At 44.8% G+C, this 115,343-nt stretch carries 93 protein-coding genes (1 of these 93 running past the window's edge); 19 read left to right on the top strand and 74 right to left on the bottom strand.

The window, feature by feature from the left end; all coding sequences use genetic code 11:
* The 4 genes from H7T88_RS10895 to H7T88_RS10880 all read right to left on the bottom strand — a co-directional run.
* Nucleotides 1-112, bottom strand: the 5' end (the start) of a protein-coding gene (locus H7T88_RS10895) for a TIGR04053 family radical SAM/SPASM domain-containing protein (RefSeq protein WP_418792771.1). It extends 1,079 nt beyond the left edge of the window; the window shows 112 of its 1,191 coding nt (coding positions 1-112); its start codon is at nt 110-112; its stop codon lies beyond the left edge, outside the window.
* A 188-nt stretch (nt 113-300) separates the two neighbouring features.
* Complete coding sequence (locus H7T88_RS10890) at nt 301-1,461, bottom strand: cobalamin-independent methionine synthase II family protein (protein WP_221788427.1); 1,161 nt, start codon at nt 1,459-1,461, stop codon at nt 301-303.
* Between the two features lie 147 nt (nt 1,462-1,608).
* Nucleotides 1,609-2,718 (bottom strand): winged helix-turn-helix domain-containing protein, encoded by a 1,110-nt coding sequence (locus H7T88_RS10885; RefSeq protein ID WP_260510831.1) that lies wholly within the window; start codon nt 2,716-2,718, stop codon nt 1,609-1,611.
* Between the two features lie 495 nt (nt 2,719-3,213).
* Entirely contained in the window at nt 3,214-3,783 is a 570-nt protein-coding gene (locus H7T88_RS10880; protein ID WP_221788425.1) for an SF0329 family protein, read from the bottom strand.
* Nucleotides 3,784-4,012: 229 nt separating this feature from the next.
* Here H7T88_RS10880 and H7T88_RS10875 point away from each other — a divergent pair, with 229 nt between their 5' ends.
* Both H7T88_RS10875 and H7T88_RS10870 read left to right on the top strand, forming a co-directional pair.
* Nucleotides 4,013-6,163: an ATP-binding protein gene (locus H7T88_RS10875; RefSeq protein ID WP_221788424.1), complete on the top strand. Its 2,151-nt coding sequence runs from the start codon at nt 4,013-4,015 to the stop codon at nt 6,161-6,163.
* A gap of 4 nt (nt 6,164-6,167) precedes the next feature.
* A complete protein-coding gene (locus H7T88_RS10870; protein ID WP_221788423.1) occupies nt 6,168-6,854 on the top strand; it encodes a response regulator transcription factor in 687 nt (228 codons plus the stop codon).
* Between the two features lie 94 nt (nt 6,855-6,948).
* On the opposite strand, the gene H7T88_RS10865 is transcribed toward H7T88_RS10870, so the two are convergent.
* From H7T88_RS10865 to H7T88_RS10850, 4 genes are all read right to left on the bottom strand, one after another.
* Complete coding sequence (locus H7T88_RS10865; protein ID WP_221788422.1) at nt 6,949-11,874, bottom strand: S-layer homology domain-containing protein; 4,926 nt, start codon at nt 11,872-11,874, stop codon at nt 6,949-6,951.
* A 339-nt stretch (nt 11,875-12,213) separates the two neighbouring features.
* Nucleotides 12,214-13,329, bottom strand: coding sequence for a response regulator (locus tag H7T88_RS10860; RefSeq protein ID WP_221788421.1), 1,116 nt, complete (start codon nt 13,327-13,329; stop codon nt 12,214-12,216).
* A gap of 34 nt (nt 13,330-13,363) precedes the next feature.
* Nucleotides 13,364-16,444: a hybrid sensor histidine kinase/response regulator gene (locus tag H7T88_RS10855; protein WP_221788420.1), complete on the bottom strand. Its 3,081-nt coding sequence runs from the start codon at nt 16,442-16,444 to the stop codon at nt 13,364-13,366.
* A 315-nt stretch (nt 16,445-16,759) separates the two neighbouring features.
* Nucleotides 16,760-17,752: a tRNA dihydrouridine synthase gene (locus tag H7T88_RS10850; RefSeq protein WP_221788419.1), complete on the bottom strand. Its 993-nt coding sequence runs from the start codon at nt 17,750-17,752 to the stop codon at nt 16,760-16,762.
* A 212-nt stretch (nt 17,753-17,964) separates the two neighbouring features.
* Here H7T88_RS10850 and H7T88_RS10845 point away from each other — a divergent pair, with 212 nt between their 5' ends.
* Both H7T88_RS10845 and H7T88_RS10840 read left to right on the top strand, forming a co-directional pair.
* Complete coding sequence (locus tag H7T88_RS10845) at nt 17,965-18,438, top strand: DinB family protein (protein WP_154960347.1); 474 nt, start codon at nt 17,965-17,967, stop codon at nt 18,436-18,438.
* A 112-nt stretch (nt 18,439-18,550) separates the two neighbouring features.
* The gene (locus H7T88_RS10840; RefSeq protein ID WP_154960348.1) at nt 18,551-18,757 is read left to right on the top strand and encodes a DUF2536 family protein; all 207 of its coding nucleotides are present in this window, start codon (nt 18,551-18,553) and stop codon (nt 18,755-18,757) included.
* Nucleotides 18,758-18,915: 158 nt separating this feature from the next.
* On the opposite strand, the gene H7T88_RS10835 is transcribed toward H7T88_RS10840, so the two are convergent.
* The 3 genes from H7T88_RS10835 to H7T88_RS10825 all read right to left on the bottom strand — a co-directional run bounded on the left by H7T88_RS10835 (nt 18,916) and on the right by H7T88_RS10825 (nt 22,651).
* Entirely contained in the window at nt 18,916-19,650 is a 735-nt protein-coding gene (locus H7T88_RS10835; RefSeq protein WP_221788498.1) for a VanW family protein, read from the bottom strand.
* Nucleotides 19,651-19,822: 172 nt separating this feature from the next.
* On the bottom strand, nt 19,823-20,650 hold the full coding sequence (locus tag H7T88_RS10830; protein WP_221788418.1) for a prenyltransferase/squalene oxidase repeat-containing protein: 828 nt from the start codon (nt 20,648-20,650) through the stop codon (nt 19,823-19,825).
* Nucleotides 20,651-20,686: 36 nt separating this feature from the next.
* A complete protein-coding gene (locus H7T88_RS10825) occupies nt 20,687-22,651 on the bottom strand; it encodes an ABC1 kinase family protein (protein WP_221788417.1) in 1,965 nt (654 codons plus the stop codon).
* A gap of 220 nt (nt 22,652-22,871) precedes the next feature.
* Here H7T88_RS10825 and H7T88_RS10820 point away from each other — a divergent pair, with 220 nt between their 5' ends.
* Together H7T88_RS10820 and H7T88_RS10815 are read left to right on the top strand one after the other, a co-directional pair.
* Nucleotides 22,872-23,756, top strand: a complete 885-nt coding sequence (locus tag H7T88_RS10820; protein WP_221788416.1) for a GNAT family N-acetyltransferase — start codon at nt 22,872-22,874, stop codon at nt 23,754-23,756.
* A gap of 476 nt (nt 23,757-24,232) precedes the next feature.
* Nucleotides 24,233-25,888, top strand: coding sequence for a leucine-rich repeat domain-containing protein (locus H7T88_RS10815; protein ID WP_312027605.1), 1,656 nt, complete (start codon nt 24,233-24,235; stop codon nt 25,886-25,888).
* A gap of 132 nt (nt 25,889-26,020) precedes the next feature.
* On the opposite strand, the gene H7T88_RS10810 is transcribed toward H7T88_RS10815, so the two are convergent.
* Nucleotides 26,021-32,539 (bottom strand): InlB B-repeat-containing protein, encoded by a 6,519-nt coding sequence (locus H7T88_RS10810; protein ID WP_221788412.1) that lies wholly within the window; start codon nt 32,537-32,539, stop codon nt 26,021-26,023.
* 428 nt (nt 32,540-32,967) lie between these two features.
* Between H7T88_RS10810 and H7T88_RS10805 the strand changes: the two genes are divergently transcribed.
* Entirely contained in the window at nt 32,968-33,150 is a 183-nt protein-coding gene (locus tag H7T88_RS10805; RefSeq protein WP_221788410.1) for a hypothetical protein, read from the top strand.
* A gap of 207 nt (nt 33,151-33,357) precedes the next feature.
* Here the strand turns inward: H7T88_RS10805 and H7T88_RS10800 are convergent, their stop codons facing one another.
* The 7 genes from H7T88_RS10800 to H7T88_RS10770 all read right to left on the bottom strand — a co-directional run bounded on the left by H7T88_RS10800 (nt 33,358) and on the right by H7T88_RS10770 (nt 40,237).
* Nucleotides 33,358-34,077: an ABC transporter permease gene (locus H7T88_RS10800; RefSeq protein WP_221788408.1), complete on the bottom strand. Its 720-nt coding sequence runs from the start codon at nt 34,075-34,077 to the stop codon at nt 33,358-33,360.
* Nucleotides 34,077-34,865: an ABC-2 transporter permease family protein gene (locus H7T88_RS10795; protein WP_221788406.1), complete on the bottom strand. Its 789-nt coding sequence runs from the start codon at nt 34,863-34,865 to the stop codon at nt 34,077-34,079. Before H7T88_RS10795 ends, H7T88_RS10800 begins: the two co-directional genes overlap by 1 nt.
* Before the next feature lies 1 nt (nt 34,866).
* The gene (locus H7T88_RS10790; protein ID WP_418792670.1) at nt 34,867-35,580 is read right to left on the bottom strand and encodes an ABC transporter ATP-binding protein; all 714 of its coding nucleotides are present in this window, start codon (nt 35,578-35,580) and stop codon (nt 34,867-34,869) included.
* Between the two features lie 128 nt (nt 35,581-35,708).
* Nucleotides 35,709-37,970, bottom strand: a complete 2,262-nt coding sequence (locus tag H7T88_RS10785) for a lasso peptide biosynthesis B2 protein (RefSeq protein ID WP_221788404.1) — start codon at nt 37,968-37,970, stop codon at nt 35,709-35,711.
* The gene (locus H7T88_RS10780) at nt 37,970-38,218 is read right to left on the bottom strand and encodes a PqqD family protein (protein WP_221788403.1); all 249 of its coding nucleotides are present in this window, start codon (nt 38,216-38,218) and stop codon (nt 37,970-37,972) included. Before H7T88_RS10780 ends, H7T88_RS10785 begins: the two co-directional genes overlap by 1 nt.
* Nucleotides 38,215-39,975 (bottom strand): asparagine synthase-related protein, encoded by a 1,761-nt coding sequence (locus H7T88_RS10775; protein WP_221788402.1) that lies wholly within the window; start codon nt 39,973-39,975, stop codon nt 38,215-38,217. Before H7T88_RS10775 ends, H7T88_RS10780 begins: the two co-directional genes overlap by 4 nt.
* A 133-nt stretch (nt 39,976-40,108) precedes the next feature.
* The gene (locus tag H7T88_RS10770; RefSeq protein ID WP_221788401.1) at nt 40,109-40,237 is read right to left on the bottom strand and encodes a lasso RiPP family leader peptide-containing protein; all 129 of its coding nucleotides are present in this window, start codon (nt 40,235-40,237) and stop codon (nt 40,109-40,111) included.
* A gap of 354 nt (nt 40,238-40,591) precedes the next feature.
* Here H7T88_RS10770 and H7T88_RS10765 point away from each other — a divergent pair, with 354 nt between their 5' ends.
* From H7T88_RS10765 to H7T88_RS10755, 3 genes are all read left to right on the top strand, one after another.
* Complete coding sequence (locus H7T88_RS10765; protein WP_221788400.1) at nt 40,592-41,302, top strand: LytR/AlgR family response regulator transcription factor; 711 nt, start codon at nt 40,592-40,594, stop codon at nt 41,300-41,302.
* Nucleotides 41,303-41,487: 185 nt separating this feature from the next.
* Nucleotides 41,488-42,570, top strand: a complete 1,083-nt coding sequence (locus tag H7T88_RS10760) for a sensor histidine kinase (RefSeq protein WP_260510829.1) — start codon at nt 41,488-41,490, stop codon at nt 42,568-42,570.
* A 192-nt stretch (nt 42,571-42,762) separates the two neighbouring features.
* Nucleotides 42,763-43,743, top strand: coding sequence for a serine hydrolase domain-containing protein (locus tag H7T88_RS10755; protein ID WP_221788398.1), 981 nt, complete (start codon nt 42,763-42,765; stop codon nt 43,741-43,743).
* A 66-nt stretch (nt 43,744-43,809) separates the two neighbouring features.
* Here H7T88_RS10755 and H7T88_RS10750 read toward each other — a convergent pair whose 3' ends face one another.
* The 3 genes from H7T88_RS10750 to H7T88_RS10740 all read right to left on the bottom strand — a co-directional run bounded on the left by H7T88_RS10750 (nt 43,810) and on the right by H7T88_RS10740 (nt 46,102).
* Nucleotides 43,810-44,511, bottom strand: coding sequence for a CPCC family cysteine-rich protein (locus tag H7T88_RS10750; RefSeq protein ID WP_221788397.1), 702 nt, complete (start codon nt 44,509-44,511; stop codon nt 43,810-43,812).
* Between the two features lie 63 nt (nt 44,512-44,574).
* Entirely contained in the window at nt 44,575-45,300 is a 726-nt protein-coding gene (locus tag H7T88_RS10745; protein ID WP_221788396.1) for a hypothetical protein, read from the bottom strand.
* A 223-nt stretch (nt 45,301-45,523) separates the two neighbouring features.
* Complete coding sequence (locus H7T88_RS10740) at nt 45,524-46,102, bottom strand: TetR/AcrR family transcriptional regulator (RefSeq protein ID WP_221788395.1); 579 nt, start codon at nt 46,100-46,102, stop codon at nt 45,524-45,526.
* Nucleotides 46,103-46,260: 158 nt separating this feature from the next.
* Between H7T88_RS10740 and H7T88_RS10735 the strand changes: the two genes are divergently transcribed.
* Nucleotides 46,261-47,172, top strand: coding sequence for a ketopantoate reductase family protein (locus H7T88_RS10735; RefSeq protein WP_221788394.1), 912 nt, complete (start codon nt 46,261-46,263; stop codon nt 47,170-47,172).
* 179 nt (nt 47,173-47,351) lie between these two features.
* On the opposite strand, the gene H7T88_RS10730 is transcribed toward H7T88_RS10735, so the two are convergent.
* The 15 genes from H7T88_RS10730 to H7T88_RS10660 all read right to left on the bottom strand — a co-directional run bounded on the left by H7T88_RS10730 (nt 47,352) and on the right by H7T88_RS10660 (nt 61,761).
* Complete coding sequence (locus H7T88_RS10730; RefSeq protein WP_221788393.1) at nt 47,352-48,386, bottom strand: hypothetical protein; 1,035 nt, start codon at nt 48,384-48,386, stop codon at nt 47,352-47,354.
* 204 nt (nt 48,387-48,590) lie between these two features.
* Nucleotides 48,591-49,547, bottom strand: coding sequence for a class I SAM-dependent methyltransferase (locus H7T88_RS10725; protein ID WP_221788392.1), 957 nt, complete (start codon nt 49,545-49,547; stop codon nt 48,591-48,593).
* A 5-nt stretch (nt 49,548-49,552) separates the two neighbouring features.
* Entirely contained in the window at nt 49,553-50,401 is an 849-nt protein-coding gene (locus H7T88_RS10720; RefSeq protein WP_221788391.1) for an FkbM family methyltransferase, read from the bottom strand.
* A gap of 38 nt (nt 50,402-50,439) precedes the next feature.
* On the bottom strand, nt 50,440-51,252 hold the full coding sequence (locus H7T88_RS10715; protein WP_154891621.1) for an ABC transporter permease: 813 nt from the start codon (nt 51,250-51,252) through the stop codon (nt 50,440-50,442).
* Nucleotides 51,253-51,256: 4 nt separating this feature from the next.
* Entirely contained in the window at nt 51,257-52,066 is an 810-nt protein-coding gene (locus tag H7T88_RS10710) for an ABC transporter permease (protein WP_167375794.1), read from the bottom strand.
* On the bottom strand, nt 52,044-53,048 hold the full coding sequence (locus H7T88_RS10705; RefSeq protein ID WP_090923301.1) for an ABC transporter ATP-binding protein: 1,005 nt from the start codon (nt 53,046-53,048) through the stop codon (nt 52,044-52,046). Before H7T88_RS10705 ends, H7T88_RS10710 begins: the two co-directional genes overlap by 23 nt.
* Before the next feature lie 32 nt (nt 53,049-53,080).
* Entirely contained in the window at nt 53,081-54,259 is a 1,179-nt protein-coding gene (locus H7T88_RS10700) for a radical SAM/SPASM domain-containing protein (protein ID WP_221788390.1), read from the bottom strand.
* A gap of 42 nt (nt 54,260-54,301) precedes the next feature.
* The gene (locus tag H7T88_RS10695) at nt 54,302-55,390 is read right to left on the bottom strand and encodes a radical SAM protein (protein ID WP_221788389.1); all 1,089 of its coding nucleotides are present in this window, start codon (nt 55,388-55,390) and stop codon (nt 54,302-54,304) included.
* A 27-nt stretch (nt 55,391-55,417) separates the two neighbouring features.
* Complete coding sequence (locus tag H7T88_RS10690; RefSeq protein ID WP_260510828.1) at nt 55,418-56,578, bottom strand: UDP-glucuronosyltransferase; 1,161 nt, start codon at nt 56,576-56,578, stop codon at nt 55,418-55,420.
* Nucleotides 56,578-57,936 (bottom strand): ATP-grasp domain-containing protein, encoded by a 1,359-nt coding sequence (locus tag H7T88_RS10685; protein WP_221788388.1) that lies wholly within the window; start codon nt 57,934-57,936, stop codon nt 56,578-56,580. Before H7T88_RS10685 ends, H7T88_RS10690 begins: the two co-directional genes overlap by 1 nt.
* The gene (locus H7T88_RS10680) at nt 57,933-58,184 is read right to left on the bottom strand and encodes an acyl carrier protein (protein WP_090923305.1); all 252 of its coding nucleotides are present in this window, start codon (nt 58,182-58,184) and stop codon (nt 57,933-57,935) included. The genes H7T88_RS10685 and H7T88_RS10680 overlap by 4 nt, the downstream gene beginning before the upstream one ends.
* Nucleotides 58,185-58,462: 278 nt before the next feature.
* Nucleotides 58,463-58,609 carry a hypothetical protein gene (locus H7T88_RS10675; RefSeq protein WP_221788387.1) on the bottom strand — a complete coding sequence of 49 codons (147 nt, stop codon included), beginning with the start codon at nt 58,607-58,609 and terminating at the stop codon, nt 58,463-58,465.
* Between the two features lie 317 nt (nt 58,610-58,926).
* The gene (locus H7T88_RS10670) at nt 58,927-59,979 is read right to left on the bottom strand and encodes a hypothetical protein (RefSeq protein WP_221788386.1); all 1,053 of its coding nucleotides are present in this window, start codon (nt 59,977-59,979) and stop codon (nt 58,927-58,929) included.
* Between the two features lie 49 nt (nt 59,980-60,028).
* Complete coding sequence (locus tag H7T88_RS10665; RefSeq protein WP_221788385.1) at nt 60,029-61,522, bottom strand: class I adenylate-forming enzyme family protein; 1,494 nt, start codon at nt 61,520-61,522, stop codon at nt 60,029-60,031.
* The gene (locus tag H7T88_RS10660) at nt 61,519-61,761 is read right to left on the bottom strand and encodes an acyl carrier protein (RefSeq protein ID WP_221788384.1); all 243 of its coding nucleotides are present in this window, start codon (nt 61,759-61,761) and stop codon (nt 61,519-61,521) included. The genes H7T88_RS10665 and H7T88_RS10660 overlap by 4 nt, the downstream gene beginning before the upstream one ends.
* Nucleotides 61,762-62,659: 898 nt before the next feature.
* Between H7T88_RS10660 and H7T88_RS10655 the strand changes: the two genes are divergently transcribed.
* Nucleotides 62,660-63,997, top strand: a complete 1,338-nt coding sequence (locus H7T88_RS10655; RefSeq protein WP_312027608.1) for an MFS transporter — start codon at nt 62,660-62,662, stop codon at nt 63,995-63,997.
* 380 nt (nt 63,998-64,377) lie between these two features.
* Here the strand turns inward: H7T88_RS10655 and rlmD are convergent, their stop codons facing one another.
* Nucleotides 64,378-66,003 (bottom strand): 23S rRNA (uracil(1939)-C(5))-methyltransferase RlmD, encoded by a 1,626-nt coding sequence (gene rlmD / locus H7T88_RS10650; RefSeq protein WP_221788382.1) that lies wholly within the window; start codon nt 66,001-66,003, stop codon nt 64,378-64,380.
* A 191-nt stretch (nt 66,004-66,194) separates the two neighbouring features.
* The gene (locus H7T88_RS10645; protein ID WP_090923311.1) at nt 66,195-67,079 is read right to left on the bottom strand and encodes a diacylglycerol kinase; all 885 of its coding nucleotides are present in this window, start codon (nt 67,077-67,079) and stop codon (nt 66,195-66,197) included.
* A 566-nt stretch (nt 67,080-67,645) separates the two neighbouring features.
* Between H7T88_RS10645 and H7T88_RS10640 the strand changes: the two genes are divergently transcribed.
* A complete protein-coding gene (locus H7T88_RS10640) occupies nt 67,646-68,344 on the top strand; it encodes an NPP1 family protein (protein ID WP_244159393.1) in 699 nt (232 codons plus the stop codon).
* A gap of 97 nt (nt 68,345-68,441) precedes the next feature.
* Here H7T88_RS10640 and bioC read toward each other — a convergent pair whose 3' ends face one another.
* The 8 genes from bioC to H7T88_RS10600 all read right to left on the bottom strand — a co-directional run bounded on the left by bioC (nt 68,442) and on the right by H7T88_RS10600 (nt 75,841).
* Nucleotides 68,442-69,338: a malonyl-ACP O-methyltransferase BioC gene (bioC, locus tag H7T88_RS10635; RefSeq protein WP_221788381.1), complete on the bottom strand. Its 897-nt coding sequence runs from the start codon at nt 69,336-69,338 to the stop codon at nt 68,442-68,444.
* Entirely contained in the window at nt 69,313-70,185 is an 873-nt protein-coding gene (locus tag H7T88_RS10630; RefSeq protein WP_260510826.1) for an alpha/beta fold hydrolase, read from the bottom strand. The genes bioC and H7T88_RS10630 overlap by 26 nt, the downstream gene beginning before the upstream one ends.
* Entirely contained in the window at nt 70,182-71,360 is a 1,179-nt protein-coding gene (bioF, locus tag H7T88_RS10625; RefSeq protein WP_221788380.1) for an 8-amino-7-oxononanoate synthase, read from the bottom strand. The genes H7T88_RS10630 and bioF overlap by 4 nt, the downstream gene beginning before the upstream one ends.
* On the bottom strand, nt 71,341-72,375 hold the full coding sequence (gene bioB / locus H7T88_RS10620; protein WP_221788495.1) for a biotin synthase BioB: 1,035 nt from the start codon (nt 72,373-72,375) through the stop codon (nt 71,341-71,343). The genes bioF and bioB overlap by 20 nt, the downstream gene beginning before the upstream one ends.
* An 8-nt stretch (nt 72,376-72,383) precedes the next feature.
* A complete protein-coding gene (gene bioD, locus H7T88_RS10615) occupies nt 72,384-73,115 on the bottom strand; it encodes a dethiobiotin synthase (RefSeq protein ID WP_221788379.1) in 732 nt (243 codons plus the stop codon).
* A 1-nt stretch (nt 73,116) separates the two neighbouring features.
* Nucleotides 73,117-74,469, bottom strand: a complete 1,353-nt coding sequence (bioA, locus tag H7T88_RS10610; RefSeq protein WP_260510825.1) for an adenosylmethionine--8-amino-7-oxononanoate transaminase — start codon at nt 74,467-74,469, stop codon at nt 73,117-73,119.
* A gap of 295 nt (nt 74,470-74,764) precedes the next feature.
* Nucleotides 74,765-75,547, bottom strand: coding sequence for a sirohydrochlorin chelatase (locus H7T88_RS10605; protein ID WP_221788378.1), 783 nt, complete (start codon nt 75,545-75,547; stop codon nt 74,765-74,767).
* 3 nt (nt 75,548-75,550) lie between these two features.
* Nucleotides 75,551-75,841: a YerC/YecD family TrpR-related protein gene (locus H7T88_RS10600; RefSeq protein ID WP_017690665.1), complete on the bottom strand. Its 291-nt coding sequence runs from the start codon at nt 75,839-75,841 to the stop codon at nt 75,551-75,553.
* Between the two features lie 474 nt (nt 75,842-76,315).
* Between H7T88_RS10600 and H7T88_RS10595 the strand changes: the two genes are divergently transcribed.
* Together H7T88_RS10595 and H7T88_RS10590 are read left to right on the top strand one after the other, a co-directional pair.
* Complete coding sequence (locus tag H7T88_RS10595; RefSeq protein WP_221788376.1) at nt 76,316-76,951, top strand: tyrosine protein kinase; 636 nt, start codon at nt 76,316-76,318, stop codon at nt 76,949-76,951.
* Nucleotides 76,952-77,076: 125 nt separating this feature from the next.
* A complete protein-coding gene (locus tag H7T88_RS10590) occupies nt 77,077-78,165 on the top strand; it encodes a DNA alkylation repair protein (protein WP_221788375.1) in 1,089 nt (362 codons plus the stop codon).
* Nucleotides 78,166-78,350: 185 nt separating this feature from the next.
* Here the strand turns inward: H7T88_RS10590 and corA are convergent, their stop codons facing one another.
* From corA to H7T88_RS10570, 4 genes are all read right to left on the bottom strand, one after another.
* Complete coding sequence (corA, locus tag H7T88_RS10585; protein WP_154960613.1) at nt 78,351-79,310, bottom strand: magnesium/cobalt transporter CorA; 960 nt, start codon at nt 79,308-79,310, stop codon at nt 78,351-78,353.
* A gap of 318 nt (nt 79,311-79,628) precedes the next feature.
* A complete protein-coding gene (locus H7T88_RS10580) occupies nt 79,629-80,618 on the bottom strand; it encodes an inorganic phosphate transporter (RefSeq protein WP_090923317.1) in 990 nt (329 codons plus the stop codon).
* 14 nt (nt 80,619-80,632) lie between these two features.
* Complete coding sequence (locus H7T88_RS10575; RefSeq protein WP_221788374.1) at nt 80,633-81,250, bottom strand: DUF47 domain-containing protein; 618 nt, start codon at nt 81,248-81,250, stop codon at nt 80,633-80,635.
* A 357-nt stretch (nt 81,251-81,607) separates the two neighbouring features.
* The gene (locus H7T88_RS10570; protein WP_221788373.1) at nt 81,608-82,681 is read right to left on the bottom strand and encodes a DUF3048 domain-containing protein; all 1,074 of its coding nucleotides are present in this window, start codon (nt 82,679-82,681) and stop codon (nt 81,608-81,610) included.
* A gap of 346 nt (nt 82,682-83,027) precedes the next feature.
* Here H7T88_RS10570 and H7T88_RS10565 point away from each other — a divergent pair, with 346 nt between their 5' ends.
* The gene (locus tag H7T88_RS10565; protein WP_154891598.1) at nt 83,028-83,567 is read left to right on the top strand and encodes a DoxX family protein; all 540 of its coding nucleotides are present in this window, start codon (nt 83,028-83,030) and stop codon (nt 83,565-83,567) included.
* 3 nt (nt 83,568-83,570) lie between these two features.
* Here the strand turns inward: H7T88_RS10565 and H7T88_RS10560 are convergent, their stop codons facing one another.
* Complete coding sequence (locus H7T88_RS10560; RefSeq protein WP_221788372.1) at nt 83,571-83,723, bottom strand: hypothetical protein; 153 nt, start codon at nt 83,721-83,723, stop codon at nt 83,571-83,573.
* Between the two features lie 75 nt (nt 83,724-83,798).
* Between H7T88_RS10560 and H7T88_RS10555 the strand changes: the two genes are divergently transcribed.
* Nucleotides 83,799-84,011 carry a hypothetical protein gene (locus tag H7T88_RS10555; protein WP_123064805.1) on the top strand — a complete coding sequence of 71 codons (213 nt, stop codon included), beginning with the start codon at nt 83,799-83,801 and terminating at the stop codon, nt 84,009-84,011.
* Nucleotides 84,012-84,154: 143 nt separating this feature from the next.
* Here the strand turns inward: H7T88_RS10555 and H7T88_RS10550 are convergent, their stop codons facing one another.
* The 3 genes from H7T88_RS10550 to H7T88_RS10540 form a co-directional block, all read right to left on the bottom strand.
* The gene (locus H7T88_RS10550) at nt 84,155-84,940 is read right to left on the bottom strand and encodes a DODA-type extradiol aromatic ring-opening family dioxygenase (RefSeq protein WP_221788371.1); all 786 of its coding nucleotides are present in this window, start codon (nt 84,938-84,940) and stop codon (nt 84,155-84,157) included.
* A gap of 113 nt (nt 84,941-85,053) precedes the next feature.
* Complete coding sequence (locus tag H7T88_RS10545) at nt 85,054-85,884, bottom strand: alpha/beta hydrolase (protein ID WP_090923326.1); 831 nt, start codon at nt 85,882-85,884, stop codon at nt 85,054-85,056.
* Nucleotides 85,885-86,156: 272 nt separating this feature from the next.
* Nucleotides 86,157-86,390, bottom strand: a complete 234-nt coding sequence (locus tag H7T88_RS10540) for a hypothetical protein (protein ID WP_090923327.1) — start codon at nt 86,388-86,390, stop codon at nt 86,157-86,159.
* A gap of 411 nt (nt 86,391-86,801) precedes the next feature.
* Between H7T88_RS10540 and H7T88_RS10535 the strand changes: the two genes are divergently transcribed.
* Complete coding sequence (locus H7T88_RS10535; RefSeq protein ID WP_221788370.1) at nt 86,802-87,674, top strand: hypothetical protein; 873 nt, start codon at nt 86,802-86,804, stop codon at nt 87,672-87,674.
* Between the two features lie 117 nt (nt 87,675-87,791).
* Here the strand turns inward: H7T88_RS10535 and H7T88_RS10530 are convergent, their stop codons facing one another.
* Nucleotides 87,792-88,661 carry an AraC family transcriptional regulator gene (locus H7T88_RS10530; protein ID WP_221788369.1) on the bottom strand — a complete coding sequence of 290 codons (870 nt, stop codon included), beginning with the start codon at nt 88,659-88,661 and terminating at the stop codon, nt 87,792-87,794.
* A gap of 249 nt (nt 88,662-88,910) precedes the next feature.
* Entirely contained in the window at nt 88,911-92,054 is a 3,144-nt protein-coding gene (locus tag H7T88_RS10525; RefSeq protein WP_221788368.1) for a copper amine oxidase N-terminal domain-containing protein, read from the bottom strand.
* Nucleotides 92,055-92,360: 306 nt separating this feature from the next.
* On the opposite strand from H7T88_RS10525, the gene H7T88_RS10520 reads away from it, so the two are divergent.
* A complete protein-coding gene (locus tag H7T88_RS10520) occupies nt 92,361-93,335 on the top strand; it encodes a hypothetical protein (RefSeq protein ID WP_221788367.1) in 975 nt (324 codons plus the stop codon).
* A 595-nt stretch (nt 93,336-93,930) separates the two neighbouring features.
* On the opposite strand, the gene H7T88_RS10515 is transcribed toward H7T88_RS10520, so the two are convergent.
* The 17 genes from H7T88_RS10515 to purS form a co-directional block, all read right to left on the bottom strand.
* Nucleotides 93,931-94,536: a GNAT family N-acetyltransferase gene (locus H7T88_RS10515; protein ID WP_312027604.1), complete on the bottom strand. Its 606-nt coding sequence runs from the start codon at nt 94,534-94,536 to the stop codon at nt 93,931-93,933.
* Between the two features lie 21 nt (nt 94,537-94,557).
* Nucleotides 94,558-95,790: a threonine ammonia-lyase IlvA gene (gene ilvA / locus H7T88_RS10510; RefSeq protein ID WP_090923415.1), complete on the bottom strand. Its 1,233-nt coding sequence runs from the start codon at nt 95,788-95,790 to the stop codon at nt 94,558-94,560.
* 267 nt (nt 95,791-96,057) lie between these two features.
* Nucleotides 96,058-96,924: an alpha/beta fold hydrolase gene (locus H7T88_RS10505; RefSeq protein ID WP_221788365.1), complete on the bottom strand. Its 867-nt coding sequence runs from the start codon at nt 96,922-96,924 to the stop codon at nt 96,058-96,060.
* A 264-nt stretch (nt 96,925-97,188) separates the two neighbouring features.
* Nucleotides 97,189-99,489, bottom strand: a complete 2,301-nt coding sequence (locus tag H7T88_RS10500; protein ID WP_221788363.1) for a beta-glucosidase family protein — start codon at nt 99,487-99,489, stop codon at nt 97,189-97,191.
* Nucleotides 99,490-99,817: 328 nt separating this feature from the next.
* Nucleotides 99,818-100,423: an alpha/beta hydrolase gene (locus H7T88_RS10495; protein ID WP_090923416.1), complete on the bottom strand. Its 606-nt coding sequence runs from the start codon at nt 100,421-100,423 to the stop codon at nt 99,818-99,820.
* A gap of 14 nt (nt 100,424-100,437) precedes the next feature.
* Nucleotides 100,438-101,385, bottom strand: a complete 948-nt coding sequence (locus tag H7T88_RS10490) for a ring-cleaving dioxygenase (RefSeq protein ID WP_260510824.1) — start codon at nt 101,383-101,385, stop codon at nt 100,438-100,440.
* A 341-nt stretch (nt 101,386-101,726) separates the two neighbouring features.
* Nucleotides 101,727-102,809, bottom strand: coding sequence for a hemolysin family protein (locus H7T88_RS10485; protein ID WP_154892161.1), 1,083 nt, complete (start codon nt 102,807-102,809; stop codon nt 101,727-101,729).
* A 47-nt stretch (nt 102,810-102,856) separates the two neighbouring features.
* On the bottom strand, nt 102,857-104,194 hold the full coding sequence (locus H7T88_RS10480; RefSeq protein ID WP_154985875.1) for a hemolysin family protein: 1,338 nt from the start codon (nt 104,192-104,194) through the stop codon (nt 102,857-102,859).
* Between the two features lie 792 nt (nt 104,195-104,986).
* Nucleotides 104,987-106,252: a phosphoribosylamine--glycine ligase gene (gene purD, locus H7T88_RS10475; protein WP_221788361.1), complete on the bottom strand. Its 1,266-nt coding sequence runs from the start codon at nt 106,250-106,252 to the stop codon at nt 104,987-104,989.
* Nucleotides 106,253-106,471: 219 nt separating this feature from the next.
* Nucleotides 106,472-108,019 carry a bifunctional phosphoribosylaminoimidazolecarboxamide formyltransferase/IMP cyclohydrolase gene (gene purH, locus H7T88_RS10470; protein ID WP_154960740.1) on the bottom strand — a complete coding sequence of 516 codons (1,548 nt, stop codon included), beginning with the start codon at nt 108,017-108,019 and terminating at the stop codon, nt 106,472-106,474.
* Between the two features lie 335 nt (nt 108,020-108,354).
* Nucleotides 108,355-108,972, bottom strand: coding sequence for a phosphoribosylglycinamide formyltransferase (gene purN, locus H7T88_RS10465; protein WP_154892157.1), 618 nt, complete (start codon nt 108,970-108,972; stop codon nt 108,355-108,357).
* Complete coding sequence (gene purM / locus H7T88_RS10460) at nt 108,972-110,012, bottom strand: phosphoribosylformylglycinamidine cyclo-ligase (RefSeq protein ID WP_221788359.1); 1,041 nt, start codon at nt 110,010-110,012, stop codon at nt 108,972-108,974. The genes purN and purM overlap by 1 nt, the downstream gene beginning before the upstream one ends.
* 69 nt (nt 110,013-110,081) lie before the next feature.
* The gene (locus H7T88_RS10455; protein WP_221788357.1) at nt 110,082-110,525 is read right to left on the bottom strand and encodes an immunity 26/phosphotriesterase HocA family protein; all 444 of its coding nucleotides are present in this window, start codon (nt 110,523-110,525) and stop codon (nt 110,082-110,084) included.
* A 12-nt stretch (nt 110,526-110,537) separates the two neighbouring features.
* Nucleotides 110,538-112,016, bottom strand: a complete 1,479-nt coding sequence (gene purF, locus H7T88_RS10450) for an amidophosphoribosyltransferase (protein ID WP_090923359.1) — start codon at nt 112,014-112,016, stop codon at nt 110,538-110,540.
* Complete coding sequence (purL, locus tag H7T88_RS10445; protein WP_221788356.1) at nt 112,001-114,244, bottom strand: phosphoribosylformylglycinamidine synthase subunit PurL; 2,244 nt, start codon at nt 114,242-114,244, stop codon at nt 112,001-112,003. The genes purF and purL overlap by 16 nt, the downstream gene beginning before the upstream one ends.
* Complete coding sequence (gene purQ, locus H7T88_RS10440) at nt 114,222-114,911, bottom strand: phosphoribosylformylglycinamidine synthase subunit PurQ (RefSeq protein ID WP_090923362.1); 690 nt, start codon at nt 114,909-114,911, stop codon at nt 114,222-114,224. Before purQ ends, purL begins: the two co-directional genes overlap by 23 nt.
* 4 nt (nt 114,912-114,915) lie before the next feature.
* Entirely contained in the window at nt 114,916-115,161 is a 246-nt protein-coding gene (gene purS / locus H7T88_RS10435; protein WP_090923368.1) for a phosphoribosylformylglycinamidine synthase subunit PurS, read from the bottom strand.
* Nucleotides 115,162-115,343 lie beyond the last annotated feature (182 nt).

The raw sequence follows: 115,343 nt of genomic DNA, 5'->3' as shown, positions 1-115,343 counted from the left end.
TCAGCGCACATGCCCGGGTCACTTCCCAGATCACGATGAACGGATATTGGGTATAATCACGTGGCTTCATCTGCGGCCTTAACTGCTGCATTTGCCCCTTGATCTGTGGCATCGTCATCCATTCTCCCCCTATCTACATGCCATTAAGTGTAGAGCAGATGTCGGGTCAGGAAAGTGAGAAGAATCACAAAACGGACATAACGATCACACGGCAACGAATCAGTTAAAATAAAAAGGCGACCTCTCCCGAATCCTGCTCGGAAAAGATCGCCCTATGAAAATATCTATATGTTATAGAAATTAGTTGCCCCAGTATTGCTTCGCAATTTGCTGACCCTGATGAATCTTCGCCCACTGCTGGGCTTCGCTCAGTTCGTTCCCGCCATCACAGGAGGCAAAACCACATTGGTGAGACAGCAGTAGCCTATCTTTGTCAATGATCTTGGAGGCTTCGTCCAGCAGACGAACCACGCGCTCCTCATCATCGAGCGTACTTGTTTTGGAGGACAGCAGACCCAATACAATTTCTGTATCCGGTCTGTCTTTGAACACTTCCAGCGCTTCGATGGAACCCGCACGATCATCATCCCACTCCAGGAAGAAACGATCATACTTCAATTGCTTCAGGAACAGATTCGCAATCTTCACATACGATCCGCCGCCCATGTTACGGGAGTCATAGTTGCCGCGGCAGTTATGTGTCCACATTTTCAGACCCAGACTATGACCGAAGTCAATGACCGTATTGTTGATATCAATAAACTCCGTGGCGAGACCCTGTACGTCCTCTTGATTGATATGCTCTCCGGTAAAAGGCGAGTTCGGATTGTCATCGGCAAACAGCTCCCAGAGACAGTCATCCATTTGCAGAATTTTACCACCCGCAGTTGCAAACTCCTGCACAAATTCCTTATAAGCACTTACCAAGCCGGCTTTCAGCTCCTGTGTATTCTGGTATACGGCATCCTTGCCCCCAATGTTGTCCGACCACGATAATTCACCGAAAATATGGGACGGCGATGGAATGCAAAGTTTGGTCTGCTGGTCACCCGCTTGGTCTTGTAACTGCTTGAACAGTTGAATGAAATGATGATTCTTGCCGCTCAGTTGCCCCGTAATACGCAGCCCGATATCTTTACGTGTTTCATATTTAGAAGTGCCGTCCACATCCCGGAAAAAGTACCCATGATCCGCAATATACCGCTCCACTCCGCCAAATCCCCACACAAAGTCGAGATGCCACATCGATTTGGAGAATTCGCCGTCCGTGATAACAGACAAGTCGTTCTCGATCTCTTTTTGGATCACTTGTTCAATCGCTTTCGTCTCACATTGCTGGTATCCTTGAAAGTTTTCATAGAATGGATACTGGATATCATCCCGGTGTTCAATCTGTGTTTTATATGTCAGCAGCTCTTCCGGCCGCAATAAACTGCCTACGATCTGGAACTTGTCAGTCATGTAAATAACCCCCTCGTTGTATATGATTATCATATCACGCGGAGAGGGGTTAGAAGAGATACCAAAAAAGTATGACTGGTTATAGTTTCAAGCTATAACAACTGGGGAACAAACACATGTATGCTCTTCAATTTTGATGTTTAGTTTTTAGTCTTTTCCCTCTATTGAAATCGTCTCACAGTCATTGAATATTGCAAACCGCTCGAAACATTCCTTCACCACGGCTACAAGTTCTTCGGTTGGCTGCATGTCTTTTTCGTACCAGACATGTTTAACAACAAGCCTTCCAGATTTCCGTTCCACGATAATCTCGGCTCTCCCAATGAACCGGTCTCCATACAGTAAAGGCAACACATAATAACCAAATTTCCGTTTGAGAGCTGGCGTATAGATCTCCCATTTATAGTCGAACTCAAACAATGCATAAATAAGCTTTCTATCCCACATTAAATTATCCAGTGGAGCAATTAATTCGCAACGCTCTTGTAACTCCGGATTTTGCAGTATGTGTTCAATCATAGGTAAGTCTTCTGTCCGGCAGTATAAACGTTCCTTGAGTTGTTCTACCTCAACAGCAATAATGCGATCTTCCAGCAATAGCTCATGAAAAGCCCTGTTCCGCTGCTCTGTCTTTAACCCCCATATATTAAGCCAGGCATCGGATGCACGATTCCACAGTAAACCAACCGCACCGATTCGGCGCAATACTCTCCACTTGTGATGATCTAATTCGTTCAATAACGGTTCCGGAGCGTGCAATAAATCAGATTGTATGTGCTTCTCAGCCAGATCATAATATTTACGTGTTCCTTTTTTATGATGGATAACCAGTTCACCTGTCGAATACATCTGCTCCAACACCGAGCGCGAAACATTGTTCCCACTACTCCAGTGAATGGCTGAACGCCAAGTGAAATCTCCTTCTAGTTGCAATGCATTTAATTCATTCGAACTTACCGGACCAACTTGCTGTATATAATCCCGTACTTGCCTTGTGAGCGTCTCCATCTGGGGATAGCTTTCGGCATGCTGTCTGGCCGCTTGTCTGTACCGTTCGAAATAAGGCCAGTCCTCAATAGATATTATAGCGAGATTCTTATCGGGATAATCCATCAGTAATCGATCTTCATACAATAACTCTTCAAGCATGTTCTTGCTAAATCCACGAATGCGTGACTGCAATACTAACTCGGCATTTTTTCCACAGATATCGATAGGATCATATTGAAGGCAACCAACCTGTCTTGTAAATTCCATGACCCCTGACTTTAAGACATATTGATGCTCCCCCAATAACCCATGCTTTAACAATAAAAACCGCCTGGCTTGCCGTCTGGTTAATTGTATCATTGGACGTATTCACCCCTTAACAAGTTCAACCACAGTAATCCCCCGAATATGTATAAAATATAGTATTAACAAAACGTATGTTCTTATTATATCTTATCTTTGTTGAAGTATAAAAACAATATGTAGTACAAAATACTTTGTTCTAAACCGCTCTACATTACATTCTCTACCCTTTGAGCTTGCCGATGATAACCTTTGGTTGGCTAAGTTACAGCGTTGCGGTCTGATAAACACAAGTAGACCGCCCCTTACAAAGGTCGCGGTCTACTTGGTCGTGTATGCTCTTGTTTGAAGTCCACCGCTCTTAGAAGCGGCTATTTCGGCAAAGAGTCGTGTTACAGCACGGCTCTCTTTGCTTTATAAGCTGTTTGTAAGCTTGATTTAACATGCGAAATAACGATTTCACACTGTCCTGCGGCGCAGTTCGTAAAAATACTGCACGGCAGAATGCTTCATTTTAATCGAATCCGACATGTTCAGAATCCGCTTTTTGCCCACCCGTCTGTCGATCAGCGCCAAAATATTGAGCAGAATGTCATTGCTCTCCAGATTGTCCTCGATTGAAGTGGCCAGAAACATTGTTGCTACCGACGTAAAATTCGATTTGCTCAATGCGGCTTGAGCCGATAACAGTTCCTTAGCATGAGATGTGCTTTTTCTACCTCGCACCATGATCTCAAGTCGTTCTTCCGGCACAGCCCCTTTCGTTTCTTTACGAATGGCTTCAATCTCTTCCATACTTACAGGAATTACGATATTGGGATCATTCTTGATCTCCTGATCGGTCTGATACCACCGTATGGGTGTCGTCGTATCCGCCATATTAAGGATATTCTTCTGATCCACGGTCAGATAACCACTCCCTGATTTATCCGGTGAATAGCGGTAACTGGTTGCCCGGTACGCTACTGTGCCGGCCAGTGCGGGGCTAAGGAAACTCTCTAATTGTTGTTTTAATTTACTCCAGGACATAGTTCCTCCTATTCTCAGAAAAGCTTCAACAGAACATTTACATAAAGTATAGCACAGCACAACGATACGCCCCTCTAATAGCTACAGCACAAAAGAATAGTTCACCTTTGAAGTCATCTGGGTCTTTCTTGAAGTTTTTATCTCCATGACTCACACATTTTCTTTTGTTGATGCTATCATGAAGATATTCAGATATTTATAGCGAATTTTGTAGATTGGGGTCAACTTCATGTTCAGGGATATTCTGCGAGTCAGTTCTCGTACGATCTTGCTTCACATCATTTTTGTCGTTGTTATCGGTTTGGTCATAAGCTACGCCGTGATGTCTGCGCCAGATTCCCCTCCCGTTAGAAGCGAACAAGGCATACTCGATTTAACTCAGGGTCATATTCGTACAAATCCTGTAAAGTTAGAGGGAGAATGGACATTTTACTGGCATCAGTTGCTTTCGCCTGAGGATATACGAAGTCGTATGGAAATGGGTGGACAGTCTGACCGATATATCAATATACCTGGATCATGGCTAGGCTACCAATCGGATGGTCAAGAACTGACAGGAGAAGGCTTTGCCACTTTTCGTCTGCTCATTAAGCTTAGCGAGCAGGACAGAAATGAGCGACTTGCGCTGCGGTTACCTACCATTTTCCATGCTTATAAACTATGGGTGAACGGAGAACTGCTTGCAGAAGCAGGTAGGGTTGGTCAGGACAAAAGTAACATGACACCGCAATTGGCAACAAAACTGGTGTTCTTCCAGCCCGAGAGCGATACGTTAGAACTCGTGATGCAAGTATCCAATTTCTATCATAATCGTGGCGGTATCACCAAAGAAATAGAACTGGGTGGCAGTAACGTATTAACGGTCCAGACTAAACTGAAGGTTGCCACAGACATGTTTATAACAGCAAGTCTGCTCGTCATTGGCTTATATAATCTGATGTTGTTCTTGCTCCGCCGTCAGGACAGAGCACCGTTATACTTTGGTCTGTTTACCTTGTTGTTTGGCATCCGATCCATGCTGAATGGCGAGCTGATGTTTACACAATTTTTTCCTGATTTCCCGTGGGAATTGCAATTTAAAATGGAATATCTGACTCTTTGTCTTGGTGGGTATGTCATTACCAAGTATTATGAATGTATTTTCCCGAATTATGTCTCACGATGGTTCCGTCTTGGCAGCCGAATCGTAACGGGATTACTCTGCCTGGTTGTTGTCATAACCCCTGCACTGATCTATACCAAAATGTTAATGTTGATTGGTGCGGTCGTTGTTCTTCATATGGCATATCTGATGGTTGGGCTAGCCAAAGCGGCTATGCAGCATATGGAGGGAGCTCTGATTTTCCTGCTCGTATCCGTGGTTGCTTTGGTTACGGTGATTAACGACTTCTTATACTTCAATGAGTGGTCGCCAATCGGAAATACTTCTCCGGCAGGTCTGTTGATATTCACGATTGCACAGCTGATTCTGCTTTCTTCCAGATTTACAAGGGCAGCAACAAACGAGGTGCGGATTGCCCATGAGCTTCAGGAAGCGAATGACAGGCTTACCGATATGAATACCAATCTGGAGCAACTGGTGAAGGAACGTACACATGCATTATCTGCGGCTCACGAAGACCTGCGTAAGTCGTATGAGCAGTTACTCCGCTCAGAGCATGGCAGAAAGAAGCTACTTGCCTACATTACACATGATTTGCGTCTGCCGCTGTCCAGCATGCTTGGTTATGTCGAGGCGGTAAAAGACATGGTGAAGCCAGAACGCAATGAACAGTACCTAAAGTATATTCGTGATAACACGATACGGATTAATCATATGATCGGGGAGTTGTCCTTCTTGTCTCATCTGGAGACAGGACAAGTGGAATACCACATGGAGCCAGTTCATGCAGCCGACTTCTTACATCGTTTTTTTGAACAATATGAGCTGGTTGTGCTTGACGCAGGATTGGATTTCACACTGGACATCGGCAGAGGGGAAGATCAACGGGCTGACTTTCCGCACATTGAGATTGATGAGCAAAGATTAGAGCAGGCTTTGTTTAATCTCGTATCCAACGCGATGAAGTTCACCTCTACTGGTGGAATCATACGTCTTGCTCTAGCCGTGGATGAGACAGAAGATCCCTCTATTGTGATCATTAGTGTACAAGACTCTGGCATGGGTATTCCCCCGGATCAACTCGAGCAAATCTTTGATCGCAATTACCGATATGATCGGCCAAGCACGGACATGAAAGTGGAGGGCAGTGGACTCGGACTCGCGATTTGCAGGGAAATTGTTCAGGCACATGGGGGAAGCGTTCATGCAGACAGCGACGGCGAGACGGGATCGATATTTTATATATCGCTGCCGCTCTATTCAATAGCAGGAAGGTGACCACATGAAGGACTCGTACAAAATTATGATCGTCGATGATGATCCCCATATATGTGAGATTGTTCAGGCGTATTGCGAACGTGAAGGTTTTAATTGCACTTATAGTCATACCGGGACAGAAGCCATGCAGCTGCTTACATCGTTTAATCCTGATTTGATTGTACTGGATGTGATGCTAGCCAATGAAAACGGCATTGACTGGTGCAGGAACGCAAGAGGCTACACTGATGCGCCGATCTTGTTTCTGAGCAGCCATGAGGAAGATGAGGTGAAGATCAGTGCATTAACGGATGGCGGCGACGATTATGTGACCAAGCCGTTCAGTCCAGGCGTACTCATGGCCAAAATCAAGGCTCATCTTCGCAGAGTATCGTCAAGCAGGCGGGAACAACTGCTGGAGTTACCAGGGTTGCAACTGGATTTCTATGCTCAGTCCGTCAACATAGGTAGTAAAACCATTTTTTTATCCAAAAAAGAATTCAGTCTCCTGTCCTATATGGCACAGAATGTGAACCGGGTGATCTCGGTCGATACGTTATTCAATCTTGTCTGGGGCATGGAAAGTCTGGAGGATACGAGAACGGTCGCTGTACACATCAGTAATTTGCGCAAAAAAATAGAGGATGACCCCCTCCATCCAGAGAGAATTATTACGATTCGGGGAGCAGGATACATGCTGGCTTCTTTATAGCCATTCCGGTAACGTCTTTTTTATTATGCAAAATACACAAAAAGGGTTGCCCCTGATGCAGTTAGTTCTGCACGGAGCAACCCTTTGAAGTGCATTAAATTAAACCGGATACCTTCAGTAACCGTTGTACAATCGTCGCAACTTCAGCACGGGTAATATTCGCCTTCGGAGCCAGTTGTTCTGCTCCTCTGCCGCTCACGACACCTGCTTCCAAGCTTGCTTCTACACCAGCTTTCGCCCATGCTGCAACAAGTGAGGCATCCGTGTAAGGTTTCAGCATTTCATCGCTGCCCTTACCTGCAAGCTTCTCTGTTAGCCCGGTAATTGCCATCGCTTTGGACAGAATCACCATCGCTTGTTCACGGGTAATCTTCTCTTGCGGACGGAAAGTCCCGTCCTCGAAGCCATCGATCAGCTTGTAATCATAAGCCGTCAGCACGGCGGAATGATACCAATCGGAAGCTTTTACATCTGCAAAAGGTGAATTTCCTTCAATTGGTTTCAATCCCAAGCCCCGCATCATGATAGCTGCGAATTCAGCACGTGTCATATCTACATTCGGATTGTAAAGATCATTACCACTGCCATTTACAATTAAACGGGAACCCATGTCATTAACAGCATCCTTGGCCCAGTGACTTTCTACATCTTTGAACGTCAGCGGATGCCAAACTACCGAGTACAAGCTATTGGTCAAGCTGTTAATGTGGGCAAAATACTTGCCATTCTCCAGTGTTACTTTGGTTGGAACATGACGTACAGATCCATCTGGATCTGTTACGATCCCTGTCGTAATTTTGCTCGGATCAATACCTTCGGGCAGAGCTATAGACCGTTCCACATACACATTAAACTTATTTATATCCACTGACTTTCCTGCATACTCTGCTTTGACTGTAAAGTCAATTGAAGGTGCTACCAGTGAAAGTGCATTTTGTTTCGCCGCATCTTCGGCAACCTTCATCATTGCTGCTTCCGGAGAAGCGATACGTAATGAGAGCTTGATGTCCTCCAGTGTTGCCGCCTCACCCAGTTGCTTGGAGATTGAATCAATATCAAGCTGCTGCGCAGGAATCGAGTAGCTTGCATTTCCTGTTTTCACAACCAGAATCGCCTGTTTGTCTTCCATCTTCTTGATCATCTGTCCAGTGAGTTCACCTATAATGATATTGGACTCAGCAGAAACAGGGATTGTTACAACAGCGCCTTGCCCTTCTGCATTCAGCTTGGTGTCCAGTTGCTGCTGATCGACAGTAATCGTCGTTATCGTACGCTCACCTTCTTTAGAAGCTACAGACTTACCAATGCGCTCCTCTTTGCCATTCACCAGTACTACAACCGCATCATTGGTCGGGGCTGGCGTGCCTGCAGGAGTTGCTCCTGCGCTAACACTGTTGTTGCTTCCTGCATTGCCAGCACTTCCACTGTTTCCACCAGCGTTGCCGCCAGTGTTGCCACCTTGATCTGTTCCACCGCCGTTGCTAGTGGCAGTCCATTTTGCATATAAAGTAACATCGCTATTCACAACATCTGTATCGTTATTCCATTTTAATGTTCCTGCTGCATCCTTGTACCACCCTTCAAAGGTGTAACCTGCTCTTTCCTTAACAATCATTACTGGAATCTTGGAGCCTTGTGTTACCCCCATTGAGAATGGAGCAGTTCCATCCTGCCGATTAAAGAATACATTGTAAGCCGGAAGATTAGCTGAATTGACAGTCACCGCCACAACCAAACTATTGACCGTTGACGTTTGATTCTGAGCAGCCAAATCGTTTGTGTTCTTCACTTTCACATAATAGTACACCTTACCTGCTTGATCTGTAGGTACGGAAAAACTACTCTCTGTTGCACCCTCAATCAATGTAGCGCCTTCAACGCTATCATTTGTGTTACTGTACCATTGATAGCTCAATGTACCACTGTCACTTACCGTGGCATTCACGCTCAATTGCGGGCTCTCGCTTCCCTGATCTACCTTTAAGTCCACCAGATCCGTATGAATTACCGGAGTTGCTGCGTTGATGATGAGCTTCTTAACCTTGCCGAGCTGATTATCAACAGCATACAAATTACCAAGGGAATCTAAAGCGAGCCCATACGGAATACTGAAATCGGCTTTTGTACTAATTGGCGTCGCTTCACCATTTGACAGTTTTTTCACGCCTTCACTGTCTGCAACATACACATTACCGTTCGCATCCGCTGTCATTCCTATTAACATGATAAACTGTACGCCAGGTGCGACTTCCTCCGAACTATCGTTCCACAACGTTTTGACCGTAACTCCATTACTATGACTAGCATACATTTTCCCACCAGTCACTACTAAACTAGAAATGTAACTATTAATTGAACCGAAGTTCTCCCAAGTACCATTAACCAGTTTTTTAATTACGTCGCCTCGATCAACCACATAGATCTGATCTTGCTCATCAACTGCCAAATGCGATGGATTGATAAGTCCATTACCAGGAACAGTATCCCAAATATTATTAGCGTATTTCAAGATAGAGCTGTCACTGCTCCTAGACACATAAATTGTACCTTTGCTATCTGTTGCAATCCCTGTATAAAAATCTTCTCTTTCCTCTCCATCAGCAGGAGTGATATCCTGCCAGTCACTGTCTATAGTACGCTTAACAATTTTCATTCCACTTATTACATACACCGTACCATTCGGATCGACTGCAATACCATTTGCACCAACAAAAGATGCCTCTGGCCCCGTGATATCTTGCCAGCTCCCCTTACTTACAAGTACTGTAGCTACAGTGCTCGGCGTTGTTGTGGAAGTTTCACCTAACGTATTGGTTACCTCAACAAAATAATACGTTATTCCCACAGTTGATGCGGGCGCATCATACCTGCTTTCCGTTGCTCCTGCGATCTTTTCAATGTTTCCACTCTCGACACTTTTCTTCGTATTGCGATACCATTGATAGGATAGCTGACCACCATCATTTACGTTTGCAACGACTTTCAACTGTGGACTTGGATCATTCAGGCTTACACTTCTGTCCGCAGGTTGTCGGGTAATCTGAGGGGATTGTGCCTTTGCTGGTTCCGTAATCACTGGTCCTGTTCCACCACCAGTGTTGCCGCCGCTACTCACCGTCACTAGCGCAAGGGAACTATTGACTGATGCGGCTTGATTTTGGGCAGCAGAAGTATTCATATTTTTTACATTCACATAATAGTAGAGAATGCCAGGTTGAGTTGTCGGTGCGGAATAACTGCTCTCCGTTGCACCCTCAATCAATGAGGCTCCTTCCACGCTATTTTTCGTGTTGCTGTACCATTGATAGCTCAATGTACCACCATCGTTAACTGTGGCATTAATGCTCAATTTCGGTTGCTCAGCTCCCTGATCTACCGTATCGCCAATGGGCTGTGCATGAATAACCGGAATTGCTGCATTAACAATCAGCCTTTTAATATGTCCGCTCTCATAATCTGTGACATACACGTCTCCATTGTGACTTATGGCTACACCATATGGAAGGCTGAAATCACTTACTTCACTGACCGTTGTCCATACGCCTGCAGACCGCTTCCTTACAACATGATTATATGAGTCTGCTACATACACATCCCCACTTGCATCGGCTGCAATTCCTTGTGGCATATTAAATTTTGTGCCAGCTGTGATACCTTCCCAGCTACCATCCATTAATGTTTTAACTCCAAATTCAACAAAGTTATCATATGTTACATAAACATTCCCATTACCTACTGCTAATCCAACAGGAGTAGAGACATTGAATTCACTGATACTTTCCCAGGTTCCATCGACCAGTCTTTTAACGTTTCTGAACTCTCTATCTGCTACAAAAATCTGGTTATTCTCATCCACTGCCACATCAACTGGCGTGGAGAGACCTTCATTAGTGCCATTAACAACTTCCCAAGTACCATCCATATATTTCAAAATAGAACTACTGCGGCTCCGCGACACATAGATTGCCCCTGTGCTATCTGCAGCCATACCCGAGATATATTCGAGACCTTCTTCTGGTGTTATATCGATCCAGTTACCATTGTTGGACCGCATCTTAATTGTTGTGGAACTAGCCACGTACACCGTACCATTCGGATCAACTGCGATATCAATTGGTCCATTAACAGGTATCTCTGGCCCCGTTATATCTTGCCAATGCCCTTCAGCCAATGGGGGTTTCACCGTTACACTGACTACTTGGCTAGAGTCTATCTTGGAACTGGCACCGAGTGTGTTCTTTACCTTAACGAAATAAAACGTTGTTCCTGCCGTCGTTGTCGGCACATCAAAGCTACTATCCGTAGCCCCATCAATGGCCCTCTCTCCAGTCGTAATTAAACTGTACCATTGATAGCTTAACACTCCGCCGTCACTTACCGTTGCATTTACACTCAACTGCACACTATCATTCAAATTCACTTCTTTATCCAAAGGTTGCTGGTTAATTTGAGGTGATTGTGCATCCTTTGGTTCCACGTCCCCCGTGCCTGTTCCAGAGGCAGGATTTATTGTGACAGAACCCGGAGTATTATGGTCAATACCTACTATGGATTCATTAGATCCAATGTATGTACCTGAATTCCAAATCACATGGGCTGAACCCTCACTCGCTGTTTCCTTTATTCTAAAATGTAAAACAAATATCTCTTGCTTCCCATCCTTAATGGGGTGTTCTTCTCCGAAACTGGAGTTCACATAAACTTCAGTACTGGCTGGAATTTCACCTTTATCAAAGGTAGATGTGTTCCATTTCGTACTTGCTACCCCTGGCATCGGCTCAAGTTTATTAGGATTATAGGTAAAATTAAGCTGATAGCCATATATACTATAATCCCCCGGATAGATATATACAGGAACTTCTACTATATCACCAGGAGATCCGGAAGCAGTTCCGATCTCAAGTGATGCTGGATCATCCGCAAAAGCAATGGATGGAAACGAACTCAAAAGTAAACTGAAAACAAGAACAACAGAAAACAAGGATCGAAGCTTGTTCCTGCCCATAACATGTTGCATCATTCTGTATTCCTCCCTGATTAAACATTCGTAATCTTCTTCATATCATTACTATCTAATTTTTCCGGTGCCATCTATGTACAGGTACACAGTCAAACATCTCAAGCCCGTCCTTCTCCGGCCTTTCCCTGCTCTCACCGCAGGTGCTCTCCTCTCAATATCGCTGTATTCACCTCAACACCAATAAGTCGCGTAATTCCCCTTCTTTCGACATTCGTGGGTCCCGAGAACTAATTTTACTTACGTACGCTTACAAAACACTTACAAAGAACCTCAGAAAACGCCACAAAAAAAGCTCCGCAGAATCCCATTTATCAGGGAGTACCGCAAAGCTTCTTCTAACTATGATTTTCCCATCATTTCCACATACATCTGCTCCATGAAGGCAGGCGGTTCCATTCCCATTTCCTGCTGGAACACCTCTTTCATTTTGTTAAAATGCATGGAAAAGGAAGTTCGATCCTGCCGGTGCATAAAGATCCTTAGCATCATTTCATGACCTTCTTCATCGTAAGGAACGATGGAGAGAAAGAATTGCAGAAAATCCTGTGCTTGCCGATACTCTCCTCTTTTCATATATAAGCGAGCCAGCGTTTTGGACATATCTCGAAAGCTTTGATTAGCCCGTTCCTTATCCGCTTCACACCAGGCGTAATCTTTCCAGTCAAAAAGCGGCCCCTTATACTGCCTTAAAACCTCTTCTGCATCCGCAGGATATCTATCAATCTGGGCAGATCCTCCCCTCCTCAGCTCTTCGAAGCGCACATAATCACAGGATTCGAGCAATTGAAAATGATAAAAGCCCTTTTTGGAGCTTAATTGAATATGGATGCCGTTATCCAGCAAGGTTTTCTTCATGCGAAATACGGTTGTATGCAGATTTTGTTCTGCTTTCTGCGGCTCATGCTCCGGCCATAGACTTTCACATATGCTCCATTTAGAAAGACTCGTATCCCTGTGAATCAGAAAATATGCGAGAAGCTCTTCTGTCTTTGCCGTCGGGAAATCGACCGGGCTCCCATCGTTTAAACGAGAGACAATATACTGACCGAAACATTGGATACGGGCATGCGTTTCTTTTTTCCTCATAGAAGCCCGTCTTTTACGCTTGAGAATTCGCCGAATGGTATCACGCAGCGCCACTTCATCTACAGGTTTCAAGAGATAGTCCAGCGCATTCACCCGGAATGCATCCAGTGCATATTGATCGTAAGCTGTAATAAATACAATCTCCGTATCCAGTTCCATGCCCTGCAAGTTAGCAGCCAGTTCCAGACCGTTCATACCGGGCATATCAATATCCAAAAAAGCTGCATCCGGTTGCAGACGGGGGAAATCATTCAGCAACTCCATATAATTCGTGTAAGTGCCGACGACCTCCACTTCCTCGATGCCCTCCAGGATGTGTTGCAGCCGCATAATAGCCAGTCGCTCATCATCCACGATGACAACTCTCATGAATATCATTCCCTTCTCTTCACAGTACACGAGTTTATATTTTGAACTGGAACCTGACGCTAGTCCATTCTCCTTCTACACTCGTCACCTTTAATTCTTCTTTACAGAAGTGTGCCAATCTCCGGCGGATATTCATCAGACCTACTCCCCTTCGTTGAGATGAAGAGTTACTCGCTACCCATAATTTTTGTAATTGATCCGGGGTCATGCCGACGCCATCATCCCATACTTCGATCTGAACCGTATCCTCATGCAGAGTAATGGACAAACGAACCGTTCCTCCAACGACCCTTCTCATGACACCGTGCCGGATCGCGTTCTCCACCAAAGGCTGTATCGTTAACGGAAGGATTTTTTTCTCCAGCGTTGCTGGCTGTACATCATATATAACCGTCAGTCGATCCTCGAATCGGGCTTGTTCAATCGCCACATAGGCCTCAACCAGCTGAAGCTCGTCTCGTAGCGACACATAACGATCCGGTCTGGGATCAAAGCTCCTTCTTAAATAATGACTAAGATGTGTAATGAGATTCTCTGCTTGTATCGGATCTATACGGCATAAAGCCATAATGGAATTCAATGAATTAAACAAAAAGTGCGGCTTAATCTGTGACTGGAGAAAATCAAGCTCTGACCTCATGGCATCCTCAACGGACGTCTTTAACCGCAGTAGCGTTTCTGTTCTGGCCCGTACTTCGGAAGCGTCAAAGGGTTTGACTATAAAATCGTTCGCTCCTGCCTTTAACCCTCCCTCAATATCGCTGGAAGAATGAAGCACCGTCAGTAAAATAATTGGAAGCTCAAACAGACTGAACTGCTTTCGTATCTCTCTGCAGACCTCAAACCCGGACATTCTGGGCATCATCACATCCAGTAGAACTAAGTCGATATCCGAGCGGCTATGAAGCAACTCCAGTGCCTCTACTCCGTTATTTGCCCACAATATATGATAAGGTTCACTCGCGAACAACCGGGACAAAACATGGAGATTCGAGGTTTCATCATCCACTGCCAATATCGTGAACCTACTTTCAACAGACGGAGACTGATTAACCGAATGTTCTGGAATGGATGTAACTGCTGAGATCTGCTTCTGCTCTAGTATATCATTCTCATAAGTCGCAGCAGCTTCCGCACTGCCATCCCATTTCTCATCCGCAAGCGGGAGTGTAAAAGCAATCCTTGTTCCTCTTCCCTGCTCGGACCAATCAATATAAATGTCTCCATCCATCAGGTGTAGCAACTTTCTGCAAATAAACAATCCCAAGCCCGTTCCACTATACTCATACGGGGAGTGGGCTTGCTCGAAAGGTTGAAAGATCGTATCCCATTCCGACCTGGCAATTCCCACACCGCTGTCCTCAATCCAAATGGTAACTCGATCAGCCGTTGCCCGTGCACTCACAGTGATGACACCTTCCTGAGTGAACTTGGCCGCATTGCCCACCAGGTTGTAGATAATCTGTTTCAACCTGTTCTCATCTGCATACACCAGAGGCAGCTTATCCGGTACGGCGTTAACCAGCCTGATTTTCTTCCCTGTGATGAGATGTTCGAACAAATGGAATACAAGAGACACCGTAACGCGCACATCCACCTTGGCAGGAAGAACAGTCAATTCATTGCGTTTAATTTTTTCCATATCCAAAATATCATGAACCAGCGCGGACAATCTTCTGGACGTATCCCGGATTAAAGACAGATTCTGCATCTGAACGTTGTTCAGTTCTTCTGCACCTGTCTCCAGCATGTTCTGGGACAAATTGATAATACCGTGCAGTGGCGTTTGAAACTCGTGCGAAGTCTGAAGCAGAAATTCATCCTTCTGCTTGTCCGCCTTCTGGAGTTTGGCCGCCATATTCTCAATGGTATTATATGCTTCAGAGAAGCGGTAAGACATGATGAACGATGCCAAGAAACAAAAAGCCAAAATCGCATAATACCCCAATTGGTAACTTGTCGTCAGACTGCTCAAATACAGAGCATAATCGAATAGACCCACCAAGTAACTGCATAAAGCCATGATAAAGAGCGCCAGACTTTTTTTTCTGAACTCGCCGTATCGTTCCTTGCGGTAGGAATAGAGCAGAACACCAATCATGATGATGTAAGCCCCAAGTTGAAAGGTACTGGCGATGATATTGAAGTCGGAATACCATTGAAACGGGGTGACCAGGACAAATGCAATATACAAGGCCATCCCATATACAAGGCTTCTGGTAAACCAGCGAGCAATCAATCCTTCACACATGGATTGGATAAACATCACCATCGTAATTAAAGAAAGATATAATGATATGGCCTGAATTTTATAATAAAACTCGGTGGGCAGATCAAAGTATTCTACGATAATCCGTTCGCCGTTACTGGCAAAGGACCATGCGATTACAATACAGCTTAACCCGAAATAGAGAAGACCTTGTTCTTTTTTGCGAATAATGTATACACTTAATTGATAACATCCCAGCATCAGCAGGGATACAATTAGCGTTAAATTAAGGACCGTTGTATTGATGTTAAAAGCTTGAATGCCCTGCGCACTTCCAAAGTAAAGGCTATAGGGAATGCCGCCTTGCGTATTTTCAAAATTGGCTACATGAATCAAAATCTCTGCCGTATCCCCTTGTACTGTAAAAAAGGCATTATACGGCCTGTTCACATATTCATATGTATGTTGATCTAAAGTCGGGACACCGCTCTCTCCCACCTTCTCGCCATTTACATAAACGGTACTCGCCATTCGGATGTTCGAAATTCTTAGACCATATACCCTCGAAGAAGGCTCCAGCTTCACCTTCAAACGGTAGGTTCCACCACCCTTGGCCTGAAGAGTCCCATCTTGTGCTGTATGTCTCCAAAATCCGGGTACATGAATGAATTGTGCACTTGAAACGGGGTGAACCCCTGGACTCAGTAGTTCATTCCAGTAAAATTCCCATTGCCCGTCCAGTGGTGCTACTTCATCGGAATTAAAATTCCATGTGGTCATATCCAGGATTCCATTCTTGGATGGCTCTGGCTTCATGCCTTTATTCTCCGTTGCTTCCTGTAATCCAAATAACAAAAGATAACAACCAAGACTAACCGCAACCAATGCCACGAGCATTCTTCTCATCTAACCATCTACTCCGTTTCATATCCTAGCGTAAAGGCACGTGGGATCAGCCTATCCGGTTCATTATATCAGCTTAACCCAAGCTGCAGAAGGCAGATGTAAGGTCTCATGTCAAATGGTTAAACCATATAAAAAGCCCAAGCGATCGTTCCACTTGAGCGATTTATAGAGCTTATAGAAGTTAGATATCTGTTCATTTAGACATGGTTATCTTGCATACAATTCAGCCATCATCATTCTGAAATAGCGATCAAGCAGTTCCATTTTGTATCGAGGATTCACTTAACAGAACTTTACTGTGATCATGCAACTGTTTTATATGCTGTTCCCCTCTGTAACTGACTGATCATTCCTTGCAAATTCGTCCAACAAATCACGTACTTTAGCGGTTGTTTTAGCATTCATCAGGTTACCTCTCAACTCACTTGCACCGCGGAATCCACGAACGTATATTTTGAAAAAACGCGCCAAGGGACTGAACGAACGAGGTTCCAGTTCCGCATATTGATCATGCAGATCCAGATGCAGCCGAAGCAGATGAAGGAACTCCTCCGTCGTGTGCTCCCGCGGCTCCTTCTCAAAAGCAAACGGATTCTGGAAAATTCCCCGCCCGATCATTATGCCGTCCACACCATATTGCTCTGCCAGCTTCAGGCCAGCCTCACGGTCGAGAATATCCCCATTAATGGTTAGCAGTGTATTCGGTGCGATTTCATCCCGCAGTTTTTTGATCTCGGGAATCAATTCCCAGTGGGCATCCACCTTGCTCATTTCCTCTCTTGTGCGCAGGTGAATGGACAGATTCACGATGTCTTGCTGCAAAATATGAGTTAACCAGTCGCGCCATTCATCGACCTCGGTGAAACCAAGTCTTGTTTTGACACTCACCGGCAAGCCCCCTGCTTTTGCGGCCTGGATAATCTCTGCGGCAAGGGCAGGTCGGCAGATCAAACCGCTTCCTTTGCCATTCTCCGCTACATTCGCTACAGGACAGCCCATATTAATATCGATGCCTTTGAAACCTTCCTTCGCCATGCCAATGCTCATCGCACGGAAAAACTCTGGCTTGTCTCCCCAAATATGCGCCACGATCGGCTGCTCATCCTCGGTAAACGTTAACCGCCCGCGCACACTTTTGTTGCCCTCCGGGTGACAGTAACTTTCCGTATTCGCAAACTCGGTAAAAAACACATCCGGTCTGCCCGCCTCACTGACGACATGCCGAAACACCACATCGGTCACATCTTCCATCGGCGCAAGTATAAAAAATGGTCGTGGCAATTCACGCCAAAAATTGTCTTTCGTCATATCCAAAACCTCTCTATACATACTAGGGAAATTATTTATCCCGAAATAGCCAATCAGTTGTAACTCAATTATATCACACCCCTGAACGAAGCATACTTCTCCTGTAAACTTGAAAATATTTGACATAAATATATAATAGAGATATTATAGATACTTTTAGTCTTTAATTAAAAAAGCGAATCGTTATTCGCTTATAAAGGAGATTAATGAAAATGAATATACTAACGAATCAATATGAAATGATTAAACGAACAAGAGAATCCCTCTTCCAAATGTGTGAGACGATGTCCCCTGCAGCTTACTCGCAAACGATTGATGGTTTAGGTGGGGAATCCATCCGCAACCTGCATGTTCATGTCTCGGATTGTTATCGTGTATGGCTAGGTGTTCGTGGTCTTGGACAAAGCATTCCCAAGCTAAAGCCGGAATCCATCAGAGACGTTCAGGAGATGCGTGCATTATTTGAGAAGACAGATTTGCTGGTAGATGAATTTCTTCATCATTTCAAAGACAATTGGGACGCAGACATTCAAGCCAGTTGGATGAGTGAAACCGCTGAATTAAGCGAATTATGGCTTTTCACCCATTGCACCACCCATGAATTTCATCATCGAGGGCAGATTACGAAAATCGCAAGAATGCTCGGAACCATTCCTTCCAAAATGAATTTATCTAAAATAAAATAATCACATACGGTTTAGCTGGTTTTCACTTGCTGATCTTTACAAGCTCCTCTACAATTAATCTCGGCAGGCTCTGAATTGGGCCAATTGTATAAAGTGGGGGTCTACATCACATATGGAAATTTCATTAGATATCATGAAGGACAAGGTTGAATGCCTTCAAGCTTATGACTTTCAGGAACTGGAACGAGCGATTGATGAACGGATGGGCGTGAACAAAGCCCTTCTTCTACGTGTAAAGTTAGTTCAGCATCAAGTTACGTTTGATCCCGTTCGGAACAAAATGTTGTACAGTGCTGTGGTACATTTTGCTGTAGATTAATGGGTTCATGCGAAGTTAATGCATAATCTAATTGAGGTACAACCAGCAGGTCTTCCAAGATGGATCACCTGCTGGTGATGTATAACGGATTAGAATCCGGTCAAATTACAAGTTAAAAGGACTATTACACTACCCTCTTCGTCACGAGCAATATACTGCTAATTACTTTTTGCGGATTCCGTTAGTAATGGAGAGTACATCATAAGGGCATTATTCTCAGTGATGAATTCATCATCAATCCATTCTCCCTCTGGATTAAAAATACGCCGATGTAACACATTACTCCTGACATATCCTCCCCAATGCTGTTGTTCAATGCGGTGCTGTTTCTCGTAGATTTCATAAGAATATAAGACTTTCTCTTCTGCACGCCATTCTCCTCTCAGCACATGATCTTTCAACTCCAGATGAAGCTGGTAGGATATTGACGTAGGATTGGAGATCATCAGATCCAGGTAGTTATACGCACACGTTGCCCCGCTGCCAAACGGTTGTGTGCGGTTTGAGTCCGGGAAAACATCATAACTATGTCGATGTCGCTCAACAACAGCAAGCGGTGTGTGCAGTGTTATCCAGTAAATAAGGTTTGAGAGCTGACAGAGTCCTCCGCCAACCCCTGGTTTGAAGCCACCATAAAATAATATCATGCCCGGAACATAACCTTTGCGCGCTGTCGTTTTGCCGATCAGCTTCCAGTAGGACATCGTTTCACCCGGTTGAAGGATAAGTCCATTGAGTCGCCCGATCGCGATCGACAGATTGATTTCTTTGTTATGCTGTAGCCACATATCCACGTCCTTCAGCTTTCGAAGGGTGGGTGTTTCATGATGAAATACAACATGTGGAAGATTTTTAGCTGAGAAGGTTTTTGCAAATGAAGTACCGTCAACCAGCCATCTCGCATGGCTTCAATCCCCCTTTGTAGACAATCTACTGCTAGGCGTTTATTCCTCTATAATATGACGTCTTCATTTTCCATAGAGTTACGGCCTAACTGCTTTTCCGATGAAAAAAAATAAAGCAAAAAGACCCCAATTCAAAAGCTTGAGGTCTGATTAAAGCGAACTACAACCTTCCGTAATTGCGCAGCACCGATAACGTAAAAATCGTATTATACGCCTGCCAATGCTTCAAGTCATGCTCATCACTCCAGCCACCATCTTCCCGTTGTGAGTTTTCTAGATCATTTAACAACTTATTCAGTAAATCCTTGGGCATGACTTGAGCAACTCTGGTGTCAGGTGAATTAGCAAATTGGAAAAGAGTAAACTGATTTTTCTCCGTTGCGCTTTGAGCACATTTCAGAATATTATCGATCGTTGCTTCTATAAAAGGTCTATTCTCAGGGGTATCTTCCAGATTGAGATAGTAGTCATGAGCATGGTACGCCATAAACAGCCAATCATTGGCCTGAATGTGCTCTAGCGTGAGGTTAGACTTCGCCCACTTTGATGTCGATGCAGCTAAGGAAGCGGAGCAAATCCCCTGTTTAATCAAATTACCTGTAATTGAATCGGGTGTGGACTGCCCACCATCACTCCACCATGAAGCATGGGGATACTTATGTAAGGAATCCGGATTTTTCAAAGAACCATCTTCATTTCTATTGCGTTCAACCCAATTCACCGTACCCATCAACACCTCGGTCAGCGACAGATTCATATCCCTGCCCATCGTCAATAAAAACTCCAGCGCAAGAGGATGCGAGTCCGGACATTTAATATCATGTTCCAAACCATGCCCCCACCCGCCGTCCGCATTTTTGTAACAAAGCAGGCACTGATACAGTCGTTCAACCGAGCCGCCATCAAAAAGATAACTAAATAACGCTTGCTCCCAGAGCACACCTTTAGCATATACAAAATCCCTTGCCTTATCTATCGATACGGACATGCTATAGACTCCATTCTGTCTCATTCTCCATCCTACTTACACCTTCGGTTTCAACTGTTTAATTACAGCCATGATCAATATGATCATGCCTACGCCAAAACCAGATATAGATAACGGAGCAAGTAAAAATCGCATCGCTTCCCCCTGCACCACAAAGCTAGCAAGCATGACGACCATACAGATTACCGTGAATATACCCACTGTCAGAGTGCCCATAAAATCATGCAGTGAATGATTTTCCTCACGGGCAATCATAATTTTATTGTCCTTCAGAATAGGCAGTTCCAATAACTTCGGAATGTAGTCCGTAATCTGCTCTTTGACCTTTGTCAAACGCTCTTTGACTACTTGTCCTTTATCCATATAAGTTGCGTAAGATTGACTGGTTGCGGATAAAGAGTACGTATCATCTACAGATGACAGCGTCCCATCCAACGTAATGATGGCTCTGAATGCTCCGGCAATCGTAGGTTTTAATGACATCCCCATCTCCGTGATCATGGACATCATTCGTTTCATCATGACACTTGTCGGGTCTGGTGAGAAAGACGCTTCGGACAAAAGTCGGCTCAGACGCTGTTCAATCAACTTTTCATCCAGCAAATGCCCATCCTCACAAACTCGTGTCAAACCATACGCCATCTCTTTCGTATCTCGATTGCTGTACCCCATCAGGAAGCTTAACATCCCACCTCGTTCTTCATCTGTTAAGTAGCCCACTGAACCGAAGTCGATCAGCGCAACCTCTCCATCAACGGTCAGCATCAGATTTCCGGGGTGCGGGTCTGCATGAAAGATACCTATCACTAGAATTTGATCCAAAAATGCGTGCATGACCCTCTCCGAAACATCGCTTGTCACCGCTTTCGTGAAGCTGGTTCCTTCGATATATTCCATAGTTAAAATCTGTTTCGTCGAATACTCCGAATAGATTTCGGGGACACGGATACGAATGTTGTGTTCTTCGAATGCTTTGCGAATCAGATTCGTATTCAAGGCTTCGATATCAAAATCCGTTTCCTCGATCAAATTCTGTTTGAACCCTTCAGCAAGCTGAATTAATCCAAGTCTTTTGATTTTGACAGAGCGCTCGGATAGCCATGATACAAACTGGATTAAAATATCCAAATCGACCGTCATTTTCTGCTTCACATCAGGTCTTAAAATTTTGACAACAACCATCTCTCCCGCCAATTTCAGCTTCGCCAGATGAACTTGTCCAATCGAAGCGGCTGCGATGGGTTCCATGCCAAAGGATTCATATGTTTCATCCATATTGCCGATTTTGGTGTCGATAATCGCTTTCAGCTCCTGTGGGCTTAGCGGTTTCACCTGATCATGTAAACTGGAGAAAGCTTGGATGTAGTTTACAGGTAACATGTCCTTTTTTGTCGATAACACCTGGGCAAACTTCACAAATACACCACCCATGCTATCCAGTACCTCAGCAATAACATATGGCAGTTTGGCATGATCCTGCTGAATCAAATGAGCCAAACCTTTGCGTGAAATAATCCAGAACATGTGCATCATCCGCCGCCACGCACGAAATTTATTCAATATATACAGGAGCGGATTGGTCGCCTGCAATATTTTAAAATTAAACAGGTTAAGAAGCATATAGGCATAACACGCGATGAATATAATAAGCAACGGATAATAGATAAACATGACTCTAAGAATCTCGGCATCTGGTGGAGCTGTCTTTTGATTAAAATATGTAAAAGAAAGTACGAGCGTTACGATCGATGTACTGAATAATATCGCCAAGCTCAGCTTCAGTTGATTACTTTTCAGAATATTGATATTTCCGATGATAAAGTAAACCAGGAATGCCGCCACCAAAATACTGCTCAGATAAAATTGCTCCAACACCTGAAGTAACATGCTCACCGCAAGAGCACTGGCGAACGAAATCAGCACTTTATGTTTCCTGTTGAAGAACGACGTCAGCAACATGAATACAATGAAACACACGAGTAATGTAACAAAAAAGAACATCTTACATCCCACCTGTTATGTAATGGTAATGAATGAATGGTTGCTCCCTCAATATAACACACCAAACTTGGACTTGGGATGGTGATCAAAGATGTTATTAACATAACATGAGGATATGGAATGAAGGGGTTTAATCGTTTTTGTCGAATAATATCTGGTAGAAATGTAAGAGTAATTGGGCTTATTGATATACATAGAAAAAAGCTAAGGAGAACATACCATGCAGAATTTGAAATTTACGAAAAATTATAAAAACAATGATACACTTCGAAAAAGTTTTTTCGAACTCGCTGCAAGTACATTCGATATCCATTTTGAAAATTGGTACCAACAGAGTTGCTGGGGCGAAGGATACATCCCTTTCTCGTTTGTAGCTGGAGATCAGATTGTTGCTAATGCATCTGTGAATATCCTAGAACTGGTCATCCACGGAGAGAAGAAAAAAGCAATTCAAATTGGCACGGTAATGACACATCCCGATTACCGCGGGAAGGGTCTATCTGCAAGTCTAATGAACAAAATTCTGGAGGAATACGAAAACAAGTACGATCTCATGTACCTTTTCGCCAATGAATCCGTTCTTGATTTCTACCCTAAGTTTGGGTTCAAAGCTGTAGAAGAACATTTATTTTCAATGGACTTTCATTGTACAGCTACCCCATTAGAATCTGCGAACCTGCGGAAACTAGATGTAACTGACGCAGAGGACTTACACCTTATTCAGCAATTTGCATCGCAACGACTGCCTGTTTCCAAGCGGTTTGCAACCGATCATACTCCTGGCATATTCATGTTTTATTGCTTGAATGTGTTTAATAATGATATTTATTATTTGGAAAACGAAAAGGTCATCGTTATTTATCAGAAAGAAAACAGCAGTATCGACCTCTTCGATGTTGTCAGCTTAAACGAAATCAATATGAGAGATATTGTGAATAAAATTGCTGATGCAGATACCGAGAAAGTAACGTTTCATTTTACCCCGGATGAAAATAATGGTATGGAACTAATAAGTTCAATCAACAATGATGGCTTATTTGTAAAAACCCATGGTGATAATCTCTATCCTATGCACGTTAAACATCCGATTACATCCATCGCCTAGTGGGCATTTAATGATGACTACCATCATAACGATCCTCGTTCAAATATAAAAATAGACCACAAAGGAGCAGGTCCCCCCTGCTCTTTCTCTATGTGAAACTTCGTTATCTTATTGAACGTAACACTTCAGAACGATAAACTATAGTGTGAGCCAGTCATGCTACATCAGTAGTCTCTAGAGAAGGCTCATCAAATATAAGCTCTAAATTAAATCAGATATCAGTTCAATATGATCTTACAATCATCATCATGAAGGGGGAGGCATTCGTGGCATTTATTCCGTTAAACTGTCCCAATTGCAACGGAAGAATTGAATACAAGGAGGGGCAGGTTTTAAAGTGTCCGTACTGTGAGACAGAGCTTTTGTTGAAGCAAAATAATGTCTACTATGTAGACCAAACTATTAATCATTACCACGGAACGCCTCCTAAGGCAGCACCAAAGCCGAACGTCTCCGTAAGGCTATTACTAATACTGATGTTAGTCCTATCGGGTGCCATCGGTGCTTACCTTTACTCGAGTACAAGTTCCACGCTTCAGAAGACAGAAGCCAATCTGCCTGTACGCAAGATGCCGGAAAGCGAAGTTCTGCTCTCCTTTTTGCGAGATATTTTTGATAAAGGGTCTGCCTTGCCGACAGAAGAGGAACTCGCTCGTGTACGCTATCTGACCGTAGATTATCTGGATAGTGACCAATGGCAATTTACCTATAGCTTCTCCGATCCCTTCAGTGATGAAAAGGCTGAAAAGATCACTTATGTTACTCAGGACAAGAAATTGAACACACAGGAGATTGACCAGCGAGATTTTGAAGCCTTTACGGGACTGACGGCACTCGATCTGACGGGAACCTATGAAATTGCCCAGACGGATCAAACCACGTTTGCTCATATGTCCGGACTGAAAAGCTATGGTGGCGCTTTTAACGAATCCTTTAATTCGTTTTCCGGCTACTTTGGCGACAAATCTAAAATTACGCACCTGACTACCCAGCTTCGTAGCAATCAGGAACTAGCCTTACTGCTGGAGTTTCCTAACCTGAACTCTTTATCGATTACTTATGTCGATGAGTCCATAACGGATTTTCACCTGTTAAGCAAACTGCCGCTCAAGTCCCTGTCGCTCACGTTTGTCAATGAACTGGGATGGTTGTCGTCCATGACCGGGCTGACATCCTTATCCATCAACTACAGTGAAACTACAGACTTGCAGCCGTTATATGCGTTAACCCAGCTTCAAGAACTTCAGCTTTCCTATTTAAACAACGTGAAATCCATAGACTTTGTGCAAAATATGCCTGCTCTACAGAAGCTGGACATCGAGAGTTTAAACTTTTCCAGTCTGGAACCGTTAGCTGGTAAAACCTCGATTACCAAACTGCGCCTGGCTTCCTTAAGCAAGCTTAGTTCAACAAAGGCCATAAATAGTCTATCCTCATTGCGGGAATTAACGTTGTCCGGTTATTACGAGAATGCAGAAGCACTGACATTACCCAATGCAGGAAGGGTAGAAATCCCTGGCTCCTTCCTCTCCGGGCTGAAGGCACCTGCCACAACCAATCTGACACTCCGTGGCGGAAGCGGGGAGTTAAATCTGGCAGCCCTAGGCAAATTTCCGAAGCTGGAACAACTCTCCCTCTGGGAAATCAGTGAAATCACTCAACTCAGCTCGCTGAACAGTTTATCTCGCTTACAAAAACTAAACATTAATGATTCATCATTGTACAGTGAAAGTGATGCCTTATTTCGTTTGAAGCAGGTAAAATCGCTAGTATGCTCGGAGTGCAGGCTGAATTTCGAACAAAAGGCAGGAGCGGAGAACAAAGTACTTGAGCATCTGACCTTAGAGGAGCCCTATTTTAACATCAATAATACCTCCGTTAGTGAAATTGACCAGATAATGCCTTACTTTTCCAAACTGTCTGCGCTGCGTTCTTTCACCCTGCAAGACAGCAACCTGGCTTCACTTGGATTTATGAGCAAATGGCAAGCCATTGAAGAACTCCATCTCGAGAACAATGCCATTTCCACTGTGGAAACCTTAAGCAAGCTGCCCAATCTGAAGAAAGTATATCTGTCCGGCAATTCGGTGCAGAACAAGTCCGTGCTTGGAACGGACGTGAAGGTATATTAGCCAATTGTAAAGATCATTGGAGATTTTTAAACTCCTGTGATTAGCCATGACATGATACAAAAAGCCGACTGCACTGAGTTTCAGAGCAATCGGCTTTTGATTTAACTTTTCATGTTTCAGTCAAACTATTTATTAGAGTTCAGTCCACTTTGCGTATATGGTACGTGTAGTGTTTCCGTTTATGACAAATTGCCCGAAATCATAAGGAACGGTCAAACCTGAATTTTTGTACCATCCTTCGAACACAAATCCTGGCTTTGTCGGAGGTTCAGGTACTTTGACTAAATTTTTGCTACCGAGAATCTGAGTCTCTACTGCTGAACCACCATTAGTCTCGAAATTCACCGTGTAAATCTGACTCCACATTGCAATCAAGTTAAAGTTCCCTGTCACCGGTGTTTCGAAATCGTAAGGAATTTTAGTTGTAAAATCCTTAGTCCATCCGTAGATTATATTCCCTGGGTATGGTGGAAGTTCAGATGGGTCAGGTGCATGAACCACATCGCCCTCTATCACGATCTTCGGAAGCGGTGGGGTAGAGTCAACACCTGCAACGAACTTTATCGTGAACAGAGCCTTCCACTTTGCATACAACGTGATGTTTGACGTCACCGGAGTTGCAAAATCATACACGGTGGTCAAACCTTCATCACTGTACCAACCCCCAAACACATAACCTTCCCGCACCGGTTCGACAGGGGTCGTAACTAAACTTCCTTCGACCACGGTCTTCGGATCGACTACTGGTGCCCCACCCTTAAGGTCGAAGTTTACTGTGAATAAAGGTGTCCATTTCGCATACAACGTAACGTTTGTCGTCACTGGCGATGCAAAATTGTAGGCATCCGTTAAACCTTCATCGCTATACCAACCACCGAATACATAGCCTGCCTGCGTTGGGGATGCAGGTGTCGCGGCCTTGGCATTGTACTCCATCTGTTGGCTATTAACTGTCGAACCGCCTTTACTATCGAAGCTTACCGTGAACATAGGCACCCACTTCGCATACAGCGTAATAGGGCTTACGACTTGACTGCCGAAGTTGTATGCGTTCGTCAAGGTCGTATCGGTATACCAACCTTTAAATACGTAACCCTCCTTCGTTGGCGTTGAAGGAACCTTGGCCGCTTCTTTATAATTCACGGATTGACTGCTCACCTTCGTGCCCTCACTCATAAAATCCACTTCATAAGCGTTTATTTTAAACATGGCGTGCAATTCGAAGCTCTCACTGACCGGTTTCGTAAAATCATATGCCCTGCTTGTGTTTCCTTTCGGGCTCCAGTACAGGAATGTATAACCCTCTCTTGGTTTTGGAGCAAATTCCTCTGCTACGCCCCCTTCTTTCACCTGCTGATCTGTTATCGCAGTGCCATCGTAGAAACGCACTCGATACTCATTTTTCTGAGCAATTGTCCATTTTGCATACAGTGTAATATTGCCTTTCATGATTTCGGTCGTGAAGTTATAGCCTTTAGTCAAACCTGCATCGCTAAACCAACCTCCGAACACATATCCTGCTCTTGTTGGCGATTTTGGTGCTACGGCTTTCTCTCCCCCGTAAACCGTCTGGTCAGGCACCATTGATCCCTCATTACTGTCGAAGCTAATCGTGTAACTGCTCATCCATTTCGCATACAGTGTAGTCGGGCTCACCACTGGCATCGCAAAATTGTAAGGCTTCGTCAACGCACTGTCGCTGTACCAACCTCCAAATGTATAATCTTTCCGGGATGGAGGCTCTGGTTCACTTGCCGCTCCGCCATAATCCAACATTTGATCAGGCACTTCTTCCGCTCCGCCATTACTATTGAAGCTGACGGTGTATTGTTCAATGTCCCACTTCGCCGTATACTCGACATCCTGCGCAGGCATCGTTGCTTGAGGAACAGGCGACCATCCTTTGAATTGATGGCCTTGCCAGATCGGATCACCAATATGGATTGAAGTCGTTGATCCATACGGTACGTTTTCGACTACCTTTTTAGGTGTGCTTTGATCTTTATAATCCATTGTCAGCTTATACATATTACGCTTGTAGTACACTCTTAGGATCGTTGTACCGTTGCCCGCAATGTTGGCTTCCAGCACAGTACCCGGAAACGCTGTGTCTACAGTGAATCCTTCGTAAGACTTGATGGATTCGACAGGCAGTGTTGCCTTTGTATCGGTTGTACCGTAACGCGTTTCCGTATCTGCAACCGTATACGTTGGTTGTCCAATATCTTGCTTCAGGTATACGACTTTGTAAGGCATGTCATCCTTGGCTGTCCACTTTGCCGTAAAAGTCGTAGACTCTGTCGGCATCGTAACTGGCATATACGGTGACCATCCTGCAAATTTATACCCCTGTCTTGATGGGACCGGAATTCGACTTACGATATTCGTATAGATCAAGTCGGTAATTTGTTTTTCTAAAGCACCCTCATAACCTAAGTTGAAAGTCACCGTCTTACTGATTGGCTTAAAGTAAACGTTCAAAATCGTTGAACCGTCTCCCTTAATAATCCCTTGTGTCGTACCTTCCATATAACCATGATCCTTGTATCGGTCAGTGGTGATACGAGCAAGTTCATTCGTTGTGCCTGACTGCATTTCCCAATCTGCAAGCGTTGGCGATTTACCACCATTTGGATCCATCAAATAATAATTAACTCTATACGGTGTATCGGTGTTCACTTTCCAATGTGCATACAGGTAGGATAAACCTGCAGGCATCCGATTCGGAATGTCTACTTTGGTACCACCAACTCTAGCCGTATACCAACCATCGAACGTGTATCCTGGATTTTTAGGAATTTTGTTTTTCACCGTGAGTACTGCATTAAAGGCCGCCGTTACGGTCTCGGTTGGTTCTCCATTCGTTGGATTGAATTGGATCGAAATGTCACCATCTTTATTCTTGATCCAGTTCAATGGAATGGTACGCTTGATCGCAGTGGGCTTGAATGATAGAGGTGCTGCTTTCCAAGTAATTACCAGCATTCCTGTACTTGATTGTTTTCTCCAGTCTTTCACACTAATCTGTTTCTTCTCCGGGTTATAGATGAAATCGCCGCTAATTTGAATGTCAAAATGCGAAATATCAAATATTTCCTGGATGTCCATACCTGTTTTCAGATCGAAACCTTTCATTTTGAGCCATGATTGTGGCAAATCTATAATGCTGGCCCCGCCAGGCCCTCCCCTAAAGATCAAACCAAGCTCATCATCCTGCGGGTAGGCAAAGTCCTCGATGCTTTCTTGCATGCCCGCTGTATATAGCGGCCACGTATTCTCATAGAGTGGAAGGCTATCTTCTAGCATCCCATCACCCAATTGAGCACCTATTTCAACTTCCAAATAAATTCCAATTTCTATAAACAAGGCACCTAACGTTTTGCTGCTCTGTACCCCGCTCACATTCTTCAACTGATAGTAGAAAAAACCCCATAGATTCACATACACCCCGGGTTCGACGGCGAGCCCGATGCTGTTCAAATCAACACTACCAATCCCTGCTTTGAGCTCCATATGAATACCGGCTCGTAAGCCTATTGTACCCATGACATAGAAGGTAAACTGGTAGTCCCCGTCCCCCGGCAAGCTTACCGTATTGCTCGATCCGCTAAAACTTAATATGCGCAAAGTCACCGAGTAACGCTTGGCGCTTTTATAATAGAAATCCGCTCCAATGGACAGATTCACTTGAGCGCTGACAACAAACTCTGCTTCGAATTTGACTTCGATGATTCCGTAAGCCACTCGCTTGCTTTTTTCAATAAGCGTCTTCTTGATTAGCGTTACCCATTCCGTTTCATCCTCCAGCATCTCTTGATACTGTTCCTTCAGCTTCTGCTCATCCATCGCATCTTTATCATCTACACCATTCATGATGGCTTTGATCTCGGTTGCGATATCTCGCACTTGGCTTAACTTGCCGGAAGTCTTGGCATCCAACCAATTGTCTAATGCCGCTTCTAACTTATCAACTTCGACAAAACCTATCTCTGCGGTAATATTGATGCCGGTATAGCTATAAGCATCGAGATTCGCGGTGATCACATAATCATCAATGCTATACCAGTAAGGAATCCCCCACGCTTTCAGCCAATGCCCTTGCATATCGCCGTTAATGCCGAGATCGAGCCCCATCTCTTGAACAAAAGCACCCGTCATATGGATGACGAGATCATTCTCTTCATTAGCATCTACGACGATATCAGCACTCACTTGCAAGGTTGCGCTCACCCCTGAGCTCCGGCCGCTAATATGTTTCAACTGTGTACCTAGCGACGCAACAACTTCCAGATTTTCCACGCTTACTCGACTATTTTTACTGGAAGAGGACTGAGCTTTAATCTTCTGGATGCCCTTCAGTTCTTCCGTTTCCATTGCCAAATTGGAAAGGTAATCTGCGGCTTTATTGACGAATCCACTGGCGGTTGCTTGCTGTTCGATCTGCTTTTCAAGTTGTGCAATTTGTTTGTCCGATAACAGATCATCGCCGTCAATGGCCTGCTTCTGATAGATATTAAAGGCATTCTCGATGTCTTTAATCGTGACGTTCTCATACGTGATAATATCCATCTCTGCTACAGGTGTTATTGATGTAATGCGCCCATAATGAGTAATCCCGGAACCTTCTGCGGCGAATTCTCCTCTATAAAATCCGATAAAATCGCCCACATCGACTGTAGTCAGCTCATTCAATCCAAAAGGTTCATACAGGCTGTCGCTATAGTTCATATCGGTGTGTTTGATTGTAATGGAGTTGTTGTCCGGATCACCATCTGTATCCGCCTCTGTGCTAACTGGCAATACATCTGGTCTGAACATCACTTGATCGGCATTAGCTCGTCCATAAGTATAAGTCGTTCCATTCACCGCTGTAATTTGGATGTAGGCCACATCCCCATTATCCGCATCAGTCGTATTGACTGTACGTTTATCCGGGCGAAGTCCTTGATAGATTGCTACGATATCACCAACCTGGATCGAGGTACTACCGTCATACTTAAACGTACCTCCGCTTGCATTCGCTTTTCCAAGCGAGTTCCCGCTACCGCCTACTGTTGTAGTGATAACTGGAATTGCGGGTGAACCCACCTCTGCACCGTTTAGCATCATATCCGTGACTTCTTGGAAGTCTAGATAGATCATATTCGCATTAAGCGGAACGTTCATGGCTTCTTGCTTGGCAACACTGAACACATAAATGCTTGTGGTTGCGTCTTGGCCTTGGAAGGACAAGTTCTCATCCGTCAACGTCAGCTGATACGTGTTACCTTCAACAAACTTGCCGTCTTCAGCAGCGGAAGCGACGGTGAAGAGACCGTTGCCTCCCGTGACTTTTACTCCTGCAAAATCGGGATTCGCTGTGTCAATAAATGTAAGTCCAGCTTGGACATCCGTTGCTGACAAATTGCCCGAAGCATCTTGCAGCGTGATAATGAAGTCCGGCTTGACATTCAAGACAGAGTAACTCGGCGTCTGCTGTACGGCATTTTCCACGCTATCTGTATATTTTGCATACAGCTTGGTATCTGCAGTTACCGTGCTTCCTTCCGCAAAGATAGACGAGAGATCACTTTCGGTAAACCAGCCTTGGAAGATGTAACCTTCCTTGATCGGCACAGGCAGGTTCGTTAGCTTTTCGTTGCCGCGGACCTTCTGTGCTTTAACTGCCGTACCTCCGTTGCTATCGAAAGTAAGTGTATACGTCTTATTATCCGTGCCGCCGGTTCCTCCTGGCGTTCCGCCACCATCGTTGCCTCCTGGTGTTCCAACACCATTGTTGTCATTAGGTGTTCCTCCACCTCCTCCGCCACTGCCACTATTGTTTCCTCCAGGGCTTGGCGTTGAATTCGGATTTGGCGTCACCGTTGGTGTTGGTTGTGGAGTCGGTGTTACTGTCGGCGTTGGTGTAGGGGTAACCGTCGATGGATTCTGACTTCTCCACGCCTCCACGACCGCATTGTTGCGCATGAACAGAACCGCCGCTTCCGCGCGGGACGCTTGCACACGTGGGTTAAAATTGCCCTTTTCATCACCCGTGAACACGCCCGCTTGCCACAGCTTCACAACGGCTTCCGCTGCCCAAGTCGAAATGTTAGCGAGATCGGCGGGTTTTGTCGTGATCGGATTGCCTGTCTGATAAGGAATCTTTTCGCTTTCCAAATACCGCAACGTCATTGTTGCCATTTGTTCTCGGGATACGGTGGCATTCGGCGAGTATTTACCTGCGCCTGTACCATCGGTAATGCCTTTCTGTACTGCCCATTCAATATATGGCGTATACCAACTACCTACCTGAACATCGGCAAAACTCGAAGTCGTATACGCCCCTGTATCTACCCCGGCCATCCGTCCGAGTGCTGTAACATACATGGCACGTGTCATCGTGCCTTTAGGCGAGAAGGTACTGGCGGTCGTACCGCTAAATATGCCCTTCTCCTGTACCTTGGTGATTGCATCGTAGAACCAATCTGTTGGACTCACATCCTGGAATTCACTAGATTTGGTTAATGTTGTCTGCTGCATCGGCAGGTCAGCTGCTGCTGCAGACTGCTCTGGCAATACAGGAATAGCAGACATGACTAAGCTGATGACCAGCAACCAAACCAGTATCCGCGAACTTACCTTCCACCCCTGTCTTATTACTTTTTTCACTTTCATTCATCCCTTCTATGTATAGATCAGACTTAAAAAAACTGAGAAGTCCCTCCATCGCAAACTTGCAATACTCTACCGCTGTCTAACCACTCTCTGACCAAACAGATCAACATGTACAATCGAAATGAAGATCAGTGAACCACATGTGGGTCACTGATCTCATGTGATTCATATTCGCTAGGACGTAGGGATCAAGCGGGGGTAACCTTTACATAACATGGCATTGTCCAAGCTACAGCGTTCATCACGTTCGGGACACCAGTATCCATTCGAGCACCCGAGCTGAGGGGCTTTCGGTTACTTTAAGATACGGGCGTCCTCTAGAATCACTGGAAACCGCAGGAATGGCAGGAGTCTTGCATATTACGAGTGGAGTGCTTCCAAGCGAGTCAGCATGGATTCCCTAAAGCTACTAACTCTATGGATTGAAGTTGTTAAGCCACCTTTCTTCTCCTTCGAATGGTGACCACCACACTGGCGAATCATGTCGTTTTTTCTTCCGTATTTTAGCATGCGAAATGGGAGCTTTGGTGGATTGTAAAGAAAACTTTAAGTTTGATCAAAATCAGCAAGGTGGTGGTGGTATAGAAGGACAGCGTCAATTGTAAAAATGAGCATATAAAATAATAAAAAATAGCCGCGGGTAGCGTCAAATATTTTTGTAGTAAGATTATCTAAAGGAACGTCGAATGGAGTATAGATTGTTGTTGGGGTTGCGGGTATAGCAAATAAGGGTAGGAAAGAACTCCTACCCCTCGTTTGGACTGCTCCAGTAACATATTGGATACATTGATTTATACGCTACTTTGGTATAATTAACGAATACTACGTTGTGAGAATAGTAAAGTAGCAATTACTACCATGAGTAATACCCAACAAAATTGAATCCCCAATCCCGACCATTTATCTAGAAAAACACTAGACTCAGGTATAGAGAAAAAATTCATTGTAGCAAGCGTCGGTAAAAATTTTGCTGATTGACTAATTGAAAAAAACATGTGACTAAGCCCCAACATAAGAGGGAGCATTATAGCAAGAGGCACTATAAGTGATTTTGTAATTACAGATATGGCTGAAGTAATTAAAGCAATCTGAACCCAACTAATTATACTCACAGACAAACTTCCAGTTATCATCAATTCATAGACAGAAGACAGTTTCATATCATGTTGAATGTAAAGAACAAATAAGCAAATTACACTGGTAACTACTCCTGTGATTACTATAATTAACACGTTATTTAGAAATTTAACACATACTATTTTTAGCCTAGATGGTTGTGTAAGAAGTGTTGTTCTTAACGCAGAATTCGAATATTCTTGGCCAAAATAGGCTGCACTAGCAAAAATAACACCTGGGTGACCTAAATAGAGGGCTTGCAAACAAAGAGAGAGAATTTCTTTCTCTCCCCCAGTCTTGGGTACATTTAGTGTTAGTAGATAGCAAAGAGGGACAACAACCGCTCCAAATATACCTAAAATACACCATCCAAATGAAAAAAATTTGGTCTGTTCACTATGTAACGCAGCATACATCAATATTTCCCCCCTACATCACTACGAATAAAAGTGTAATAAGAAGTAGATAAAGCTACAATCACCCATAACAGAAGTATAACAACCCCTTTTAAAGGATCATGCTCAAAAGGATCTGTTGGTGATGCAAAGAGAAGATTACCCGCTGCCACAGGAAGATATATCCCCCATTCCCATTTTTGGGCTAAGTATAGACCTAAATTGTAGACTTGCGGGATCAAAAAAGCTAAGGGTACTATAGCATTTTTAAAGACCATGCCTAATCCAAAAGAAAGTATAGTAAGTAAAATCCAATCTAGAACAACATAACCGATATACTGCCATGCTATCGGACTCAAAAAAATGGGATGCAGCCCCTGATCACCTAAGGTGAGATGCATTACAGAGATCGTTAAATAAACGGCTATACTCGAAATAAATAGAGCACAGACTGCCACTGCAAGTACTTTCGCACCAAACACCTTAACCCGACTACTCTGACAAAGTAATGTTGTACGTAGTTGATGATGTAGATATTCACTCCCTCCAATCACACCCCCAAATACAATCATAAGCAATACACCAAAAGGAGCTAATTCAAAACCTAAATAATCCAAAGAGGGTAAGGCACTTACTAGACCTGGTTGAGTCTCTGGCGTGGCATCTAAACCAATTTTAAGATAGCTTCTCGCTGCTATTAATGCACTTAATGGTTGAAATCCAAGTGCGATTACACAAATAATCCACCACAATCTCATGGAAATAATCTTATTTAGTTCAAATCTTACGCTTCTAAGAAAAGAGTTCATACTATACCCCACCCTCAGTAAGAGAAAAAAATACATCTTCCAATGATTCCAAGTCCTTCATAACATCCTTGATCTCACCAGTAGTTATGATTTTCCCATGATTAATAATGACTACATCGTCCGCCACAGCCTCCACTTCAGAAAGAATATGTGAAGACAACAACACCGTTTTTCCCATATCTGATTGTTGGCGGATAAATTTTCTAAACCAACGAATCCCCGTTGGATCCAGTCCATTAGTTGGTTCGTCTAGGACAAGATACTGTGGGTCTCCTAAAAGTGCAGCTGCAAGACCAAGTCGTTGTCCTTCACCTAGTGATAAAGTTCCTAATTTAGCATTACCTTTATCTGATAAGCCAACGATGTCCAATACCTCTGATATACGGTCCTTAGGAATGTTATTGCTTTGTGCTATAATTTTCAGATGAGTTCTCACCTTTCTAGAAGGAGCTCCACCCACCCCGTCAAAAGCTGCTCCTACAACTTTCAAAGGAGTATCGTATGCTGCATACTTTTGTCCTCCAAAAGTTGCTGATCCAGTTGAATTATCAAGTCCTAACAAAATACGAAGTGTTGAACTTTTTCCTGCACCATTTGGTCCTAGAAAAGCTGTGATTCTTCCTTCCTTCGCTTCAAAAGACACATTATTCAGTATTTGTCTCTCTCCATGTTTCTTATATAATTTTGATATTAAAATTTTATTTTCTTTATTCACCAATATAATGCCTCCTTAGAATAGAATTCCAGTTGCAAGTAAAAAAAAAAGAGCGAAAATTTATAGCATCCTATTTCAAGTTATTCTTAAATAGAATTCTCAGTAATCACTCTCCAATCACCATATATTTAAATAACTTTGTCAAGGAATTGCTCTTTAGCTAATTTTCTATATAAGGGAACTCTCTCCAACAACTCGTTATGGCTACCTGACCCGATAATTCTTCCATGTTCCAAAACATATATCATATCGGAATCAACTATTGTCGATAGACGATGTGCAACAACAATAACTGTTTTATTCTCTCTCATTTTGTCGATCGCCTTCTTCATTCCAATTTCATTTAAACTGTCTAAATTGGATGTTAATTCGTCTAAAAGAACAATTTTCGCATCAGATAGTAGAGATCGAGCCATAGCTAATCGTTGGCGCTCCCCTCCTGATAAAGTCGTGCCCGATTCTCCAATAATCATATCTAACTTTTCAGGAGATCGCTCTATCAGGTAGCTAAGATTTACCTCTTTTAAAACATTATAACATTTTTCTTCAGTTACGGTAGGGTTTCCTAACAAAAGGTTTTCTCGTAAGCTTCCTGCAATAATAGGAGCATTCTGTTCCACATATGTGATAAGTTTCCGAAGATCTTCACGAGAGTAACTTCGGTAATCTTTTCCGTTCACATAAATATGTCCACTATCTGGATCATAAAATCTTTCTATTAATTGTAAGATAGTGCTTTTCCCTGCACCCGAAGATCCAACAATGGCCGTTCGCTTTCCAAACTCTGCATGCAGATCTATCTCTCTAAGTATGAGATTATCATTTTGGGAGATTATATCCGTTCCAAAATCTAACTTGTTATACCCGAAATTAACTTTATGAAAAACAACCATTCCATCTTCGTTAGAAGAGTTGGGATAGGATGTTTTTGCAGGATTATCATCTTTAGATGTTTCCAAATCAAGATCTAACAATTCTTTAATTCTAGCAAAAGCTCCGAGTGATTCTCCAACCCCGGAAAAAGCTCCAAATATTTGAGTCAATGGTCCTATCATTATAAAAAGTAGCAGAGCAAAAGCAATCAAATCTGCAAGAGACATGGATCCTATAGAAACACGGTACCCGCCAAAACCTAGGACGATCAAACCGCATATCTGTAAGCTCATATTTGAAATAGGTGTCATAAATGACTGTATTTTTGCTAAACGAATTCCTAAGTTTCTTAAATAATCTGCCTGTAGTTTAATCTTATTTTCTTCAGCTAAAGTAGCATTCGTAGAACGAATAGTTCTGATTGCGTGTAAATCACGCTCGATCATACCGCTAAGTTTCCCAAGTTCTTGTTGTACACGGAAGCTAGACTTTTGTATAAGGTTACTCATCATAAAAATCCCAATAAAAGCTAAAGATATGCAAAATAAAGCAGTTAAAAATAAAACCAAATCCTTTAGCGCCAGACCAATTGCAGCACCAACTACAATAAAGGAACCGCTAGTGAAAGCAATTGTCCCTTGAATCAGCGCCATTCTTAGTCTAGACGTATCACCGCTTACTCTGCTTATTAAATCTCCTACACTTCTTTTATCATATTCAATTATCGGAAGTTTTAACAAATGACTTATTACACTACTCCGTGCTTCAAAAACAACGCCTTCTCCGATCTTCTGCAACAAATAATATTGTATAGTAGTAAGAATCATGGAAGCTGCTAATACAATCACAAGAAGAATTAGAGTTGAATTCACTACAAAACCCGAACTGTATTGCTGAACTAAATCTGCCACTAGGTTAGGTTGCAAAAGTGTTAGACATGCACAAATAATACCTAGTATGACTACTAGGAACAGTTCTAATTTATAACCATTAGCTAAAGCAAGTAATTCTCTCAAATTTGATTTTCGATGCTCTGATTTCCCCTTCTCTTCTTGGACTTTTTCAGGTGCTGACTTTATTTCTTTTTTAGGCATCTCCTCACTATGAGCTGCCACACTAATAACCTTAGTATACAAGCTAATTTCATCCGGCTCACCAATAGGTTTACCCTTTACTTCAACCCATGCATGAGCCCTAAAAGGTTCTAAAGCGAATCCTGTATTCCAACTTGCAGAACTTCTCTTTAACCACGCTGCCACTACAACAGCAATAGAACGCCTCAGACACCCCTCTTGACTTCTACACCTTCTGCTTACTGTACATACTGCATCACGGATTTCTAAAACTTCTTTCTCTGAAGCTGATGGTTTATTTTTTGTTATACGAGAAAATATCTTTTCGATTCTATTTGGACTAAGCCAATTCAACGGCACTGATATCAGAATTGCTAGTAGGGCAAGGAGTCTCATTTTCATTGACACTTTTTTTGGTTTCTCTGAAAAAAGTGCTACGTCCATTACACTATTCCCGCCTCTCTTAGCATAGAAAGAAATTCATCCACATCATTCTCTGCATTAGGTTTCTCTAGAGCGAAAGTTTCTTCCAATTTTTCCACTAATTCATTTCTCGATTTCCCATCAATTAATCCTTCTAATAAAAGTTTTCCCACATGATTTACTTGAAAATACACCCCTATACTTTTATCAAAAACCATAGCCCCGTTCTCTTGTTCAATAATTTTAACATTTATTCCTCTTTTTCTCACAACTTAACCACCTTTGCTTTTTTTTTGTTGAAATCAATTGTATTCTTGAGCCATCGTTCCACAGCGCATAGTCTCTCAAAATCAATAATTCGGTTGTGTAAAGCAGATGGCATAGATAACTCAGAGACCAGTATGTCTGGATCAACAACCCCTAGTTTGACAACATTAAGATCTTTAACGATAGAAATAATTGCATTCGCTGCCTCTTTATAGCCCCTATATAAAGCTGTTGAATAATCTCCTTTAAAGCCTCGAGTGAAAACTTCACGGGGAACAATCCCCATTGTAGCCTCATGAAGCATGGGTTTAGTTATCCCTGACTTTAAGTGATGCTGCATAGGTATCGATAGTGCAGATTCAATGATTTTTGTATCTAAAAATGGAGATTTCCATTTGTATTCTTCCCCGTAAATCAGGTTAAGTTGACCAATTACACGTGTTTGAAACAGCAGTGACTCTAGTGCTTGATGTTTAGAACGGTCAGAATCAAGACCTCCAGAAATTTTATCTACAGCATTTACTGCCGCTTTATAACTCAAAGAAAGACTGTCTTTGTTAATCCATGCTGGAACATTTATTTTTCCGGACCAATCCAACGCCGATTCCTTTTTGTTTGATCTATTGTATCCAAATCGGATTCCTATTTCTGATTTTATTGCTTCCTTAAAAGGCATATTGTTCATGAGATCAGACATACCCTTTAAAAAAGATATCCTTGAAATTAAGCAGTATCTAAAGCCAAGTGATAAACTCCTTAATTTATTTTGCCTTACTAGGGTCCAGGCATAAGCTGGCATAGGTGTAAACAATTCATCACCACCAAGACCAGTAAAATGAATTGAATTCCCGGGATTTTCGTTTAAACTAACGATCTTTTCAACATATCCCTCTGTATCTGCCCAAAAAATTGGGTGGTCGGGTAATTTTGATCCTGAGTATGGTGTATTGCTATCATATCTCTTACCAGACTCGCTTAAAGATGAGAGCGTGTTTAGAGGTGTATTCATATCCTCTGCAAACGAAGCAGCCCATTTAGAGTCACTATTCCAATTATTATCTGTTTTTGTGTGGTATAACTTGACATCTGTATCACAAAACTTTAGAAGGTAAGCAACCGATGCCGAATCAACACCTCCAGAGAGATCCGCTGATACATTGGCATAACGATTACTGCTTCTTATAACCTCAAGAAAGCCCTCTCTTATATTTTTCAATGTCAGATCCATGTCATGGTTCAAACCAGGTGCATCCCAAATTTTAACTTCTTCGAAAGTTTGATTTTTTCCATTTTTCAAAACACAAAACGGTTGTACTTTTTCTATATTTTCCCACATGGGTACATTTTGGAAAGGATAATAAGGCAAACTACTTATCAGATTTAATGCAACTGCTGCTTTTGAAATATCTAAATTAAAATATTGTGCTATATTCCAGGCCGAATCACTAACAACCATCGTGCCATCTAATTTACTCCAACATAGAGAGGTATCAAACAAAGCACCCCCTATAATTATTTCCTGACTATTAACCAGAACAAAAATACCCTCAGTAATTTTTTTTTGTATCATCAATGCCAATTGGGTAATTTCATGTGTTTTAACATAATCAGAAAAATTAGAGTATTCAGTAGACATACAATAAATTTCCATATCTCCATCAGTGTACTTAACATACTTTTGGTGAGAAACAATCATAACATCACATTTTTTTTTTATATGTAATTGATAAAGCAGTCCACCAGAGCTTAATTTTTCCATATCATTTAACAACATGCTAATAGTAGTCCACCCTCTCATTTAATTTTTATTATCATAAATAATGGTCACTGGACGTTCTCTCATTGTCCAATGACCACTTTTTAAAAAATCTAGATTAAGTATTTATTCCATCTTAGAACTCAATGCGTACGATAGCCTTACCGCCAAAAACATCTGTCCACTTACCGGCAAAAAAACCTTTAGTAGACTCTTTAAAACCAGCTACTTTCTCGATTGTTGGTTTGGAGTAAACATTTTTCATTGATTTCCACCTCCTTATTATCATATTTTTTTGTTACATACATTTACAAACAGAAAGTAAATAATCTATTTGTAATTTCATAGTATACTATTTATTAAAAAATTTATAATCAATGTAACAATATGCAATATACATGTAATAATTGACACTTATTCAATTGTAGTGTAATAATTTTACCAAGGAAAAAAAATCCTAATTTACAGTTTGACTCCAATCAAACATAATAGAATCGAATTTATCCAATGAGACTTGAAAGCTAACTTTTCAGAAGATTTACATGAAATTTTTGATGGTAGTTTGTATATTCCCAAATTAATCTCTTGCAGTTCACATTATTGAAGGAGTGTATTAACGTTGTTAAAAGTTGCAGTATGTGATGATGTTCCAGTTCTCGCAGAAGTAATTGAAAACTTGATTTTAGAATATGATTCTTCATTATTTGAAATAGATGTATTTAATAATCCTTTTAGATTAATTGAGTTCCTCAAATCGAATACATATGATTTGTTTATTTTGGATATTGAGTTTGGCAATATATCTGGAATTGAAATCGCAGAGGCCATTAGAGAAAATAATCTCACTTGTCCAATTATTTTTGTAACAAGTTTCAATGAGTATATGGAGAGAGCCTTTAAAGTTAACACTTTCGATTATATTTTAAAACCTGTAACAAAAGACAAATTATATCCTGCTTTAAATCGAACTATAAATTATTTAAACATAGACGATTCAAAATTCACTTTCACATTCAATAAAATTTTCTATAGTCTATCTCACAGCGAGATCATATACTTCGAGAAAAACAAAAGAAGGGTTCTGATTCATACCGCTTCTGATACTTATGAAACACTTCTTCAAACCAATGCACTTTTGTCTAAAATCAATGATCATTTTGTACAAGTTCATACTTCTTATATTGTGAATGCCAGACATATAAAAAAAGTTAGCAGTAATTCAATTACTGCTAACTTAGATGATACGAGAACTGTCGAAATACCCATGAGTCGTAAATTTATTGATAGCGCTAAAAAGCAAATTTTGATGAAAATAAGAGAACTTATGTAATGAACGATACTACTACAATTTTATTTAACTTTTTTATTAATTTATTTTTGACTAATTATTGGTTGTCTAGCAAAACCATTTTTTCAAAAAAAATCATGACGAAACTATTATTATGTTTCTTTTTTTATTCGATGATCTTATTATGCTTATTCTCTTTTCATAATTCATTTTTATTGGTGAATCTTATGTCCGCTATTATATTATTATTCATTATTAAGAAACATAATTTTGAAACAAAGAAAAAATTTATTCAGTTAACTTTTCTAGTTTTAACTTTTTCACTATGTGACTCTTTACCTCTCTTTTTTTTAAGGAAAATGTCACTATCAGGAATATTTGAATTTAATTTCATTCTCGTATTTTCAATGGTTTTCTCTTCAGTAATTTTGAAACTAATATCCATTTCTATTTATAGGATCATTTACTTACAGCAAAACAATTTAAGAAAAATATTAAATATCGCATTGTTGATGACCTTAATATTGACACCATTAATATCGTTACTGATCCTAGGAACATCTGTAGCAAACCTGAAAGAGGAATATCATGTTAATGGAAGCATTTTATTCATTATTATAAATATATGCATACTATACTTATATTTTACCCTTGGAAGCACCTTCGAAAAACTTGAGAAAACGAGAGCAGAAAAACATTTTTATGAATCAGAATTAAACTTTTTTAAACAACTTCAACATTCACAGTCTAGGTTATATTCAATCAAGCATGACTTGAAAAATCAATACATCGTTCTATCGGGGATGTTAGGCCAAGGAGATATTAGCGGAGCTGAAAAATATATTCAGGAATCAGTAAATAAGCTTCATTATATCAACAATTTTTATACTAACAACTATGTACTAAATTATCTACTTAATCAAAAAAAGACTGTGGCTCAAGAGAACGGAGTATCTTTGAATATTGAATCTTTTTTTCCTGAAAAGATTGAATTAGATAACGATATTCTTGCAATAGTTCTGGGAAATTTAATAGATAACTCTTTAAGTGCAGTCTTACGTCTAGATGACCCAAATGAGAGAAAAATCTCCCTTATCATTAAACAATTCAATAAAAACTTACTAATTGAAATTTCGAATGTATTTGACTTAAACGAGATTAGAACTCGTAAAAAAAGACTAAAAGAAGGCATAGGAATTAAAAATATCACGAGAATTGTTGAGGAAAATGGAGGGATATATAGTCAATGGGTGAGTAATAATCAATACATTGTAAGTATATTATTATTGAATGTATATGATAACGATTAAAGGGCCAGAAAGAGATATTCTCCAGTGCTCGTCTCTGACTATTCCGTCATTATATCTCAATTATTAGTCGGAGGTTTTTACAGACCTCCTCGTTCTATTTTACCACACTGGTGAAAAAACGATAAGACTTGTTTTTTCCAATAAATGACTATATGATCAAAGATACAAATTGGGAACTTGGAGGATGAATCATTGCGAACTCTAGAAAGCCAAATTCATGATTTCTTTATATCTTTGGAAAAGAACGAAGAATACAGTGGAAGTGTATTGATCTCCAAGGATAATAAAATATGGTTTAATCGTGCATATAACTATGCCAATCGAGAGCACCAAGTGAAGAATACAACTGAGACAAAGTTCAGGATTGGATCAATAACTAAACAGTTTACAGCAATGGCTATCATGATACTTCAAGAGCAAGGTGAATTAAGCGTGTTGGATCAGGTCTCCAAGTTCATACCCTCGTATAAATACGGTGCTCAGATTCAATTGCATCATTTATTAACACATTCATCTGGGATTCCCAACATCACACAACTCCCTAATATTAAAGAATTAATGAAGCAACCCACGACAACCGAGAAAATAGTTCATTTGATCACGGATTTACAACCTGAATTTGTTCCAAATTCTACTTTCCAGTATAGTAATTCAGGTTATATTTTACTGGCGTACATTATAGAAAAGATTACAGGATTTACTTATGAACAATTTTTAAGTAAACACATCTTTTCACCCTTGGGAATGAAAAATTCAGGCTGCGATAACCATGGGAAAATTATACCTAACAGGGCGCAGGGCTATGAATACGATAATGATATCGTTAATGCGGCGTATATTGATATGAGTTTTCCCATTGGTGGTGGAAATCTTTATTCTACAACAGAAGATCTATTTAATTGGGACCAGTCATTGTATACAGAGAGATTAGTCACAAAGGAAAGCCTCAAAAAAATATTCACTCCCCATGGCTTTGGGTACGGTTATGGTTGGTTTGTAGATGAAGGTAAGAATCGGAGAAGAGTCTATCATGGCGGCGGTATTGTTGGATTCAAAAATGAGATCATCCGTTATGTCGATGACAGGATTACAATCATCATGTTGAACAATTTATCAACGACCAATGTGGAACGGATTAGAAATGATATCACAAAAATGATTTTTCAAGAATAGATATAACAAGCGCGATAATAGAAACAAAGAGGGGTTCAGCGCCCCTCTCTACGATTTCCAAGTTACTTACCTGCAAAACATATTTATATCATCCAATGCTGAATCAGCATGTCCTCTAACCAATGAACTCTCATCTCTTAATGCATCATGGATAAGTGGAATAATCAACTGTTTATTCACTGCCCCATGTATTCTTGCGATATGGCCAAAACAAAGAATGGCTATTCCTCTTATATTTTCATTTTTATGCCGAGTATATGGCACCATCAGTTCTTGTACGAACTCTCCATCATCCGCATTTAATGCTAGAGATAACAAGCCATTTACGATTGTGTCAGGGTTTTCGGAGTTGATTCGGTTTATAATCTCTTGATTCTTCTCTATGTTGTTGCTGTAACGTTCTACTCTTTCGTGAACAATATCATCCAGTTCCTTTTCGAAGGAATCGATTTCCTGCCATATTTGTTGTGCAGATTTATTATCTGCGCTTCTAAGCTTTTCAAATGCATGAATTAATCTTTTCTTTGTTTGAACTTCTTTATCCGTTTGTTTTAAAATGGTTTGTTTATCTCTATACATGATGTAGTGTTTTTTGAAGTTCTCACGAGCCTCCGCAAGTGAATAGTCTTGATTGGGTCCGCCCCAAACTTCATCTGCATGCGGATCATCTTGCCCATCGTCTTCCCAGTCACATAAACAACATATCTCCCAACCTTGTCTTTCCTCCAGTGTGGGATAGCCACAACAAGGGCAATGAAATCTGTTCATATCGGTAGCTCCTTTTCTTACCAGCATCGCCACCTACTCTACATTCACTATTCCAATAAAGCTCTATTTAACATGGTCCTCAAAAGAAATCTGATATTCAGAATAGTTTGAAGGGTTGCTTTTTTCGAATATTTTCAGAATAGCGGGTTCCCGGAAATCGATAGCATCTACGGAAAAATAGATCATCTTCATATCTCCTTTCACCGTATTATTAATCTTATATGATTCAATGACTGTTCCGTCCTGTATCAATTCGGTAGCTAGCATCCTAGCCGTTCCTCTCTGCACATAAGCAGCAAATGAAATAGAATTATAGTTGATCAAGCTCATAACATCATCAATAGATGCCGTCTTATCGTACAACATATATTGATTATATGAGTGTGCTGTCACCAATCTGTACGGTGTGTTGATAAAAACATCCATGTATTCAAACGTACTATCCTTGCTGGTCGATGATAATAAAGGTAATTTAAAACTCTCACGAAACACCTCATCCGTTTCTTTTCCGTCATTGATCGCCTCAATGATTTTATCATCTGTTAAATAATAGATGTATTCGGTATCAGCTGGTTCTGTTTCGGGTTTCTTGTCAACTATTTCGTTTGTTGCATCTGATCCATATGTATTCTCTTCTTCTATAACATGTTCACTTGCTGGTAATTCTAGTGAATCTGAGTTACTACTTACACTTCCCTTTTCAACCAAATCATAATTCGTTAATACATACAGCGAAACACTTACTCCTACAGAAACTAATAATAAAAAGTATAGAATTTTAGCCTTCATTCAATGTGCGCCACCCTTTAGTTTAGCTTATCGTAAAAATGTACAACGCAATTACCATACCATATTCATTTTTTGCAACAGTCAGAGCGAAATGGTGAATTGCGACTCTCTATATAGACTCCCTCCTTCAACGAATTGAATTAAGTATATACTACCATCATGGACCGAGAACTTGTAATTATATTATCGTATTATGTCAAAAAGTAGCGTGTTCCCCCTTTGCTCAAATTTTGCTCCGCGGATTGACCGATCCAAAAATGTGATATGGCGTTATCCCCTTTGTAAATAAGCTATCAATCAGTCCGACCAACTCTTCTGACGACAGATCTTTGCCGTTTCGTATCCAAAGGCGAAACATAGATATTAATGTTGATATGTAAAACTCAATGATATATGGCGCTAAAGCATCATCGGATGGAAAATCCACAATCAATTGTTCAAAGGGAATTTCCCTTTTTAGCCGTTCCACAAAATGAACAGAGCCATAGTCGCCCAAGAGAGCTTTCAGAATTGCAATGTCCTCTGCATTTTCCAAGCACTGAAGTGCATCTTGGAAAGTATGTGTAGAGAACTCTCTGCCTGCCATTTCCTCGTTAATGGAGTTCAAAATACGTTCTTCAACCCAGTCCAACAAATCGTAGATATCTGTAAAGTATTGATAAAATGTACTGCGGTTATATCCTGATTGGTTAGCGATCTCTTGAATGGATATTTTTTCGATTGGTTTCCGGCTATATAAATCGCAGAATACATTTACAAACGTCTGCCTTGTTTTGTCCGTAATTTCAGGTTGCTTATGCATGATTTCCCTCCATTTTCTGTTCAATCTGTTCAACCCATGATACGACAGATATTAAAAATCTGATGGTTGATGACCATATAATGAATCCATACAATAACATTATACAACACGTTGTTGGATCATCAACAAGAGCTAAAATATATTTTTAGGGAGGCAATATGAGAATTTTATTCTTTGGTAGAGGTTTAATATCCACCCAATATGCTTGGGCTTTGGAAAAGGCAGGGCATACCGTCGAGTTCTATGTTAGGAAAGGGAGAAAAGCAACCTTCGGAGGCTATATTGAGCTTGAAATGTGGGACGCACGAAGGGGAAAACAGTTCATAAAGGAAAGCTGGAACGTTCAACTTCATGAGGAGATACGTCCAAATTATGATCTCATTATTGTAAGTGTCAATACGGAACAACTTCCAGAGGTAGCACAATTACTGTCGACTGTTACAGGAAACACCCCTGTCCTCATATTCAATAATATTTGGCAAGATTTGAAATCAGCCATCTCACCCTTGGTTATGAACAATGTTGTCTTTGGCTTCCCAGGAGCAGGAGGCGGCATCACGGACAATAGGCTTAGAGGTGGCTTTTTTAAAATGATATTTCTTGAAAAACCACGGGCAGGGACGGAACAAATAAACAACATGGTCAAGGAACTATTTGAAAGTGCCCATTTTAAAATTAGTTGGATAAAGGATATGCAAAATTGGCTATGGAATCACTTTGCCATGAATGCTGCTATGGAAGCCGAAGTGTTGAGACGGGGAAGTTTTCCAGCACTCTTGAATCATCGTGACTCATTCGCCAATGTAGGAAAAAATATGAGGGAAATTGCACCTGTACTTAGAGCAAGAGGTGCACAGATTGATATGATTTCTCTACTGCTGACTAAAATTCCACCACCACTTCTCAGTATGCTTTTTAACAAGGTTATCTTTGCAAAGGGCAGCTTAGCACGACTTTCCATTGAATACAACAATACCAAAGCAGGTTTTTCAGTAATTGAAGTTGTGAAAGAAGCCAAAAAGTTAGGGATATCTTTACCCCGTCTTACTGCAACTCTTGAAAACACTTAACGACATCCGTTATTGACAACTGATCCATCCGACGAACAGAAGCCACAACCGATGCTTTGCGCTAAACATATTATTTTAGTAAAAATAACAATGGCCCGAACGCTAGAAGCTTCGGGCTAGGCAACTATTTAATCAGGTACATGCGGCTCATTTCTAGCAATATTAGATGTGATTTCACCCTACCTGAAAGCCTTTAACATTAAAAAAAATTGATTATAAAAACGCACTTCATTCGTATAGATTTTTGTAAATAAACCAATGCACTTATCTATGATTTCCCCAGTGAACTTTTGGGACATGATGGCTTTATTCGAATAGATCCTTACTGTCTTCCAGTCATGAATAATTTGGTCCAATAACGGGTCAAGCGTATGTTTTGCATGGATATGATCAATGTTGTACTTATAGAGAGTATTTAACCTGTATTTCTCAGAACATTTTCTATAGATCGTACTGCTCAGTGTTTCTATAATCGTTTCATTTTTTATAATGAGCTCATAATTTTCTGCGAGCAACAGTATATTATTCAAACTTTTCGTTATTTCATTTTGATACCTGCACATATTTTCTACGAATGTATTGATGGTTGTGTCTGCTGACTTCTTATTGTCCAAGATCTCATGATTACCGGGGGGCACTAGCGCATATTCCCAAAAGTAGTCTGGCATCTTTACGTGTTCCGAAGTCATGCATGACGATTTAAATTCTGAAAATGGCAGAGAATATTGTCTATATTCCGTAATATCATCAACCGTATATATTTCCTCGTTCATAACATTGAAGCCATAGACAAAAACAGGGTGCAGTCCATGTTTTTTATTATAATAAAAGTCTCTCCCGCGTTGATAAAATAAATCAATAAATATGGAAATCGGATGACCACTAGAAATAGAGCTTATGATCTCATCTTGTAACGTATCTAGTGCAGGAGATTTTTTACGAATAGAGATCCCCATTTCCTCAAGGATCTGATCTCCCTCCTCAAGATCCAACACTTCTAACTTGAAATATCCACTTGTTTGTATTTTTTGTTCATTAAATCTATAAATACTAATGACATTATTCAAAATCGGCAACTCATCTTTTTTGAAATATCTGGCTAGCGTTAACCACAAATTGTAGCCGCAATTAAAATAAGGAAAATTATGATGCGGAAACATTTTTGTCATGCCGTCGAAGGGCTGGAAGGTGTCCAGGGAAATCATTTCTTCCATACAATATTTCTCCTATACTAGGACGTGTCTTGAAACCTACTGAAGTGCATCTTTTACCGCCTTTTCGCCCCCTGCTACGTCACTTTCCCTTGACGTGCCCCGGCACGCCTGCGGAAAACTTCCTGGCTTGGAACGAAAATTCAGCAAAATCTGCCGCCTTCAGAGTTTTCAGACACGCCCAAAATTATTGTTGATATTACGGCTTTATTCCCTCTTAACAAGGTTCATCATACGGTATTCCCGCGTTCCAGCCTTCATCTCTTCATATTTCTTCGAGCCGGGCAATGCGATGAAATCATTAATATCTCCAATATTCGTGCTCGCTTTGGCGTTGCTCGCAATCCCTTGTGTGCCAGTACGCTGCTTCGCACTCTCATCACATGATAGAAGAACATTCGAAGTCACATCCTGATTGCGGATTACAGACAGGCCTGCTTCCTCTAACAGCCTGACGTTATGCGCCACCTGATCTCCCAGCATCAGCTCCGTATACAGAAATACGCCGCCACCTCTCATGATCCGGTACACCTCTTCATAGAATCGTGATCGATTCGGATAGGCATGTGCAGATTCTATATTTAAGACCACATCGAAGCTCTCGTCTGCAAACGGGATATTCTCCGCATCGCCGACGAGATAGAACGATTCCCCCCCTCGGGATTTGGCATTGCAATAGGTAATATTCGCCGGGCAGATGTCGAGACCGACAATATACAGCGGCTTGAAATATTTAGACAGAGCTGCTATGTTTCCTCCCCTGCCGCATCCGATGTCGATTACCTGCCGCCCCCGAATCTCCGTCCTGCCCACTGTCTCAAGCAGCAGCTTGAATGAGTTTCTATTCCATGCATCATCGGGCTCGATTACCGCATGTTGCTCACTCCCATCCGGGACGTAACCATAATTTAAGAAGGTGGCGAATCGGCCTATACCGGACAGCGCAAGGGAGTTGGAAATCTCGCTATAATCCCGAATTTCAGCCTCCTTCCGGTTCCATTCGGAAGGATAGGTAACCTGCTCACGCCGGTCGAGCATCGATATATAACGATCATCGATCGTATATACCGCATCGCAGTTGCAGCATTGAAGCAACGCCTCCGACTGGGCAAGCACACCCTTACAGCTGGAGCATACCAACTTTGCATGCAGATGCTGTATCATGACTATCACCCTGCCGATATATGCATTTGATTCATCGCGTACACATTGAAGTAATTGGGGATATTCAAATCTTCGTAGTAATCGATCACGACATTGAAGCCGTTGGTTCGGAAAATGTTCTCTAGCCTGCTGATCTGTTCTCCGTCCAGTCCGTGCACCTCCATTACAATTTGCCTGATTTTGCCCCAATCCTCCGGCTCTATGCCTTCCAGCGCCTCAAACTCACTTTTTTCCACATCGATTTTGAGCAGATCAATGACGTTCATATCATAATAACGGATCATTTCAGAGATCGTAGTTAACTTGCATCGATGGATTTGTTCATTCAGAAACTTCGGCGACATCATTTGATCCACAAACCGGTTTAGCATGCGCGGGTCGTCGAAATGATCCCGGTAATGGTTGATTAACCCGTATCGGAGATCCTGATCGTGGTTCTCACGGTATCTGATCTGGACAGAATCCGTGGACATCGTAGGAAAATAGGCAAACTCCGCTTCCTTGATTTCATTGGAAAGCCCGACGTTAACTGTTGTTACGCGAGGCAGCGAGCTCGTATTCATTTTCAAGAGCTCAAACGTCGGGGGAAGTGGCTCAAAGGCATATACTCTACAGTTGCTCTTGTTGCTGACATACAGGGTGAACATGCCGATATTTGCCCCGACGTCCATGACCGTGCCATGATCCGGGAGCGTAATCCCGTGTTTGAAATACATCTCCTTCTGAAAAATTTCGTTATAGAGGAATTCGGTCTCGCCTTCGTTGTTTTGATAGATTTCGATCCCGTTGTGCAGCCGCTTCTTGGCAGTAGTCTCTGTCTGCGGCGAAAAGCTCTTGTACTCCATCTTGCTCATGCACTTCACCCTCTCAACCATTTGTTATTAGCATTTCTCTAACTGCTGGCGCTCTCATAGTGTCTGACGGCCAGCTTCCAGAACAGCCTGACGACCAGAAGCGATATCACAGGAGCTACAAAAATCCATATCCCAAGGAAGAAGTCCAAACGGTCGATCAAATAAACCGACGGCATGTTGGTAATAAACAAGATAGGCACGACATACAGCCCTATCCTCTGTAGCCATTTGGGGTATATGTACATTGGCATATTGTTGAAATCCCAACACTTATCAATTATGTCGAAGATCGAACCGGACTTCACCGTCCAGAAAGCAAGGATTTGCGGAAGCAGAAGCACCGAGTAGGTCACGATCGTGCTGCTCAATATCACGCCGATATATCCGGCCACGTGCATGAAACTTGGCTCGATGCCAAGACGCCGCCAAGCCACTACGATCATCGTGATCCCGGCGATCAGGTTCGGAATCGGAAACGCGTAGTTAACGTTTCGGAACGAAATCATGAACTGCAGCGATAGTGGCTTCGTCATATACAAGTCCAGCGTTCCGTTGCGGATATGGCCGGAAAATCTATAAAAGTTATCCATAAACAATCCGGTATAGATTGCGATCATAATCGTATAGGTCCCGGTGAAGATCATCATCTGGTCAGGAGAAATTCCATTAATTTCGATCCCCAGCTGGAAAACGAAGATGACATAGATCAGCTTGGAAAACAGAAATACGGTCTCCATGATCAAACCGGAGTAGAAATTCGCTTTGTATTCCATATAACCGACCAAACTGTTCTTTGCGAAAATAAAAAACATACGTACGTGCTTCCGAATCTCACTCAAGCGGATACTCACAGATCTAACCTCCAACGGCTACATATTTCTTCATCCCGGAATCCCAAGCCAACTTGGAAATGACCAAAAGCACCGTTACCCAAACGGCCTGCAAGAGGAGCCCGCTCACGATCTCATGAACCTCCAAGCTCCCGAGGATGATCTTAACCGGGAAGAATACGACATACTGGAACGGTAAATAGCTGGAGATTGTGGCAAACGTATCTCCGAAAATATTAAGCGGAAAGATGGCGCCGCTGAGCAGATAGACGCCTTGATTGAACGCGATATACACGCCCCAAACCTCAGTAATGATGAACGCGAGCGCACTAATCGAATAAAAAAGCAGGAAGTTGATGAGCATTCCGAACAAAATACTAACCAGGAACATAACGATCTGTCCCACTCTAAGCTGAAACCCCCAAATCTGAGTAAACACGGTCATCAGTATGACGAATAAGACAAGGACGACCCCGGTCTGAACCGTTTTCTCACCGAAGAAATTGCATATCCGATAGCTGAAATAATGAATGGGCTGAGCGATAAATTTGCTTAGTCCGCCCGTCTTGATGTCATTCGCGATCTCCCCCTCGAAGCCGGCAGAAACCAGCTTGGAGACGACGCCGGACAACACGGAATAAATGATGATCTGTGAATACGTATAGCCGTTAATAATCTCTTGCGGCGAACTGCGGAACACAGCTGTCCAGAGAAAGCATTGGACGAGTATGATAAAGCCGCCGCTGATAATGCCCATCAGGAAATCGGTCCGGTACTCCATCGCGTTCTGAAGCGCAAGGATGTACGTCCTTTTATATTTCTGCAAGGCTTTCATGTCTGACCCCATCTTTCTGATATAAGCTTTCGATGCCTCGCTCGACAGGTATATCTTCAACTGTGAAATCGAGGATCGGGAACCGGTCCAGTATCATTTTGGAAAGCCGCTGGAGGTCATGCTTGTCAATTTCCATGACGGCATTCATGCCGTCATGTTGAGTAATCGTGCCATAGTCGCTTAGCGCTTGCCTCGGCACTTCATCCGTAAATTGCAGCTTGATAATCTTTTTGGCATGCAACAGCTCGTTCACACGCCGAAGATCGCCGTCGTATACGATCCTCCCCTGATTGATGATAATCGCTCGTTTGCATAGATCCTCAATATCCGCCATGTAGTGGCTTGTCAGAATGACCGTTGCCTTCGTCTGCTCGTTATAATCTTTCAGAAACTCCCGAATGCGTTTCTGCGAGATCAGATCGAGTCCGATTGTAGGCTCATCCAGGAAAATCACCTTAGGCCGGTGGATGAGCGACGCAATAAGTTCCATCTTCATCCGTTCCCCCAGCGAGAGTCTCCGCACCTGAATATTAAGCAGATCTTTAACGTCAAGCATCTCCGTAAGCTCATCAAGAACAAGGTTGTAGGGCTTATCCTCGACCTCATAAATGCATTTGTTCAGGTACAACGATTCGTTCGCCGGTAAATCCCACCACAACTGTGATTTCTGTCCCATCACGATTGAGAACTGCATCTTGAATTCTTTTTTTCGTTCCCAAGGGACATAGCCTAATACCTTCGCTTGCCCGCTTGTCGGATACAAGATGCCGGACAGCATCTTAAGCGTAGTTGTTTTGCCAGAACCGTTCGGGCCTAAAAATCCGACCATCTCACCCTGCTCGATTACAAGGGATATTTCGCTAACCGCTTCTTTGATCAGTGATTTCCGCCTCACTAAATTTTTGAGCGATTTTTTGAGCCCCAGTTCTTTCTCGTAATACTTGAAGCTTTTGGATAACCCCTCCATCTGGATAATACTCACTTGTGCACCTCATTTATGTGAATTTAGAATCGTTATACACCGTGCAAATGCAAGACACTGCACTTGGAACAAGCCGGTGTCAGTCGTTCATCCATCATTTCCCTTATCCTTCTGTAGGTCATGCTATGCCATAATTCCTGTACAGACGTATCATGTAATTTGCCGATCTCGAACTCCTTGAAAAATTTGCATGCGATAATTGTTCCATCGGGCGTAATGTCCATCCGATTCGAGAGCGCCAGGCACTTCTTGTTCATCGTGCCTTTACCCTTCACCTCTTTGCCGAGCACGAAATCTTCAATCTGGTCATGATCCAGATTCGGCTGGTAGCGTAAACGCATTTTCCAGACCCGATTATTCACCCGATCCAACTCGCTCATCAAAGCAGGGATACGCTCCGGATTGAGCTTGTAGTTAAAGGCGTGCCAGCTTCGTTCGCCTTTGTGCTCGCTCGCCGGAAGGAAGTCGAACTTCTCGTCAAAGTAATTGTCCATTCCCTGCGTGCATTCGTCCGAGATGTACCACGGGAAGCAGACCATGACCATATCTACACCGACGCCCTCCAGAAAGTCCAGTAGATCGTAAAGCTTGTCAGTCATACCATCGTTAACGACGGTATGGATCGTAATTTTGCCCTTGAACCGGTTTTCCTTGCGCAGCTCGACCAGCTTCCGGATCGCATCTATCGCCTTGCTGAATACCCCTTTGCCGCGAAGCGCATCATTCTCTTCTTCGAATCCATCAAGCGCAATGAGCAGCTCCAGGTTGTCGGAGATTCTCAGCAAGGCGTCCAGCTTTCGCTCGATCAGCACCGCGTTCGTACAGATCGTCGTCTCACGAGGATGGGCTTCAAGCAAATCGGCTAAACGGTCGAAATGGCTGTATACGAGCGGCTCGCCGCCCCAGATATAGAGTCTCGACTTGGCTGGTTCCGTCTCAAGGATCAGCTTCTCCAGTAGCCCGTAGTCGAGCTGTTCGCGTTGCTGCTCCGGTGTCATGAAGTGATGGTAGCCGGTGTCATTCCATTGATAGCAATGTTTGCAGCGCAAGTTGCATTGGTTCGTCAGTTTAATCCCGACCGACTCTGGCAACGGTGTCGCGTAACCCGCTATTTTCTCCATGTTCCGCTTGGTTTCCACCGTATTCTTGATCGTACGTTTCAATATTTGCAGATCCTTAGCGGAATGCTTAATCTCAGATTTCGGATTCATATCAACACACCCTTCTTAAACGTAATAGGTCATTCACATGAATCAGTAGATATAATACCTTGAACAAGCCGTACAAATCGGAAGCATATTTTTTTTCATATACGCGCGATACTCTTTGTAATTGTCACTGCGCCAGATATCCAGCAAATTCTCTTCGTTCACGTTGCCGAAGGTCAAATCATAGAAAGCATGGCAGGGCGAAACATCACCTCTTGCCGTAATCTCCGCATAAGTCCATGGAAGAGAGCAACGGTTTCGTTTATCCGCCATCTGATGGAAATGTCCCGAGAAATAGTTGTGCAAGTTCTGTTCATCTATCGTCTTCGGATAGGTAATCACATCGATACTGTTTTTCAAGCAATACTCTTTAACATTATTGAGCTGTCTCGTCAATTCGGGAATATCGATCTGGCTGAACGAACTATTGTCTTTCCAGACCATCCCCTTGGCATACGGAGCTTCATGCACGCCGAATTCCTCACGAAGAACCTCCACATATTGGGCATACTGCTCTTCCGTGGCATAGAGCTGCACTTCCATGCTGATATGGTCCAACATTGACAAGTCGATATGCTTAAAGAAAAATTCCTCGACGTACATATAGGTCAAGGGTGTGATGATAAAGGATACACCCATCTTCGGAAATTGCTTGCCTTTGCTTTGCCGGAGCTCATAGAGCTTCTCGATTCCTTTGATTACTTTCTTGAATACGCCTTTGCCCCTCTGCCTGTCGTTGATTTCCTCAGGGCCGTCGAGCGACACCCAGATCTTATTAGGCGGAGTCTCGACTAACATCTCGGCATGCTTCTCAAGCAGTGTGCCGTTCGTGGGGAAGTCCGCTATGCTTCCATAATGATTGATCATGGCGAGAATATCGCTCAGCCAAGGGTACATCAGCGGCTCGCCGCCGAAGAAATCGTAATATGGCTTGCCGGGGCTGCACTCGACAATGATCTTTTTGATCAGCTCCGGGTCCAGCTGCGCTAATGTTTTTTTGCTTTTGTAAGGCCCTTCGAGTCCCCATTCATAACACATCTTACATCGTAAATTGCACTCCTCTAGCAGCTGCAAGACGATCCATCTCGGATAGCTTACCGTATCCTTGGCAACACTCAATTTACTTAAGCTCATTGCATTACCCCTTCTGCCATTGATATCTTACGTCTTCGTTAACGCAACCCTTGAGCAGTAGTGATCCACATAGTTCGTCCGTTCACCGGGTCTGTTCTTGATCGCTTGATGCATCTCTTTAAGGATATCTACAGAAAAATCCATCTCTCGCCACTTCTCGTAGCGTATTCCAAATCCAAGCGACTCCCACAATTCCAGATTGCTAAGCTCATGACTGCCGAACGGCTCCAGAAGAATAAGAGGCGTTTCGGAGGCAAGCGAGTCGATCAATGTGCCCGCTCCCGGCTTGGCTACGATAGCCATCGCCTCAGAAGCGACGTCAAATAACCAATGATGATCAGCCTCAGCGGTATATGAATTCGTATCTTCTCCTGCTATTTCAATGTATGGCGGAAATTCGTGCAGACCGTTCGCGCTCTTCACCCAAGAACACCATTCCGGATCGTTCATCCAATATCGGTGATCGGGATCGGGCTTCGCTTCCTTCCAGTCGTAAGCTACAATATCAAGCCCATAGTTATGAATGGCAAGATCTGGAATTGTACTTTGATAAGTGCCCATCCCCCAACCGCCGCCATGAACAACAAGCCGCCGCTTCCTTGATTCGAAAGGCAGTGTCGTACCAGGAAGAACCGGGATTTCGTATCGAATTGCCATCTTATCGGTGTCATAGAGACAAGCATTGTAATAATGCTCGTCATACCGGGGATGAAACTTCTTCAGGCTCTTCCAGGACGGAGCCAGATCTGAATCGACGTAGAGCAGGTCTACATGAATCGGATTCGGCAACATCTTCTCCCTATACAAATCCAGAATATAGATCCAGTGTCCGGATAGCGATATGAATTCGTAGCGTTCTTCCGCTTTCCAGGTCTCCAGCAATAGCTCAACCTGGGCATAATCTATACTATTGCGGATATCCATCGGCATTCGAGCCGAAATATTGGCAAGTGCGAAATTACTGTGGTAAGCCGTCCTGCTATCTGCAATATGCTCCCTCTTGTCGTGCTCCAAAAAGCTTTCGAACACGAGCACTTCCGCCTTGATATCCCTTTTCCCGAACTCGCTTGCAGCTAACAGGCCGGGAATATAGAACCCCAGACCGAAACCCGAGCATAGAATCGTTACTTTACGCTTCCCCATAAACTCTCTTCCTCCATCCATGGTTTCAAGCACTTCGGAATGCATCAGGGGGCGATCTTGAAGGATAACGACAACAGAACCTCCTTAAGTTTCGCGGACAATCGTTCGTTATCCCCTGTCCCCTCGATCAGCGAATAATACAATCTGCCCTTCACTTGCTTATTCCGGATTCCCTTGCACTCGCTGACGACCTTGTTAATAAAGAGTGTATTCGCGCTTAACGGTAGCATGCCAAACCCTCGATCAGGCTTATATAGAACACCCTCGCGGTCCAGCAAATCCAGCAATTGATCAAATGATACATCCCCTGCAAACTGTAAGGTCGCATGTGTCATGCTGCCGGCCGTATCGTGCTTCTCGAGATACCGGTCAACATAATGCTTGATTAGACTCATTGATTTTCTTGCGTTGACCTCAACAATCGGAACGATACGGCCGTCTCTTAGTAGCATCGAATCGACGCATACGTCGCCGTGATAACCCGACTGATAAAGCTCGCGGGCTACCAGCTTCATTACATCAAAGTACTCCGCTTCGTGTAGCCTATGAAGCAGCCTGTCATCGGCTGTATAGGAGCCTTGGTAAGCGAATTTGTGATTGACCACTTGCTGCACAGAGACATGACGGTACGCACCGTCCGGATCGATGTGGAATTGGCAAGAGAAATCCAGCTCTTTGAGGAGGAACGGCTCAATAATAAACCGAACCGTTCTTCCCTTTCTGCACTGATCGGCGAGATAAGAGGTGACCCGTTGCAGAATCGCTTCCGACTCGATTAGCAAATTCCCCTTCCCGGATACCCCAAACTCATCTTTGATCAGAAAGGGGCCTTGTTTCAGCAGAGCCAAGCCGCTTGATAGCAACTCTTCGTGGGAATAGACCGTCTGGCTGTCACACTGAAGCCCCAGGCGACGGTTCAATTCGGTTGAATACAGCTTAGAATTAACCGTCTGAACCGTCTCGACAGCTGGACAATCCTGTTCCAGCCCGAAACGCGCAGCAGCACGGTCCACTCCCGGAATGACCGCAAAGGGCGATAACCGAGCGCCGTTTAGCCAATCGGGATCAATGTCACCCACTTGATCCGTTGAGGTGAGCAGGTCGAATATATTGGCGGTTCTGCCTGCGCTTCCTCCATCAGGACTCTCAAGATCGCTTGAATTGGACAGAAATTGGAATCCGATCTCATGCAAATACGCTTTATGAGAAGCGTTCATTCGATAACGGGTAATGAGCCTATCCTGCGCCCCGCAAAATGGGAAGAGTAGCTCATCCATGGCCATCACGACATTCTCCATTTCAGGATCGTGAACCGACGGCAGTTTGGCTTGATTAGGGTCGCGCCAGAAGCGTTCCGCGTCAAACATCCCGATAATGAGCTCGGACTTGCCTCTATCGTTCATACAGATGCCGTCTTCTGCAGCTCCGAGATATAATTGCAGAAGATTGTAACCGATTCCATGCAATCGAAGTCGAATTGTTCAAAATCGATTTCAATGCCGAAGTTCTCCTCCACCTTCAATAAGAAAGTAATTAGCTGTAAAGAGTCCATCCCCCCGTCTTCCATGATGCTGGAATGCCCATTCAAGCTGTTCTCCAGCTGGGCGTCATCCTTGACTTCGCTTATCATCGCTATGATTTGTTCCTGCATAGGTACCTCCCGTTTAATGGATATATTGACCCTATATAAGTTGAACTAAAGATTTTACACATTCCACTCCGATGACAGAACAACCTTCCCATCGCTGTTATCCCCAGATTTTTTTCGATTCCCTTTTTAAAAGGGAAAATCCGGTGAACAGCGTATGCTTCCGATGCAGCTTTCTTGCAGAAAGCTTTTAAGCGACCGCTCCGCTTTTTCAGGTTTTTTCTGTCCTCTTCGTTCACGTGTAAATGAATAGTTAAACTTATATAGTGATAATGGATCGTTCAAGTGAGTGCATTATGCAAACTGATCGCCGGTTCCAAGTCCATGATGGTGGCTTCCGGAAGATTCTTCAAATTAACTGGCTGTTCATACGTAAGGTTGGTGAGCGTTGCGTTGCTCCCAAACGAAATAGGAATGGTTCTATGCATGATTCACAAGATATCGGGTCAAATACTAGGAGAGATTCTTGAGGTGATTGGATTCTCTGTGGTGTGGTTGTGCCGGAAAAAGCGCTTGAAGCAATGCGGATCGTTGAAAGCTGAGACGGCAATAGCCTGCCAGCAAACGGAATCTTTAAGACAAGAGCAAAGGTTTGGCTTACGCAATACGCTGTATCGCAACGATTATAATCCCGGCATCACTCCCTCCATGAATATGCCCTGTTCACCACGGGCTTCGGGTTAAGGATTCTATTCGAGTGCAGAAGAGATATCCACAATTAACATCATTGGCTCCCGCAACATTACTAACTGCCTACCTTCTTCAGCCATCGTTCAAGGAATATGGATTCTTCATTTTCTATATTCGTAATCAGCGTTTGTAAGTTTTCGGAAATACTCGTATCCCTTGTCAAATTATATTTAATCGCTAGATTCACAAGGATCTTTGCTTTAAGTTCAATGGCTGTGAATTCATCTATATGCTCTTGATTTAATTCAATCAAATGCCGATTATCGTACAAGTACTTGAGTCTTAGCGTCATGATCTTCTTATGATCATAAAGTAAATGAAAGGGTCTTATATCAAGCATAGCCTTATGTTCGGATGTCTCTTCCGCATAATTAAATAGAGTTGTGTATATTTGCATGCCGAAGTCAAGATTATGCCTGTCGCCCCCATAGTTGAACATCTCCCAATACTCCGGCGTTTTGTTAGTGAAATAATTTCTTATCGAATTCACTAGGGTATCTGCACTGAATTTATCCTGATATTGATTATTAAATGTATACAGATAAACCATTTCTCTTAGATAATCATGATTCGTTGTTAGATGATTCATGTCAAACGCTAGATTGAAATCATTAAATGATATCTCAGCCTGACTATATACCCCGTTCTTAAAAAAATCGGAAACATACAATATCTCTCTATCCAAATCATAGCCATATACAAATATGTCATGATGCAATTGAAGTTTATTGTAGCGATCGCTTAGGGGCACGTAGAAATAATTGATCATGGTATGGACATAGTTATTCGCATTAATATTTTCTATAATAAAATGAATAACAGAGTCCCATTTAGTTGTTACAGTATCTCTATGTATCTTTTGGGTAGTAATCCATTTGCACGAATCCGAAGGCCGCAGCTCATAAGTCACAGGGAAATAAAAATCTCCCCAATGATGTTTATAATCTTTGTTAATGAATAATTGGATATAATTGTTGAATATCCATGGGTGAGCGCACTCGTAATGGGTAAGTATGGACAAGAGATGAGCATGTTGCGTATAGGTTGTAATCATCGGATAACTGACCGGCAATAATTTTCTGCCTAACGTTTGAGTTGAATTTTTCAACCTTTCGTTCACCCCTGGTTATTTGGTTAAATGGCTTAAAGATTCCGAATCAGTATATCTCATTTAGCAATAAGTGCTTCGTACTTGCCCTGTCCAGTTTTCCTGTTTTTGTTTTTGGAATGTTATCGATAATCCTCCATTGCCTAGGCACTTTATACGATGACAAATGCAATTTGCAATGTCGTGTCAGTGCATCTATATCAATCAGGCATTCATTAAAAACTTTCAGAAATGCGATGGGAACCTCGCCTAACAGATCATCGTGTACACCAACAACCATGACCTCCTCCACTTCTTTCAAGCCGTACAAAAAATCCTCGATTTCTTCCGGATAGATATTGATACCGCCAGATATAATGATATTCTTCTTGCGGCCTGTCAGTATAAGACACCCTGATTCATTCCAATATCCCAGATCCCCTGTCTTTAACCACCCCTCAACAATGGTAGCGTTCGTTAACTCCGGGTTTTTGTAATAACCGAGCATCACATTCGGGCCCTTGACCCAAATTTCTCCGATCGCTGCTCCTTCAACCTCATTCTCTTCTTCGTCAACGAGACGAATCGAAACGTCATTGACGGGTGATCCACAGGATAAGTAGCGCTCACCCCGTTCCATCATGCTCACCCGCGGAGAAGCTTCGGTCAATCCATAGGTTTGAATAATGTCCGCATGAGGAAATACAGTTTGAAGATGGTCTACTAATTTCGCGGGAGTCGCCGAGCCGCTAATTACAATACATTCAATGGAATCAAAGGCACTCCAGTTCTTTGTCTGATGAAAATCGGAAACAAAGTGCATCAATTGCGTAGGCACCGCCGAGAATGCCGTAACCGCCTTATTCTGAAACAGTTTAAACGCGGTGCGTGGCAGCATGGGCAAGCTGATAAGTTTAATTCGGGTTCCATATAACATGCAAGAAATCAATTGCGTGACAATCGTAGAACTGAAATGAACGGGCATCGTTACCAGAAACGAATCTTGATTCGTATACCCCACCTTTCCGCCATGTGCCAGCGCATTCGTTAATACATTCCGATGGGATAACATAACGATTTTAGATTTTCCGGTTGTGCCCGATGTAGGAAGGAGAATCGCACATTGATTGGGATCGGACTGATTGGTTAACGAGATCGATTCGAACGAAGGCATGGGTTCTTGCGATACATCCTGAGCGGTAACCCAAGGAATGTCACAATTTAAATGCGCAGGCTGTGCAGATTTGCTGATAACTAATTTGGCGTCACTGGCATTTAAAATATTTTCAATTTCTGTATTGGATGCCGAATAAGGCACCGGTACTAACACATAACCGCAGAATTGAATGCCAAGCGCCGCAAAAATGAACAAGGGCTCATTATTTGTGTATAATGCAACATGACTTCCGGGCTCAAGCTTAAAATTCTTGCGAATATATAAAGCAATCAAGTAAGCTTCTGTCATCATCTCCGCGTAAGTCCATTGCTGCTTTAGATCTTCAAGGATAATATGATCTTGGCGATTAGAGGCCTCCAGAAATAGACGCTCAATGATCGTCATCATAGCTTTTTCTCAGACAAATAATTAAGGATTAATCCAGCCGTGGAGAACTTCTCAAATAACAGATCTTCATCAGGGATCGAGATGTTAAACTTCGATTCCACTAAAACAATAAGCTTGACGAAGCCTACTGAATCGATACCTTGGTCCAACAAACGGGTATCGTGGTCTTCTGGATACTCGATGTCCAGCTCAGCAAAAATTTCGTCTTTCAAGATCAATTCTATTGATTTAGACATCATGTTTCCCCCGTTAGATAATCTTTAGAAAAAGGCTAATTAAAGAGGATCATATACGTGATGAGCAAGTGAGAGTGATTGTGAATAAGTTCATAACGATAAACAAGGTGAATTTGTACTGAAAGAGTTGTTTACAGAGTTGTTTGCAGGGATGCTGCAATTCATGTTGGAGGCGGAGTATGACACGATGCAGGACATAAACAGCTTGACGCGAAGAGTACAACGACGGAAATAATTGAGGGTTACCATCGTCAACATCGCAAAGCCTAAAGAAAAAAAGCATTTTCCCAAGCAATGAAGCGTTGCTGAAAATGCTTTACAAAACGAAGAGGAATGTCATTCGTAATGGATAGGTTTAGAACAAAACTGGGACTAAGTCCCTAATCACCTCTCCATTTTCTTCCTCGATGGAATCGAATTATATTGCGTAAAATTTTGCTTGGAGAGCGTTTACACTAGTGATTTACAGCACTAATTGATTGATATATTAAATATAATTACATATATGCCAATTGTCAACAGTTTTGAAAAAGCCCTTTGATGTCCTCAGGAATTTTGTCTTTGCTTGATGGGAGATCACCTTCGGTTAATGCAATCGTGTTTCTTTCGTTTGGCACTATCTACAACAATCTTCCATTAAAATCTTCGAAGAAACCGAGAGCTCGCTCCGCTCAAAGACTTAAGCTATTATGCTCACCATATTGTGCTAACCTGCTACTACAATGAAAAATGTCTCGGATCGCTATGATCGAATCACTAAAAGGGTTGGAAGAGTTATCCCAACTTTGAGGGATTGAAGATTGATTGCGTATATCACTATAATTCAGATATTGGATTAAAGTTAATTTAGATAGCGGCAAGGGTGCCGAAAAGGGGGATGCATTTGAATAAGCACACATCAGTGGCTCCGAAACGGCAAAAAAGCCGCTCTTACAGAGTAAAAGAGTACGTAAAATCGCCGGAGAAGCAGAAGAAGCTGTATAAAAAAACGTTATGGCTTGTTGTTGTTTCACAAATATTCGGAGGAGCGGGGCTGGCTGCCGGGCTTACTGTTGGAGCGTTGCTTGCGCAGGACATGCTAGGCAGCGACAGCCTTTCCGGTCTTCCCGCAGCTTTGTTTACGCTAGGCTCTGCGGCGGCGGCGATGATCGTGGGAAGGTTGTCACAGCGGTTTGGACGCAGAGTCGGGCTGGCTGCCGGATTTATAGCGGGTGGAGTTGGAGCAACTGGCGTTGTGTTTGCCGCGCTCTGGGATCAAATAGCGCTGCTATTTGTGTCTTTGTTGATTTATGGAGCTGGCACGGCAACTAATCTGCAAGCCCGGTACGCGGGTACGGACCTGGCGCTGCCGAATCAGCGGGCCAAAGCAATCAGTACAGCGCTGGTGTTTACGACGATTGGTGCGGTGGCAGGTCCCAATTTGGTAGAGCCGACTGGCCGCATGGCAACCTCCATCGGTCTTCCTGCTTTGTCGGGGCCGTTTATTCTAGCGGCAGTTGCATATTTGATAGCGGGCCTGGTACTGCTGCTGTTTCTTCATCCTGATCCGTTTATCGTTGCCAAGGCGATTGACGAAGAGGAAAGATTGAATAAAGGGTCACAAGTGAAAGACGGCAAAAGGCTTCAGGCAAAGGTAGACGCAAGCCGCCCGGAGAGCTCTCATAACCGAAAAGGACTTATTGTGGGGGCAACGGTCATGGTGCTTACCCAAATCGTAATGGTGGGTATCATGGTCATGACGCCCGTTCATATGAAGCAGCATGGCCATGGGCTTGGAGATGCAGGTCTGGTGATTGGCATCCATATCGCATTCATGTATTTGCCTTCCCTGCTGACCGGCGTGCTGGTGGATAAGCTTGGCCGTACCTTTATGTCCTGCGCATCAGGCGTTACGCTGCTGCTGGCAGGTTTAACCGCGGCTTTTGCACCAGGCGAATCCATGGGTTTGCTTATTGTAGCGTTGGCGCTTCTCGGCCTAGGCTGGAACTTTGGACTAATTAGCGGAACGGCAGCCATTATCGACTCCACAACGCCGAAGGTTCGCGCGAAGACACAAGGCACGGTTGACGTTCTGATTGCGCTGGCTGGCGCGTCCGGCGGCGCTTTGTCAGGCATGGTTATGGCTGGCGTTGGCTACTCCATGCTTTCCCTTGCCGGAGGATTGATGTCCTTGCTGCTTATTCCGGTGGTGGCCTGGTCATGGAGGAAAAATTCAACCTCTCATTCTGAAAAGCGGTAAATGCTTTGTCTTCCTTTTACAGAGCCAGCTGTAATGTCCTGATTGCTCAAGCTGCTTCTCAGTACCTGGCCCATCTATCAAACCCTACCGCAGACCGTGGCAAGGAGTTTGCCTGTACCCTAGCCTGCAAGCCATTCACGGTTGGAGAACCGTCTGAAACTAATATAAGACTGAACGAGTTAATAGAAAAGGAATGCAACATTGAAGAGTCTTTGAAAAACAACAATAATACTTTAGTGTTCACCGAATTAAAACAAATTCTCGAATCATTTTTATCCTTCAGGGAGTTGACTCCAGAGATCTTGCACCGACCCATTAATCGAATTGAAATTAAAGCAGAAGGGTTCGAGAATCTTTTACAAATTCTCGAACCCTTCTGCTTATTCTTTAATCCTAACCAACATCGCCACCGACTCCACATGCACCGTATGCGGGAACATATCCACCGGCGTGACCTCCACCGTGTGATAACCGCCATCCTCTAGCACTCTTAAATCACGTGCCAGCGTACTCGGATTACAACTCACGTATACCACACGTTCCGGCTTCATCTCCAGGATCGTGTCAAGCAGACGCGGGTCGCAGCCTTTGCGCGGGGGATCAACGACGATGACATCAGCTTCGATGCCTTGTTCTTTCCAGCGCGGAATGACGTCCTCGGAGGCGCCGACTTCGAACTTCACATTCTTCATCTCGTTCAGCATCGCATTGCTGCGCGCATCCTCAATCGCCTCGGGTACAATCTCAACTCCATACACCTGATCCGCATGTTGCGCCAGGAAAAGAGAGATCGTTCCGATGCCGCAATAGGCATCAATTACAGTTTCTTTGCCGCTCAGCCCAGCGTATTCTACTGTTTTTCCATACAGCACTTCAGTCTGCACCGGATTGACCTGGTAGAAGGAACGTGGAGAGATTGCAAATTGCACATCCCCGATATAATCATAGATTACATCACGGCCCCACAAAACACGGGTCTCATCACCGAAAATAACGTTTGTCTGCTTTTTGTTCACGTTCTGGCAGATGCTCGCCACCTGAGGAATCGCTTCACGAATGCTACCGATCCACTCGTCTTTATGTTGAATATCCCGGCCATTCGTCACCAGAACGAGCATCATCTCTCCAGTACGGAACGCCTTTTTCACCACGACATGACGCAACAGACCACGGCCTGTTTCTTCGTTGTATGCACTGATGCCGAGGTGGCTGCCGATCTCCTTCACCTTCGCCACAACTTCATCATTATGCTCGTGTTGAATAAGACAGGTCTCCATGTCGATGATTCGGTGACTTCCTTTGGCATAAAAACCACCTACCAAACCACCTTCGGTTACACCAATCGGCACCTGTGCCTTGTTCCGATAACGCCACGGCTCGTCCATCCCCATCGTTGGCAAGACACGAATCGCGTGTCCTGTATCTTCTTCGTTCGTCTCATCCTCCACCAACACGTTCAGCTTCCCGATCCGCTGCAAATTATCGATCACAAGCTGACGTTTCCACGCCAGTTGACCAGCGTAGCTCATATGTTGAATCTGGCATCCGCCGCATTGATCGTAGATCGGACATGGTGCAGATACACGATCTGGACTGGCTTTGACAATCTCCAGCAACTTGGCGTAGCCATATTGCTTCTTGGTTTTCATGACGCGAACGCGCACCGTTTCTCCTGGAAGAGCACCTTGCACGAATAGCGTGTACCCATCTGCACGACCTACACCCTCACCGTCATGGTTCATGCCAATGATCTCAATGACGGTTTCATCATTTTTGCTAACAGGTAATCCCTCGATTGGTGCGGATTCACGTGCTCTGCCTTTCGAACGCACACCAGAAAGAGATGCACCGTTTGGCCGCACCTCTTTACCTGACTGACTTGTAGATGGACGGCTTGATTGCATGGATTGACTTGGCTGACGGGAAGTTGAAGCATTCCCTTTCCCTTGAGGAGCAGCCGAATTCCGGCGGTTTTTTCCACGACCGCTGCGGTTCGTATTAGACAACGTACATTCACTTCTTTCTTATATAGTACACCGCCTGCAATGACGGTGAGTTAACCTATAGCTGTTCTGAACTGTTCTGAGCTTTTCTGTAATTTCCGTAATCTTGATAAAAGAATTGCCTTCTTCACGCCAAAAATAACGTTCCAAAATTCTAACGAATCTCAGAAACGTTATTTCATTGTAACATTTATTTACCGATGGAACAGCTGCAGATGATGCTTTAGATTCGTGAACGTTGCTGGCAAGGTGCCGCCCAGTTCGCCGTCCAGATTCAGTTGCACATAACCTGGGGAATTGACTTCCATATGATCTGTCTGGAAATGCACAACCTTTTTGTCGTTCAGATGCTCTCCACGCAGCGCCAAAGTAACAAGACGAATCATATCCGCCAGGTTACACTTGCGTACACCGATTACATCGAACAACCCATCATCGATGGTTGCTCCCGGAGCAAGCTTCTCAAAGCCGCCAACGGAGTTCGTATTCGCAATAAGAAACAGCATGAATTCATCATGAATTTCTTCCTGACCGTTCGCACGAATGATTAATTCCTGCGGGGACAGGCTTGCCATTTTCTCAATCCCCTTCATATAATAGGCCAGTTGCCCGATCATCGTTTTCAAACGACTCGGTACTTCATAAGTCAATTCGGTTAACGATCCACCGCCGGCGATGTTGATAAAATACCTATCGTTCGCCTTGCCCAGATCCAGAGGGCGCGTCTGCTGCTGAATAACCAGATCCACATAATCTTCCCATTGTCTCGGAATCCCGAGCGCACGCGCAAAGTCATTGGTCGTCCCCAGAGGAAACACACCCAGTGGAGGGCGATTGTCCCGCTCAGCCATACCATTAATGACCTCATATAACGTACCGTCTCCGCCAGCAGCAATAATCATGTCGTATCCGCGTTCAATCGCCAGTTCCGCTTCCCGGGTCGCATCGCCTTCCCCCGTTGTAGCATGACACGAAGCCTCAATACCGCCTTGATCCAAACGTTGCAAAATATCAGCTAGACGTTTCTTCATTTCTTCCCGGCCTGAAGTCGGATTATATATTAATCGAGCTCTTTTCATCTGATACGCCACCTATTCCACATTATCCATGAGTCCGAATGTCCTCATCTTCTTACGCTGCATCAGTCCACCAAGGGGCATCATTATAATTAACACAACCATGAACTTTCGTTAATCCTGCCCAAACACTATATATAACTATGCCAGAGGAATGACGTCCCATTCCAAAAGCTATTGCTTCTATCATATCATCAAATGTAAAGATGTCCTAGCCTATTCCAGCCGTGACTTTTTCATAAATCCTAATACCAAAACTTCCCTACCCTAATAAACATCCAAAGTCATCTTGAAACCGATCTTTCCATCTTCTTTTGCAAAAAAACCACTGATCTTCCATTCTGCCCGCTTGCACCGGAATTAATCTCCATACTATCTGCTGTCCACAACTAATTATATTATGACAAAAATATACAGCAAATTTACAAATCTCAATATAAAAATATAACCTAAATCAATATTTTTCCAGTACCATGGATATACAGAACACATCCATACATAACTGACTTCACTCTACTACGTTTACAAAGGAGAATTGCACAATGCAAAAAACCAAAAAACTGGTACTGATGCTAATGGTTACCCTCCTCGCCTATTTACCGATAGGCACCGTTGCGGAAGCAGCCGTCATTAATCATGACCAGGTCGTCGGTTTTCAAGAAGTCACACCCGTAACAGCCACGCAAATCACAGCCAAACGTTTCCAACCTTTCCTGAAGGTCTATCATGGATGCGTGCCTTTCCCAGCCGTTGATGCACAAGGTAACACCAGCGCAGGTTTGGCAACGTCCGGATCACACAATGGCGGATGCGGCTCCAACCTGGGTCAGGTCTATTCACGTTCTGCTTGGCATAATGGCGTCTGGGCGATCATGTACGCATGGTACTTCCCTAAAGACAACCCATCTCCGGGATTTGGACATCGGCATGATTGGGAAGGCATCGTCGTATGGGTAGACAACCCGGCGGTTGCCAACCCGAAAGTACTCTCGATCGCCTACTCAGGTCACGGGCAGTTCACCAAAGTGGCACCAAGCAACAGCAATATGCAGGGCGATCATCCGAAAATCTCCTATAATAGCACCTGGCCGCTCAACCACGAGCTTGGTGTAACCAACGTAGTTGGGGGAACTCAGCCGCTAATCGGTTGGGATGATCTGACTCCAGCTGCACGTAATGCCCTGAATACAACGGACTTTGGCAGCGCCAATGTACCATTTAACGATAACAACTTTGCGAACAATCTGAATAAAGCCTGGTTTAGATAATTGGTTAGATAAAAAAACAAATCCCCTTCATGGCTGGATAAGCCGCTTGGAGGGGATTGATCTGTATAATATGCTGCGTATATTGCTTCATATCTTACTAAATATCTGAAACGGAAGCTTCAATAAACAAGAGGTCATATGTCGCCTGAACCCCTCCTGCTGCCCCGACACTAAACCTATCTTCATACACCTTGTACATCCGGGTAAATAGAGTTCGTAGACTAACCTCGGGTACTTGAACCGCTTCCGAAGCGCTAGCCCCCATGCCTTTTACCGAGTGCAGAAAATCTCTTGCAGAAGCATATCTCTCGATATGAACCAAACGATTCTCCGAATAACTCGTAAAACCTGATCTCTCCAGCATAACTCTCCACTCTTCAGCCGAATGAAACGACAGTCCATGTCGCTGCGGTTGCATTCCGCAGGCTAGATATACCTCATGAAATGCCTCATGCATCTCCCGAAAAGTGTCTGTCCCAAAAGTGGTGAACAGAAGCCTGCCTCCAGGACGGAGTATACGTTTCAAGCCGGTCAAGGTCCGTTGAGGATCATGCAACCATTGAAAACAAGCATTGGAAACGATGATATCTACTGAGCATGACGGGACCTGATGAACCCACTTTTCAATGTCAGCCTGCATAAAACGAACCCCTTCTGCGGTACCTTTTCCATCTTCAGCATGCTGTACTCGCCTTGATGCCAGACGAATCATTTCGGGTGCAATGTCCACGGCCGTAATGCTGGCATCAGGCCAATCACGGGCAATCATTCGAGTCAAAACACCTGTACCGCAACCTACTTCAAGAAAATTCAGTGAATGGCTGAGCGTATTGTTCTTACCATGTGCAGCAATCTCTGCGAGCAGAGTAGCCATCTTTCGCTGTACGTGGGCATGTGCATCATAAGAGGATGCATTACGATTGAATCGTTGCTGAACATGGATGCTACTGTCGAAGCTTGCTCTGTTTTCATCCCATCTCCTGCTTATGCTCATGCCTCCATCTCCTCCACTCCTTCTCAATTCTGACTTCATCACCTAGAAAAGATGCATGTCCTCTATCGTACAGCGTCACCAACTTGGCTCGCGGTAACCGATCCAACAATTCCACCCCTGCATCATATGGACAAATTTTGTCCTCATACCCGTGGAATAAAAGGACTGGACAATCGATTCGAGCAAGATCGGGCAAATGATCCTCATAACGTAAAATCTGAAGCCCCGCCAGTAGAGCTTCTGGTGTCCAGTAGCCAACAGGAGGCAGGTGGTCAGCATACCCCATTTCCCACTCCCTTACCGTAAACATCATTTTGCGAAAACGAGTCTCCACGTCTGGCCGATCCTTGGCTATGCCTCGAATCATCTGCCTGACGTACGCATCGTGCACACCAAGGCTCAGTTCCTTCTTTTCCCGAACAAAACGTGCCGTTGCACTAAATAACACCAGCCCATCGGCATAACCTTTGGTTGCCAGTCCAAGAGCAAGTATCGCTCCCAAAGACCAGCCCGAGATGAGTAGTGGAGCGCGAGGCACCTTCCCTCCGCAACCCCCTTTCAGCACGTGGAACAGTTCTGGCATGCCGATATCGCCATGAGCGGCGACCTCATCCAATCGATCAGACCGAACTGCCCGAGATAAACGCTTGACGGTTGTTTCCACGAGCTCCAGCATGTCTGCGGAAGCACTCATAGTACTGTAATCCAGGGAGAGATGTTGATAATCAGGCAATCGCTGACGCAATGAGTCAAATACAGCATCTGTCATGCTCCAGCCAGTTAGCCATAATATCGTCCCTTTGTCATTTTGCTCTACTCGTCCCATGTATTCATTCTGTATGTTCATGATGTGAGTAAACCGAGCTGATTCCCGACTTTCTTAATGAGAACACTCGCCTGCCTCAACTCATCAAACGTATGCGCCGAAGATACAGAAAAGCGAATTCGCGCTGTACCAACTGGCACCGTTGGCGGCCTAATGGCAATCCCTGCAATGCCGGTTGCTTCCAGAGCTTCGCTGAAACGAAGTGCCTGTTCATTGTCACCAACCATGATCGGCACAATTGGCGAATCTCCTTCCCCCACATGGAATCCTGCATTCGTCAACGCGGAACGAAACCATTCACTGGTCGAACGCAGATGATTACGGCGCCAATGCTCTGTCTGTACCAAATGTAACGCCGCCATAATTCCTGCCAGAAGCGAAGGCGGGAGCGCCGTAGAATAGATAAGTGGTCTAACTTTATTCATAAGATATTGTATTAATACGTTGTTACCAGCTACATAAGCTCCATATATACCGAAGGCTTTGCTGAATGTCCCAATATGCACATCTACATGGCGATGCAATCCCAACTCATGACACAGCCCTTCTCCCTTTTCCCCGTAGACACCTCCACTATGTGCCTCATCCACCATCAGCATGGCGTCATATCGCCGTTTGAGTTTCACCAGTTCATGCAACCGTGCCCGATCCCCATCCATGGAAAACAGTGCATCCGTGACAATCAGCTTGCGCCTTTTATCCCGATATTTGTGCAACAGGGCCTCCAGATGCTCCAGATCGTTATGACGATATCTGGCATGCTCCGCACGGCTTAACACAGCACCATCAACGATGCTGGCATGATTGTACTGATCGCTAAAAACCACATCTCCTCGCCCCATAAGTGCTACAATGACACCGGAATTCGCCATATAACCATTTGCCATAACAAGAGAGGCTTCCGCCTGCTGCCAAGATGCCAGCGCTGCTTCCAGACGGCCGTATACTGACCGATTGCCCGTGACAAAACGAGAAGCACCTGAGCCTGCACCTTCAACCTGAAGTGTTTCACAAATGGCTTGAATAATATCAGGATGCCCGGCAAGTCCCAGATAGTTATTGGAAGCCAGATCAAGTAAGCTATTCCCCCCTCTTACAATATGACCAGGACGTTCAGGAGACGTAGCACTATCGCGTAAATGGCGTTGATTTGAGGCGTGAGCCAGTTTCTCAAGTTCATTTTCCATCCAGTTCATAATTGTCGCCACCACCCTGCAAGGCATTGAGTTCAATCTCAAACCCCAAATCCTCAATCATCTGATGATCATTCGTAATGTCCTGACCTGCTGTCGTCAAATAATCGCCCACAAAGATCGAATTGGCCGCATACAGCGCCAAAGGCTGCAATGAACGCAAACTAATCTCACGTCCTCCTGCTACACGAATTTCTTTGGATGGACAGATCAATCGAAATAATGCCAGCACCTTAAGTGCTCTCATCGACGTTGTACGTGAAGCTCCTTCCATAGGTGTACCCGGGATTGCATTTAGAAAGTTAACCGGAATCGAATCTGTATCAAGCTCTCGCAATGCAAAAGCCATCCCTACAATGTCTCGCTGACTCTCGCCCATGCCGATAATAACACCCGAGCAAGGAGACATGCCGGAAGTCCTGGCCTTCTCTACAGTTTCAACCCGCTGGTCATACGTATGTGTTGTCGTGATAGACGGATAGTTATCTCGGCTTGTATTCAGATTGTGGTTGTAACGATGCACCCCTGCTTCAGCCAAACGTTCGGCCTGCCCCTCCTTTAAGATGCCAAGGCAAGCACAGATTTTAAGTGGTAGCGTAGCACGGATTTTTTTTACAGCGTCGATGACCTGCTCCAGTTCGTGATTTGTCGGTCCTTTTCCTGATGCAACGATACAATATGTACCTGCTTGGCGAGCCATTGCTTCCTGTGCACCTGCCAGCAACGTTTCCTTATCCAGCAAACTGTATTTCGGAATAGATGCGCTGGATCGGATGGATTGAGAGCAGTACCCGCAATCTTCCGGGCACAACCCGCTCTTGGCGTTGATAATCATATTCAGCTTTACTTTATTGCCATAGAAGTGTCGTCTTACGAGATAAGCCGCATGCAGGAGCGGAAGTACCTCATCATTATCAGCATCCAGAACAGCGATCCCTTCCTCTGCTGTCAGGCATTCGCCTTTCAAAGATTTTCTGGCAAGGGATACCCAGTCTGTATCTTTAGGAGCTATGCTCATGTTCATTGCTATTCCTCCATTTTCTGAATGGTCAAAACATCTCTGACGGGAGAAAGATTGATCGTTGCCTGAACCGCATGGATTAACCTCTTGGAATCAATCTCTCCTGTAAGCTTTGGAAAATGTCCCAGACAAGGAATGCCGCTGTATTGTTCAATGATTCTCCCGTTTGTCTCCCAGCTTGGGTCAAGGCATAACTCACCTGATAGGCCATCATTCAGAATGAAACCTAGAATTGAAATTCCGCGGCGCTCTAAGTATTCCATCGTAAGCAACGTATGATTGATCGTACCTAGCCCTGATCTTGCAACGATTAATACCGGAATCTGAAGCTCGGCTATCAGATCAGTCGTCATGGCATCTTTCGTTATTGGAACAGCTACTCCGCCCGCACCTTCAATAAACACGGAGGCATATCGATTAAGTATTGATGCCCCAGCATCAAAGATATCCTGTAACGTAATGTTCGATCCCGCCTGTTTTGCAGCAAGCATGGGTGCAAGAGGAGCCTCAAAGGTGAACGAGGTAATATCCTCCGCGTACGAATCCATCTCCGTGTATTTCAGCAGTAGTTCTGCATCGGTTGTGCCGTCACCCAGAAGTCCACCTGTCTGAACCGGTTTCCAGACGCCGACATGATGTCCTTCCGCACGAAGCGTAGCAACAAGCGCACCTGTAATTACCGTTTTGCCCACGCCTGTATCAGTACCTGTCACGAATAAACCTTGTGTTCCATTCATCTCACATATCCGCCTCAGTGACATCGATAATAGCTTTCATCAGAATATCGGTCATCGCATCAATCTCTGCATCGGTGCTAGCAAGCGGCGGCATGAACACCACAACATTGCCTAAGGGTCTCGTGAGCAGCCCCAGTTCCCGGGCACGCCGGGTTACCCGAACGCCGATGCGTTCTGCCCATGCATACGTTTGCCGGGTGGACTTGTCCTTCACCAGTTCAACGCCCACCATCAGTCCCTTTTGCCGGATCTCTCCGACATGCGGAGCATCTTGTATGCCACGAAGCTTGCGCTCAACCAACATTGCTTTTATCCTTACATTCTCTAACATATGGTGATCTTCAAATCGCTTCAGGCTTGCCAGCGCGACTGCACACCCGAGCGGATTACCTGTAAACGAATGACCGTGAAAAAAAGTTTTCTGCTCTTCATAATCCGCGTAAAAAGCACGATACACCTCTTCGGTTGCCAGCGTAGCTGCTACAGGCAAATAACCGCCAGTCAGCCCCTTCCCAACTACCATCAGGTCAGGGGACACCTCTTCATGATCACAAGCAAACATCATACCTGTCCTTCCAAAGCCTGTAGCCACCTCATCGGCGATAAACAGTACGTCATATTCCCGGCATAATGTTGCCATCTCGCGCAGACAGCCTTCGGGCATAACGATGATGCCACTTGCGCCTTGAACGATCGGCTCGACAATCATCGCCGCAATTTCATGTGCATTCGTTTCAAGAATCTTGCGTAGCTCAGACAGGGTAGCTTCTTTTGCTCCATGTGCACCACGCTCATGTCGATAAGCATATGGATAGGGTACGACATAAGACGGAAACAGCATCGGTCGAAATACATCATGATACAACGGAATGGCACCTACGCTCACTGCGCCAATGGTGTCTCCGTGATAAGCCTGATTCATGGTGATGAATTTGGTTTTGGAGGTCTTCCCGAGATTCATCCAATATTGAAAAGCCATCTTGACTGCAATTTCCACTCCGGTTGCGCCTGCATCAGAATAAAACACTTTCGTCAACCCTTGAGGTGTAATCTCTACTAATTTCTCGGCCAGCTCAATTGCAGGGATATTAGCCATGCCAAGCAGTGTGGAATGTGCTACTCGTCCCAATTGTGCAGTGACGGCCTCATTCAGCTCCGGCACATTGTGCCCATGCACATTAAGCCAAACCGAAGAAAAACCATCGTAGTAAGCTCTCCCCTGTACGTCATACAGCATAACTCCTTCGCCTCGTTCAATGATTAGGGGATCAGACTGGTTATAATCCTTCATCTGAGTAAAAGGATGCCAGACATGAGCCCGGTCTATGGCTACAAGCCGTTCATATGGTGTCATCGTACAGCTCCTTCCCATTAAATCATCTAACAAATTTAATTGTTAACCAAATTTATTTTTAAGGTTAACAATTAAGACATGCACATCTTATCAAACAAATTCTTCGCTGTAAAGAGAGTTTTACATTCTCCATGTGGCCTATTTTTACTACACATTAAACACTTCAGATCATTTCGATTAGGTTCGAGGTACCTTTTGTAGAGCGAAATAAAGGCGCAATAAAACAAAAAAAACGGCATCTCTGCCGTTTTTTTATCATGAATGAATTTAAAGTGGAATCCCACTTTAATGCTATTTAACTTTGAACAGCCCTGTTACACTTCTCCAGCAAAAACTGAATCTGGCGCTCCAGCCACTGCCCAAGCAAAGGATGAGGCAACAACGTTTCCCCACTATATGCATATTCCAACTCTTTAAGTCGACCTGGAATAACATGCTGGGTAAAATAACCAGCACTCAAAAATAGCGGTGCCACAATGACGCGACTGCCACGCTCTTCGGACCAGAATTTCGCCTTGTCATATACACTTTCCGGATTAAGCAATGCATAGTCTGTATGAGCGACTCCACTGATTTGCTGCACTCGTTCCGCAAGCGAAGAAATGCCTGCTTCCCAACGCTGGCGGAACCCATCATGGATACTGCCATGTCCGACAAGCAAAATCGTTTCCTGCTCAGGTTGCTGTGATAATGACCGAACCTTGTCCCATACCATCACCGCAATATCAGGATCATTATCCACCGGATAGCCAAAATGAACACGTGCCTTCACCTCAAAAGGTTCAAGATCGGTTTCACGCTCAGGTGCATCCTTCGCCCCGATTGCATACTCGATCTCATCCACATGGGTACTGCCAGAGGAAACAAATAGCGGTACAACCAACAGGTCCGTTACACCTTGCGCTTCCAGTCGGTTAATACCGTCCTGAATTAAACGCCCGTCCACCAATTCCAGAAATCCAGCTTCAACAGGTAACGGATCAGGCAGATTCAACCGGGAAATCGCGTCATCGACGGATTCCACCCAGGTTTTCTCCTGAGAACCGTGACTAATGATGAGTACACCCGGCTTCTTCATGACTTAGCGCCCCAGGCGTTCCAGCGTCATTTTATAACCGTCATTCCCGTAATTCAGACAACGCTTAACACGCGAAATCGTGGCCGTGCTCGCGCCCGTCTCTGCTTCAATCTGGTTATACGTGTTGCCTTTGCCAAGCATACGTGCTACTTCCAGCCGCTGGGACATGGATTGGATCTCGTTCACGGTGCAGAGGTCATCAAAAAAAACATAACACTCTTCAATATCCTTAAGTGTCAGGATTGCCTCAAATAGTTGTTCAATGCTTTTATCATTTAGCTTTTTCAGCTGCATTTTATCATCATCCCCTAGCGGTTACTGTGTACATCCATTGTACCTAGCCTGAGTTGGTATTTCAAGCGTTAACGATTTCACGCACTACAGAACAAAAACACATGTTAACGCTTACAAAACATACTATTGTCCTCCACAGACGGACAATGAGCATAAAAACTGCGATATTCGCCCCTTTAGGGGGAACATATCCGATTATTTATCTAGGATTTTATACCTGTAAATTGTTACAAAATTGTGTCCGAAATTCATTTTTCTTCCTGAAAACCATCTTATAAACGCCGGCATGACTTGCGCCCATTTCCGCAAATATCCCGTTTTCCGTGATACCCGCCTACGCCGCCTCTCCGCGAATGACATACAGTATATCAAAAGGGAGTTCCACCCTGCTTGTTATACCATGATTTTTACAGGATTGATTTCTCGGTGGAACGCAATTCCGAAAAATCTAATATAGAAGGAACGTGATCGTTCATGCCACAGCATTACTATCATCGCCCGCCAGGAACACGGCAACGTCCGGCTCCTCAAGGCCAGCAGCAGGCTCGCACCTCAGCTTATGCACCGTATGGAAATGTGCCACGCTCTCTCAATGAAGCCCAGATCCAGCCGATGTATCCTGGAGTTCATCCGACTTACCCGGGCTTCGCCGAGGTTGAAGCCTCCGGTCTTGTGCCCTATGGGCAGGGCGCACCCAGCGGAGGGCTTTATGGAAGCGAGGTCGTGCCCGTTACTCCAGTCGTTCCGGCTCAAACACCTGCCTCTTCAGGCAGCTCAGGCTTTTCCCTTGCCAACTTAGGTGAATTAAAAGGCATGATTGACCGCTTCGGCGGCATTGACGGCATTATGAGCGGCGTGGCCAAAATGCAAAAGGTCGTTGGCGGTATTCAGCAGATGGCCCCGATGATGAAACTGGTGATGGGCATTCTGCCTTTTGGAAAAAATAAAAACAGTAGCAGCGAAGCCGACGCTGATTATGAAGAATACTCGAAACCTCGCACGCGCAAACGCCGCAAAAAAACAACTGGTACACAGCGGAAACGCACCGCTTCTCCAGCTCGCCGGAAAAACGCAACATCCAAACCGCGTCCCAAAAGACGCAAAAGTTAACTCTATTCAGGCACTCCCTTCATGAAGGCGGGTGCCTTAACCCTTTTGAGCAACTAACACCAAGAACTTATGTTCTTATACTGGAAAATGAGGTATACTAGATAATACATATAAGGAGGCAGACCATGGAACTGTTCAAAGATAAATATACACCCACTCTCATTGATCGAACTGCCAATCAGTTGCATCAGTTCTATCCAGAGTTACAAACACAGCGATTCCGCGAACTGGTTTTCGCTGAAGGCTGGGAAGCGCTGGAGTTCAAGGCAAGGATACGCCGAATTACGGAATCTTTGACCCATGTTCTGCCCGCCGATTACGAACAAGCCTTACATATCCTTGAACAGGCAGCTCCACAGTTGCGCGGGGTTGAGTACCTTTTTGTGCCTGATTTCATTGAAGTGAATGGACTTGCCCCCGAAAACTACGAATTATCGATGAAATATCTTAAGGTATTCACACCTTATTCAAGTTCTGAATTTGCGGTACGCCCCTTCATCCAGCGTTACCCGCTTAAGACGTTGAAACAGTTGATGGAATGGACAGAAAGCAGTGACGAGCATATTCGCAGGCTTGCCAGCGAAGGCAGTCGCCCTCGTTTGCCATGGGGAACCAAGCTTGGGGATTTGATCGTTGATCCGACGCCCGCGCTTCCGATTCTGCATGCACTCAGGCAGGATGAATCTCTCTATGTACGAAAAAGTGTAGCGAATCATCTGAACGATATTTCCAAAGATCACCCTGATCTTGTTCTCGACTTAGCTCAAGCTTGGTACGGTCAGAACGCGCATACCGACTGGATTATCCACCACGCAAGTCGTTCGCTGCTGAAGAAGGGGCACCCTGTTGCACTGAGCCTATTCGGCTATCACAAGCAGGAGGCTGTCCATATTGAAAACCTGAAGCTGGATCGGGAGCAGATTGCTACGGGAGAGGATCTTCATTTTTCATTCGATGTGGTTAATACGAGCGGCGAACCGCAGATGCTGAGGCTTGAATATGAGATTGGTTATATGAAGGCTAACGGCAAACAGGCACCCAAACGCTTTAAGTGCTCGGACAAGATGTATGCCAGTGGTCGCAGTACCGTCAATACCAAACAATCATTCAAACTCATTACGACACGGAAATATTACGAAGGGCTGCATACGCTCACGATCGTTGTGAACGGGCAAAATACGGAATCCGCTTCTTTTGTGCTTACGTTAGACTGAACTTCGAAATGGAAATTTCACTTTAGTTATGCACAAGTCTCTATGATTGAATCACTTATGCACATGTGGATAGAAAAATAGACAGAGAATAGCCGTCAGGCAACAAACAACCTTGGGAGCAACGGATTTCGTGTTCCGCAAGGTTCGCCTGACGGCCTTTTCTCTTTATTATCAAGTTATCCTGTTTATTTAAACCAGCCGCGCTTCACAAACCAGGCCACCATACAGCCTCCAAGGACAAACATCAGCAATAACACAGCACCGTAACCATACCTCCACTGAAGCTCCGGCATATGGGCGAAGTTCATGCCGTAGATACCTGCAATTAGAGTGAGTGGCATAAATACCGTCGTAATGACCGTCAGTGTTTTCATAATCTGATTCATTCGATTCGAATTCAGTGAGATATAGCTATCGCGCAAGTCTGCCGTCATCTCCCGATCGGCTTCAATCATATCCGTCAGTTTGAGCAGGTGGTCATAAATATCGGTAAAATATGCGGTATGTTCCCCTGTTCGCTGTACATGTTGCGAATTAATGACCCGGTAGAGCAGATCCCGCATAGGGACAACAGTGCGTCTAAGCTTCAGGAGTCGACTGCGCAGGTCAAACACCTGATTCATCAATTCCTCTACGGACTCCTGACCGCCCCGATTTTCCAGTTCAGCCAGTTCATCCTCGATGGAAAATAGCGATGGAAAATAATGATCGACCAGTTTGTCCATCACTGTATAAGCTGCCGCCACCGGCCCTCTTGCCCAAATGGTACGCTCATGAGCGTGTTTCAGCAGTCTGTCCCAGGCTTCGTCCACTTCTTCCAATCTTCCATGATGGAATGACACCAAAAAGTTCTGTCCCAGGAACAGATCTACCTCTTCTGCCTCAAGCGTAGCTGGATTCAGCGCATGTAACACAAGAAACTGCAAATTCTCATAATAATCCAGCTTGGGACGTTGCAATACATGCAGACAGTCTTCAATGGCAAGTGGGTGAAAATGAAAATATGTATCCAGTAGCCGACTTTCTTCTTCGGTAGGCTGGTTGAAATCTGCCCACACCCAGGCAAAATCGTTTAAATCCAGCTGTTCGAGCGGCATATTCACCGTGACTTGATGATCCCGTGTAATCGCAAGTGTACGAATCATGGATTAGACCACGTCCTTGTCTCTTATCGAAGTTCTGATTTCATTGTACAGCCTGGACAACAAAAAAAGCCAACCCTGTTGGCTTCTCTCATTTCCCCTATCCACAGTTCCCTGTATCCACAGGAAGGTTTCTTTTGGTTTATCATTCCACGGATGGCTATCCACATATCCAGCCTGTCCACATCTTCGTGCACAGGCATTTCTTCAACTCATTGTATATTTATCCACATATCCCGATATTCACACGGTTATGAACAGGTTCGTCCTTCACTTACTGTATCCGATCGATGGATACCTGGCCCTTCTGTTGACAACTATTTAGAAAATAATCCAGTACAACAGACCTGCAAGTGCTCCGGTAATTGGAATCGTAATGAACCACGTAATGATGATACGTCCAGCCAGTCCCCATTTTACAGCCGAGAAACGTTTCGCCGAACCTACACCCAGAATCGCGGATGTGATTGCGTGTGTCGTACTTACCGGAAGGTGCAACAATGTTGCTGTGAAAATAACGGATGCAGCAGATAAATCGGCAGCAAAGCCGTTAATTGGTTCGATTTTGAAAATTTTAGTCCCCATCGTTTTGATGATTTTCCAACCACCCACCGATGTCCCCAGGGCCATAGCTGTTGCTGCTGAGATTTTAACCCACAGTGGTACTTCAAGATGATCCTGTACCTTGGCTGCGACGAGTGCAAATGTAATAATCCCCATCGCTTTCTGCGCATCGTTGGTACCATGAGTGAATGCCTGCAGGGCAGCCGTGAAGATCTGTACCGTACGGAAGCCTTTATTCACATTGTGCGGACTGCGTTTGGCAAACACATATTTAAGAATCGTCATGACGATATAACCAATGGCAAAAGCAATCAGAGGTGACAACAGCAAACCTCCGACGATATCAATGAATCCACTCCATTTCACTTTGTCCGAGCCTGCTCCAACGAGCACTGCACCTGCGAGCGCTCCAATTAACGCATGTGAAGAAGATGAAGGAATTCCAAACCACCAGGTAACCAAATTCCAGATGATCGCGGCAATCAAGGTGACGATGACAACCTCGATCCCGTTATCAAGCTTGGTGGGGTCCGTCACGCTCCCCCCAATCGTCTTCGCAACACCCGTAAACATCATCGCACCAACAAAGTTCATCACGGCCGCCAAAATAATGGCGCGGCGCGGCGTCAGTGCACGTGTGGATACCGATGTGGCAATGGCATTAGCCGTGTCGTGGAAACCGTTGATGAAGTCAAACGCCAGTGCAAGGAAGACGACTATACCTAATACCCAAATCGTTGTTTCCATTATTCTCTGGCTCCTTAAGAATTACGCATGATGATGGATTCAAGAACGTTCGCAACATGCTCGCAAGCATCCGTTGTTGTTTCAAGGCGTTCATATATTTCTTTACGCTTGATCAATTCAATCGGATCAGACACCGTAGCGAAGAGATTCTTGATACAGTTACGCAATACTTCGTCGCCTTGGTTTTCCAAATCATTCAGACGAATCGTATATTCACGAATCGCCAGCAATTTTTTCTGGGACAGCAAATGAATCGCCTTCTGAATTTCGTAAGCCGATTGGCGCAAAATCTCTGCAAATTGAACGATATATTCGTCCGGTTCCACCAAATTGTACATATAGAAACGGGAAGCTGTAGCTTCAATGCCGTCCAATACGTCATCAAGAGTTGTTGTCAGTTCCATAATATCATCGCGTTCGATCGGCGTGATAAATGTTTTGTTGAGTTCTGTAATGATCGTGTGCACGTAGTCATCACATTGCGACTCGTACTTTTTCATTTCATTAGCAAAAAGAGTTACATCCTGAAGGTTGGAAACATGCTGGGAGAAATAATCTGCCGCTTGAACAACCGTATCTGCCATATTCTCCAGTGTTTCAAAAAATATGTCCTTCTTCTTCTTAATCTTCATAGCTCTATCCCCTCTTCGAGAAATTGCGCCGATAACCGATGAAACATGAAATGACAACCTTTGATATCTTATCATATTTGTTTCATGGTTTGTACAAAACCTGCGATCCTTTTTTATATTCTTCTCATATTAACCTGAAATGAATCTTAATTATTTGGAATTATGGCAAAATCAGACTCCGATTTTACACTGCGTTTACAAAACTCCACATAAACCGACGCGTAACCCGTCACAATTTTCATAAAAAGCGCTATGATACGACAACACATCATCACCAATCTTAACCCTTTTCATCGCTCTCTTTCATTTCAGCCTGCAAAAGTGATTCATTTCGTTGTGCCAATCGTTGTATATGGCTTATTCTTGTTCTGCCAGCTTCACATGATCTGCAAACTTTGGATGGTTCGGCACAATGCTAATGAAAGTTTTCCCGGGCACAAGATTCATTTCACGCCCATCCTTCACAAAACGAATTATATCTCCCTCTTTTCTAACCCATTGCCCGCGAATCATCTTGCCCTTCTGAAACAGCATCGCTTCACCGCCATGATCCACGTTTACGGATAACCTGCCTACATCGTCGAGCACCTTATGGTCTGCCCCAGCAACAATGATATTGGCTGCACCTAACTGACTGCCGTTATCTTTATCCTGATCTGGCTTCCCGTTCACCATTCTCATATATCGTCCGCTAACTTCATCATAATCATACGCAACTTTGTAACTATTCAATAAATAATGGAGTTCAAACTGCTTCACGCTCTCTCCAGTGGAGGTCGCTCCTACCTCGTCATACTTGTACACAGGAGATTTAAATTCATGACTGTATCCTCTCTTATCCGTACCTTCTCTAAGCTTGTCTACAGAAGTATATAGATTGTGCGGGGCTTTGCGTTCTTTGGAACGCCAGAAGTAAGGACCGCCATTCGAAATTTCATCCATATGATGTTTCTGCTGTTTTTGCAAAATAGAATACGCCTCCGGACTGCCTCCGGCATGAATAAGCACCCCGTCATAACTTTCGCCAAGCTCTATCAAGTATGGACGAATACTACGTATTGGGCCGACGGTTTCTTCTCCACCTTCACTCTGAAATATAGCAATGAACCGCGTAATCCCACCTTCGGCAAGCACCTCAATGATAATATCGGCTGCGCTGAGTCCCGATTGGGGACGGGCGGCAGGTGCATTGTTGATCATGACCGCTAGTGGCCGCTGCGTAGACGGTTTCTCCACGGCTAGTCCCGTGAAAGGAGCTGTAAAGCCAGAATGAACAGGCTCCTCCACAGGCTTCTCTTCTTGAACCGGTGCAGGTGTGGGCTTCGGCTGGGGAATTTGGGCTACCTCTTTATTCTGGCAAGCAACAAGACTAACGGTAAGAAGGCAGATTGATGCTGCTGATATAGCTTTGTTCCAAGAAAATAACTTCAATATAGGACCTCCTAAACGATTTGGCTGACTTTCTTCTGCTCGTCATGTGATATTCCTCTCATGCAGGCAACCATCTCCTGTATTTCTTTCCATTTAATCATAACGTTTCCGTTTTGTCTGCGCCTTCTAAGCCTTGTCTTATCTCACAAGTTATCTTTGAATCTTGAAATAAGCAAATAAATATGTCCTAAATGTGAACTTCTTAAACCTTACTTAAAATTTGAACTAGATTGTGATTTTAATCACAAACAAAACACCTTTCGGAATATACAATAAAGACATCAAAGGTGATCACTTAGAAAAACAAAAACAACACACACTAGATTCCATAAAAGGAGTGGTTTATATGTTCAGCTTCAATCAATGGCTTAGAGAAAACAAAGTGGCAATGTGGATTTTGACAGTACTTCGGGTGTATATCGGTTATGACTGGATGACTCACGGATGGAGCAAATTGACCGGCGGATTCCAAGCTGGCGGGTTCCTCACTGGGGCACTTGAAAAAGCAACAGGCGATCATCCAGCGGTTCAAGCTTGGTGGGCAACGTTCCTTGAAAAGTTCGCTATTCCAAATGCCGGATTATTCGACTTCGTGATCCCGCTCGGTGAATTCCTGGTAGGTCTGGGACTCATTCTTGGATGCTTCACAACGCTGGCAGCTCTGATGGCGATGGTCATGAACTTCGCGTTCCTCTTCTCGGGTACAGTAAGCACGAATGCTCAACTGGTTGTGATGGAAATCTTCATCGTCGTAGCTGGTGCAAATGCTGGTAAAATTGGTCTGGATCACTGGGTACTTCCTTACCTTCGCGGATTGTTCAAAAAGGACAGAACCATTCAGCCAACAGACACACCAACCATTACACCCACTAAGAAAACGGCTTAATCATTAAAAATATAAGAAACTCAGCCCTGCTTCCCCCCTTGGAGCAGGGCTTTGTGTTGTATTCTTTTCACTCATTTGTTCATAACCTGACAACCTATGCTGATCTGCTCTTATTGCCAACCGCTCTTCCATCTTCTTCAACCATTGTGCATCCAAGTCTCTACACTTGCTCATCAGTAGAATCCCATATTATGATGGTTATAAAGTCTAACAGTACAAAGGAGTATCCCTATGCCGACGCAGCGCCGTCTCGAAACCGATGCCGATTTTCAGGAAGCCATGACCTTAAAACATAAAATCCGGGTATTCAAAGATAACCACCAGATCGACTCTGGAGGTATCATCATTCGTTTTGACGAGAAAACCGTTGTTGTTCAATCCAGTGTCAGTGAACTGGCCTATCACTCACGTACCGAATGTGAGTTGTTCGAACTTCGCAAATAATCACCGCTGAACACCCAAACCCAAAAAAGGTTCCACGCAGTCAATCAACTGACCGCAGGAACCTTTTTGCTTATTTATAAGCATACGACTGTATTCTTCATTTCGCCATCTAAATTGATGTTTCTGTTCTCATTTGCCCCAAGTTATATGCCGTCGCCAAACTGCCAGCAATTCAAACTTAACGTGCCGCAGGCATACGACTGAAATAATCGCTTCGCTGTGCGAGACATATCTGCTGAGCCCATGGCGTAGAACAATGGCGCAAGATGTTCCATGCCATAAGACGGAACAGCCGTCCGCGCATGAGGAGCTTTTTTTTCATACAGAAACAATTCTCTGGTATTCCATTGCTCTAAACGCTCTCCGAGCCAATCATCAAACTCGATAGCCCAGTCTTGTGGCTCATCATCCTGTGCCAGCATTCTTAAATTATGCACGGTTCCACCACTGCCGATGATAAGCACGTTATCATGTCTGAGTTGCTCCAGCATACGCCCGATATCATACTGCTCTTGCGGAGAACGTAGGGAATCCACCGATACAGCAATCACTGGAATGCTCGCTTCAGGGTACATATGTAGCAGTGGCACCCATACGCCATGATCCAGTCCACGCCCACGAACAGGTCGATGCGGCAAGTTACTACGGGAAAATAACGCACATATCTCGCTCGCGACATCGGTCTGCCCGACTGCAGGGTATTGTATGTTATACAACGCTGAAGGGTATCCGTAAAAATCATGCAAGGTCTGATGGGACTCATCCATCGTCACCGAAGGCTCGGGACAGTCCCAGTGTGCGGTGAATACAACGATGGCCTTTGGAGCCGGCAGCCTGTCTCCAAGCTCGTTCAAAAATTGAGTGTAATCACTGCTCTCCAACGCCAGCGTAGGAGAACCATGCGCAATGAATAGTGCAGGTAATGTCATCGCTGCCAACCTCCAGACACGGATAGGATGCTTACCTCTCTATTTTACCCCGAAGCAAGCGCTTTTCCAAGTTAATAACCGTGACTTTTGATTGATGACGTAAGACTTATCGCTTAGATCATCCAATGTTGCCAGTTCTCTTCAATCTTCTGACGCTCCCCGAGCCATTCTCTCGTACGTGTAATCAGTTGTTCGCGCTCTTTACCAGATGAGAAGGTATGATTGCCCTGGAAAATGATTTCCTTGTCGCAGCGCCCTTCCTGGCGCATCCAGAACACTTTTTGATACAAGAACGCATAGTCCACAGGGATGACTTCATCGGAAGTACCGTGCACAACCAGCACATCTCCGCTGAACTTCACAGCTTCCTGGAATGGTTGATGCTCCGCCAAAGAGTCAAAGAATTTAGGCGTAAATTTATAGCCAAGATAATCGGAAGCCCCTGCTCTCACACCCTCGTCATACACATCCCTGCCCGTAATCTTCACGATATCGTTGAACGGATAACCGACAGCCGACCACATGACAAGATTTTTAACCCGTTTGTCACGTACAGCAGTCAACAGCGCAACTGCTCCGCCCAAGCTATGTCCGATCAGAGTTACACGTGTAGGGTCGACATCACTGCAGTTCACAGCATAATCCAGCACAGAACGGGTCTGCAGTATCATCGACTCTAATCCTTCTGCTCCGTACTCCCCACTGCTTTCTCCGCAACCGATGTAATCAAAACGTAGCACCAGATATCCGTCTTCCGCGAGTTCACGAGCTGTCTTCACGAACAACCGATCCACTCCAATTCGGCTTCCCACAAAACCGTGGCAGATGACAGCCAGAGGAACACGTTGCTGACGTGTCTCCTCTTTAATATCTTTTACAACCGGATAGTGAATGGTCGCAGTTAACTCCTCTTCCCCGTGACGAATGCTGATCTGACGTTCCATACGGATCTCCCCTTTCATGGTGACCTTGTTATATAATCAACGTATTTTAATTAATTATGTTTAATCCGATAAGTTTAATGAGTATTAAGAAGATATTAGTATATTATCATTCCCTCACCCCCAAGTCAACGCGAGAAATGAACCCCTTAGGTCATGTAAAGCTGTTCTCTTTTCGTACGGATTTTCTCGTAAAAAAAGAGCCTCGCTATATTCAGCAGGGCTCCGAAAATTTCTGATTCATTCCTGTTTTCTTGCGTTATATCTGCACGATCCTACTCATAGCTCCTGCGAAACATCGCATGAGTCTCAATACGTCCGTTCCACTCATGTTGCTGACCTGCTCCCTCGTTGTCCCAGAAGCTTCTTCCCTGCCAGTTATCATCATTCAACTCTTCGCCGAACTCAGTATCCTCCACTGCCTCTTCCATCGGTACCACTTCATCCATGGCACCACGGGAATTACTGTTGAGCAGCATCTTTCGTGTGAGATCTGATTGTTTATCCATGCTAACCACACTCCTATCCATCATTTCAGTTTGGAAATGCTACTATTGTGATGGATTGGGCAGCTCTTTATTCACGGTTCACAGAATCGTTGCTTCTTCCAACCAAGCCATGTATATTCACAACTCCACAGGGGAAAATAAAACCAAAATCTCAGGCACGCCTGTCCCGGAGGCCTGTTACCGAAAGGAATGAACTCATGGCACATCTACTTGGATGGATTCAGCATCATGGAAAACTGGTGCTCTTATGCACCTGTGTTGTGTTAGCCTGTATCGGGCTATGGGTAAATCACAAGCAGTTGTTTTATAAGGAATGACTTTGCGAAACGAGAGCCCTTCCCGTATACTAAAATATCGTCAGGGTCTTCATGGAATGGAAGATCAGAACGTGTGAGACAGGGGGAGCAAGCATTGGGGATTTCCTATAAAAAGCTGAAAGAAATACAAAATCGGCAAATCACAGAGATGAGCCGTATGACACCAGACAACGTACAATTGTATAACCAGATCAGCACCATCGCAAGGCAAGCGCCAGCAGACGAGAAAACACAGGAAGAATGGATTCTCGCTGCGGGAAAAGCCATCGTACAAGCACAGAAAGATAACAAATCTGCACGCGAATTGTACGGCTCTGATCTGGAAGAAGATATTTATACCCAACTTGGAGTAGGCTCAGCAGATACATATGCTCAATCAGGGGCAAGCACAGGGAAAGATTCAAGCAGGGAAAACCGTAGCGGAAGTGTCCCTCCCGAAAAAAAACAAGCTTATCCGAAACAACATGCCCGTTCTGCTGAAGATTCTAAAAAGAACATCAAATCCAGCATCGCTCAGTCTGACGATCAACCGGGTACACCAGAACCTGTGAAACGAACGCCAAAATGGTATGTTATGATTGCCTGGGCGGCCATATCCGTTGTCCTGTTCATTCAGGGATGTGCAGGACTATTCTTCGGCCTAACAGACGGCGATACGGAGGCTTTCGAACATATCAGCTTGTTCTCTCTCATCATTAGCGCTGTAGGCGGAATTGCGCTCGTAGAGATGCTACGCCGATTAGCAGAACGTCCAGACGATAAGGGGACAGACAAACATGTCATGCCCAAAGTTAACGTTCGAGGCATTATCATTTATATCGTGATCGTTGTACTTGTTCTTTTTGTGGGTTATCCACTTCGGGATAAACTTCCTGTGTTCTACATGGCTCCATGGGTTAGCGCCGTTATTGGTATTGTTGGTCTTGCTTTAATCCGGCCTATTTTCGGGCAAAAAAAGCAGGCATGATTGAAGGAGGCAATGTCGAATGTGGTTGTTTCGTGGTACACATAGATGTTCTTTTACTTTATAAGAAATTCCATTCAAGAGACCGTCAGGTCTCTTTTTTTATTGCAGATTCGTATTTTATTTGTGACGGGGGTGGTGATCCTGCTCCAGTCTGAGCTGATTGCGTAGTTTCATGCCTTTGCCTGGCGTTTCCCCGAATTCACGCTTGAACATACGAATAAAATAATTCACTTCCATGCCTACATTCTCCGCAGCTTCCTTCACACTAGCCTCAGGATGTTCATTAAGCCACTCCAGTCCCTTTTGTAAACGCCAGCGTTGCATATACTGATGTCCAGTCACGCCATAATGCTGATGAAATAAACGATTCAAATGCTGCACAGAGTAACCAACTGCCTCGGCCACATGTTTCAATAACAGATCGTCCTGATAATGAGCCTGCATTAAAACGATTGCCCGGTTGAGTCCCTCCTGGCCAGCGTCCGAATTCCCATGTACATGTGAAACATAACCAACTGGAGCCATAGCCTGAGCCAAGTCGAGAATCAGCTGGTAGATCAAAGTGGACATTTGCCACATCGACATCCCGCCCTGATCCAACCCCTTCCACAGTTCCGTCATCTGTGACCAAATCAGGTCAAACCCGGTTAATGTGCGAGGTCTTTCGCACATGATGCCTGTCGCCTGAAGTACTGAATTCGCTGATTCGCCGCCGATTCCTATAAACCCCAGCTCTCCACCCGTTCTTGTATGTGCGATATACTCATGAGCAATGCCCGGCCCCAAAGCAAACAGCTGCCCTGAGCCCATTACGATCGTTCCTCTGCCAGAGATATTAAACTGTCCTCCACCATTACGCGCCAAAAATAACTGATACACCGGAAATCCCCCCGGTCGATGCAGTCCTTTCTCTTCCTGTGTGCCCACACCGTACAGGTATAGCGGCATCCGGGAATCCGGCTGCCCCGTCAAACGAAATGGTAACATTGCATCCTTCCTTTCGACTCAAGAGCTAGTCAAGCTCTATGACTCCTATTATCCATGGTTTGATCCAAGACCAGCAATGGCCTTAGGAACCTATTTGAGCATGTCTAAATATGGAAAAATAAGGACATAGGTCGTACGGAGAGCGGTTCCCTTTCCGAGGCATTAACGGATGCAAAGAAAAAACTCCCTTTCCAAGGAAGGAAAGGGAGTTGAAGCATTACAATTCTATTGCTAACTTTGTGCCGTAGTTTACTGCGGAGGAGTTGATTGTGTAACTGCTGGAGCTTTTTCAAGCTTAAATGCTTCAGATGGATTAGAGATCGTACTTCTATTGGTTGTTGTATTAGACGCAACTGACACAATATATACGGTGTACTCTTCTCCTTCCACAAGACTAGCCCCTGTAGTATCTTTAGCATTGGTATTCAAAGTAACTTCAACCGCTTTGGGATCTCCTACTGAATAGTTACTGCTGGAATTAGCTGTAGCCGGATCAACAGCTCCTCTTCCCTTCACAATATACAATTGATATGAGGAGATGCCAGTTTCACTAGATGGTTTGATGAAGGTCAACTTGTAGATCGCTTCAGTTACAGTACTTGATTTCTGTAGACCCGTAATAACGGCTGCTTGAACAGATTGTACTATGTTATTAATACTAAATTCGTCGGAAGCCACTGAAAGACTTGATGAACGAGTTGTACTGTCGGATACAGACATAATAAACACTCTATACTTTTTCCCGATCTCGATAGATTTATTATTAATATCCCGGTATCCATCGCTCAATGCGAACGTAGTGCCTGCACTACTTTTATCCAAATCATTATAATAATTAATATTCATCGCTGTATTTAGCGTAAAGCCAGGTACCTGATCTGCTGGGACAATAAACAGACGATATTTGGCAATGCCTGTTTCGTTCGATGCTTTGGCAAAATTTACAGTTACATCAGAAGCGTTACCCGCTTGTTGTCCCTGATTTTTAACCGCTACACTTACACTGCCCACTGCGATTACAGGAGAAGCACTTCCTAATTTAACCACAGGCGATACTGAAGACAGCGCGCTAGATTGAGATGAATTATTATTCACCGCCAGGACAAATACCCGATAATCAACATTATCACCAATAAAGCTGCCATCCGTTGCTCTAGCATCACTTGCTAATGTGAAAGCCTGATTACTCCCACTTTTACTTCTATACGTGTAGAAGCCGTTATTCAATGCAGCATTCAGATTAAAACTTCCTACAGCCGTATTTTTCACAACAAACACACGATAATGATTCACATTATTCTCATCCGTTGACCGGTTGAATGTTACACGCAGATCACTGCCATTCCCGTTATCCGCAACATCGGTTGCACTCACACTGGTCGGTGCAGCAACCATTGCGTTCGGTGCTAGCGTGATTTGAGCTGAAGATGAGGAAAGTGCATTCTGACTCCAGTTTCCGTTACTATTTACGGACAGGACAAACACACGATAAGCGTTGTAGTTCGCAATTCTATACCCATTGGTATCAACCGAGTTACTCGATAGTGTTACGGTCAGATTACCACCTGTTTTATTCACTTGTGTATAATTGTTCGACACATTCGCAGCATTCAGGTTGAAGCTTCCTACGTTATTGGCAGGTACGACAAATACTCGATAGTGGGAAACATTGGACTCATCGCTTGCTTTGCTAAACGACACGCGCATGTCAGATCCATTTCCGTTATCCGCAATATCTGTAACAGACAGGTTCGTTGCCACACCTGCATTGCTATTGGAGGTCAGTCTCAAGACATTGGAGGAAGCTGACAACGCATGGGTATAGTTGTTCTGCTGAGTGCCTGCTGCCATGACAAAGATCCGATAATCCTGCAGGTTTGTGATGTTATAACCGCTGGTATCCCGCATATTCGATGGCAATGTAACCACGAGGTTATTACCTGTTTTGTTCACGGTATAATATAAACTGGAAGACAGATTACTTGCTGTAGGCAAGTTAAAGCTGCTGGCTACCGAGTTGCGTACAACAAACACACGATAGTTCGTTACCTTCGATTCATCCGATACACGGTTAAAGCTCACCTGAATATCGCGCCCATCTCCATAATCCGAGATGTCTCTCACTTGTGTAATGACCGGAGCCGGAGTTGAATTCAAGGACAACGTCAGGGAAGACGAAGCCGCAGACAGCTTGCTATCTGTTGCTGTATTCGCACTTACAGACATAATGTACACAACATACGTGGTTCCGTTTTTGATCAACTCGCCCGACGTATCCCGTGATGAAGAGTTCAGTATGCTTTTGACTGTGCTGGAATTCCCTTTATTGATGATCGTGTAATTCGCGCTGGATACCTTGCTCGCAGCAGCCTGGTTAAATGAGGATGCGTCCTTCGCCTTCACAACAAATGCACGGTAACTCGTAATATTCGAATTGGTGCTTGGCTGTGTGAAGTTGATCTCCAGATCCCTTCCGTCGCCATTATCGCTAACATCGGCAATGCGCAGTCCCGTCACAGCTTGAACAGAAGGTTTCACCTGGTTCAGCTTCAGAATCTGTGAAGACCAGCCTAGATAGTTTTGGTTGTTATTGTTGCTGTTACCTACAGTCAGTACATACAATCGATAGGATTCATTGCTATTCAGCAAATCACCGTTAACGTCGCGTGTCTGAGCGTTAAGTGTCAGCTTCGGATTGGTGCCGTTTGGTGTAATTGAAGTGTAGTTCGCCGGAGATACGGCTGTAGCAACGGATTCTTTAAAGCTGTTGATATCCCCACTTTTGACCAGCATCACCCTGTAAGCTGACACTGTTCTCTCTGACTTTGCACGTGTGAAGCTTACCGTCAGGTCACGGCCATCTCCGTTACTGCCAGACACTGATCCATAAATATTCCAAGCAGAAAACTGTGTATCGTCAACCGGCGGTTCCGGTGTAGACGATGTTGTTTTAATATCAACACGTTGGCTGCGTGAGTTCCAGAATACTTTTTCCCCGAAAGCTTCGCTCACAAAACGAATGGGCACCATAGTACTGCCCTTGATCGTACTCGCAGGGACATCCAATACATTCAGTTGACCATCGATATATGCAGCCTTGGAACCAAGTGTTAATTTCACTTCCTGATCCCCACGGGTTGCTGTAATGGTTTTCGTTTTATTGTTGAACTGCACTTCCGCGTCAATTCCTTCAAAAATCGACCGGAGTGGAACGAGTACACGTCCAGCCTTCATCACAGGGGCTTGAACCGCCGGCACCTCAGTACCGTTAATATAAATGCTGATTCTTGCAGCTGCATCCATCACCGATGTTGGCAGTGCAGACATAAGCATGGCTGATACAGCCAGCGCTGACATCACTTTTTTGACTTGATTTCCTCCCGCTTTCCTCATAAACCTATCCCCATTCTCCTATAATTGGTACACTCTTATAGTTAGCTGTTCATTTCAGTAATTCCTGTATTTACCTATGCACAACTAAGACGTTCCGAATCGTTAAAAGGTTTCCGGTTCCCCAAAAATTATTTTCGCAGAAACATTGGCCTTGCATCCACCTGTAAAGGTTAAAATTAACAGAAGATTTTGTCATCATTCCGAAACCACTTCTAGTGCCAATTGCTTTAATCTGTGTGTAATAGTGAATCAAGTCTACTTTTCATCCTTATCTGTTCATTCCAAAATTACAGGAGGTTTATATCTATGGCATCATCTTTGTATTTTTATAAAAAGAAAGGTATGCGTACGCTGCTTACCGCTACGGCTATTACTCTATTGTTACAAACAGCGGTTTCACCAGTCGCAGGCATTGCTTTTGCTGCCCCTGCTGCGAATACCAAAGTAACATCAGCCAATTCGACAGCAATCTACAAATCCTTTCAGAACATGCTATACAAAAAAAATGGCCTACCCGCGGCAGACCGTTTCCTGGAGTCTAAAATCAGCCAGGTGACCCCCTATCATGCAACCCTGATGGTGCTACAGTTAGAAAATGCCCGCTTCAAAGCGCTAACGGCCATAACGGATCGCATGCTTGTGCCCAATGTTCAGGATCAGATGCAGAAAATATACAATTGGAATAACAGCTTTACGCAGCTGATGTCACGCACCAAAGACACGAGTCTCCGTTCACTGCTGCAACAGGCCAGAGACAGTGGTTATCGTCTTACGATGATCGAGGGTTATCTCTATCCAATCATGAATTATGCCGCATTTGAAAAATATACTTCTTATGTAAATGAAGATATCAAACAGTACATTCGCATCATGGCAGTCGAAACGAGCAATATCGCCTCTGAAGATGGGGGCCTCATGATCGGATATCAGGATATGCTGAACCGTGCGCTGAATCAAGAGCGGTTCCTGAATGATTTTCCTAAGTCTAACCGGAAAAACCAGGTACAGATGTTGATGAATCAATACACCTTGTACACCTTTTACGGGCTCGATAATACCCCGCTGTTCGATTACGACACCAACGTAATGGTGCCAAATGCTCAAAAAGGGTACAAAGCTGTCTTACAGCGGAATACTTCCGAGGACAGTGCTTTTTTGAAAAAACTGAATGCGTTTATGGATGTCATCGCTGAATCCAAGTTTGAAAGAACAGAGGCTGTCGACAAATGGCTGGAACAGAACGTATCTAGGGATGAATATCTGCCGGAGTACGGTATATAAAAGTTTTAGATCAATCTAACGGTAACAATCAGCTAATGGCCTGGATAAGTTGGAGGGCGAGCAAGGGATTTAGGTTAAACAAACATGTGCATGCAATGGTAAGCTTTGAATAGTCAACATTTTTCATACACCGTTCCTTGTGCTAGTCGCGTAGAAGGTTGTACGGATGAAAAAAATTCTAACGATCACCACAGACCTTATTTGGCCGATTTAGAGATGTTCAGTGATCTAACGATCACCAGAGACGCTATTTCTTCTGAAATGAGCAAAAATCAATGATTTCTCGTCTGAAATGGGGAAATAACGTTTCTCCTGATCGTTAGAATTTTAAATGAGTTGAAATCGACCAAATAGCGTCATCTGAGATCGTTAGCCTGTCAGCTTATATTGCTCCACCGCCGCTTTATCAAAAAAAGACGAACCCACCGCCCTCGGCGTTGCTTCGTCTTTTTTGGCGTATCTGCTGTTAACTGACTAAATATAGTTGTTACGGGTTCACGATACAGATGGTGTCCCTCACTGTTACATATGTAAGCATCCATCACTCAAGCGTTGGCTCCTTTTGAGTGCGAAGCTCGAATGCATTCCAGCCAATCTATAGAACTGAGAGCTCTTTGACCATATGGTAATACTCATGTCCACCGATGAGAATCACTTCATCTTGAACATAGCCTTGCCGTTCATAGAGCTGCATGGCGCGGCCATTGTCCTGCTCCACGATCAGGGCAACCTGCGTGTGCCCGAGTTCTCTTCCCTGCTGCTCAAAAGCAGCCATCAGTGCACGGCCGATGCCCTGCCCCTGAAATGGCTCACTTACCGAAAGAGTATCGAGATAATACTCCCCAGGGCGGGTTTCTTTTACCAGAGCATATTTCTCATCCGTATCACGTCCGGGGCGATTCAGAAGCGGCTGATCCAGACGCTCCACATCATCACCGGCATACGCTACCAACATGCCAGCAATCTGGCCGTCCTGCTCCATCACAGTGATATTTTGATAACTGATCCGGTTATTTTCCTGTGTAACAAACTCACGTAAGATGTCCATTGCCCGCTCATGGTCCGCCTCCCCCGCAAGTGCATAAGCGATATCCCCAATCGCTTGCACCAGCAGCGGGATGATCTGATCCACATCTTCCTTCCGTGCAGGTCGGATCTGAGGCACTTTCTTCTGTTGCTCTGACCCTATAGTAGGTTTCACTTGTAAAAAGACACCTCTCTCTCAGATCAACATGTTGAACAGATTTAAGTTTTTGTTCAGCTCAGTGTAGGCGATACCTTTGCGGTTCATACGTTCGATGAGTGGCTGGTAGTCTTCCTTGTACATGAGCTCGATGCCGACTAAGGCAGGGCCATTTTCCTTGTCATGTTTTTTCGTATATTCAAATCTGGCGATATCGTCATTCGGACCGAGCACTTCCTCCAGGAACTCACGTAGCGCCCCCGCACGTTGCGGGAAATTCACCATGAAATAATATTTCAGACCTTCGTAGATCAGGGAACGCTCTTTGATCTCCTGCATCCTGTCGATATCATTGTTACCGCCGCTGATGACACAGACCACCGTCTTGCCTGCGATTTGTTCGCGGTATTGCTCCAGTGCAGCTACAGCCAGCGAGCCCGCAGGCTCCACCACGATAGCATTTTCGTTATATAATTCCAGAATGGTTGTGCAGGCTTTGCCTTCTGGCACCTTCACAATGTCATTTAGGATGTTGCTACAGATGTCATAAGTCAAATCACCTACCCGTTTCACCGCTGCCCCATCCACAAATTTATCGATATCATCCAGCGTAACCACTTGTTTGCGGAACATTGCTTCACTCATGGAAGCTGCCCCAAGCGGCTCAACGCCGATGATTTGTGTTTCAGGACTCACCGTTTTCATGTAGGTTCCTACCCCAGCCGCTAATCCGCCGCCGCCAATGGTGACAAATACATAGTCTGCATTCTCATCAAGGCTTTCCATGATCTCCATCGCAACTGTACCATTCCCTGCAATAATCTTCGGTGAATCAAACGGATGGATAAAGGTCATGCCCTGCTCGTCACATGCCCGCATCGCTTCCGCATACGCATCATCATACGTATCACCGATCAGGACAACTTCTACATTATCGCCGCCAAAACGTCGTACCTGTTTCACTTTCTGGTTCGGTGTTGTGCTTGGCATAAAGATTTTGCCGTGAATGCCCAGTGCATTACAGCTAAAAGCTACACCCTGTGCATGGTTGCCGGCACTGGCGCAGACGATGCCTTTCTCCATTTCGGCAGGGGTCAGACTGCGTATCATATTGTAAGCCCCTCGAATTTTAAATGAACGCACCACCTGAAGGTCTTCCCGTTTCAGATACACATTACAGTTATATTTAGCCGACAGTACAGCATCCCGCTGTAGCGGCGTTCTGACAATCACTTCACGCAGCACATGATGTGCGCGTACGATATCTTCCATGCCTACATGGACATTTCTAGAACCTTCGTTTCCGGCTCCCGTTCCTGTTGTTTCTTGATTCTCTGGTTTCATCTGTCTCCACACTCCGCTTATATGGTCTAGCAATGTCATTCATTGCTTTTTCTTTTTATTGTATCACTTTTGCTCTATCCTTGCGCCCGGCACCGGAAGGAACAATCTTCTACTAATATGAGGACTATACTCAAATACTTTAAATTTCTCATTTCTCATTTTCCACTTTCTTATCTCTTACTCTTACTCTTACTCTTACTCCGCATCGCGTATCATTCGCATGATCTCATTGATGATCACTTCAGGATCTGTAAACATCACCATATGACCCGAACGCACTGCCTCTACCCATCTCGCATTGGATAGCTTGCTTACCGTCTGACGGTGAGCTTCAACAATGGCAGGTCTGATTTTACGTTCTCCCTTGCCCGGCAACGTACCCGAAATAATGCTAACTTCCAAGTCTCCCAATTCGGGAGGTTGCTCCTGTAACCCCTTTAAATCTTGCAAAAAATTCTGTCCCTCCGCAGCCATCGTCCGAGCCGCTTGTACCGTAAAGTCCTCCCGGCGGTGATCTGCTACAACGTCATCAGGCTGACTAAGAAAGTCTTTGATGCCAAGAAACCGATACAGGCCCACACGAGCCAGAGCGGGAATAAGTGCCCCATTTATCGCAAAACCGACCTTCGCCATACGGGAAAAATATAACTCACAATGCTCATCCGACGGGTCAACAAGAATGATACCTTGCAGACGCGACAGATTACTAGCGGCCGCTGCACGTACAATAGGCCCTCCCCAGCTATGCCCCACCAGAATAATCGGCCCCGGCCCCATCGCCGCTAGCAGGTCATTCAGGTCTACCGCAATCCGGGTGAGCGTGCGTGGAGAGAAATCAACATCACTTCGTCCCGCTCCTGCCCTGTCATACACAACGGTACGTGCATGCTCCGCAATCGTCGGCACAACCAGCCCCCATGTAGATCTGGAAACGCCCATCCCCGACTCAAAAACGACCGTCACTTCTCCAGCGCCCTTCGACATGTAATGCAACTTCCGGCCATCCCGGGTCTGGATATATGCACTTGAACCCAACGTATGTAATCCAGCATCATGACCCATTGCTTCACCTTCCCTCCCCACTGATCCACAGTATCTCGTCTCTCATCACGCTTCTAAATGAAAATGATTATCAATTACTAATTATACCTTTTCCCCTGTAAAAAAAGAACACCCGATCCATCACCGGATCGGGTATCCCTCTCAGCCTTGCAGTAGCTGAACGTACAATATAAAACTTACGGCCTCGCGCCCTTTTGCTCGCGCATAACCTGATTACTTCTTCACAGATCACAGGTCATGAAGCAGAATCGGGATGAAATTCTCTTATCCGCGAATGCCGTGCTCCTTATTGTTCATCTGATCCAGCAGCTGATTCATCGTATCCTCAGTCATCGCGCCACCGCTAAAAGCCACAAGGGCACGTAGCGGCATATATTTCATCATCGCGTTCATCATGTCCGCATGATCATGATCACCGGAATCGTCACCGCCACCAAAACCGCTCGCTTCCTGGAATTGCTGCAAAGCCTGCTCAATCAGCTTTTTATTCTCGGGGTCGCGCTGAATATCGCCAAGGGTACTATTGCGTGTATACGTTGGAATGAACGTGGCAGTAGACTCTACGCTTACCCGAGTCTGCATACGAATATCACGCGAAGAGCTACCGAGCTGTATACCGAACTCCCCCGTCTCGACATGCCAGTCTTTCATATCCACGTTGTAATACGCGAACGAACGCTTATTCAGCGTGAAATGAACTATTTTGGACTCGCCAGCCTCCAGTGCCACCTTCGCAAAAGCTTTCAGCTCCCGATCCGGACGAATCACTGTACTCTCAACATCACTAACGTACAACTGTACGATCTCTTTCCCTGCACGCTCCCCGGTATTGGTGACGCGTATTTGTACCTGCACCTCGTCCAGATCCGTTAGCGCTGTGCGATCTACTTGTAAATCGCTGTACTCAAACGTGGTATAACTGAGGCCGTATCCAAAAGGGAATAGCGGGTCCAGCTCTTTTTTATCATAATAACGGTAACCGACGAAGATCCCCTCACGGTAATCCACACGATCTGCCTCACCAGGGAAGTTCAGATAGGACGGATTGTGGCTAAGCTTAGCCGGGAAGGTCTCTGCCAGTTTACCGGACGGGTTCACCTCACCGTAGAGCAGATCGGCGATTGCGCCTCCTACGGCCTGTCCGCCAAGATAAGCTTCAAGCACAGCTTGGACCTGCGACAGCCAAGGCATCTCCACTGGAGAACCGTTGCTTAGCACAACCACTACACGGGACTGCACCTTGGCAACCTCTTCAATCAGTCGAATGTGGTTGTCCGGCAGACGCAGATGCGCACGGTCATACCCTTCGGATTCGTATCGATCCGGCAATCCAACAAATACCACAGCGGTATCTGCCGCTTGTGCAGCCTGAACAGCCTGCTGCAACAGTGTCTCATCCACATCGTCCTCTTCAATCCGGTACCCTAGTGCATACGAGATGGTTACTCCATCGCCTGCCACAAGAGTCATCTCCTCCACAATATCATCGACCTTGGTCGGATTAATGTGGGAGCTTCCCCCTCCCTGAAAGCGAGGTTTACGCGCAAAAGCACCTACGATGGCTACGCTACCTTCACGCTTTAGCGGAAGAAGCCCTGCTTCATTTTTCAACAAAACCATACTCTCGGATGCCACTTTACGTGCAAGCTGATGATGTTCATCTTTATCGTACGAAGCGCCTTCTTTCTTATGATCCACCGCTTTGAAAATTAAGGTCAGCAAACGCTCCACCGCAAGATCCAGCTTGTCCATGGGCAGCTTTCCGCTCTCTACCGCATCGATCACCTTACGTTCTCCAATACCGCCGCTTGCTGGCATCTCCAGCTCCAGTCCAGCTGCAAGGGCATCCGTCCGCTCATTCACTGCACCCCAGTCCGAGACAACCAGACCTTCATGGCCCCATTCATCCTTCAATATGTCCGTCAGCAGCCACTCATTTTCACCCGCATACGTACCGTTCACTTTATTATAAGAACACATGACCGTCCAAGGCTGTGCATCCTTCACTGCGCCTTCGAAGCTGGCCAGATAAATCTCGCGTAGCGTCCGTTCGTCTACCACCGCATCAATCGACATACGGCGCTCTTCCTGGTTATTCACCGCAAAGTGTTTGAGAGACGTACCCACGCCCTGGCTCTGCACGCCCTGAATATGAGCGGTAGCCATCTGAGTAGATAAGAGTGGGTCTTCAGAAAAGTATTCAAAGTTCCGTCCGCCCAAGGGAGAACGTTTAATATTTACACCCGGTCCAAGCAGTACCGCCACATCTTCGGCCTGACATTCTTCACCCAAAGCCACGCCCACCTGACGCGCCAGCTCGGTATCCCACGAACTCGCCAGCCCTGCCGCAGACGGGAAACAGGTTGCAGGTACACTTGCGGTCAGACCCAAGTGATCTGCACTGCTGTCCTGTTTGCGCAATCCGTGAGGACCATCCGTTACCATAATAGATGGAATGCCGAGACGCTCCACCCCTTTCAGATGCCAAAAGTCGAGCCCTGAGCACATTCCCGCTTTTTCTTCCAGTGTCATCTGCTGTACCAAATCTTTGATGTTACGTTCCACATTAACCCCTCCAGTTCATGATATTCGTGTAGTGTCGAAGCTATATAACAAGCATACTGCGTGGACTTTTACTATTTCAAATCCTTACCCGGTTTGGCACGTTTACATAACAGATGTGCTCATTTTTCGTGAGGCAAATAAGTTAACTTAAAGATTTTACACGGTGCACTCCGATGACAGAATAACCTTCAATCGCTGTTATCCTATATAGATTAATAAAATGAAAAAACAGCCCGATCTCAACGATCAGGCTGCCTGCGAACTTCTTATATATGTCGATATGTGCTAGATCTCGTAATGCAATACATCCACAAGTACTGTACCTGTATTACACCTGTGTTGTATACCATGCTGCCGCGGCTTCTGCCTCGGTACGTGTCAGTTGATGCCCCTGACGTTCCCAATGCATATGCACATCGGCACCCGCCCCGCTCAGCAGGGAAGCCAGTTCCTCCGTTTCACGTCTTGGCACAATTGGATCATTCTCTCCTGCACCGATGAACACGGGCAGTCCTTTCAGATCAGGCAGTGTCAGTCCGCGAAGCGGCACCATCGGATGGTGCAGGATTGCTCCCTTGAATACATCTGCCTGATGGAACATCAGACTTGCGGCAATGTTGGCACCATTGGAATAGCCCAGCGCATACACGTTCGATCGATCGAATCCATATTCCACCGCAGCAGCATCGATAAAGGCTCCCAGCTCTGCTGTCCGTGCAATCAGATCCTCTTCATCAAAGACACCTTCTGCAAGGCGGCGGAAGAAACGTGGCATCCCATTCTCGGACACGTTACCTCGCACTCCAAGAATCGCCGCCCCCGGAGCAATCATCTCTGCCAGTCCGATCAGATCATTCTCCGTTCCACCTGTACCGTGGAGCAACAATATTGTCGCCGCATCTGCCTGCGCACCTGCTTTGTAGATATGTTTCATCGTCGCTGTACTCATCATTTAGACTCCCCTTTCCATTCCCGTACTTGAATTGGTGGCAGCAACTGTTCGATCTGCTCACGCTGTGGTTCGTACCATTCAGGCAGCATCAATTTCTCGCCCATCGTCTCTTGCGGTTCATCCCGCGCAAAGCCTGGAGGATCTGTCGCAATCTCGAACAAAATACCGCCTGGTTCACGGAAATATACCGCGTTGAAGTATTGACGGTCAATCACGGGTGTTGGATGATACCCTGTTTGATCCAGATCCTGTTGAATCTGTTCATGCTCCGAATAATCTTTGGCACGCCATGCAATGTGATGTACCGTTCCTGCTCCACCGATACCGCGCTGGATACCTGTTGATTGAATATCGATGATCTGTCCCAGATCACCGCTCGCCCGCAGACGAATCAGGCCATTCTCTTCACCAACCTGTTCCAGGCCAAGCTTGCCGACAAGCACATCCATCGTTTTCTCAGGCACATGACTGTAGAGCACCGCACCGCCAAAACCTTTGATCGCATGTTCAGGTGTCACCCCGTTAAATGTCCACTGGCTCGGCTCGCCGCCTTCGCGCTCAACCAGTTCAAGGAGCAATCCCCCTTTATCGAAGAAACGAATATATTGTTCGCCGAATCTCGTTTTATTTTCATATGGAATATCGAAGGATGCAAGACGTTCTTTCCAGAACGACAGGCTGCCCATCGGTACCGCATAGACGGTAACTCCGGTCTGACCTGAGCCGATCACACCTCTTCTTGAATTTTGCTGCGGGAAAAACGTAATGATCGTACCTGGCGCGCCTTGTTCATTGCCGTAGTACAAGTGATACACATCCGGTGCATCAAAGTTGATCGTTTTTTTCACCAGTCTAAGTCCCAGCACCCCTGCGTAAAAGTCTACATTTTTCTGTGCGTCGTCGACAAAAGCGGTAATATGATGAATTCCTGAAGTTCTGAACATAATCTCCACTCCCTTAGTTTTGTTTATTATTCATTATCTTGGTTGTTGTACGGTTGTTTTATTTACTGCTTCTGAGGATTAACTTACTTTAGCTTCGTTATTTATCTTTAAATTAAGATTCTTTAAATTCATATTAATCCATATACGAGTAATATGCAAGCATTTATTTCAAAATTAAGATATTACTTCGATGAACCTTAAATAGACTCGTTGTTTTTGTTAAAACGTATCGCTCTGAACTGCTTTTCACATAAAAAAACAGGTCTCCGAACCGAAGTACGGGAACCTGTCTTTAATAACGTGTATCTCACCAAAATGAAGCCTACTTCTGATTCTGATTCTTACACCAATTTTAATTTCTTCGGTGGATTAACCAGATCTTTATGCTCATATTCATCCTTGATATCCCCGACAATCTCTTCGAGAATATCCTCCATGGTCACCATTCCGATCGTTGCGCCAGCTTCGTCTTTGACAGAAGCGATATGCACGCGGCTATGTTGCATCTGAACGAGTACATCCTTGATCGGTGAACGCTCCGAGAAGCTCGGCATTGGGTGCATGAACGTGTTCATGCTGAACGTTCTGCCCGCAGCTACACTCGTTAACGTCTGTTTGGTATTAATAAACCCGACAAAATGGTTTGCATCCCCGTTTGCAATGACAGGATACCTCGTATACTCATGCTGATTCAGCACTTCAATAATCTGTTCCAGCGGCATTTCTTTATTCAGCGTAACGATTTTATTTCGGGGAATCATGATCTCCTGAAGCAAACGCTCATCAAAGGCAAAAATGTTTTTGAGGTAATCCAGCTCCGTCTGGTTAATCTCGCCACTCTCATAACTTTGCGCCATGATCAGCTTTAATTCCTCTTCGGAGTGAACCGTATCATGCCCGGCCGGTTTGATACCGAAAATGCTAAGCAATAAACGTGCTGCACCATTCAGCGCATAAATGAACGGGTTCATGATTTTACCGAACCAGTAGAGCGGTGGTGCAAGCAACAACGTCATCTTTTCAGCAAACTGAATGGCAAGTGTCTTGGGTGCAAGCTCGCCGATTACGACATGCAAGAAGGTGATAAATGCCAATGCAATCGCGTAAGAGAGTACGGTGGACAGTGCAGCAGGCACTTCCAGACTCTGGAATAACGGATGCAACATTTTCTCTACGGTCGGTTCGCCCAAAGCACCCAGTACGAGCGCAGTAATCGTAATACCCAGTTGACAGGCAGACAGATAATAATCCAGATTATGTGCTACTTTTTTGGCGACCACTGCTTTTTTGTTGCCTTCCGAGATCAATTGATCAATACGGGACATCCGCACTTTCAAAATAGCAAACTCGGCTCCTACGAAAAACGCGGTCAAACCGATAAATACAGCTACTAAAAATAAGTTTAAGGCTATTATTCCGTCCAATGATTTCCCTCAGGTGAGGGATTCACCTCCATTAAGTTTTGAAATGTTTAAGCCAGATCGCTGGCGGCTTCCTGGGCCTCAATACCGTTAACACGTTCAAGCAGCACCTGCTTGATGTGATAGTTTTCGGCATCCACTACCGTCCAGACATAGTCGCCGTGTTCAACGGTATCTCCTTTTTCCACACCGACACCCTTCTGGTACTGAATCCATCCGGCAACCGTATCCATCTCTTCATTACCTTCGAATATAATTCCGAATTGACGCTCCAGTTCATCCAGCAGCACACGGCCACTAATTAGATACTGGTTTTCCCCGGTCTCCTGAATGTCCGCTACTTCATCAGCATCGAACTCATCCCGGATCTCGCCAACCAGCTCTTCAAGGATATCCTCCATCGTAATGATTCCCGAAGTACCGCCATACTCATCCACGACGACAGCCATATGCACACGTTCCTGTTGCATTTTGATCATCGCATCCTGAATGGATGTCACTTCCGATACAAATGGGATCTCACGCACGAATTCACTCAATTGATGTGCCCGGGTCGCAACCATGTCCGGCAAAATCTTCTTCACATTCACGACACCGATAATGCGGTCTTTATCTCCATCCTCGATGACGGGATATCTGGAGTAGTTATGCTCATCCAATATAGGAATAATATCGTCATAAGTCATATCCTGATTCAGTGTAATCAGTTCGGTACGCGGAACCATGATGTCTTTGGCATCACGTTCGTCGAACACAAACACATTTTCCAAATAGGAAAGCTTGGTCTGGTTACTCTCATCGCCTTCATAGCTCTGGTTCATAATGATCTTAATCTCATCCTCGGAATAAGCCTGATCATGTCCGGCTGGTTTTACACCGAATCCACGCAAAATTACACGCGATGCACCATTGAGTGCCCAGATGAATGGATACATGACTTTACCAAACCAGTACAGCGGCGGCGAGAGTAACAAAGTCAACTTTTCGGAAAATTGAATCGCCAACGTTTTGGGTGCCATCTCACCAACAACGACATGCAAAAACGTAACGAGTATAAAAGCTATCGCATAAGAAGCAATCGCCGAGGCCGAGGCAGGTACGTCAAAATAACTAAACACCGGATATAACAATCTCTCCACAGTCGGTTTCCCCAAGGCCCCGAGTCCGAGGGCTGTAACGGTGATACCTAGCTGACAGGCGGACAAATAATAATCCAGGTCCGAGACGACCTTTTTGGCAAGCACTGCCTGTTTATTGCCTTCGGCAACCAGTTGATCCACCCTTGATGTACGAATTTTCACAACAGCAAACTCCGACGCAACGAAAAATGCAGTCAGTACAATCAAGATGATAAGTAATGCGATATTTAATATGGTAATTATGTCCAAAGACTTCCCCGATAGTCAGGGATTCACCTCCAAGATAGTTACAGCGTGATACATTAACGTTCATGCCGTTAACTGTTCATACGCTGTTGAATGTGTGATGCCAAGAGCCCGTGACGAATAAAAAATATATAAAAATCAGTTCATGATCACTTCTGTATAAGTCGCATAATGACCTTGTAAATCTAAAACAGGAATCCAAGATGAAGTCAATAACGCCCATGACGTGTAGAAACGACTTCAATCAAAACGGGTTACCCCTCATGCTGTCCATTGTTCCTTGATCAACTCCACCTAGATTCGCCATTTGGACAATTTACAATATCGCCTACCCAATAGATATCCACCTCCCAACGTATCGATTCCTGTTTCCGAAAAGTATATCATGTTTTGATTCAAACCATCCAGTTGCACGTTATGGTTTGGCACAAGCTTACAGTCTATTGTTCACAGAATAGTCTATATGTATGTTATCCTGTGGCATTTTAACCAGTGTTATCCTACCAAAAAATGAGTTTCTATGATCTATGTATCTTCCGTTTTTTTTGGCTTTTTCCGTATCTATATATGAATCTTTCCACTTTATTAGAATAGTGCAGTTTACTGAAATACTACCCGTTCCATTTGGCCATTAAACAGATCCAGATGTTCACTTTCATAGCGGATAAACGTTGTGCTCAGGCAGGTTTATAAGAAATCCAACTGTCTTTTTTACACATAATATATGTAATACGCGCAAAAAGCCCGCAGGATGCAAATACCTTGCGGTACCCATCCTACGGGCTGGCTTAATTGTTACACCAAAGCTTTGGCAGCAATGTCGGAGCGTTGATGTTTGCCTTCAAAATGAATGTGCTCTGCCTGAGCATATGCTTTGGCTCTTGCTTCTGCAATGTCAGCACCTAGGCCTACAACACCGAGAATACGTCCACCGTTTGTCACCCAGTCCCCAGCTTCATTACGCGCTGTTCCTGCATGGAACACAACACCCTCTTGGGCTTGATCCAGTCCCTCAATCACAACACCTTTCGCATAAGGGCCGGGATATCCGCCTGAAGCAAGCACGACACATACAGCGGCTTCTTCGCTCCATTCAATCTCCAGATCAGCCAGTTTTCCGTGAACGGTTGCCCAGAAAATGTCGAGCAGGTCCGTTTTCAGACGTGGCAGCACCACTTGTGTCTCTGGATCTCCGAAGCGTGCGTTGAACTCAATCGTTTTGGGTTTGCCATCCGGGGAGATCATCAGACCCGCAAACAATACCCCGCGGAATGGGCGTCCTTCAGATACCATCGCTTTAGCTGTTGGCTTAATAATCGTTTCCACTGCTTCTTCAATAATGGAAGCCGGAATATGCGGAAGCGGGGAGTACGTACCCATGCCGCCCGTATTGGGTCCCTGATCATTGTCGAACACGGGTTTGTGATCCTGCGCAGCAGCCATCGGACGAACTGTCTCACCGTCAACAAAAGCCAGAATCGACATCTCCTGTCCGGCGAGGAATTCTTCGATAATCACTTTCGCTCCAGCTTCACCAAACACCTTATCAACCATAATGCTGCGAAGGGCCTGATTCGCCTCCTCACGAGAGTATGCAACGGTGACCCCTTTACCTGCAGCCAGTCCGTCCGCTTTAATGACAATCGGAATCGCTTGCTCATCCAGATAGGTCTGAGCTTGCTCGTAGTTGTCGAACTTCTCGTATGCAGCCGTAGGGATATTGTATTTGTGTAGCAGATCCTTCATAAATGTTTTGCTGCCTTCGATTTCCGCTGCATTACGACGTGGGCCGAAGACTGGGATTCCTGTCGAGTCAAATGCGTCCACAATGCCGTCTGCGAGCGGATCATCTGGTCCAATAACGACGAGGTCTACTTTTAGTTCAACTGCCAGTGCTTTGAGTTTGTCAAATTCATGTACCGCAATCGGATGACACTCTGCCAGCTGTGCAATGCCCGCATTCCCGGGTGCACAATGAATTTTACCTGCCTTTGGACTCTTCGCCAGTGCCCAGATAATTGCATGTTCGCGGCCGCCGCCGCCGACTACCAAAATATCCATTCGTCTGTTTCCCTCCACGCTTTACTGGATTGTGATGTTCCTACACTTCAAAAACATTAAGTGTCTATTTTTTATTGATCTATTTCCTGAAAAAAGGAGTGCCCCATACGTCATCAGCATGACAGGTGACACTCCTTTATAACACTTGCCACTTTTTGATGAAGAGTATTTTAATACTTCTGTTCGGACTTTAACTCTTCAACCTGCTTATTACTTGTCCTAGTGTTTAAAATGACGTACGCCCGTGAATACCATGGCGATGCCATATTCATTGGCTACCTTGATAGACTCTTCGTCTTTGATCGAGCCGCCTGGCTGAATGACTGCTGTAATACCCGCTTTTGCCGCCAACTCAAGTGTATCACCCATCGGGAAGAATGCATCGGAAGCGAGAATAGCTCCTTTTGCCTGCTCGCCAGCTTGCTCAATTGCAATTTTGGCCGCGCCGACACGATTCATTTGCCCTGCACCTACACCTACCGTCATGTCGTTCGCAGCAAGTACAATCGCGTTGGACTTCACATGTTTAACAACTTTCCAGCCAAACAATAGCTGTTTCATTTCTTCTTCGGAAGGTGCACGATCTGTAACCACGTTGAGCTCGCTCGCTTCAATGGAGTGTACGTCTGATTGTTGCACGATCATACCGCCGTCAATCGATGTCACCACGAATTGGCTTTCACGGTTGCGAGCTGCGTTCAGTTCACCTGTTTTGAGCAAACGAATATTTTTCTTTTTCGTCAGGATATCCAGTGCTTCTTGGGTAAAATCAGGAGCGAGTACGATTTCCAGGAAAATCTCGCTCAGCTTGTTCGCCGTATCGCTGTCGATGATGCGGTTTGCTGCCACAATGCCACCGAAAATCGATGTTGGGTCAGCAGCATAAGCTTTACTGTAGGCTTCATAGATGCTTTCACCAATTCCTACACCGCAAGGGTTCATATGTTTTACGGCAACGACTGCTGGCTCTTCAAATTCTTTGACAATCTGCAGTGCTGCGTTGGCATCGTTGATGTTATTGTAAGACAACTCTTTACCATGCAATTGCTCAGCTGTAGTCAATGTATCCTGCGCAGCCAGCGGTTTGCGGTAGAATGCCGCTTGTTGGTGCGGATTTTCGCCATATCGTAGATCTTGGAGCTTTTCGTAAGTAACGGTCAGACGCTCTGGTAATGGATCGCCATTAACGTTGGACAGGTAATCGGAGATGAGTGCATCGTAAGCCGCCGTATGACGGAACACTTTTGCCGCAAGCCGTTTGCGTGTTTCCAGCGTCGTATCTCCCCCGCTGCGCACTTCCTCCAACACTTGACTGTAGTCGGCCGCATCAACAACAACGCTAACAAAAGCATGGTTTTTAGCCGCTGAACGAAGCATCGTTGGTCCACCAATATCGATGTTCTCAATCGCATCTTCATAGGCTACATCCGGTTTAGCGATGGTTTCCTGGAAAGGATACAGGTTCACAACAACCAGATCGATGTAACCCAAACCAAGCTCCTGCATTTGGCGTGTATGCTCTTCGTTATCACGAACAGCAAGCAAGCCGCTGTGAACTGCCGGATGTAATGTTTTGACACGCCCGTCCATAATTTCCGGGAATCCGGTTACGTCCGAAATTCCGATGACAGGTACGCCTTCCTTCGACAACAGGCTACTTGTACCTCCTGTCGAAATAATCTCCACACCCATTTGCGACAGCTCGCGGCAAAAGTCCACGATGCCTGTTTTATCCGATACGCTGACCAGCGCTCTTTTGATACTCACAATATGCTCCTCCTTTATTATCCCATAAGCTTCGCGTTTCCTGACGAAACACAGCCGATTTATTTCCCGAGAAATATCACAAAATGCGTACCAATTTTCGACTTCTGTTATAAAAGTTGATAAACGATTCCCACACTGAGCCATTGCGAGAACAGAATAATCTTTTGATCGCTGTTATTCCTGGATTTTTTGAACAATTTTATAATGGTAAAAATCAAGTAATAAGCTTATGCTTCCGATGCAGCTTTCTTTCAGAAAGCTTTCAGGCGAACGCTCCGCTTCTCCAGCTTATTTCTGTTCTCTCCGTTCATGTGCGGAAAAAATTTCAACTTATATCAAACCGGTTTGTTCACGGTGACGTGGCGTCCGTTTAATTGAACCAAACCTTGCGCGAACCAAGATACCACTTCAGGGTATAACTGCTGTTCGGCAGCATGGATAGCTTTGCTGATCGTTTCCGCCGTATCCCCTGGTTGGACAGGCACAGGATGCTGGGCTATAATCGGCCCCGTATCCATGCCGCCGTCCACAAAATGAACGGTTACACCTGTCACTTTCACACCATAATCAAGTGCTTGTCCAATCGCATCTTTGCCGGCAAAGGCCGGGAGTAGCGATGGATGAATGTTGATCAGTCGACCCGCGTAACGCTCCACCATCACGGAGGTCAGCAGTCTCATATAACCCGCCAGCACAACCAGATCGATCTGTTTGGATTCGAGCACTTCGATAATTTCTGCCTCGTATGCTTCACGCGAAGCATAATCTTTCGGTGTAAACAGGTGACATTCTACCCCTGCATCCTGTGCTCGCTGTACAACACGTGCAGCAGGTTTATCACAGACGAGTAATTCCACCGATGCACCCAGCTCGCCATTCCGTGCCGCATCAACCAGAGACTGAAAGTTGCTTCCCGTCCCTGAGGCAAATACAGCAATGCGGTAGTTCGTCATTAAACATCCGCTCCCGTGAAGGTTACTCGCGCATCTCCTTCAGTTACACGGCCAATGATGTACGCTTCTTCACCGGAAGCTTTTAGTTGCTCCAATGCTTTTGCTGCATCCGCTTCGTTCACAACCAAGACAAGTCCGATACCCATGTTAAAAGTTGTGAACATATCACGGTTGGATACATCGCCTTTTTGCTGTAAAAGATTAAAGATTGGCAGGATCGGCCATGAACCATAATCGATATCTACGTTCACGTTGCTTGGCAGCATACGCGGGATATTTTCGATGAATCCACCGCCCGTGATGTGCGCCATCCCTTTAACTTTGACATTCTCCAGCAGGGACAGTAATGGTTTTACATAAATTTTCGTTGGCTCCAGCAAGGCATCGCCCAGTTTGCCACCCAGCTCCGTCATTTCGGAGTGCAGATCCAGGCCAGCTTCTTCAAGCAGCAATCTGCGAACCAGAGAGAAACCGTTGCTATGCACACCGCTGGAAGCGAGACCGATGACCGTATCTCCAGATGCGATGGTTGTGCCATTAATGATTTTTGCTTTGTCCACGATACCCACGGTGAAACCTGCAATATCATACTCACCTTCACTGTACATGCCTGGCATCTCAGCCGTTTCACCGCCGATGAGCGCACAGCCGGACTGATGACAGCCTTCCGCGATACCCGCAACGATCGCTTCAATCTTCTCCGGGATGACCTTATCGCAAGCGAGGTAGTCCAAGAAAAAGAGTGGCTCTGCTCCTTGTACAACGATATCGTTGACACACATCGCTACAGCATCAATACCAATCGTATCATGACGATCCATAGCAAATGCTATTTTTAACTTGGTTCCCACACCATCTGTACCGGAAACCAGAACCGGCTCATCATATTTGTCTTTGTTCAATCCGAACAGGGCACCGAATCCACCCAGATCGGTCATCACTTCCGGACGGAAGGTACGCTTTACGTGTTTTTTCATCCGCTCAACCGCTTCGTTTCCTGCCGCGATATCGACGCCGGCCTTTTTATATGCTTCGGACACAACCCTCACACCCTTCGTATCTTGTATAAATCGAGCTCAACATTTTTTTGTGTAAATCAAAAGTCCAACTCATTTATTGCTACTCATCTCTAATAGATGAATCTGAACCAATTCAAATCCAGCTACACCCATTGTAATGTACTGACTGTACTCTTCTGGTGGAACCATTCGAATGAATTCGTCACCATTGTATACCGCACCGGCACACTGGAATACTTGCAGCTCTTTTTTCGCCGGAGTCAGCGGAATGTTACCAACGATGCTCCATGTGCCATCTTTCAGCAGCTTGGGTGACGTGAAGATCACGTTGCTCTTACGTTTGCCATAAGAATAGACAAGGAATTCGCCGTCTTCCAAACTTACAGTTTCGTCACGCTGAATGCTCATCACGCCGAATGAAAATGCTTTTTTGAAGCGGTCTCTCAGTGCACATACCACCTGACACACGGCAAACCGTCCATCATGCATTGGAATCTGAAAAACATCGCCCTCATTATAGCTTTTTCTTCCCATAAGCCTGACCTCCTAACAGCTACAGCCGAACTTCTCTTCACCGTCGAAGTCAAGCCGAGTCGGATAGTCATTATCGAAGCATGCCAGACATAGTCCGCCCTTATAGTCATCCTGATTATCGCCTTGAATGGATGCAATCAGTCCGTCTGGGCTGAGGAACGCAAGAGAGTCTGCATTGATCTCACGGCAAATCTCTTCAACGGACAGCGCTGAGGCAATCAATTCACGGCTATCTGGTGTATCAATACCATAGAAGCACGGATTCTTAAATGGCGGCGAAGTAATCCGCACATGCACTTCCGTTGCCCCTGCATCACGTAGCATATTTACAATCCGGCGGGATGTTGTCCCACGTACGATCGAGTCATCGATCATGACTACACGTTTACCTTCCACGACACGCCGCACGGCGCTGAGCTTCATCTTCACGCCCTGCTCACGCAGCTCCTGGCTTGGCTGGATAAATGTACGTCCGGTGTATTTATTTTTGATCATGCCCATCTCATATGGAATACCTGTCTGTTCAGCGTATCCAATCGCCGCCGAAATGCTGGAATCTGGTACCCCCGTAACCAAGTCCGCATCCACAAACGCCTCAATGGCCATCCGACTACCCATGCGTTTACGAGCAGCATGCTGATTGGCACCGTTCATATCACTATCAGGTCGGGCAAAATAAATATATTCCATCGCACAGAGCGCCTTGCGGTGTTTATGATCATCGAATCGATCCTCATGCAATCCGTCTGCATCCAGCACAAGCAATTCACCCGGTTCAATATCACGGATCAGCTCAGCCCCGATGGTTTCAAGTGCACAAGTTTCAGAAGCAAACAGGTACGCGTCCCCAAGTTTACCCATCGTCAGAGGACGAAGTCCATGCGGGTCAGAAGCAACCAACAGCTTATCATTGGTCATGATCAGAAACGCATATCCGCCGACGATACGCTGGAATGCATCTTTTGCCGCCTCTACAAGACCTTTCGAAGAACGTGCGATCAAGTGAGCAATAACTTCAGTGTCGCTCGTCGTCTGAAAAATAGAACCGCTCTGCTCCAGCTCACGCCGGATCGTTGGTGCATTCACAATGTTTCCGTTCGTTGCAACGGCTAGGTCGCCATCGCGATACTTAAATACGAGCGGCTGTGCATTGGTCAGTTTGCTATCTCCACTTGTCGAATAACGTACATGACCAATCGAAATATCACCGGTGAGTGTCTGCATCAGATCTTTGGTGAACACTTCTTTCACGAGTCCCATACCGCGGTGATAGTTAAACTGCGTGCCGTCGCTTACACACATACCTGCACTTTCTTCCCCGCGATGCTGCAGGGCATGCAGACCGTAGTAGGAAAGGGAAGCCGCATCAGGGTGCCGATACACCCCGAATACGCCGCATTCTTCCTTTAATTTGTCGAGTCCTTCCTTGCCGGACCCTTCGTTATAATAATCACCTGTCCACAACGGTTCCGTCATCAGTTCATGAGACATGGAATCGCATCCTCCCAGACCTTAGCCAAACCTCCTACAGGTTCGTTCACGGCTGATGTTCCGTTCAATTCAATGGTCAGGTTACTTCCTTCAACACGTCCAATGACAGCTGCTGGCACTCCACGTTCACGTACAAAAGCTTCCAGCTTACTCGCTTGCTCCGGCGAAGCCGACAGCAAAATACGGGATTGACTCTCACTGAACAGGGTATGATCTGCACGCAGTGCAGTCTCTACATTCACTTGTGCTCCTACGTTACCGCTGATGCAGGACTCTGCCAGTGCAACCGCCAGACCCCCTTCGGACAAGTCATGCGCGGAGCGAACGAGTCCGGATTGGATAGCTTCCAGCACGGTGCTGAGCAATGCTTTCTCCGTGTTCAGGTCAAGTTCTGGCGGACGGCCTTCGGTCACGCCATGCACGGCGTATTGCAGCTCGCTGCCGCCGAGTTCTGCTTTGGTTTCACCGAGGAGGATGATGACATCTCCTTCGGATTTGAAAGCTTGTGTCGTGATATGATCCGTATCATGCACGAGACCTACCATACCGACCACTGGCGTTGGATAGATAGAGCCTTTGGCGTTTTCATTGTACAAGCTCACGTTACCACCGATGACCGGCGTATCCAGCACGCGGCAAGCTTCCGCCATACCGTCCACGGCTTTTTCCATTTGCCAGAAAATATCCGGTTTCTCCGGGTTACCGAAGTTCAGGTTATCCGTAATTGCCAGCGGTTCTGCACCGGAACATACGATATTACGCGCTGCTTCACTCACCGCAATACGTCCACCCACCTCAGGATCAAGGTAAACGTAACGACCGTTACAGTCCGTCGTCATCGCAAGACCTTTGCGCGTGCCACGAATCGTAACCACTGCTGCATCAGAACCCGGACGTACGGCTGTGCTTGTACGCACCATGTAGTCATATTGATCATAAATCCATTTTTTGCTCGCCACTGTCGGAGAAGCCAGCACTTGTTTCAGTGCACCGCCGAGATCCGACACTTCGTCATAACGAAGCGTGTCGATGGACGCACTCGCTTCATAATACGCAGGTACAGCAGATGGCTTGTCATATACCGGGCACTCGTCAACCAAAGCCGTTACAGGCATATCGCCAACCACTTCGCCGTGGTGGATCAGTTTCAGACGACCATCGTCTGTAACTTTACCAACTTTGGCACAGATGACACCCCAACGTTCAAAGATTTCCATCGCCTGCGCCTCATCCTTGGGCTCAACGACAAACAGCATCCGCTCCTGAGACTCCGAAAGCATCATCTCGTAAGGTGTCATGCCTTCTTCACGCTGTGGCACCTGATCCAGATACAACTCCAGACCATTACCTGCTTTACTTGCCATCTCCGCACTGGAGCATGTCAGACCTGCCGCACCCATATCTTGAATACCGAGCACGATGCCCGTATCGATCAATTCCAGACAGGATTCCATAACCAGCTTCTCCATGAATGGATCACCGACTTGGACCGCTGTACGCTGGGACTCGGATTCTTCGGTCAGCTCAACGGATGCAAACGTTGCACCGTGAATACCGTCACGACCTGTTGGTGGGCCAACGTAATAAACCGGGTTACCTACACCTTTGGCTACACCGCGCTGGATTTTGTCATGATCAATCAGACCCACACACATCGCATTCACGAGCGGATTGCCTTCATAGCTCTCATCAAACATCACTTCACCTGCAACGGTCGGAATCCCGATACAGTTACCGTATCCCGCAATACCCGCTACCACATGCTCGAACAGATATTTTACGCGATCGCTCTCCAGCTTACCGAAACGAAGGGAGTTCAAAAGCGCCACTGGTCTTGCACCCATGGAGAAAATATCACGGATAATGCCGCCTACACCTGTTGCCGCCCCTTGATAAGGTTCTACCGCGGAAGGGTGGTTATGGCTTTCAATTTTGAAAACAACGGCCTGGTTGTCACCGATATCTACGATCCCGGCACCTTCACCCGGTCCCATCAGGACACGTGGACCACTTGTCGGGAAACGACGCAAGAGTGGCTTGGAGTTTTTGTATGCGCAGTGCTCAGACCACATTACGCTGAATACACCAATTTCCGTGTAGTTTGGCTTGCGGCCCATGAACTCACAGATCAGCTCATACTCGCTGTCAGACACGCCCATCTGTGCGTATAGTTTATGTTCTGCGACCTGTTCTGCTGTTGGCTCCTTAGCGGATAGCTGCTGCGTCATGCCGATCCCTCCATGCTTTCAAAATTGATGTAAACATCCGTTTGCCGTCTTCCGAGCCGAACAGTGAATCCACTGCACGCTCTGGATGCGGCATCATGCCCACTACGTTGCCCGCCTCGTTGCAAACCCCTGCGATATCACCCAGGGAACCATTCGGGTTGTTGCCATATGTGAATACAATCTGATTGTTTGCTTGCAAACTTGCCAGTGTTTCTTCGTCACAGTAATAGTTACCTTCACCGTGAGCAATCGGAATGACAATCTCTTCGCCTGGTGCATAGTCACGTGTGAAAGGTGTGTCTGCGTTAGCCACTTTCAGCACCGTGTCATGGCAACGGAATTTCAGGGACGTGTTGCGGATCAATGCTCCCGGGAGCAGACCTGCTTCCGTCAGAATCTGGAATCCGTTACAGATGCCCAGTACATATTTGCCTTGCTCTGCAGCTTTAGCCACTTCGTTCATTACGGGTGCAAAACGGGAAATTGCTCCGCAACGCAGGTAGTCTCCGTACGAGAAACCACCCGGAACCAGAATGCAATCATACGCGGACAAGTCCGTAGCCGTATGCCATACATAATCAACCTCTTGTCCAATCGCGTCTTCTACCGCTTTGTAACAGTCGATGTCGCAGTTGGAGCCAGGGAACACGAGAACTGCAAATTTCATGAGATTAACCCTCCAATTCGTAGCGGTAATCTTCAACAACGGTGTTGGCGAGCAACTTCTCACACATCACTTTCAATCGTTTTTCCGCTTCCACACGATCTGTTGTATCCAGATTCAGTTCCATGACTTTACCGATCCGTACACTTTCCACTTCGTTAAATCCCATGGAGTGCAGGGCTCCTTGAACAGCTACGCCTTGCGGGTCGAGTACGCTTTGTTTAATAGTGACATATACGGTTGCTTTGATCATGATCTGTATGTTCCTCCTCAGTAATGAACGGGATAAATGCTTTATGCTGTTAAAGAAAGTTGCTGTAGCCTTGGGACGCTCGCTCCGGTGTGGATGGTTCCTCCGACCGCGGGTTGTTCCCCGGTTTTTCTGATTCGTTTTGGCCCGCGCTGCGGTCAAAACCCGGGAACAAAGGCGGACGC

This window comes from Paenibacillus cucumis (ex Kampfer et al. 2016), assembly GCF_019748695.1.
Classification (GTDB): domain Bacteria; phylum Bacillota; class Bacilli; order Paenibacillales; family Paenibacillaceae; genus Paenibacillus; species Paenibacillus polysaccharolyticus.
Note: the sequence above shows the minus strand (reverse complement) of the source record. Positions and strands in the feature narration are given on the sequence as shown.

Coding starts and splice junctions, on each gene's coding strand:
- purD (WP_221788361.1), bottom strand. CDS start 106,252: ATGGATATTTTGGTAGTCGGCGGCGGCGGCCGCGAACATGCAATTATC.
- H7T88_RS10800 (WP_221788408.1), bottom strand. CDS start 34,077: ATGTATGCTGCGTTACATAGTGAACAGACCAAATTTTTTTCATTTGGA.
- ilvA (WP_090923415.1), bottom strand. CDS start 95,790: ATGGAAGATATCGTACGCGCACATCATGTGCTGCGTGAAGTGATTGTC.
- H7T88_RS10590 (WP_221788375.1), top strand. CDS start 77,077: ATGGAACTGTTCAAAGATAAATATACACCCACTCTCATTGATCGAACT.
- H7T88_RS10730 (WP_221788393.1), bottom strand. CDS start 48,386: ATGGAAGAAATGATTTCCCTGGACACCTTCCAGCCCTTCGACGGCATG.
- H7T88_RS10455 (WP_221788357.1), bottom strand. CDS start 110,525: ATGGGAAGAAAAAGCTATAATGAGGGCGATGTTTTTCAGATTCCAATG.
- purL (WP_221788356.1), bottom strand. CDS start 114,244: ATGACGCAGCAGCTATCCGCTAAGGAGCCAACAGCAGAACAGGTCGCA.
- H7T88_RS10555 (WP_123064805.1), top strand. CDS start 83,799: ATGCCGACGCAGCGCCGTCTCGAAACCGATGCCGATTTTCAGGAAGCC.
- H7T88_RS10885 (WP_260510831.1), bottom strand. CDS start 2,718: ATGGAATTTACAAGACAGGTTGGTTGCCTTCAATATGATCCTATCGAT.
- H7T88_RS10840 (WP_154960348.1), top strand. CDS start 18,551: ATGGAAATTTCATTAGATATCATGAAGGACAAGGTTGAATGCCTTCAA.
- H7T88_RS10750 (WP_221788397.1), bottom strand. CDS start 44,511: ATGAACAGATTTCATTGCCCTTGTTGTGGCTATCCCACACTGGAGGAA.
- H7T88_RS10665 (WP_221788385.1), bottom strand. CDS start 61,522: ATGATGACGATCATTGAGCGTCTATTTCTGGAGGCCTCTAATCGCCAA.
- H7T88_RS10820 (WP_221788416.1), top strand. CDS start 22,872: ATGCAGAATTTGAAATTTACGAAAAATTATAAAAACAATGATACACTT.
- H7T88_RS10640 (WP_244159393.1), top strand. CDS start 67,646: ATGCTAATGGTTACCCTCCTCGCCTATTTACCGATAGGCACCGTTGCG.
- bioF (WP_221788380.1), bottom strand. CDS start 71,360: ATGAACTGGATGGAAAATGAACTTGAGAAACTGGCTCACGCCTCAAAT.
- purN (WP_154892157.1), bottom strand. CDS start 108,972: ATGACGAACTACCGCATTGCTGTATTTGCCTCAGGGACGGGAAGCAAC.
- H7T88_RS10815 (WP_312027605.1), top strand. CDS start 24,233: ATGTTAGTCCTATCGGGTGCCATCGGTGCTTACCTTTACTCGAGTACA.
- H7T88_RS10880 (WP_221788425.1), bottom strand. CDS start 3,783: ATGTCCTGGAGTAAATTAAAACAACAATTAGAGAGTTTCCTTAGCCCC.
- H7T88_RS10580 (WP_090923317.1), bottom strand. CDS start 80,618: ATGGAAACAACGATTTGGGTATTAGGTATAGTCGTCTTCCTTGCACTG.
- H7T88_RS10490 (WP_260510824.1), bottom strand. CDS start 101,385: ATGTTCAGAACTTCAGGAATTCATCATATTACCGCTTTTGTCGACGAC.
- H7T88_RS10775 (WP_221788402.1), bottom strand. CDS start 39,975: ATGGAAAAATTAAGCTCTGGTGGACTGCTTTATCAATTACATATAAAA.
- H7T88_RS10550 (WP_221788371.1), bottom strand. CDS start 84,940: ATGACATTACCTGCACTATTCATTGCGCATGGTTCTCCTACGCTGGCG.
- H7T88_RS10685 (WP_221788388.1), bottom strand. CDS start 57,936: ATGAACGATAGAGGCAAGTCCGAGCTCATTATCGGGATGTTTGACGCG.
- H7T88_RS10530 (WP_221788369.1), bottom strand. CDS start 88,661: ATGTTACCATTTCGTTTGACGGGGCAGCCGGATTCCCGGATGCCGCTA.
- H7T88_RS10575 (WP_221788374.1), bottom strand. CDS start 81,250: ATGAAGATTAAGAAGAAGAAGGACATATTTTTTGAAACACTGGAGAAT.
- H7T88_RS10850 (WP_221788419.1), bottom strand. CDS start 17,752: ATGACGAAAGACAATTTTTGGCGTGAATTGCCACGACCATTTTTTATA.
- H7T88_RS10545 (WP_090923326.1), bottom strand. CDS start 85,884: ATGGAACGTCAGATCAGCATTCGTCACGGGGAAGAGGAGTTAACTGCG.
- H7T88_RS10520 (WP_221788367.1), top strand. CDS start 92,361: ATGGCATCATCTTTGTATTTTTATAAAAAGAAAGGTATGCGTACGCTG.
- H7T88_RS10600 (WP_017690665.1), bottom strand. CDS start 75,841: ATGCAGCTGAAAAAGCTAAATGATAAAAGCATTGAACAACTATTTGAG.
- H7T88_RS10690 (WP_260510828.1), bottom strand. CDS start 56,578: ATGCATTCCGAAGTGCTTGAAACCATGGATGGAGGAAGAGAGTTTATG.
- H7T88_RS10795 (WP_221788406.1), bottom strand. CDS start 34,865: ATGAACTCTTTTCTTAGAAGCGTAAGATTTGAACTAAATAAGATTATT.
- H7T88_RS10825 (WP_221788417.1), bottom strand. CDS start 22,651: ATGTTCTTTTTTGTTACATTACTCGTGTGTTTCATTGTATTCATGTTG.
- H7T88_RS10660 (WP_221788384.1), bottom strand. CDS start 61,761: ATGATGTCTAAATCAATAGAATTGATCTTGAAAGACGAAATTTTTGCT.
- H7T88_RS10505 (WP_221788365.1), bottom strand. CDS start 96,924: ATGGGTCATGATGCTGGATTACATACGTTGGGTTCAAGTGCATATATC.
- H7T88_RS10860 (WP_221788421.1), bottom strand. CDS start 13,329: ATGAGAGTTGTCATCGTGGATGATGAGCGACTGGCTATTATGCGGCTG.
- corA (WP_154960613.1), bottom strand. CDS start 79,310: ATGATTCGTACACTTGCGATTACACGGGATCATCAAGTCACGGTGAAT.
- H7T88_RS10680 (WP_090923305.1), bottom strand. CDS start 58,184: ATGCAGGAACAAATCATAGCGATGATAAGCGAAGTCAAGGATGACGCC.
- H7T88_RS10770 (WP_221788401.1), bottom strand. CDS start 40,237: ATGAAAAATGTTTACTCCAAACCAACAATCGAGAAAGTAGCTGGTTTT.
- purS (WP_090923368.1), bottom strand. CDS start 115,161: ATGATCAAAGCAACCGTATATGTCACTATTAAACAAAGCGTACTCGAC.
- H7T88_RS10495 (WP_090923416.1), bottom strand. CDS start 100,423: ATGAAACATATCTACAAAGCAGGTGCGCAGGCAGATGCGGCGACAATA.
- H7T88_RS10890 (WP_221788427.1), bottom strand. CDS start 1,461: ATGACTGACAAGTTCCAGATCGTAGGCAGTTTATTGCGGCCGGAAGAG.
- H7T88_RS10525 (WP_221788368.1), bottom strand. CDS start 92,054: ATGAGGAAAGCGGGAGGAAATCAAGTCAAAAAAGTGATGTCAGCGCTG.
- H7T88_RS10595 (WP_221788376.1), top strand. CDS start 76,316: ATGCCACAGCATTACTATCATCGCCCGCCAGGAACACGGCAACGTCCG.
- bioC (WP_221788381.1), bottom strand. CDS start 69,338: ATGAGCATAAGCAGGAGATGGGATGAAAACAGAGCAAGCTTCGACAGT.
- H7T88_RS10630 (WP_260510826.1), bottom strand. CDS start 70,185: ATGAACATACAGAATGAATACATGGGACGAGTAGAGCAAAATGACAAA.
- H7T88_RS10760 (WP_260510829.1), top strand. CDS start 41,488: ATGTCCGCTATTATATTATTATTCATTATTAAGAAACATAATTTTGAA.
- H7T88_RS10695 (WP_221788389.1), bottom strand. CDS start 55,390: ATGAGCTTAAGTAAATTGAGTGTTGCCAAGGATACGGTAAGCTATCCG.
- bioD (WP_221788379.1), bottom strand. CDS start 73,115: ATGAATGGAACACAAGGTTTATTCGTGACAGGTACTGATACAGGCGTG.
- H7T88_RS10675 (WP_221788387.1), bottom strand. CDS start 58,609: ATGCATAGAACCATTCCTATTTCGTTTGGGAGCAACGCAACGCTCACC.
- H7T88_RS10740 (WP_221788395.1), bottom strand. CDS start 46,102: ATGCATAAGCAACCTGAAATTACGGACAAAACAAGGCAGACGTTTGTA.
- H7T88_RS10720 (WP_221788391.1), bottom strand. CDS start 50,401: ATGAGCAAGATGGAGTACAAGAGCTTTTCGCCGCAGACAGAGACTACT.
- H7T88_RS10830 (WP_221788418.1), bottom strand. CDS start 20,650: ATGTCCGTATCGATAGATAAGGCAAGGGATTTTGTATATGCTAAAGGT.
- H7T88_RS10565 (WP_154891598.1), top strand. CDS start 83,028: ATGTTCAGCTTCAATCAATGGCTTAGAGAAAACAAAGTGGCAATGTGG.
- H7T88_RS10605 (WP_221788378.1), bottom strand. CDS start 75,547: ATGAAGAAGCCGGGTGTACTCATCATTAGTCACGGTTCTCAGGAGAAA.
- H7T88_RS10875 (WP_221788424.1), top strand. CDS start 4,013: ATGTTCAGGGATATTCTGCGAGTCAGTTCTCGTACGATCTTGCTTCAC.
- H7T88_RS10735 (WP_221788394.1), top strand. CDS start 46,261: ATGAGAATTTTATTCTTTGGTAGAGGTTTAATATCCACCCAATATGCT.
- H7T88_RS10725 (WP_221788392.1), bottom strand. CDS start 49,547: ATGATACAGCATCTGCATGCAAAGTTGGTATGCTCCAGCTGTAAGGGT.
- bioB (WP_221788495.1), bottom strand. CDS start 72,375: ATGAGCATAGCTCCTAAAGATACAGACTGGGTATCCCTTGCCAGAAAA.
- H7T88_RS10855 (WP_221788420.1), bottom strand. CDS start 16,444: ATGAGAAGAATGCTCGTGGCATTGGTTGCGGTTAGTCTTGGTTGTTAT.
- purF (WP_090923359.1), bottom strand. CDS start 112,016: ATGTCTCATGAACTGATGACGGAACCGTTGTGGACAGGTGATTATTAT.
- H7T88_RS10870 (WP_221788423.1), top strand. CDS start 6,168: ATGAAGGACTCGTACAAAATTATGATCGTCGATGATGATCCCCATATA.
- bioA (WP_260510825.1), bottom strand. CDS start 74,469: ATGACACCATATGAACGGCTTGTAGCCATAGACCGGGCTCATGTCTGG.
- H7T88_RS10845 (WP_154960347.1), top strand. CDS start 17,965: ATGAATATACTAACGAATCAATATGAAATGATTAAACGAACAAGAGAA.
- H7T88_RS10710 (WP_167375794.1), bottom strand. CDS start 52,066: ATGAAAGCCTTGCAGAAATATAAAAGGACGTACATCCTTGCGCTTCAG.
- H7T88_RS10700 (WP_221788390.1), bottom strand. CDS start 54,259: ATGAATCCGAAATCTGAGATTAAGCATTCCGCTAAGGATCTGCAAATA.
- H7T88_RS10540 (WP_090923327.1), bottom strand. CDS start 86,390: ATGGATAAACAATCAGATCTCACACGAAAGATGCTGCTCAACAGTAAT.
- H7T88_RS10745 (WP_221788396.1), bottom strand. CDS start 45,300: ATGAAGGCTAAAATTCTATACTTTTTATTATTAGTTTCTGTAGGAGTA.
- H7T88_RS10865 (WP_221788422.1), bottom strand. CDS start 11,874: ATGATGCAACATGTTATGGGCAGGAACAAGCTTCGATCCTTGTTTTCT.
- purQ (WP_090923362.1), bottom strand. CDS start 114,911: ATGAAATTTGCAGTTCTCGTGTTCCCTGGCTCCAACTGCGACATCGAC.
- H7T88_RS10645 (WP_090923311.1), bottom strand. CDS start 67,079: ATGAAAAGAGCTCGATTAATATATAATCCGACTTCAGGCCGGGAAGAA.
- H7T88_RS10785 (WP_221788404.1), bottom strand. CDS start 37,970: ATGGACGTAGCACTTTTTTCAGAGAAACCAAAAAAAGTGTCAATGAAA.